The organism is Staphylococcus equorum, assembly GCF_029024965.1.
Classification (GTDB): domain Bacteria; phylum Bacillota; class Bacilli; order Staphylococcales; family Staphylococcaceae; genus Staphylococcus; species Staphylococcus equorum.
Map to the genome: position 1 here is coordinate 749,731 of NZ_CP118982.1, position 115,343 is coordinate 865,073.

The 115,343-nt window shown below is 33.8% G+C and carries 122 protein-coding genes, 6 tRNA genes and 3 rRNA genes (2 of these 131 only partly in view); 108 read left to right on the top strand and 23 right to left on the bottom strand.

Translation table 11 applies throughout. The annotated features are described in order from the left end of the window. Together PYW44_RS03390 and PYW44_RS03395 are read left to right on the top strand one after the other, a co-directional pair. On the top strand, positions 1-144 hold the 3' end of the coding sequence (locus tag PYW44_RS03390; protein ID WP_002506929.1) for a biotin transporter BioY. Its footprint begins 405 nt before the window's first position; the window shows 144 of its 549 coding nt (coding positions 406-549); the start codon falls outside the window, past its left edge; the stop codon is at positions 142-144. 37 nt (positions 145-181) lie between these two features. Beyond that, entirely contained in the window at positions 182-928 is a 747-nt protein-coding gene (locus PYW44_RS03395) for a GNAT family N-acetyltransferase (protein ID WP_031265836.1), read from the top strand. A 122-nt stretch (positions 929-1,050) separates the two neighbouring features. On the opposite strand, the gene fdhD is transcribed toward PYW44_RS03395, so the two are convergent. Further along, complete coding sequence (gene fdhD, locus PYW44_RS03400; RefSeq protein WP_031265834.1) at positions 1,051-1,857, bottom strand: formate dehydrogenase accessory sulfurtransferase FdhD; 807 nt, start codon at positions 1,855-1,857, stop codon at positions 1,051-1,053. A 199-nt stretch (positions 1,858-2,056) separates the two neighbouring features. Between fdhD and PYW44_RS03405 the strand changes: the two genes are divergently transcribed. The 7 genes from PYW44_RS03405 (at position 2,057) to PYW44_RS03435 (ending at position 9,051) form a co-directional block, all read left to right on the top strand. Further along, a complete protein-coding gene (locus tag PYW44_RS03405; protein ID WP_021338422.1) occupies positions 2,057-3,070 on the top strand; it encodes a LacI family DNA-binding transcriptional regulator in 1,014 nt (337 codons plus the stop codon). Between the two features lie 96 nt (positions 3,071-3,166). Beyond that, on the top strand, positions 3,167-4,327 hold the full coding sequence (locus PYW44_RS03410; RefSeq protein WP_069801818.1) for a galactokinase: 1,161 nt from the start codon (positions 3,167-3,169) through the stop codon (positions 4,325-4,327). Between the two features lie 35 nt (positions 4,328-4,362). Next, on the top strand, positions 4,363-5,364 hold the full coding sequence (gene galE / locus PYW44_RS03415) for a UDP-glucose 4-epimerase GalE (protein ID WP_021338420.1): 1,002 nt from the start codon (positions 4,363-4,365) through the stop codon (positions 5,362-5,364). A gap of 3 nt (positions 5,365-5,367) precedes the next feature. Further along, on the top strand, positions 5,368-6,858 hold the full coding sequence (galT, locus tag PYW44_RS03420) for a UDP-glucose--hexose-1-phosphate uridylyltransferase (protein ID WP_021338419.1): 1,491 nt from the start codon (positions 5,368-5,370) through the stop codon (positions 6,856-6,858). A 117-nt stretch (positions 6,859-6,975) separates the two neighbouring features. Continuing rightward, positions 6,976-7,761 carry a molybdate ABC transporter substrate-binding protein gene (modA, locus tag PYW44_RS03425; protein ID WP_021338418.1) on the top strand — a complete coding sequence of 262 codons (786 nt, stop codon included), beginning with the start codon at positions 6,976-6,978 and terminating at the stop codon, positions 7,759-7,761. A 12-nt stretch (positions 7,762-7,773) separates the two neighbouring features. Continuing rightward, positions 7,774-8,445, top strand: a complete 672-nt coding sequence (gene modB / locus PYW44_RS03430) for a molybdate ABC transporter permease subunit (protein ID WP_021338417.1) — start codon at positions 7,774-7,776, stop codon at positions 8,443-8,445. After that, entirely contained in the window at positions 8,446-9,051 is a 606-nt protein-coding gene (locus PYW44_RS03435; protein ID WP_021338416.1) for an ATP-binding cassette domain-containing protein, read from the top strand. A gap of 135 nt (positions 9,052-9,186) precedes the next feature. On the opposite strand, the gene cudC is transcribed toward PYW44_RS03435, so the two are convergent. Further along, complete coding sequence (gene cudC, locus PYW44_RS03440; RefSeq protein ID WP_021338415.1) at positions 9,187-9,741, bottom strand: choline uptake/conversion transcriptional regulator CudC; 555 nt, start codon at positions 9,739-9,741, stop codon at positions 9,187-9,189. A 271-nt stretch (positions 9,742-10,012) separates the two neighbouring features. Here cudC and PYW44_RS03445 point away from each other — a divergent pair, with 271 nt between their 5' ends. Both PYW44_RS03445 and PYW44_RS03450 read left to right on the top strand, forming a co-directional pair. Continuing rightward, positions 10,013-11,017 (top strand): ThiF family adenylyltransferase, encoded by a 1,005-nt coding sequence (locus tag PYW44_RS03445; RefSeq protein WP_021338414.1) that lies wholly within the window; start codon positions 10,013-10,015, stop codon positions 11,015-11,017. Positions 11,018-11,029: 12 nt separating this feature from the next. Continuing rightward, a complete protein-coding gene (locus PYW44_RS03450) occupies positions 11,030-11,530 on the top strand; it encodes a MogA/MoaB family molybdenum cofactor biosynthesis protein (RefSeq protein WP_021338413.1) in 501 nt (166 codons plus the stop codon). A gap of 193 nt (positions 11,531-11,723) precedes the next feature. On the opposite strand, the gene moaC is transcribed toward PYW44_RS03450, so the two are convergent. Continuing rightward, the gene (gene moaC / locus PYW44_RS03455; RefSeq protein ID WP_002506942.1) at positions 11,724-12,209 is read right to left on the bottom strand and encodes a cyclic pyranopterin monophosphate synthase MoaC; all 486 of its coding nucleotides are present in this window, start codon (positions 12,207-12,209) and stop codon (positions 11,724-11,726) included. Between the two features lie 64 nt (positions 12,210-12,273). Between moaC and PYW44_RS03460 the strand changes: the two genes are divergently transcribed. The 7 genes from PYW44_RS03460 (at position 12,274) to PYW44_RS03490 (ending at position 17,147) form a co-directional block, all read left to right on the top strand. Further along, the gene (locus tag PYW44_RS03460; protein WP_021338412.1) at positions 12,274-13,533 is read left to right on the top strand and encodes a molybdopterin molybdotransferase MoeA; all 1,260 of its coding nucleotides are present in this window, start codon (positions 12,274-12,276) and stop codon (positions 13,531-13,533) included. Continuing rightward, positions 13,530-14,012: a molybdopterin-guanine dinucleotide biosynthesis protein B gene (mobB, locus tag PYW44_RS03465; protein ID WP_002506944.1), complete on the top strand. Its 483-nt coding sequence runs from the start codon at positions 13,530-13,532 to the stop codon at positions 14,010-14,012. Before PYW44_RS03460 ends, mobB begins: the two co-directional genes overlap by 4 nt. 5 nt (positions 14,013-14,017) lie before the next feature. Beyond that, positions 14,018-14,470, top strand: a complete 453-nt coding sequence (locus PYW44_RS03470; RefSeq protein WP_002506945.1) for a molybdenum cofactor biosynthesis protein MoaE — start codon at positions 14,018-14,020, stop codon at positions 14,468-14,470. Beyond that, on the top strand, positions 14,467-14,700 hold the full coding sequence (gene moaD, locus PYW44_RS03475) for a molybdopterin converting factor subunit 1 (protein WP_002506946.1): 234 nt from the start codon (positions 14,467-14,469) through the stop codon (positions 14,698-14,700). Before PYW44_RS03470 ends, moaD begins: the two co-directional genes overlap by 4 nt. Positions 14,701-14,707: 7 nt before the next feature. Next, complete coding sequence (gene mobA, locus PYW44_RS03480; RefSeq protein ID WP_021338411.1) at positions 14,708-15,316, top strand: molybdenum cofactor guanylyltransferase MobA; 609 nt, start codon at positions 14,708-14,710, stop codon at positions 15,314-15,316. Positions 15,317-15,332: 16 nt separating this feature from the next. Next, positions 15,333-16,355, top strand: coding sequence for a GTP 3',8-cyclase MoaA (moaA, locus tag PYW44_RS03485; protein ID WP_107510243.1), 1,023 nt, complete (start codon positions 15,333-15,335; stop codon positions 16,353-16,355). Between the two features lie 441 nt (positions 16,356-16,796). Then, entirely contained in the window at positions 16,797-17,147 is a 351-nt protein-coding gene (locus PYW44_RS03490) for a SarA family transcriptional regulator (protein WP_002506949.1), read from the top strand. 80 nt (positions 17,148-17,227) lie between these two features. Here PYW44_RS03490 and PYW44_RS03495 read toward each other — a convergent pair whose 3' ends face one another. Together PYW44_RS03495 and PYW44_RS03500 are read right to left on the bottom strand one after the other, a co-directional pair. Then, positions 17,228-18,436 (bottom strand): MFS transporter, encoded by a 1,209-nt coding sequence (locus PYW44_RS03495; RefSeq protein ID WP_021338409.1) that lies wholly within the window; start codon positions 18,434-18,436, stop codon positions 17,228-17,230. Between the two features lies 1 nt (position 18,437). After that, complete coding sequence (locus PYW44_RS03500) at positions 18,438-18,872, bottom strand: MarR family winged helix-turn-helix transcriptional regulator (RefSeq protein WP_002506951.1); 435 nt, start codon at positions 18,870-18,872, stop codon at positions 18,438-18,440. 219 nt (positions 18,873-19,091) lie between these two features. Between PYW44_RS03500 and PYW44_RS03505 the strand changes: the two genes are divergently transcribed. The 3 genes from PYW44_RS03505 to PYW44_RS03515 all read left to right on the top strand — a co-directional run bounded on the left by PYW44_RS03505 (position 19,092) and on the right by PYW44_RS03515 (position 24,875). Continuing rightward, on the top strand, positions 19,092-19,853 hold the full coding sequence (locus PYW44_RS03505) for a VOC family protein (RefSeq protein ID WP_002506952.1): 762 nt from the start codon (positions 19,092-19,094) through the stop codon (positions 19,851-19,853). 367 nt (positions 19,854-20,220) lie between these two features. Then, the gene (locus PYW44_RS03510) at positions 20,221-21,471 is read left to right on the top strand and encodes a lipid II:glycine glycyltransferase FemX (RefSeq protein WP_002506953.1); all 1,251 of its coding nucleotides are present in this window, start codon (positions 20,221-20,223) and stop codon (positions 21,469-21,471) included. 209 nt (positions 21,472-21,680) lie between these two features. Beyond that, positions 21,681-24,875: an efflux RND transporter permease subunit gene (locus PYW44_RS03515; RefSeq protein ID WP_107510242.1), complete on the top strand. Its 3,195-nt coding sequence runs from the start codon at positions 21,681-21,683 to the stop codon at positions 24,873-24,875. Between the two features lie 224 nt (positions 24,876-25,099). Here the strand turns inward: PYW44_RS03515 and mspA are convergent, their stop codons facing one another. Both mspA and PYW44_RS03525 read right to left on the bottom strand, forming a co-directional pair. Further along, positions 25,100-25,417 (bottom strand): membrane stabilizing protein MspA, encoded by a 318-nt coding sequence (gene mspA / locus PYW44_RS03520; RefSeq protein WP_002506955.1) that lies wholly within the window; start codon positions 25,415-25,417, stop codon positions 25,100-25,102. Positions 25,418-25,481: 64 nt separating this feature from the next. Then, positions 25,482-25,658, bottom strand: coding sequence for an SE1832 family protein (locus PYW44_RS03525; protein WP_002511448.1), 177 nt, complete (start codon positions 25,656-25,658; stop codon positions 25,482-25,484). Positions 25,659-25,807: 149 nt separating this feature from the next. Between PYW44_RS03525 and PYW44_RS03530 the strand changes: the two genes are divergently transcribed. Beyond that, the gene (locus PYW44_RS03530) at positions 25,808-26,716 is read left to right on the top strand and encodes an AEC family transporter (protein ID WP_002506957.1); all 909 of its coding nucleotides are present in this window, start codon (positions 25,808-25,810) and stop codon (positions 26,714-26,716) included. A 303-nt stretch (positions 26,717-27,019) separates the two neighbouring features. Here PYW44_RS03530 and PYW44_RS03535 read toward each other — a convergent pair whose 3' ends face one another. The 3 genes from PYW44_RS03535 to PYW44_RS03545 form a co-directional block, all read right to left on the bottom strand. Further along, positions 27,020-27,811: a glucose 1-dehydrogenase gene (locus PYW44_RS03535; RefSeq protein WP_115075962.1), complete on the bottom strand. Its 792-nt coding sequence runs from the start codon at positions 27,809-27,811 to the stop codon at positions 27,020-27,022. A 170-nt stretch (positions 27,812-27,981) separates the two neighbouring features. Continuing rightward, positions 27,982-28,839 (bottom strand): RhaT/GlcU family sugar-proton symporter, encoded by an 858-nt coding sequence (locus tag PYW44_RS03540; protein WP_021338405.1) that lies wholly within the window; start codon positions 28,837-28,839, stop codon positions 27,982-27,984. Between the two features lie 248 nt (positions 28,840-29,087). Continuing rightward, positions 29,088-29,957: a GNAT family N-acetyltransferase gene (locus PYW44_RS03545; RefSeq protein ID WP_107510421.1), complete on the bottom strand. Its 870-nt coding sequence runs from the start codon at positions 29,955-29,957 to the stop codon at positions 29,088-29,090. Between the two features lie 122 nt (positions 29,958-30,079). Here PYW44_RS03545 and PYW44_RS03550 point away from each other — a divergent pair, with 122 nt between their 5' ends. Then, a complete protein-coding gene (locus PYW44_RS03550; protein WP_115075963.1) occupies positions 30,080-32,218 on the top strand; it encodes a DNA topoisomerase III in 2,139 nt (712 codons plus the stop codon). Positions 32,219-32,328: 110 nt separating this feature from the next. Then, positions 32,329-33,663: an NCS2 family permease gene (locus PYW44_RS03555; RefSeq protein WP_002506962.1), complete on the top strand. Its 1,335-nt coding sequence runs from the start codon at positions 32,329-32,331 to the stop codon at positions 33,661-33,663. Positions 33,664-33,978: 315 nt separating this feature from the next. Here PYW44_RS03555 and PYW44_RS03560 read toward each other — a convergent pair whose 3' ends face one another. Then, positions 33,979-34,365 (bottom strand): hypothetical protein, encoded by a 387-nt coding sequence (locus tag PYW44_RS03560; protein ID WP_002506963.1) that lies wholly within the window; start codon positions 34,363-34,365, stop codon positions 33,979-33,981. A 359-nt stretch (positions 34,366-34,724) separates the two neighbouring features. Here PYW44_RS03560 and rpsJ point away from each other — a divergent pair, with 359 nt between their 5' ends. From rpsJ to PYW44_RS03740, 36 genes are all read left to right on the top strand, one after another. Continuing rightward, complete coding sequence (gene rpsJ / locus PYW44_RS03565; protein ID WP_002482611.1) at positions 34,725-35,033, top strand: 30S ribosomal protein S10; 309 nt, start codon at positions 34,725-34,727, stop codon at positions 35,031-35,033. A 27-nt stretch (positions 35,034-35,060) separates the two neighbouring features. Next, positions 35,061-35,720: a 50S ribosomal protein L3 gene (gene rplC, locus PYW44_RS03570; RefSeq protein WP_021338403.1), complete on the top strand. Its 660-nt coding sequence runs from the start codon at positions 35,061-35,063 to the stop codon at positions 35,718-35,720. 26 nt (positions 35,721-35,746) lie between these two features. Beyond that, positions 35,747-36,370, top strand: a complete 624-nt coding sequence (gene rplD, locus PYW44_RS03575) for a 50S ribosomal protein L4 (protein WP_021338402.1) — start codon at positions 35,747-35,749, stop codon at positions 36,368-36,370. Next, positions 36,370-36,645 (top strand): 50S ribosomal protein L23, encoded by a 276-nt coding sequence (gene rplW / locus PYW44_RS03580; protein WP_002506966.1) that lies wholly within the window; start codon positions 36,370-36,372, stop codon positions 36,643-36,645. The genes rplD and rplW overlap by 1 nt, the downstream gene beginning before the upstream one ends. Before the next feature lie 28 nt (positions 36,646-36,673). After that, a complete protein-coding gene (gene rplB, locus PYW44_RS03585) occupies positions 36,674-37,510 on the top strand; it encodes a 50S ribosomal protein L2 (protein ID WP_064783527.1) in 837 nt (278 codons plus the stop codon). A 64-nt stretch (positions 37,511-37,574) separates the two neighbouring features. After that, positions 37,575-37,853, top strand: a complete 279-nt coding sequence (gene rpsS / locus PYW44_RS03590) for a 30S ribosomal protein S19 (protein ID WP_002482616.1) — start codon at positions 37,575-37,577, stop codon at positions 37,851-37,853. Between the two features lie 28 nt (positions 37,854-37,881). Next, a complete protein-coding gene (gene rplV, locus PYW44_RS03595; protein WP_002482617.1) occupies positions 37,882-38,235 on the top strand; it encodes a 50S ribosomal protein L22 in 354 nt (117 codons plus the stop codon). 23 nt (positions 38,236-38,258) lie between these two features. Further along, entirely contained in the window at positions 38,259-38,915 is a 657-nt protein-coding gene (gene rpsC / locus PYW44_RS03600; protein WP_002506968.1) for a 30S ribosomal protein S3, read from the top strand. A 2-nt stretch (positions 38,916-38,917) separates the two neighbouring features. Then, positions 38,918-39,352, top strand: coding sequence for a 50S ribosomal protein L16 (rplP, locus tag PYW44_RS03605; RefSeq protein WP_021338400.1), 435 nt, complete (start codon positions 38,918-38,920; stop codon positions 39,350-39,352). Then, positions 39,342-39,551, top strand: a complete 210-nt coding sequence (gene rpmC / locus PYW44_RS03610; protein ID WP_002506970.1) for a 50S ribosomal protein L29 — start codon at positions 39,342-39,344, stop codon at positions 39,549-39,551. The genes rplP and rpmC overlap by 11 nt, the downstream gene beginning before the upstream one ends. Before the next feature lie 26 nt (positions 39,552-39,577). Continuing rightward, on the top strand, positions 39,578-39,841 hold the full coding sequence (rpsQ, locus tag PYW44_RS03615; RefSeq protein WP_002506971.1) for a 30S ribosomal protein S17: 264 nt from the start codon (positions 39,578-39,580) through the stop codon (positions 39,839-39,841). Between the two features lie 30 nt (positions 39,842-39,871). Continuing rightward, positions 39,872-40,240 (top strand): 50S ribosomal protein L14, encoded by a 369-nt coding sequence (gene rplN, locus PYW44_RS03620; RefSeq protein ID WP_002506972.1) that lies wholly within the window; start codon positions 39,872-39,874, stop codon positions 40,238-40,240. A 41-nt stretch (positions 40,241-40,281) separates the two neighbouring features. Beyond that, the gene (gene rplX, locus PYW44_RS03625; RefSeq protein WP_002506973.1) at positions 40,282-40,599 is read left to right on the top strand and encodes a 50S ribosomal protein L24; all 318 of its coding nucleotides are present in this window, start codon (positions 40,282-40,284) and stop codon (positions 40,597-40,599) included. A gap of 25 nt (positions 40,600-40,624) precedes the next feature. After that, complete coding sequence (gene rplE, locus PYW44_RS03630) at positions 40,625-41,164, top strand: 50S ribosomal protein L5 (protein ID WP_115075964.1); 540 nt, start codon at positions 40,625-40,627, stop codon at positions 41,162-41,164. A 21-nt stretch (positions 41,165-41,185) separates the two neighbouring features. Beyond that, positions 41,186-41,371, top strand: a complete 186-nt coding sequence (locus PYW44_RS03635) for a type Z 30S ribosomal protein S14 (protein WP_002482625.1) — start codon at positions 41,186-41,188, stop codon at positions 41,369-41,371. A 30-nt stretch (positions 41,372-41,401) separates the two neighbouring features. Further along, positions 41,402-41,800 (top strand): 30S ribosomal protein S8, encoded by a 399-nt coding sequence (rpsH, locus tag PYW44_RS03640; protein ID WP_002506975.1) that lies wholly within the window; start codon positions 41,402-41,404, stop codon positions 41,798-41,800. A 27-nt stretch (positions 41,801-41,827) separates the two neighbouring features. Further along, positions 41,828-42,364 carry a 50S ribosomal protein L6 gene (gene rplF / locus PYW44_RS03645; RefSeq protein ID WP_002506976.1) on the top strand — a complete coding sequence of 179 codons (537 nt, stop codon included), beginning with the start codon at positions 41,828-41,830 and terminating at the stop codon, positions 42,362-42,364. 31 nt (positions 42,365-42,395) lie between these two features. Beyond that, positions 42,396-42,758: a 50S ribosomal protein L18 gene (gene rplR / locus PYW44_RS03650; RefSeq protein WP_002506977.1), complete on the top strand. Its 363-nt coding sequence runs from the start codon at positions 42,396-42,398 to the stop codon at positions 42,756-42,758. Positions 42,759-42,778: 20 nt separating this feature from the next. Beyond that, on the top strand, positions 42,779-43,276 hold the full coding sequence (gene rpsE, locus PYW44_RS03655) for a 30S ribosomal protein S5 (RefSeq protein ID WP_002506978.1): 498 nt from the start codon (positions 42,779-42,781) through the stop codon (positions 43,274-43,276). Between the two features lie 16 nt (positions 43,277-43,292). Next, on the top strand, positions 43,293-43,472 hold the full coding sequence (gene rpmD, locus PYW44_RS03660) for a 50S ribosomal protein L30 (RefSeq protein ID WP_021338399.1): 180 nt from the start codon (positions 43,293-43,295) through the stop codon (positions 43,470-43,472). Between the two features lie 16 nt (positions 43,473-43,488). After that, positions 43,489-43,929, top strand: a complete 441-nt coding sequence (rplO, locus tag PYW44_RS03665) for a 50S ribosomal protein L15 (RefSeq protein WP_021338398.1) — start codon at positions 43,489-43,491, stop codon at positions 43,927-43,929. Beyond that, on the top strand, positions 43,929-45,221 hold the full coding sequence (gene secY, locus PYW44_RS03670) for a preprotein translocase subunit SecY (RefSeq protein ID WP_002506981.1): 1,293 nt from the start codon (positions 43,929-43,931) through the stop codon (positions 45,219-45,221). Before rplO ends, secY begins: the two co-directional genes overlap by 1 nt. A 17-nt stretch (positions 45,222-45,238) precedes the next feature. Beyond that, positions 45,239-45,889: an adenylate kinase gene (locus PYW44_RS03675; RefSeq protein ID WP_002506982.1), complete on the top strand. Its 651-nt coding sequence runs from the start codon at positions 45,239-45,241 to the stop codon at positions 45,887-45,889. Between the two features lie 172 nt (positions 45,890-46,061). After that, positions 46,062-46,280, top strand: a complete 219-nt coding sequence (gene infA / locus PYW44_RS03680; RefSeq protein ID WP_001118443.1) for a translation initiation factor IF-1 — start codon at positions 46,062-46,064, stop codon at positions 46,278-46,280. A gap of 31 nt (positions 46,281-46,311) precedes the next feature. Continuing rightward, a complete protein-coding gene (gene rpmJ, locus PYW44_RS03685) occupies positions 46,312-46,425 on the top strand; it encodes a 50S ribosomal protein L36 (protein ID WP_002482634.1) in 114 nt (37 codons plus the stop codon). A gap of 21 nt (positions 46,426-46,446) precedes the next feature. Next, positions 46,447-46,812 carry a 30S ribosomal protein S13 gene (gene rpsM / locus PYW44_RS03690; RefSeq protein ID WP_002506983.1) on the top strand — a complete coding sequence of 122 codons (366 nt, stop codon included), beginning with the start codon at positions 46,447-46,449 and terminating at the stop codon, positions 46,810-46,812. Positions 46,813-46,835: 23 nt separating this feature from the next. Next, on the top strand, positions 46,836-47,225 hold the full coding sequence (gene rpsK, locus PYW44_RS03695) for a 30S ribosomal protein S11 (protein ID WP_002506984.1): 390 nt from the start codon (positions 46,836-46,838) through the stop codon (positions 47,223-47,225). Positions 47,226-47,302: 77 nt separating this feature from the next. Further along, positions 47,303-48,247: a DNA-directed RNA polymerase subunit alpha gene (locus PYW44_RS03700; RefSeq protein ID WP_002506985.1), complete on the top strand. Its 945-nt coding sequence runs from the start codon at positions 47,303-47,305 to the stop codon at positions 48,245-48,247. Positions 48,248-48,265: 18 nt separating this feature from the next. Then, positions 48,266-48,634: a 50S ribosomal protein L17 gene (rplQ, locus tag PYW44_RS03705; RefSeq protein ID WP_002506986.1), complete on the top strand. Its 369-nt coding sequence runs from the start codon at positions 48,266-48,268 to the stop codon at positions 48,632-48,634. A 619-nt stretch (positions 48,635-49,253) separates the two neighbouring features. Beyond that, complete coding sequence (locus tag PYW44_RS03710; RefSeq protein WP_021338397.1) at positions 49,254-50,063, top strand: energy-coupling factor transporter ATPase; 810 nt, start codon at positions 49,254-49,256, stop codon at positions 50,061-50,063. Continuing rightward, positions 50,060-50,923 carry an energy-coupling factor transporter ATPase gene (locus PYW44_RS03715; protein ID WP_107510425.1) on the top strand — a complete coding sequence of 288 codons (864 nt, stop codon included), beginning with the start codon at positions 50,060-50,062 and terminating at the stop codon, positions 50,921-50,923. Before PYW44_RS03710 ends, PYW44_RS03715 begins: the two co-directional genes overlap by 4 nt. After that, entirely contained in the window at positions 50,913-51,719 is an 807-nt protein-coding gene (locus PYW44_RS03720) for an energy-coupling factor transporter transmembrane component T family protein (RefSeq protein WP_021338395.1), read from the top strand. The genes PYW44_RS03715 and PYW44_RS03720 overlap by 11 nt, the downstream gene beginning before the upstream one ends. 6 nt (positions 51,720-51,725) lie before the next feature. After that, positions 51,726-52,529 carry a tRNA pseudouridine(38-40) synthase TruA gene (truA, locus tag PYW44_RS03725; RefSeq protein WP_069801838.1) on the top strand — a complete coding sequence of 268 codons (804 nt, stop codon included), beginning with the start codon at positions 51,726-51,728 and terminating at the stop codon, positions 52,527-52,529. Between the two features lie 207 nt (positions 52,530-52,736). Next, positions 52,737-53,174 carry a 50S ribosomal protein L13 gene (rplM, locus tag PYW44_RS03730; RefSeq protein WP_002506991.1) on the top strand — a complete coding sequence of 146 codons (438 nt, stop codon included), beginning with the start codon at positions 52,737-52,739 and terminating at the stop codon, positions 53,172-53,174. A gap of 19 nt (positions 53,175-53,193) precedes the next feature. Further along, on the top strand, positions 53,194-53,586 hold the full coding sequence (gene rpsI / locus PYW44_RS03735; RefSeq protein ID WP_002506992.1) for a 30S ribosomal protein S9: 393 nt from the start codon (positions 53,194-53,196) through the stop codon (positions 53,584-53,586). A gap of 213 nt (positions 53,587-53,799) precedes the next feature. Continuing rightward, positions 53,800-54,678, top strand: a complete 879-nt coding sequence (locus PYW44_RS03740; RefSeq protein ID WP_115075965.1) for an alpha/beta hydrolase — start codon at positions 53,800-53,802, stop codon at positions 54,676-54,678. Positions 54,679-54,750: 72 nt separating this feature from the next. On the opposite strand, the gene PYW44_RS03745 is transcribed toward PYW44_RS03740, so the two are convergent. Further along, positions 54,751-55,746 (bottom strand): LLM class flavin-dependent oxidoreductase, encoded by a 996-nt coding sequence (locus PYW44_RS03745; RefSeq protein WP_021338384.1) that lies wholly within the window; start codon positions 55,744-55,746, stop codon positions 54,751-54,753. Between the two features lie 147 nt (positions 55,747-55,893). Here PYW44_RS03745 and PYW44_RS03750 point away from each other — a divergent pair, with 147 nt between their 5' ends. From PYW44_RS03750 to PYW44_RS03775, 6 genes are all read left to right on the top strand, one after another. Then, positions 55,894-56,901, top strand: a complete 1,008-nt coding sequence (locus PYW44_RS03750) for an NADP-dependent oxidoreductase (protein ID WP_002506995.1) — start codon at positions 55,894-55,896, stop codon at positions 56,899-56,901. A 21-nt stretch (positions 56,902-56,922) separates the two neighbouring features. Next, complete coding sequence (locus PYW44_RS03755; protein WP_021338383.1) at positions 56,923-57,942, top strand: zinc-binding alcohol dehydrogenase family protein; 1,020 nt, start codon at positions 56,923-56,925, stop codon at positions 57,940-57,942. Between the two features lie 259 nt (positions 57,943-58,201). Then, entirely contained in the window at positions 58,202-59,812 is a 1,611-nt protein-coding gene (locus PYW44_RS03760) for a BCCT family transporter (protein ID WP_107510497.1), read from the top strand. Positions 59,813-59,938: 126 nt separating this feature from the next. Then, on the top strand, positions 59,939-60,475 hold the full coding sequence (amaP, locus tag PYW44_RS03765) for an alkaline shock response membrane anchor protein AmaP (protein ID WP_002506998.1): 537 nt from the start codon (positions 59,939-59,941) through the stop codon (positions 60,473-60,475). A 12-nt stretch (positions 60,476-60,487) separates the two neighbouring features. Beyond that, on the top strand, positions 60,488-60,727 hold the full coding sequence (locus PYW44_RS03770) for a DUF2273 domain-containing protein (protein WP_002506999.1): 240 nt from the start codon (positions 60,488-60,490) through the stop codon (positions 60,725-60,727). 68 nt (positions 60,728-60,795) lie between these two features. After that, positions 60,796-61,302 (top strand): Asp23/Gls24 family envelope stress response protein, encoded by a 507-nt coding sequence (locus tag PYW44_RS03775; protein WP_002507000.1) that lies wholly within the window; start codon positions 60,796-60,798, stop codon positions 61,300-61,302. A gap of 124 nt (positions 61,303-61,426) precedes the next feature. On the opposite strand, the gene PYW44_RS03780 is transcribed toward PYW44_RS03775, so the two are convergent. Next, positions 61,427-63,388, bottom strand: a complete 1,962-nt coding sequence (locus PYW44_RS03780; RefSeq protein WP_021338381.1) for an IucA/IucC family protein — start codon at positions 63,386-63,388, stop codon at positions 61,427-61,429. Positions 63,389-63,790: 402 nt separating this feature from the next. On the opposite strand from PYW44_RS03780, the gene PYW44_RS03785 reads away from it, so the two are divergent. From PYW44_RS03785 to PYW44_RS03810, 6 genes are all read left to right on the top strand, one after another. Then, positions 63,791-65,548 carry an IucA/IucC family protein gene (locus tag PYW44_RS03785; protein WP_065367473.1) on the top strand — a complete coding sequence of 586 codons (1,758 nt, stop codon included), beginning with the start codon at positions 63,791-63,793 and terminating at the stop codon, positions 65,546-65,548. 2 nt (positions 65,549-65,550) lie between these two features. After that, positions 65,551-66,612 carry an alanine/ornithine racemase family PLP-dependent enzyme gene (locus tag PYW44_RS03790; protein ID WP_002511440.1) on the top strand — a complete coding sequence of 354 codons (1,062 nt, stop codon included), beginning with the start codon at positions 65,551-65,553 and terminating at the stop codon, positions 66,610-66,612. A gap of 92 nt (positions 66,613-66,704) precedes the next feature. Continuing rightward, positions 66,705-67,715, top strand: a complete 1,011-nt coding sequence (locus PYW44_RS03795; RefSeq protein WP_115075966.1) for an ABC transporter substrate-binding protein — start codon at positions 66,705-66,707, stop codon at positions 67,713-67,715. Positions 67,716-67,726: 11 nt separating this feature from the next. Next, positions 67,727-68,761: a FecCD family ABC transporter permease gene (locus tag PYW44_RS03800; RefSeq protein ID WP_069801832.1), complete on the top strand. Its 1,035-nt coding sequence runs from the start codon at positions 67,727-67,729 to the stop codon at positions 68,759-68,761. Continuing rightward, entirely contained in the window at positions 68,758-69,720 is a 963-nt protein-coding gene (locus tag PYW44_RS03805; RefSeq protein ID WP_107510495.1) for a FecCD family ABC transporter permease, read from the top strand. The genes PYW44_RS03800 and PYW44_RS03805 overlap by 4 nt, the downstream gene beginning before the upstream one ends. A 210-nt stretch (positions 69,721-69,930) precedes the next feature. Beyond that, positions 69,931-71,304, top strand: coding sequence for a YjiH family protein (locus tag PYW44_RS03810; protein WP_107510494.1), 1,374 nt, complete (start codon positions 69,931-69,933; stop codon positions 71,302-71,304). A gap of 123 nt (positions 71,305-71,427) precedes the next feature. Here the strand turns inward: PYW44_RS03810 and PYW44_RS03815 are convergent, their stop codons facing one another. Together PYW44_RS03815 and PYW44_RS03820 are read right to left on the bottom strand one after the other, a co-directional pair. Then, the gene (locus tag PYW44_RS03815; protein ID WP_002507008.1) at positions 71,428-71,742 is read right to left on the bottom strand and encodes a heme oxygenase; all 315 of its coding nucleotides are present in this window, start codon (positions 71,740-71,742) and stop codon (positions 71,428-71,430) included. Positions 71,743-71,901: 159 nt separating this feature from the next. After that, a complete protein-coding gene (locus PYW44_RS03820; RefSeq protein WP_107513545.1) occupies positions 71,902-72,162 on the bottom strand; it encodes a SunI/YnzG family protein in 261 nt (86 codons plus the stop codon). Between the two features lie 176 nt (positions 72,163-72,338). Between PYW44_RS03820 and PYW44_RS03825 the strand changes: the two genes are divergently transcribed. From PYW44_RS03825 to glmM, 19 genes are all read left to right on the top strand, one after another. Further along, entirely contained in the window at positions 72,339-72,833 is a 495-nt protein-coding gene (locus PYW44_RS03825) for a metal-dependent hydrolase (RefSeq protein ID WP_002507010.1), read from the top strand. Positions 72,834-72,957: 124 nt separating this feature from the next. Beyond that, positions 72,958-74,145: a UTP--glucose-1-phosphate uridylyltransferase gene (locus PYW44_RS03830; RefSeq protein WP_021340027.1), complete on the top strand. Its 1,188-nt coding sequence runs from the start codon at positions 72,958-72,960 to the stop codon at positions 74,143-74,145. Positions 74,146-74,162: 17 nt separating this feature from the next. Then, positions 74,163-74,846, top strand: a complete 684-nt coding sequence (trhA, locus tag PYW44_RS03835) for a PAQR family membrane homeostasis protein TrhA (protein ID WP_021340028.1) — start codon at positions 74,163-74,165, stop codon at positions 74,844-74,846. Between the two features lie 338 nt (positions 74,847-75,184). Beyond that, positions 75,185-76,525, top strand: a complete 1,341-nt coding sequence (gene sdrM, locus PYW44_RS03840; protein WP_021340029.1) for a multidrug efflux MFS transporter SdrM — start codon at positions 75,185-75,187, stop codon at positions 76,523-76,525. A 224-nt stretch (positions 76,526-76,749) separates the two neighbouring features. Continuing rightward, on the top strand, positions 76,750-77,202 hold the full coding sequence (locus PYW44_RS03845; RefSeq protein WP_002507014.1) for a SepA family multidrug efflux transporter: 453 nt from the start codon (positions 76,750-76,752) through the stop codon (positions 77,200-77,202). 322 nt (positions 77,203-77,524) lie between these two features. Beyond that, positions 77,525-78,589 (top strand): Mrp/NBP35 family ATP-binding protein, encoded by a 1,065-nt coding sequence (locus PYW44_RS03850; protein ID WP_115075967.1) that lies wholly within the window; start codon positions 77,525-77,527, stop codon positions 78,587-78,589. Positions 78,590-79,081: 492 nt separating this feature from the next. Continuing rightward, positions 79,082-80,634, top strand: a 16S ribosomal RNA gene (locus tag PYW44_RS03855). A gap of 287 nt (positions 80,635-80,921) precedes the next feature. After that, positions 80,922-83,845, top strand: a 23S ribosomal RNA gene (locus PYW44_RS03860). 81 nt (positions 83,846-83,926) lie between these two features. Further along, a 5S ribosomal RNA gene (rrf, locus tag PYW44_RS03865) occupies positions 83,927-84,041 on the top strand. The 16S, 23S and 5S rRNA genes sit together here with 6 tRNA genes alongside, the layout of an rRNA operon. An 11-nt stretch (positions 84,042-84,052) precedes the next feature. Next, a tRNA-Asn gene (locus PYW44_RS03870) sits at positions 84,053-84,127 on the top strand. Positions 84,128-84,130: 3 nt separating this feature from the next. Continuing rightward, positions 84,131-84,202: transfer RNA gene (locus tag PYW44_RS03875), tRNA-Glu, on the top strand. Between the two features lie 8 nt (positions 84,203-84,210). Then, positions 84,211-84,286 (top strand) — tRNA-Val (locus PYW44_RS03880). Between the two features lie 16 nt (positions 84,287-84,302). Further along, positions 84,303-84,386, top strand: a tRNA-Tyr gene (locus PYW44_RS03885). Between the two features lie 4 nt (positions 84,387-84,390). Beyond that, a tRNA-Gln gene (locus PYW44_RS03890) sits at positions 84,391-84,465 on the top strand. Between the two features lie 4 nt (positions 84,466-84,469). After that, positions 84,470-84,542, top strand: a tRNA-Lys gene (locus PYW44_RS03895). Positions 84,543-84,832: 290 nt separating this feature from the next. Continuing rightward, positions 84,833-85,738 carry an arginase gene (gene rocF / locus PYW44_RS03900; protein WP_021339812.1) on the top strand — a complete coding sequence of 302 codons (906 nt, stop codon included), beginning with the start codon at positions 84,833-84,835 and terminating at the stop codon, positions 85,736-85,738. A gap of 138 nt (positions 85,739-85,876) precedes the next feature. After that, a complete protein-coding gene (gene cdaA, locus PYW44_RS03905) occupies positions 85,877-86,683 on the top strand; it encodes a diadenylate cyclase CdaA (protein WP_002507018.1) in 807 nt (268 codons plus the stop codon). Position 86,684: 1 nt separating this feature from the next. Further along, positions 86,685-87,617, top strand: a complete 933-nt coding sequence (locus PYW44_RS03910; RefSeq protein ID WP_021339811.1) for a CdaR family protein — start codon at positions 86,685-86,687, stop codon at positions 87,615-87,617. Between the two features lie 29 nt (positions 87,618-87,646). Continuing rightward, complete coding sequence (gene glmM, locus PYW44_RS03915) at positions 87,647-89,002, top strand: phosphoglucosamine mutase (RefSeq protein ID WP_021339810.1); 1,356 nt, start codon at positions 87,647-87,649, stop codon at positions 89,000-89,002. A 95-nt stretch (positions 89,003-89,097) separates the two neighbouring features. Here glmM and PYW44_RS03920 read toward each other — a convergent pair whose 3' ends face one another. From PYW44_RS03920 to PYW44_RS03935, 4 genes are read right to left on the bottom strand one after another with little or no spacing between them, the layout of a single operon-like run. After that, a complete protein-coding gene (locus tag PYW44_RS03920; protein ID WP_021339809.1) occupies positions 89,098-90,201 on the bottom strand; it encodes a mannitol-1-phosphate 5-dehydrogenase in 1,104 nt (367 codons plus the stop codon). After that, entirely contained in the window at positions 90,201-90,635 is a 435-nt protein-coding gene (locus PYW44_RS03925) for a PTS mannitol transporter subunit IIA (RefSeq protein ID WP_021339808.1), read from the bottom strand. The genes PYW44_RS03920 and PYW44_RS03925 overlap by 1 nt, the downstream gene beginning before the upstream one ends. Positions 90,636-90,640: 5 nt before the next feature. Then, on the bottom strand, positions 90,641-92,671 hold the full coding sequence (locus PYW44_RS03930; protein WP_021339807.1) for a BglG family transcription antiterminator: 2,031 nt from the start codon (positions 92,669-92,671) through the stop codon (positions 90,641-90,643). Between the two features lie 36 nt (positions 92,672-92,707). Beyond that, positions 92,708-94,255, bottom strand: coding sequence for a PTS mannitol transporter subunit IIBC (locus PYW44_RS03935; RefSeq protein WP_002507024.1), 1,548 nt, complete (start codon positions 94,253-94,255; stop codon positions 92,708-92,710). A 664-nt stretch (positions 94,256-94,919) separates the two neighbouring features. On the opposite strand from PYW44_RS03935, the gene glmS reads away from it, so the two are divergent. The 5 genes from glmS (at position 94,920) to PYW44_RS03960 (ending at position 100,353) form a co-directional block, all read left to right on the top strand. Next, complete coding sequence (gene glmS / locus PYW44_RS03940) at positions 94,920-96,725, top strand: glutamine--fructose-6-phosphate transaminase (isomerizing) (protein ID WP_021339806.1); 1,806 nt, start codon at positions 94,920-94,922, stop codon at positions 96,723-96,725. A 300-nt stretch (positions 96,726-97,025) separates the two neighbouring features. Next, positions 97,026-97,976 carry a DNA/RNA non-specific endonuclease gene (locus tag PYW44_RS03945; RefSeq protein WP_115075968.1) on the top strand — a complete coding sequence of 317 codons (951 nt, stop codon included), beginning with the start codon at positions 97,026-97,028 and terminating at the stop codon, positions 97,974-97,976. Positions 97,977-98,232: 256 nt separating this feature from the next. After that, positions 98,233-98,592, top strand: a complete 360-nt coding sequence (locus tag PYW44_RS03950; RefSeq protein ID WP_002507027.1) for a DUF2200 domain-containing protein — start codon at positions 98,233-98,235, stop codon at positions 98,590-98,592. A gap of 56 nt (positions 98,593-98,648) precedes the next feature. Further along, positions 98,649-99,431 (top strand): ABC transporter ATP-binding protein, encoded by a 783-nt coding sequence (locus PYW44_RS03955; protein WP_021339804.1) that lies wholly within the window; start codon positions 98,649-98,651, stop codon positions 99,429-99,431. 67 nt (positions 99,432-99,498) lie between these two features. Further along, positions 99,499-100,353 (top strand): HAD family hydrolase, encoded by an 855-nt coding sequence (locus PYW44_RS03960; RefSeq protein ID WP_021339803.1) that lies wholly within the window; start codon positions 99,499-99,501, stop codon positions 100,351-100,353. A 212-nt stretch (positions 100,354-100,565) separates the two neighbouring features. Here PYW44_RS03960 and PYW44_RS03965 read toward each other — a convergent pair whose 3' ends face one another. Next, on the bottom strand, positions 100,566-101,705 hold the full coding sequence (locus tag PYW44_RS03965) for a hypothetical protein (RefSeq protein WP_021339802.1): 1,140 nt from the start codon (positions 101,703-101,705) through the stop codon (positions 100,566-100,568). Between the two features lie 131 nt (positions 101,706-101,836). Between PYW44_RS03965 and PYW44_RS03970 the strand changes: the two genes are divergently transcribed. Further along, positions 101,837-102,568 carry a metallophosphoesterase family protein gene (locus PYW44_RS03970; protein ID WP_002507031.1) on the top strand — a complete coding sequence of 244 codons (732 nt, stop codon included), beginning with the start codon at positions 101,837-101,839 and terminating at the stop codon, positions 102,566-102,568. A gap of 79 nt (positions 102,569-102,647) precedes the next feature. On the opposite strand, the gene czrB is transcribed toward PYW44_RS03970, so the two are convergent. Together czrB and PYW44_RS03980 are read right to left on the bottom strand one after the other, a co-directional pair. Continuing rightward, entirely contained in the window at positions 102,648-103,619 is a 972-nt protein-coding gene (czrB, locus tag PYW44_RS03975) for a CDF family zinc efflux transporter CzrB (protein WP_021339801.1), read from the bottom strand. Between the two features lie 17 nt (positions 103,620-103,636). Further along, on the bottom strand, positions 103,637-103,936 hold the full coding sequence (locus PYW44_RS03980) for an ArsR/SmtB family transcription factor (protein ID WP_021339800.1): 300 nt from the start codon (positions 103,934-103,936) through the stop codon (positions 103,637-103,639). A gap of 152 nt (positions 103,937-104,088) precedes the next feature. Between PYW44_RS03980 and PYW44_RS03985 the strand changes: the two genes are divergently transcribed. From PYW44_RS03985 to PYW44_RS04025, 9 genes are all read left to right on the top strand, one after another. Continuing rightward, positions 104,089-104,745, top strand: a complete 657-nt coding sequence (locus PYW44_RS03985) for an SDR family oxidoreductase (protein WP_002507034.1) — start codon at positions 104,089-104,091, stop codon at positions 104,743-104,745. Between the two features lie 141 nt (positions 104,746-104,886). Then, the gene (locus PYW44_RS03990; RefSeq protein ID WP_021339799.1) at positions 104,887-105,585 is read left to right on the top strand and encodes a FadR/GntR family transcriptional regulator; all 699 of its coding nucleotides are present in this window, start codon (positions 104,887-104,889) and stop codon (positions 105,583-105,585) included. Between the two features lie 767 nt (positions 105,586-106,352). Then, the gene (gene manA / locus PYW44_RS03995) at positions 106,353-107,291 is read left to right on the top strand and encodes a mannose-6-phosphate isomerase, class I (RefSeq protein WP_021339798.1); all 939 of its coding nucleotides are present in this window, start codon (positions 106,353-106,355) and stop codon (positions 107,289-107,291) included. Between the two features lie 20 nt (positions 107,292-107,311). After that, a complete protein-coding gene (locus PYW44_RS04000; protein ID WP_002507039.1) occupies positions 107,312-107,539 on the top strand; it encodes a hypothetical protein in 228 nt (75 codons plus the stop codon). 243 nt (positions 107,540-107,782) lie between these two features. After that, positions 107,783-108,763 (top strand): YeiH family protein, encoded by a 981-nt coding sequence (locus tag PYW44_RS04005; RefSeq protein ID WP_002511433.1) that lies wholly within the window; start codon positions 107,783-107,785, stop codon positions 108,761-108,763. Between the two features lie 72 nt (positions 108,764-108,835). Further along, positions 108,836-110,203, top strand: coding sequence for an EVE domain-containing protein (locus PYW44_RS04010; protein ID WP_021339797.1), 1,368 nt, complete (start codon positions 108,836-108,838; stop codon positions 110,201-110,203). Positions 110,204-110,518: 315 nt separating this feature from the next. Continuing rightward, on the top strand, positions 110,519-110,902 hold the full coding sequence (locus PYW44_RS04015; RefSeq protein WP_021339796.1) for a thiol-disulfide oxidoreductase DCC family protein: 384 nt from the start codon (positions 110,519-110,521) through the stop codon (positions 110,900-110,902). A 19-nt stretch (positions 110,903-110,921) separates the two neighbouring features. Beyond that, the gene (gene rbsK / locus PYW44_RS04020) at positions 110,922-111,785 is read left to right on the top strand and encodes a ribokinase (RefSeq protein ID WP_021339795.1); all 864 of its coding nucleotides are present in this window, start codon (positions 110,922-110,924) and stop codon (positions 111,783-111,785) included. A gap of 181 nt (positions 111,786-111,966) precedes the next feature. Continuing rightward, the gene (locus PYW44_RS04025; protein ID WP_002507044.1) at positions 111,967-112,416 is read left to right on the top strand and encodes a Dps family protein; all 450 of its coding nucleotides are present in this window, start codon (positions 111,967-111,969) and stop codon (positions 112,414-112,416) included. 364 nt (positions 112,417-112,780) lie between these two features. Here the strand turns inward: PYW44_RS04025 and deoD are convergent, their stop codons facing one another. Continuing rightward, the gene (gene deoD, locus PYW44_RS04030) at positions 112,781-113,491 is read right to left on the bottom strand and encodes a purine-nucleoside phosphorylase (RefSeq protein ID WP_002507045.1); all 711 of its coding nucleotides are present in this window, start codon (positions 113,489-113,491) and stop codon (positions 112,781-112,783) included. Between the two features lie 177 nt (positions 113,492-113,668). Here deoD and deoC point away from each other — a divergent pair, with 177 nt between their 5' ends. Together deoC and PYW44_RS04040 are read left to right on the top strand one after the other, a co-directional pair. Beyond that, positions 113,669-114,331, top strand: coding sequence for a deoxyribose-phosphate aldolase (gene deoC, locus PYW44_RS04035; protein ID WP_021339794.1), 663 nt, complete (start codon positions 113,669-113,671; stop codon positions 114,329-114,331). A 64-nt stretch (positions 114,332-114,395) separates the two neighbouring features. Continuing rightward, a protein-coding gene (locus tag PYW44_RS04040) for a pyrimidine-nucleoside phosphorylase (protein WP_021339793.1) crosses the window boundary here: on the top strand, positions 114,396-115,343 show its 5' portion. 354 nt of this gene lie beyond the right edge of the window; 948 of the gene's 1,302 nt are visible here — the first part of the coding sequence; its start codon is at positions 114,396-114,398; its stop codon lies off the right edge, out of view.

Here is a 115,343-nt window from a genome sequence, read left to right on the forward strand (position 1 = left end):
GGGCTTATGACTAATTTACCTATTTCAAAATCAGTGACTTTATCACTTGTCTTCATGCCTGCGGATTTAGTTAAAGCAATTATTGCAAGTTTGATAGGTAATATTATGCTTAATCATAGTCGTTTTAAACAATTAATAAAATAAATATATAAGGGCAGGTGATTGAATCGTGGTGATTTCGATGAAAGATATATTTCAACAAGGTGATGTTTTTGTGGATGATACACTAAAGACAATTTATCTGACACCTGACGAACCCTTAGTCTACGATGTGAATAAATGGGATTATAAACAAATGCCGTCTATCATATCTTGGGAACAAGATATGAAAAATCAATTAGATATGCATAAAAAGCAAGCATCTCATCATTTAGCATTTACATTTCCTGAGAATACACTTTTAGATCAACAATGGTTAGATAAAATTCAAACATATGATTTTGAACTAGGACTAATGGAACTCTATGCAATTGAGTCCCAGAATATAAAAAAACATAAAAATGATCAAATTAAAGTCATGTTTGTTACTGAACAAACATTAGAAGATTATATTACAATTTATCGTCAATTTGCTGAACCGTTTGGCAAAGCGTATGCAGACGAAAGTATTGAAGTAATACGCAATCAATTCAATAAAGATAGTAAATCTCGTGTAATCGCATATAAAGCAGATGTGCCAGTAGGGATTTTGGATTTAATCATTTCACAATGTACTGTGGAAATTGATGGTTTTGGTGTAGATGAAAGTTATCAGAAACAAGGCATTGGCAGTACGATGCAAACTTTTGTGGCGGAAGTAGCTGATACGAAACCGATTATATTAATAGCTGACGGTGAAGACAGTGCTAAGGAAATGTATATCCGACAAGGTTACATATATATAAGTTACTGTTATCAAATTTTAAAAGAAAATGCTAAACACATTTAAATAATATAATTATTGAGACTGAGACATAAATACTCATGCTCAAAAAAAGGACGCATCCGTATCAAATGGATGCGTCCTTTTTATATTTAAAATCTTATTTCTGTAAAGGTCTAGATTATAAATTAATATTCGGAAGTTTCAACAGGTGTTATGCGTTCCGGATGACTGTAAATGTTGAAATTACCATCTCTAATAAATCCTATGGCAGTAATGTTTAAATCTTGAGCAAGTGTCACTGCTAATGTTGTCGGAGCAGATTTCGATAAGATGACGCCAACACCGATTTTCGCAGCTTTGATTAATATTTCTGATGAAATACGACCGCTAAATATCAACACTTTATTACGTACAGGTATATGTCGTTGTATGCAATAACCATATAATTTGTCTAGTGCATTATGACGACCAATATCTTGACGATGCTCAAAGAAGGTATCGCCATCACTAATCGCAGCATTATGAAGTCCACCAGTTTGTTTGAAAATTTTACTGGCGCTTTGCAAACGGGTCATCATATTGAGTACTTGAGTTGGATTTAACACAATTTTAGACATAGAAGTCTTTGCGACTGCCGCGTCATTTTGAAAATAAAACTCTCGACTTTTACCACAACAAGACGCAATCATGCGCTTTGTTGAATATTCGAAACGTTCACCGAGAGATTTGGTCAATTCAACATGAGCAAACCCTTTGCTATCATCTATTTGGATAGATTTTAAGTCATCATTTTTTAAAATAGCTCCTTCAGATGCTAGGAAACCTAAGACAAGCTCTTCTAAGTGGTTAGGGCTGCAAATTATAGTCGCAAATTCTTCGCCATTTACCATAATTGTTAATGGAAACTCAGTAACGTAATGATCTTTTGTTTCTACTAACTTACCGTTCTCAAACCGTACTATGGGTTGATTGGTCAGTATATCTTCATGCATGAGTACACCCCGTTTCATATTCACTCTTCCATTTTAGCGCATTTTTCAATGTAAAAAAAAGATTCAGTTTATGAATATAACAAAGGATTTTTAATTTACACATTGTAATATTTATAATGATTTTTAAAATGGTCAAGATTGATTAAAAGGATATATACAAGTAAACTTATGGTAAACAATTAAAGAGGTGAATTTCGATATGGCAAGTATACGAGATATTGCACGTGATGCAGAGGTAAGTCCTGGCACTGTTTCACGCGTATTAAATAATGATCCAACATTGTCAGTTTCAAAAGATACGAGAGAAAGGATTCATCGTGTTGCAAACGAACTACAATATCAAAAATCAGCTAGAAAAAATAAAAGCATTCAAATCATTACCTATGCATCTCGAGCTAAAGAAATGTCAGACCCTTATTATAGAGAGATACGCTTAGCAATAGAAGCTGAAGTTAAGCGTTTGAATTTGTCTTTGAAGCGCACAATTAGAATCGATGGAAACGATAAAAATCTAGATTTATATAAAGTCGACAAGGCAGGGGCAATTATCGTAGTAGGTAATTTTTCTACAGAAGCATTGAACACACTACGTGAATATAATGAAAATATAGTTGTCATTAACAATCCTAATACACCGAAATCAATAGATGCTGTCTATTCAGATTTACACTATTCTATGACCAACTTATTGGATGAAATCAAGTCATTAGGAATGACTCAAATTGCGTATATCGGTGGTAGTCATATGATTAGAGATTTAGCCGGTACACCGTTTTCAAATCATACAGATGTTAGATATAAAGCATATAGAGAATGGTGTTCTGAACATCAAATTAACGAAATAACTATGATTAATGGCTGGAAAAAAGAAAATGGTGAAGAAGCTGTAAAAACATTGTTAAATGCGCATCGGTTACCTGAAGTTTTTATAGCAGGGAACGATATGATTGCTATAGGTATATTACAACAAATTCAATATGAAAAAATAGCAATTCCAAAAGATGTTAAATTGATAAGTTTTAATGATTTAGAAGTCATACAATATGCTGTGCCTTCTATAAGTAGTGTGCACATACCAGTAGATGAATTTGGTAGAACTGCAGTGCGAATGGCAGAAGAGCGCATTAATAAAACGAGACACGTTGCCATACATGTCGTAGTAGAAGCACAGCTTAAAGAGCGGAATACTTTTAAAACAAAAAGACAATCTTAATTGACAAAACATTTAGTAAACAAGTAAACTTTAATTGTGTTTACTAGAAGAATATCATTATAGAAGAAATGATTTATATAGGAGGAGTGGGTTATTATGTTACAAGCCATGCATGATAAGTTTGAAACTTTGTTTGGCGTTAAGGCTGAAGTCAGTGCTTTTGCTCCGGGACGCATTAATTTAATAGGCGAACATACGGATTACAACGGTGGGTATGTTTTTCCAGCTGCGATTGAGTTGGGTACATATGGCCTAGCTACAAAGCGAGATGATAAACTTATTCAACTTTATTCAAATAATTTTGAAGAGGTTGGTATGATTACATTTACGTTAGATGAATTAGAATTCGAAACGGCACATGATTGGGCAAATTATCCTAAAGGTGTAGTTAAATATTTAAGTGAACAATTCTCTGACATAGATCATGGTTTCAATATTTTAGTTGAAGGAAATATTCCAAATGGGGCAAGTTTGTCATCGTCAGCGTCTATTGAATTATTAACTGGCTGGCTCATTAAGCAGTTGTTTACTTTAGATTTAGAACGCTTAGCACTTATAAAAATTGGACAGCGTGTTGAAAATAAATTTATTGGTGTCAATTCAGGTATTATGGATCAATTTATTATTGGTATGGGTAAAGCTGAACAAGCAATATTACTAGATACTGCAACTTTAGAATTTGATTATGTACCTGCGAAATTTGGAGATTATGTCATATCAATTATGAATACGAACAAGCGACGTTCTCTTACAGAAAGTAAATATAATGAACGTAGAGCACAATGTGAGTCGGCATTAGCTTCGTTGCAACAAGCACTTGATATTGCATCATTAGGGGAGCTGTCATTAGAACAATTTGAACAGCATCAAGATCTTATTGAGGATGAAGTGAAGCGTCGTCGTGCAAGACACGCAGTTTCGGAGAATGAACGCACGAAAAAAGCACATCGAGCGTTAGCAGAAAATAACTTTAATCAATTTGGAAAGTTATTAAATGAATCTCACACATCATTAAAAGAAGATTATGAAGTTACAGGGATAGAATTAGATACATTAGCAGAAACAGCTCAGCAAGTTGATGGCGTGTTGGGAGCTAGAATGACTGGTGCTGGCTTCGCAGGTTGCGCAATTGCTTTAGTGCATAAAGATAGTGTAAAACAATTGGAAAATGAAGTTTCTAAACAATATATAGAGCGCATAGGTTACGCTCCGTCATTTTATCATGTGGGTATAAGTGATGGCGTTAAATCATTATAAGTTATTAATCAATGGATAGAGAAAGGATTTTGTATATGTCTGTTTTAGTTTTAGGTGGCGCTGGTTATATAGGAAGTCATGCGGTAGATCAGTTAATTGCAAGAGGATACAACGTTATTGTAGTAGATAATCTAGGTACAGGACATAGAGCAGCTGTGCATAAAGAAGCTACGTTTTATGAAGGAGACATTCGAGACAAAGCATTTTTAGATGATGTCTTTAATAACGAAAGCATCGAAGGTGTATTCCATTTTTGTGCTTATTCATTAGTTGGTGAATCTGTTGAAAAACCGTTAGCCTATTTCAATAATAATGTGCACGGATTACAAGTGTTATTAGAAGTCATGTATGACCATCAGGTAGAACATATTATTTTTTCTTCGACAGCTGCAGTTTATGGTGAGCCAGATTCAGTACCTATTACTGAGGAAGATTCTAAAACACCTACAAGTCCATATGGTGAAAGTAAATTGATGATGGAGAAAATGATGCACTGGAGTCATGAAGCATACGGGGTTAATTATGCAGCACTGCGTTATTTTAATGTTGCAGGTGCTAAAGAAAATGGCGCTATTGGTGAAGACCACCGTCCAGAGACACATCTTATACCAATTGTATTAGAAGTCGCACTTGGACAAAGAGAACACTTAACAATATTCGGTGATAATTATGATACAGAAGATGGGTCATGTATTCGTGATTATCTTCACGTCGTTGATTTAATAGATGCGCATATTTTGGCGTATCAACATTTACAAAACGGCGGAGCATCTGGTGCATTTAATTTAGGAAGCAGTCAAGGTTATTCGGTATTTGAAATTCTAGAAGCTGCAAGAACAGTAACAAATGAACCTATTGAAGCAGTAGTAGGAGAAAGAAGAGCAGGTGATCCAAGTAAATTAATCGCATCAAGTGATAAGGCGCAACAAGTGCTTGGCTGGAAACCACAGCACGATAACATTAATGATATTATTAATTCAGCGTGGCAATGGCATCATCAACATCCAAATGGATATCAAGAAAATGTGGAGGGTTAATGCATGTTATTAAATCAACAATTAGTACAACAATTTGTATCACAAGCAATTTCGTATGGTGATTATGAAGAAGAAGATAGCATTTATATTCAAAACCAGCTATTGCGTAATTTAAATGCAAAAGGTATTGATGATTCAGCAGTGTCTGAATTAAATAAAGATGCGACAGCAAATGAAATTACACAATATTGGATTCGCCAAGCTGTTAGTGAAAATTGTATTGAAGATGCATTATATAGTAAAGAAATTGTTGAAGCTCAAATTCTAGACTTAATTACACCACGCCCATCGGTAATTGACCGCAAGTTTAACGAAGCATATAAAGAGTCACCAGAAGCGGCTACAGATTATTTTTATGACATAGCTAAACGTAATCACTATGTCAAAGAAGATGCAATTGCGAATAATATTAATTATGATGTTGCTACTGAATACGGAGATATTGAAGTCACGATTAATCTATCAAAACCTGAAAAAGATGCAAAACAAATTGCAAAAGCGAAAGAAGCACCAGCTACCGCTTATCCGAAATGTGCATTATGCATAGAAAATGAAGGATTCAAAGGCTCAGTGCTACAAGCTGCAAGAACAAATCACCGCGTCATTCGCTTAAATTTAAATGGTGAAAAGTGGGGCTTCCAATTTTCGCCATATGCCTATTTTGCTGAACATAGTATTGTGTTATCTAAACAACATGTCCCTATGGAAATCAATAAAAATACTTTCATTAATTTGTTAGATTTTATAGATCAATTTCCTCATTATTTTATTGGGTCTAACGCGGATATACCTCTTGTGGGTGGATCAATTTTATCGCACAATCATTATCAAACTGGAAGACATGTATTTCCGATGGATAACGCTGCTGAAATAAATCAATTTACTATTGCTAATTATCCATCAGTTCAAGCTAGCACTTTAAATTGGCCAATGAGTGTTATTCGTTTGAAAGGCGACAATAGAGAGCAACTGATTGAAGCAGCTACTTATGTCATGACACAATGGAATCAATATTCGGATGATAGTGTGGATATTAAAGCATTTAGCATTAATGGTGAACGTCATCATACGATTACACCAATCGCAAGATATAGGGAACAACAATATGAATTAGACATTGTCTTAAGAGACAATCAAACTTCAGAACAATTCCCTGATGGCATCTTCCATCCACATAAAGACGTGCAACATATTAAGAAAGAAAATATAGGTCTAATTGAAGTAATGGGAACTGCTATATTACCAGGGCGACTAAAACAAGAATTACAACAAGTTAAAGATTATTTATTAGATAAAACTCAAATAGATTTAGGAATACATCAACAATGGGCTGAAGAAATGAAACAATCATATGATATTAATGTAAATAATGTCGATGAAGTTGTAGATAAAGAAGTAGGATTTAAATTCAAACGTGTATTAGAAGATGCTGGCGTATTTAAGAATACAGAACAAGGTCATCACGCGTTTAAACGCTTTATTGAACAACTATAAAACAGTGCATCACAATTATAAAAAATATACGCTTACAAAAGGCCTAAGTACTATCATTTAGGTCTTTTGTTTTTTTATGAATAAGAATATAATTATAAGTGATAGGAGTTGTTTTATATGAAAATAAAATATTTAATCGTAATGTTTATGACGCTATGTCTAGTATTAGCAGGGTGTTCAAATGGAAACAGTAAGAGCAAAAACGATAGCAATTCTGATGGAAATGAAAAAAAACAAGAACTACATATTTCAGCAGCAGCAAGTCTGACTGACGCAACTAAAGAATTGAAACGAGCATTTGAAGCAGATCATAAAGATGCAAATGTTACATTTAATTATGGTGGGTCTGGTTCATTAAGACAACAGATTGAAAAAGGTGCACCTGTAGATGTATTTATGTCAGCAAACAAGAAAGACGTTGATGCATTACAAGATAAAGATAAAGCACAAAATACATATGAATACGCTAAAAATAAACTCGTACTTATTGGTGCCAAGGACAGTAATTATAAATCGGTTGAATCTCTACAAGAAGGCGATAAATTAGCCATTGGTGAGGTTAATTCTGTGCCAGCGGGGAAATACGCTCAGCAATATTTAAAAGATAACGGTTTATACGAACAAGTGAAACCTAATTTAGTATTTGCTAAAGATGTGCGACAAGTACTAAACTATGTTGAAAAAGGTAATGCGCAATTAGGGTATGTGTATAAAACTGACTTATATCAAAGCCAGCAAAATGGCGAGAGTCATGTTAAAGAAATCGATGCAGCTGATTTAAAGCAACCCATTGTTTATAAAGCAGCGACAACATCAGATAAGCAGTTAGCTAAAGCATGGATTGACTTTCTTAAGACAGATCAAGCTAAAGAAATATTAGAAAAATATCAATTTGAAGCATAGGAGGTTTTAGCAATGGTAGATGTTACACCATTTTGGATATCACTCAAAGTAGCTGTTATTAGTACAATCATCGTTACTTTTATTGGTATCGTTGTTTCAAGATGGTTGTATAAACGACATGGTTTTATTGCTAGAATCTTAGAAAGTATAATTATTTTACCTATTGTATTACCACCAACTGTTATGGGATTTATTTTATTAATTGTCTTTTCACCTAGAAGTTTTGTTGGTGCATTTTTTACAGATGTATTAAATTTACCAGTAGTTTTTACGCTGACTGGAGCAGTTATTGCATCTGTGATTGTGAGTTTTCCATTGATGTATCAACATACTGTTCAAGGGTTTCGGAGTATAGATAATAAAATGCTCAATACTGCACGAACGATGGGTGCAAGTGAAAACAAGATATTTTTCAAATTAATTTTACCATTGTCCAAGCGTCCGATATTATCAGGAATTATGATGAGCTTTGCCCGAGCAATAGGGGAATTTGGTGCGACACTGATGGTTGCTGGTTACATACCTAATAAAACGAATACGTTACCTTTAGAAATATACTTTTTAGTAGAACAAGGTAAAGAAAATCAAGCGTGGTTGTGGGTGATTGTCCTTGTCGCATTTGCGATTACAGTAATTGGCACAATCAATGTGTTGAATAAAGACCGTTATCGGGAGGTAGATTAATTGTTGAAATTACATTTAGAGCATGCGCTCAAAAACACGCAATTGCATATGAAGATACAAGATATTGAACCTAAAATTTATGCAGTTAAAGGTCCTTCCGGTATTGGTAAAACAACAATTTTAAATATTATAGCAGGATTGAAAAGTGCAAATAAGGCATATATAGAAGTTAATGAACGTATTTTAACTGATACGCCTAACAATATAGATATGAAAATTCAACAGCGTAATATTGGCTACTTATTTCAAGATTATCAATTGTTTCCTAATATGGATGTGTATCAGAATATAACTTTTATGGCGCAACCTTCTGAACATATAGAGACTTTGATGCATCAATTAAACATTGCGCATTTAAAGCCACAGTTTCCAATGAGACTGTCGGGTGGAGAATCCCAGCGTGTGGCATTAGCAAGAACATTAAGTACTAGACCAGATCTCATATTATTGGACGAACCATTTTCAAGCTTGGATGATACGACTAAAGATGAAAGTATTCAGTTAGTAAAGCGCATATTTGAAGAGTGGCAAATACCAATTATTTTTGTAACACATTCTAATTATGAAGCAGAGGCACTGGCTCATGAAGTGATTAATATTGAATGAGTGATTGCCGATAAGATGCCACAATCACAAGATATATTCTAGGTGATTAGGTACTTGTGAAATTATAAGATATTAAAAATAAGACCCATCCATTATTAGTATTTATGGATGGGTCTTATTGTGTTGACGTGTCGATTATAATTTATTTTCCGGAATTGGAAAATAGTCAAATATTTCTCCTGAATTGAGCGCATCTGTTAGAGTAGATAGCCAAGCATAATAGAGTTTAGAATGTTCTATTTGCTCTAAAATTTCTTGTGCTTCTTCTATGATTTCAGGTGTAGCAGTTTCAGAATGAATAATGGGATTCAATAAAGATTCAGCTTTGTATATTGCTTCTGAATTCAATTTGATTTCACGTTTCCATTTTTGTGAAAAGAAGTTTCCAAAAAACGTAAAAAAGTCTTTTTCAGCAGTAAAGTGTTGTTTTCTACTTCCTCGAACAAACTCTTGTTTTACGCCATCAAATTCTTGCAGTCTTTTAACACCTGCACTCATGCTGGGCTTACTCATTTGTAATTCATAACGCATTTCATCTAGTGTCATATTACTTTGTTCAAAAACCATCGTGCCATATAGATTACCTACACTACGATTGACTCCATAAAGATCCATCGTTTCTCCAATTGAATTGATGACGATATCTTTTGCTTGCTCCAATAGTTGTTCATAGTCTTTTGAACGTGCCATTGATTCACCTCCATGTAATAGTTAACTTATTGTAACACGAACATATAATTAAAGGATATGCTTTATAAGTAACGTGCGGCATGATTTAGAGCATATTAAGTGTATTAATAAAACCATTAACATTTCTAGTTATACCAATCATTGTTAGTGCTCAGAATCAAAAAAATACATAGGGAATTCACTACTTTTTGTAATATTAATGGCAAACCGTTGTTACTCTCGCATGCAAGATTTATAATGGATACAATGATGTATAGAGAGGGTTATTGTAGTGACAAAAGACCGCTATTCAAGACAAACGTTATTTAAACATATAGGTCCTAAAGGACAAGATAAAATCATGCAATCACACGTGCTCATTGTAGGCGTGGGGGCACTTGGTACGCATCTTGCTGAAAGTTTAGTTAGAGCAGGGGTTGGTACATTAACTATTGTAGACAGAGATTATATCGAATATAGTAATCTTCAAAGACAAACGTTATTTAGTGAATCGGATGCGTTGGAAGGTTTGCCAAAAGTTGTTGCTGCTAAACAAAAATTATTGGATATTAGACAAGATTTGAAGATTCATAGTTATATTGCACATGTAAATCGTCAGTTTTTAGATGACAATGCTGGTTCAGCTCAACTTATATTAGATGCAACAGATAACTTTGAAACGAGACAGTTAATTAATGATTTTGCTTTTCGAAAAGGCATACCGTGGATTTATGGTGGGGTAGTCCAAAGTACTTATGTAGAAGCTGCTTTTATTCCAGGACACACGCCATGTTTTAATTGCTTAGTGCCACAGTTACCAGCTATAAATATGACATGTGATACGGTAGGTGTAATTCAACCTGCAGTGACGATGACTACAAGTTTGCAGATGAGGGATGCGCTAAAAATTTTAACAGAACAACACGTTTCGACTAAAGTAACTTATGGAGATTTATGGGAAGGCACACACTTTACATTTGGATTTAGTAAACTACAACGGAGCGATTGCAAGACTTGTGGTTGCGCACCTACTTATCCACATTTAAATGAAACGAAACGACAGTTTGCTAGTTTGTGTGGTAGGGATACAGTGCAATACGAAAACCCTAATATTTCCCAGGAAATATTAGAAACATTTTTAACTCAGCAAAATATTGCCTATCGACGTAATCCTTATATGATTCACTTTGAATATAATGGCTATCGCATTGTTAGCTTTAAAGGTGGCAGATTACTGATACATGGTATGACGAATCCTCAACAAGCGATTACTTTAATAAACCAACTATTTGGCTAAAGGAGTGTAAAAATGCATACAAATGTTAAGTTAAATCAAGATATAAAATGTGCAGTATTGACAGTTTCTGATACAAGAGATTATAAGACAGACAAGGGTGGTAAATTAGTAATAGAGCTGTTATCGGAATTAAATGTTTCAATCGATAAGTCACATTATAAAATAGTAAAAGATGAACAAGAAGCGATTCAAATGCAAGTTGAGCAATGGTTAAGTGAAGACATCGATGTGATTGTTACTACAGGTGGCACTGGTATTGCACAAAGAGATGTAACTATAGAAGCAGTATCTTCATTTTTCACTAAAGAAATTGAAGGATTTGGAGAGCTGTTTAGATATCTTAGTTATGCTGAGGATGTTGGTACGAGAGCATTATTGTCTCGAGCAATCGCGGGGACAGTAAATGAAAAGTTAATCTTTAGTATTCCAGGATCTACTGGAGCTGTTAAATTAGCATTGGAGAAGTTAATAAAACCAGAATTAAATCATTTGGTTAAAGAAATAACTAAATAAAGAGGGTGAGAAGAATCAAAATACGAAATTTGATATCTTTCCCGCCCTCTCATAAGGTTTACTAGAAAAAAGAATACAAGAGCTTCACACTCGTGTATTTATATATGAGATAGGCTACTGCCAAAATAATTATTGAGGCTGAGACACGTATTTATGTCTTAGAGATTTTATTCGAGTTGAGCGTAAATATTAACTATGCTTTTCGTTCAAAATCACCAGATTTACCACCTGATTTAGATAGTAAATAAGTTTCGCCAATAACCATACCTTTGTCTAAAGCTTTTGTCATATCATATACAGTAAGTGCTACAGCAGTTGCAGCAGTTAATGCTTCCATTTCGACACCTGTTTTTCCAGTAGTAGACACAGTTGCTTGGATATTCAAAGTGAAAGATTGCGTATTCTTCTGCCACTGAAATTCAACATCAATACCTGTTAGTGGTAAAGGATGACACATTGGAATAATATCAGCAGTGTTTTTAGCTGCCATAATACCTGCAATTTGTGCAGTATTAAGAACATTTCCTTTTTTATTTGTATGATCAACAATTTGTTGATGGATTTCTGGGTTTACGGTAATGCTTGAATGTGCGATTGCAGTACGTTTCGTAATATTTTTTTCAGAAACATCTACCATTTTAGCATTGCCCTGTTCATTAATATGTGTAAATTCAGACAAACATATCCCTCCTAATCGTTTTCTAGTATATCACGAAATTAATTAATATAAGGAGTAGATTTAGATGCCAGTTGAGAAAAGAAATCCAATTCCAGTAGGTGAAGCCATTGAACGCGTTGTGAGTCAAAATATTTATATGGATGAGGCTACAGTGCCCCTAGATGCTAGTTTAAACCATATATTGGCTGAAGATATTATTGCTACATACGAAATTCCACGTTTTAACAAATCACCCTATGATGGTTTTGCCATTAGAAGTAAAGATACAACAAATGCAAGTGGTGCGCACCGTCTAACTTTCAATGTAATTGACCATATTGGTGCCGGTGCTGTTTCAGATAAAAAAGTTGGTGCGTTTGAAGCAGTTCGAATTATGACAGGTGCCGCGATGCCTGAAGGTGCAGATGCAGTCGTCATGTTAGAACAAACTGTAGAACAAGGACAAAGTTTCACATTACGTAAAGCATTTAAACCAAATGAGAACGTCTCTTTAAAAGGTGAAGAAACTCAAATAGGTGACGTTATTTTACAAAAAGGACAACAAATTAATCCTGGTGCCATTGCAGTATTAGCTACATATGGCTATGCACAAGTTCCTGTTTTTAAAAAACCAAGCGTAGCCGTAATTGCTACAGGAAGTGAGTTATTAGATGTGAGTGATGATTTAGAACCTGGGAAAATAAGGAATTCTAATGGGCCAATGATTACTGCATTGGCTAGTAAATTAGACTTACAAGTAAAACGTTATCAAATACAACAAGATGATTTAGAAAGTAGTATTCAAGTGGTTACAGAAGCGATGCAACAGCATGATATCGTCATTACTACTGGCGGTGTATCAGTTGGGGATTTTGATTATTTACCACAAATATACGAAGCATTAAATGCTGAAGTCCTTTTTAATAAAATTGCTATGCGTCCAGGAAGTGTGACGACAGTAGCAGTAGCAGAAGGTAAGTATCTATTTGGTTTATCTGGAAATCCATCAGCATGCTTTACAGGCTTTGAGTTATACGTTAAGCCAGCAGTTCAACATATGATGCATGCAAATGCACTTTATCCTCAAGTCGTGCAAGCTACATTGATGGAAGATTTTACAAAAGCAAACCCATTTACGAGATTTATTCGTGCTACGGTCACTTTTAACGGCAAAGAAATGACAGCAGTTCCTTCAGGATTTAACAAATCAGGTGCAGTTGTAGCGATTGCACATAGTAATGCCATGATTATGTTACCAGGTGGAACAAGAGGATATAAAAAAGGTTATACGGTAAATGTAATATTAACTGAATCACAAGCTTATGAAACGGAATGCTTTATATGATTTTACAAATTGTTGGATTGAAAAGCTCTGGGAAAACCACATTAATGGAACATACAATTCAGGTATTAAAAGAACATCACCACACAGTAGCAACGGTGAAACATCATGGACATCATAACTCTGAGGACCACCCTGATATCACATTACAAAATAATCATGTTGACCATATGAAACACTTTTATGCAGGTGCAGATCAAAGTATTGTTCAAGGTAATGCTTACCAACAAAGTGTCACCAGAACACAAAACAAAACGCTTGATGAAATCATAGAAGAATCTGTTACAATAGACAGTAACGTAATATTGGTAGAGGGTTTTAAAGAAGCAAGTTACGATAAAGTGTTAGTTTATCGTGATGAAAACGACCGAAATGCACTAAATCATTTAACACATATTAAGTATGCCATTAATATATCAAAACCAGAGGCTTTACGTCAGTATGACCAATGGTTATTATCTTTTTTAATATCAAAGGAATGAATTAAATGAAGCAATTTGAAGTGACAAGCGAGCCGATACAGACAGAGCAATATAGATCTTATGTACTGAATGAACATCAAGGTGCAGTTGTTGTTTTTACAGGTCATGTAAGGGAATGGACAAAAGGAATTAAAACAGAGTATTTAGAGTATGAAGCCTATATTCCTATGGCAGAAAAAAAGTTAGCTCAAATAGGTGATGAAATTTCAGAACAATGGCCTGGTACACAAACGACAATCGTTCATAGAATTGGCCCGTTAGCTATTTCAGATATTGCAGTACTCATTAGTGTATCTTCGCCACATCGAAAAGATGCATACAGAGCAAATGAATATGCAATTGAGCGTATCAAAGAAATCGTACCTATTTGGAAAAAGGAAATATGGGAAGATGGTGCACAATGGCAAGGACATCAACATGGAAGCTATGAGGATGCGATTGAAGGAGGCCAATCATGAAAGTACTTTATTTTGCAGAGATAAAAGAAATATTAGCAAAACAATCAGAAGACATCGATTTAAGTTATGATATTACTGTAGATGAATTTATTACAGATTTATTTAAACGTTATCCTAGTATTAGTGATAAAAAATTTCAAATAGCAGTAAATGAAGAATTCGTGAAAAATGATGACATTGTCCAACCTAATGACACTGTCGCATTGATTCCACCAGTTAGCGGAGGGTAAAGAAGAGATGAAAGCAATTATACTTGCCGGAGGACAGTCAGAGAGATTCGGTGAACCTAAGGCTTTTGCACAAATTGAATCGCAAACATTTTATGAGCGAATTATAGATGTGTTAGAAGCAACGAACATGTTTAATCAAATTATTATAAGTACCAATGAAAATCTTGCGACACAATTTGATTACCCAAATATAATTATAGATGAACACCAGAATAAAGATAAAGGGCCTTTGGCAGGTATTAGATCAGTCATGAGCCAACACCTAGAGGAAGAACTTTTCTTTGTTATTTCCGTTGACACACCTATGATTACTCAAAAAGCGATAAGTAAATTATATCAATTTATGGTGGAACACCTTATTGAAGACCAGTTAGATATTGCAGGTTTTAAAGAAGCGGGTAAACCGATACCTACACTTGCCTTTTACAGTCCACATACTTTAACTTACATTGATAAGGCACTGAATTCAGATGATTATAGTTTAAAGAATGTTTATACTAAAGTTGCAAGCGATTGGTTAGATGTTAATACAATTGAATCACCTGATTATTGGTATAAAAATATTAATTTCCAGCATGATTTGGACGCTTTACAACATGAAATTATAAATAGATAAAAGGGGGGCTAACGATATGGTAGAACAAATCACTGATAAACTCGGGCGGCCGATACGTGACTTAAGATTATCAGTTACAGATCGATGCAATTTCCGTTGTGATTATTGCATGCCTAAAGAAATCTTTGGCGATGATTTTGTTTTCTTACCTAAAGACGAGCTTCTTACATTTGATGAAATGGTACGTATTTCGAAAGTATACACACAATTAGGTGTGAAAAAAATACGTATTACAGGCGGTGAACCATTACTCAGACGTGATTTATATAAATTGATTTATGAATTGAATCAGATTGATGGCGTAGAGGATATTGGTCTAACGACAAATGGCTTATTGTTAAAAAAACATGGTCAAAAATTATATGATGCGGGTTTAAGACGTATTAATGTAAGTTTAGATGCAATTGAAGACAAAGTGTTTCAAGCGATTAATAATAGAAATATAAAAGCTTCTACAATATTGCAACAGATTGATTATGCAATTTCCATAGGATTCCATGTGAAAGTAAATATGGTTATACAAAAAGGTGTAAATGATAACCAAATTCTACCTATGATTCAGTATTTCAAAGAGAAAGATATTGAGATTAGATTTATAGAATTTATGGATGTTGGAAACGATAATGGATGGGATTTTAGTAAAGTGGTAACAAAAGATGAAATGTTAAATATGATAGAAAATGAGTTTGATATTGAATCTGTTGAGCCAAAATATTTTGGCGAAGTCGCTAAATATTATCGTCATAAAGATAATGGTGCGCAGTTTGGTCTTATCACTAGTGTATCTCAATCTTTCTGCTCTACTTGTACACGCGGTCGATTGTCATCAGACGGTAAGTTCTATAGTTGTCTATTTAGTACAGTAGATGGCTTTAATGTGAAATCATTTATGCGTGCTGGAGCAACTGATGACGAGCTATTTGAACAATTTAAAGTACTATGGAACGTTAGAGATGATAGATATTCAGATGAACGTACGGAACAAACTGTAGCAAATAGAAAGCGCAAAAAAATTAATATGAATTATATTGGTGGTTAGTATCACTAGATAGTTGTCAATCTATCTATTAGACTTGTTATAGTTTTGACGCTGACATAATATCTAAAATCATAAAACGCTGGAGCAGCTTAAATAAATATGCTCTCAGCGTTTTTTGTGTTAAATCACAAGATAAAAAATTATTCTATTTATTTAACAAAATAAAGGTTAATAATAGACATTTTCAAATTTTAAAATAAAGATTTTTTAAGATATTCTATTAGTAAAAAATGTTTATATTTACTTTAGGGATTTAATTAAAACAAAAAAATGCTTGGTATGTATAAGAAGCTATATAAATGAAAGACAATAGTAAAAAATATTTATCTATTACTTTTAAAATAATAGATTTAATGAAGAAAATATTATATAATATTTTCGAAGCATATTCATTATAAAGCCATTAAAACAACAAGAAAAAACGATGAGGAGGCCATTATTATGGAAAGTAAAGTATCTTATTTTATAACTTCTGAAAGAGCATTAAGTCAATTAAAACATTGGTTGAAGACCGTACATCATTTATCAATTGAAGAATTTGTTGTGTTGTATAAAGTGTATGAAGCTAAAAAAATTAGCGGAAAAGAATTGAGAGATACACTTCATTTCGAAATGTTATGGGACACGAGCAAGATTGACGTGATTATACGAAAAATTTATAAAAAAGAACTCATGTCTAAAGTTCGCTCTGAGACAGACGAAAGACAAGTTTATTATTATTTCAATGATATTCAAACTAAGATTTTTGATGATATTATACAAGAAATAGAAACGATTAAAGTAGCACAATAATCAAGCCTACATAAAAGCATACATAAAAAAGAGAACGGGACTAAGAAATCAAAATTTGATTCCTTTCCGTTCTCTTTTTATTACAATGAGTTAAGTTGTTTAACTTTTCTGCCATGTAAGAAGAAATAAATAATAGCTGCTATAAGTACGATGACGGCCATAATAGCATATAATTGTGCATAAGATACGGAGGATGTCATAAAGCCTAAAACATATGGTCCAAACCCAACTCCTAAATCTAATCCGATAAAATAGGTTGAAGTTGCTATACCATATTTAGCAGGTGGTGATACTTTAATGGCAATAGCTTGCATACAGGATGAAATATTTCCATAACCTGCACCTAAGAACAAGCCAGCAAGAATGAGTAACCAACCATTATTTGTAATACTTAAAGTAACGAATGTAAGGATTAAGAATACAAAGGCAGGATATGCAATGACGTTCTCATTTTTTTGATCCATGAGACGACCTGCAATTGGTCGAGTGATCAATGATGCAATGGCATAAAATATAAAGAAGTAACTAGAAATCGTTACTAAATTTATCTCTTGAGCAAAGAATTGCAAAAATGTAAGTATTGAAGAATAAGTTAAACCTGAAATCAACATAATTATTGCTACAGGTATGGCTTCTTTTGCAATGTAATTATTAATGTTGAATTTTTTACTTGTTGTTTTTTGAGTAGTTGTATCAGTTGTATCGAGCTTAAATTGTAGATTTACAAAGAAAGAAATTAATAAGCTTACTACACCACAAACAAGACAAATTAAGAATAACATTTTAATTGGAAAAGTATTAATTAATAGTAAACCAAGGAAAGGGCCAATAGCTGCACCAATAACAAGGCTTAAAGAAAATAAACTAATGCCTTCACTTTTTCTATCATTAGGCGTGACATAAGCAGCGATGGTGCCTGTTGCCGTTGTAGTAATTCCTGTAGCAATACCGTTGATTAGTCTAGTAAACATGAGTAATGTTATAGAACCTTCTATAAAATATAACAATTGGGTAACGAGTAAAAATACTAATCCAATTAACAATATACGTTTCGGTCCGACTTTATTTACATATTTACCAGTTACAAAACGGCCAATTAAGGAACCTATGATAAAGAGTCCTGTTACTAAGCCAGCGGTGCTATCTGAAACATTATATTCAGATTTAGCATAACTGGCGATTATTACTATAAGTAAGTACATACATAAGTATATTAAAAAATTGGTTATAAAGTTTATATTAAAACTTTTTGTCCATATGGGTGATTTTGTTGGTATTGCTTGATTCATATTACCCTTCCTCCATTTTTGTTATAGCTTCATGTATTGATTGAATAGTTTTAACCGCCTGTTTAAGATCGCCTTCAGATAATCCTGTGTCTTCAATAAGCTGATCTTGTACCTTATCAACTCGAGTACTAATGTTGTTATATAATAGCTGACCTTCTTTTGAGAGTGCTAATAATTTCTCCCTTTTATCAATTCCAGGCTCAATTGAAAGCAATGATTTTTCAGAAAGTACTTTTAAAATCTTACGTGTCGTTGGTTTCTCGATGGCACGGCGCTTTGATATTTGTACCAAAGTAGTAGGCGCATTGTATGCTATATCTTTAAATACTAACCATTGAGCAGGATATAGATCAAACTCTTCAAATATAGGTTGAAACAATTTTGTGTATGGTCTATAAATTGCAATAAGGTTATTAAATATAATATTTTTTTCCATAATGACCTCCTAATATAGTTAGCTTTGCTAACTTAATTTACAGCATACTTATTCTATTCTTTTTTAATAAAAAAATCAATAGTAGGCGATGTAAAATCATTAAAATTCAAGAAAAAGTTTATGGAGATAAGAAATTTATTACGTAGCGTTAGTTAAGACAAGTAAAGTGGTATACAATTTGTTAAGATATAGTTAAAGCTAAAATAAGGGAGATACCTAATGCAGTATTTAAAATTAGATCATATGATTCATTATATTCATCAATTAGATAACTTTAAATATCCGGGGCATTTGTTTAAATTACATCAAGGTGGCCACCATGAAAGGTTGGGAACTTATAACAGATTAGCCTATTTGAATAATGCATATATAGAGTTGTTAGACGTGTATAAACCCGACGTATTATTAAAAATGATAAAAACAGATGAAGGACGTGTATCGTTTCCTTCTAAAATAGTACAAGATAATTATAGTCAAGGTATAAAAACACTGGCATTTCGTACGCAAGATATTCATCAATTGAAAAAAGATTTGGAAACGAGAAATATAGAGGTCATTGGTCCCATAGATATGCATAGGGAAAATGTGAAAGGTGATAAAACATCTTGGAAATTGCTTTATATTGCAGATCCAGACTATAGAGTAAAACCACCATTTTTTATACAGTGGAGTGAAGCTGAAGAAGTGAGAAATGCAAAATTAGAACCGTTGCAACAAAAAGAATTTACGATTAGAACAATTAATATACACAGCACAGAACGAGAGCATACTGTAAAAAAATGGGAATATTGGTTTGATATGGAAAAAATAAGTGAAACTAAAACATATACTGCATTAAAATTAAAAAATGATGATGTCGTTTACCACATTTATGATGGTGAACATTCAGGGTATAAATCAGTCACATTAAGAGACGATAAAACTTCATCATCGTATACTTTAATTATTCGAGGAGCAAGCTATCAGTTCGAGGCAGATTAATAAATATAAAGGTATGCGCTATGTGCAATAATGAAAATGTGTATCAATGAAATAATAAGTGTTAAAATAGTTAAATACGTGGCGACTTTATGTGTGCGTAATAATAATAAGTAAACACATATAACAAAAGACAACGCTGCTAAAATTACTCTTAAGCTTAAGTATGATATTGACAGTGGTTCGATAAAAGCTTGAACTACAAAGATTAAATTAATAATCAGTAATAATCCAATAATAAAAATACGCATGAAAACACCTCGTTTTTTCTTTTAATATAGTATAACAAATGAATTGTTTATATGTGAAATTATGAGCGAAGCAATGTATAATATCAAAGTATTGAATTGGTAAAGGAGACATCAGTTGTATGGAAAAGATGAATATCACAAATCAAGCGCATGATGCATTTGTTAAGTCGCATCCACAGGGTGATTTATTACAATTAACAAAATGGGCAGAAACAAAAACACTAACTGGATGGTATTCAAAACGTATCGCAGTTGGAGAAGAGGGCGAAGTAAAAGGCGTTGCTCAACTATTATTCAAAAAGGTACCTAAGTTACCATATACGTTATGCTATATTTCTAGAGGTTTTGTTACAGATTACAGTAATAAACTCGCATTAGAAACGCTTTTAGAGTACGCAATGCAAATTGCAAAAGAAGAAAAAGCGTACGCTATTAAAATTGATCCAGATGTTGAAGTAGACAAAGGTGCTGACGCATTAACAAACCTAAGATCACTAGGATTTAAACACAAAGGTTTCAAAGAAGGTTTATCTAAAGATTATATACAACCAAGAATGACAATGATAACACCAATTGAAAAGTCGGATGAAGAACTTATACAAAGTTTTGAAAGACGTAATCGTTCAAAAGTCAGATTAGCTTTAAAACGTGGTACGACTGTTGAGCGTTCTAATAGAGAAGGCTTAAAAACATTTGCTAACTTAATGCAAATTACAGGTGAACGTGATGGCTTTTTAACACGTGATATTAGTTATTTCCAAAATATATACGATGCTATGAATCCAGATGGCGATGCAGAATTATTCTTAGTTAAATTAGAGCCTAAACCAGTACTCGAAGATTTAAGAGAAGACTTATCACAGCTTGAGCAAGAAAAAGTTAAATTAGCTGAAAAAAAACAAGATAAAAAAACACTAAATAAAATCAACGATGTAAATAATAAAATCGTTAAAACCCAAGAATTAATTGAGGATATGGAAAAATTAGAACTATCGCACCCTGAAGGTATTTATTTGTCAGGCGCGTTGTTAATGTTCGCAGGTAACAAATCATATTATCTATATGGTGCCTCTTCAAATGAATATCGTGATTTTCTACCAAACCATCATATGCAGTTTGCTATGATGCAATATGCTAGGGAACACGGCGCAACAACTTATGATTTTGGTGGTACTGATAATGATCCCGATAAAGACTCCGATCACTATGGCTTATGGACATTCAAAAAAGTTTGGGGCACATATTTAAGTGAAAAAATAGGTGAGTTTGATTATGTATTAAACAAACCACTGTATCAATTAATTGAAAATGTAAAACCGAAGCTTACTAAGGCAAAAATTAGAATATCTCGTAAACTTAGAAGTAAGTAAAATGTAATAAAATAGTTAAACATAAAAATGCACAGTATAAAGTTTTGATTTAGATTTTATAAAACTTTATACTGTGCATTTTTTAAATACTAAATAAATTTAAAAAATCGAAATATTTTATAAAATTATTAGCATGTATGATATTGTAAGTTAGAGACTTATGGTAAATTAGATATAACGAAATGAAAGTACGAGAGGAGATTAAGCGCATGATAAAAAAATTATTACAGTTTTCATTAGGAAATAAATTTGCAATCTTCTTAATGGTCTTGTTAGTTATATTAGCTGGCATATACTCGAGTTCTAAAATGAAACTCGAACTATTACCAGATGCCGAACCACCTATAATTACAATACAAACAGCATTACCGGGTGCAACCCCAGAAACAGTAAAGGAAGACATTAGCGATAAAATAGATAGTCAAGTTAGGTCTATGTCTGATGTTAAAAGCGTAAGCGCTCAATCTATACAAAATGCTTCAATGGTATCTGTAGAATATGAAGAAACTGCAGATATGGATAAAGCGGAAAATGATTTGCAGAAAGAAATCGATAAGATTAAATTTGATGAAGAGGTTGAGGAACCGGAACTGACAAGAAGTTCAATGGATGCATTTCCTATCGTAGCTTATTCATTTAGTAATAAGGAAGATAACCTCAAAGATACGACAAATAAAATTAACAACGAACTGATCCCACGTTTAGAAACAATTGAAGGCATACAAACTGCACAACTTAACGGTCAAACGTCACGAGAAGTATCTGTGAAGTTTGATCAAGATAAATTACAAGAAAGTGGTTTAAGTGCAGAAAGTGTTCAACAATTTCTAAAGAGTGCTACAAGTGAAACGCCACTCGGATTATTCCAATTTGATAAGACAGAAAAATCTGTTGTTATCGATGGTCAATTCACATCGGTAGATGCATTGAAAGATTTAGAAATCCCACTAACTGCAGGTGCTGGCTCTAGCACTCAAGGACAAAGTGCAAGTGGTTCAACTCAACAAGGCGCAGCACAAAGTCAAGATGGTTCGGGAGCTTCTTCGCAAGGTTCAGCAATGCAAGGTGCTGGAGCAAGTAGTAGCTCAGGTGGAGCAAGCGTACCATCAGTAAAATTAGATGATATTGCTGATGTCTCTGTAGGCGATGTACGTGAGTCTATTTCCAAAACAAATGGTAAAGATGCGGTGAATGTACAGGTTACTAAATCACAAGATGCTAACACTGTAAAAGTAGCCAAAGATACTAAAAATGAAATTGATAAATTTGTTAAAGAAAATCCTGATGTCACTTCAACTAAAGTCATGGATACAGCGAAACCTATACAAGATTCTCTTTACACTATGATTGAAAAAGCAGCTTTAGGTACAATGGTGGCGATTATCGTAATCTTGTTATTCTTAAGAAACATAAGAACGACTGCAATTTCAATTTTATCCATACCAATGTCTATCTTAATAGCGATGGTGGCATTGAAATTATCAGATGTTTCATTAAATATTCTTACTTTAGGCGCATTAACCGTTGCTATAGGACGTGTGATTGATGACTCTATCGTAGTAGTAGAAAATATATACCGACGATTATCAGATAAGGAAGAGCAATTAAGCGGAGATAAATTAGTTATAAGTGCTACAAGTGAAGTATTCAAACCAATTTTATCATCTACTATAGTGACAATTATTGTATTCTTGCCACTAGTCTTTGTAACAGGTTCAGTAGGGCAAATGTTTAGACCATTTGCACTTGCAATTGCTTTTAGTTTATTAGCGTCACTTCTTGTTTCTGTAACAATTGTTCCAGCATTAAGTGCAACGTTCTTTAAAAAAGGAATCAAACAACATAAAGAAAAGAAACTAGGTTTGATAGGTAGTAATTACAAAAAAGTATTAAATTGGTCATTAAACCATAAATGGATTGTTATTATTATTAGTACAATCATTTTGATAGCAAGTATAGGGCTAGGTGCTGCTAAACTTGGTACAAGTTTCATTTCCACAGGTGAAGATAAGTATATGACACTTACATATACACCAGAACCTGGTGAAACTGAAGAAGGCGTTTTGAATCATGCGGAAGAAGTACAGAAATATTTAAATAAAAAAGATAAAGTAAATACTGTTCAATATTCAGTTGGTGGTGCGACGCCAACTGACCCTACTGGAAGTTCAAACAGCATGGCGATAATGGTGGAATATGATTCTAACACACCAAATTTTGACGAAGAACCAGATAAAGTGCTCAGTCATATTGAAAAATATAAACACCCTGGTGATTGGGGTAATCAAGATATGGGTACTGGCACAGACAACAAAGCATTAGAAATTGCAGTTACAGGTCCATCATTAGATTCGATAGAAGGAACCGTAAAAAAAGTTGAAGACGAAATGAAAGATATTAAAGGATTAGCTAATGTTAAGTCAGACTTATCACAAACTTATGAGCAATATAATATCAAAGTCGATCAAAATAAAGCTTCAAGCTATGGTTTGTCAGCTTCGCAATTAGCAATGACATTAAATCAAAATACACCTGAACAAACGGTTACGACTGTTAAAGAAAAAGGTAAATCCATAGATGTAAAAGTTAAAGAAGACAAAGATAAAAACTGGACAGAAGAAAAATTAGAAAGCACAGAAGTACAAACACCAACTGGTCAATCTATTGAGTTAAGCGAGATTGCCGATTTAGAAAAATCATCCACACCTAATAAAATAGAAACAGAAGCGGGTGATTACACTGCAACAGTTTCTACAAAAGTAACAAACGATGATGTCGGTGGTATGGCTCAAAAAGTAATATCTAAAGTGAACGATATAGATAAACCAAATAACGTAGAAACTAAAGTAGGAGGGGCTAATGAAGATATAAGCAAAGCTATTTCTCAATTGGTGCTAGCAATGATAGCAGCAATAATAATTGTTTATTTAGTGCTTGTTCTTACGTTTAAAGGTGCGCTTGCACCATTTACAATTCTATTCTCTCTTCCATATACTGTAATAGGTGTAGTAATCGCACTTGTCTTAACTGGCGAAACAATATCAGTACCAAGTATGATAGGCATGCTTATGCTGATTGGTATCGTAGTCACAAACGCGATTGTGCTAGTAGATAGAGTTATTAATAAAGAAAAACAAGGTCTGGAAATGAAAGACGCATTATTAGAAGCTGGTGGTACGCGTATTAGACCAATTCTTATGACAGCTATAGCTACAATTGGTGCACTATTACCAATGTTGTTTGGTGAAGACAGCTCAATTATTATTTCAAAAGGTATGGCAGCGACAGTTATAGGTGGGTTAATTTCTTCTACATTATTAACGCTAATTGTAGTACCTGTTATTTACGAAATACTATTTAGTTTGAAAGATAAAATTATAAATAAACGTAACAAGAAAAAGTAAAAAATAGGTAACTCATATTAGGATGTATTAATAAATGCCTACAGAAAAACTGCTTACACAGTATTATATGTGTAAGCAGTTTTATTTGTCATTATATAGAAAAGATACAGAATAAATCATTTGTTTTCTTAGAGCTTATCTTGTCAGTTAACTGAAAATAATGCACTACGCAAAAAAAAGAGTATTGAAATAGGCAACTACTTCAATACTCAATATTTAAATAATTAATATAATACTAATACTAAAATAGCGTATACCACAAATAGTAAAATTGTAATTATATTTAAGATTTGAACGGCTTTAGAATCTTTTTTACCGTTTTTAAATGCTGTAATTTCTACATTGCCAATGATAAGTAATAGTACGATGAACACCCACCAGTTTACTGCAGGGAAGGATAATGTTGTAATTGCTACAACAAATAATAAGAGCAAGGCCATAATAATACGTAAAATGCGTGTAATGATTGTTGGCATTTTAAATACACTGATGTAGCTTACTATAAGATATAATATTGGTAAAAAGATAAGGTACAGTTGCATTGAATTACATCCTTTCTATGTATGCACTTAATCTTAGCACGTAAAAAATTGATTTACTAGGATGTTATTTACGTTCTTTTTGACTAATTTCTGAACGAACAGATGCAATTTCTTTTTCTATGTCTTCAAGTTGTCGTAATAATGGGTCAACTTGTTGATTGACGGACTCTCTTTTTTCAAGGTCACCTTGTAGTCTCACATAATCATATTTTAGTTCAGCTAATTTTTCTTTTAAATCCATTTTTACACACTCCTTTTGTATGCGGCACTAACCACACTATTTTAGTTTAAATTATAACATGAAATTGAAAGCTTCTAAAATAACCGAGTTATATGTTAAAGTATGAAAATGGAATGAAAACGAAAAGATGTAACGAAAGAAGGTTTATTGTGACCCAACAATTTATCATAATTATTTTACTTATTGCATTAGGTTATGCACTTAAAAGAATTAATTACTTTAAGGCAAACGACAGCCAAGTCTTTGCAACATTAGTTCTAAATGTCACATTGCCTTCGCTCGTGATAGTTAATTTAAACGAAGCAGATTTAGATTTATCTCTTTCTGTCTTACCTATACTGATGATTTTATATGGTGTTTTAACAAAATTAATCATGGTATGGTTCTTTATGAAATATGATAATCAAATACGAGGGACAACTGGTATGATGATGGCTTCACTCAATATAGGCTTATTTGCATATCCACTAGTAGAAGCCATATGGCCAAATACTGGTATGATTTATTTTGGTATGGTAGATATTGGTGGCGCAATTATTATGTTTGGGGTTACTTACTTTGTAGGAAGCTATTTTAGTAGTTCAGGTGATAGTTTTGACTTTAAATATTTAGCGAAAAATCTTCTTAAATCAGTACCGTTAATGACATATATCATCATGTTTATTTTAAATATGCTAAATATTCATTTTCCAGATCCAGTAATTGATTTCTTCTCTGTACTATCAGGGGCTAATATGCCATTATCGATGATCTTGATAGGGTTAATGTTGAATTTTAGTATAGATAAACGCTTTTTACCAATTGCGATGAAGTACATTTTATTACATTATGGTCTAGGTGTTATCGCTGGCTTACTCGTATATTTCTTTTTACCAGTTGATGATCAAATGGTAAAAACTACACTACAGGTTGCATGGTTATTACCCGTAGGTGTAGCCATCATACCTTATGCAATTCAATTTAAATATAAGACATTACCACTGGTAGGTATGGTCACCAATTTAACGATTGTTATTAGTATAATTATATTATACATTTACCAAGCTTTATTTGTATAAGTGAAGGGGAGGAATCTCATTTTTCTGAAAATATTTCAGCGTATGAGCCGAGTCCCACAAGGCTGACTAGAAAATGCAATGCAAAAGCTAAAGTTCATGTATAAGAACTACTTGTCTTCATAAACGAAGTAGTAGTTGTTTAAAAGCTTGATATAAGTACATTTTCAATTCAGTCATCCACTGCCAATATAATAATTGAGACTGAGACATGTATTTTGTCTCAGTCTCACCTAGGGCACGCTTGTTATTTACAAGTGTGCTTTTTGCTGGCGCTAATGATTGCTCACTAGATTAAATGTTAGTTTAACCTTTACCACCCATAAATGCAGGATAATTTGTCATACCACCATCGACATATATTGTTGTGCCATGAATATAATCCGCTAAGTCAGAAGCTAAAAATCTTGCGACGTTAGCAACTTGACTAGCTTCGCCAATGATTTTAGATGGGATCATTTCTAATGTTTCTTCACGTGTTGTTGGATCAGAGAATTTTTCTTTCGTGTGTTCAGTAACGATAGCTCCCGGTGAAATATTATTAATACGAATACCATATTGTGCATATTCCATCGACATTGTTTCCATCATTAATTTTAATCCGCCTTTACTTGCTGCGTAGTTTACATAGTTTGGCCATGGAATTTTATCATGAACACTTGACGTGTTGATAATTACACCTTTTTTATCTTCTTTTAAAAATTGGTTTATAGCTGTTTTTGAGCCTATAAATGCACCAGTCAAATTGACGTCAATTACTTTTTGCCATTCTTCTAAAGGCATTTCATGTGTAGAAATCGGTTTTTCAAATCCAGCGTTATTAATTAAGATATCGAGTGTACCAAATTGATCTACAGCAGATTGAATTAAACGTTCTACATCATCTTCTTCTGATATGTCAGCTTGTACCTTGATTGCCTTGCCGCCTGCATCTTCAATTAATCTAATAGTTTGAGATACAACTTCTAAATGGCGTTCTGAGCGATAATTTATAACGACGTTGGCTTTTTCATCACCAAACTGTTCTGCCATAGCTTTTCCAATACCGCTACCAGCACCTGTAATCACTACAACTTTACCTTCTAAGTCTTTAAACATAATGTATGACGCCTCCTTGATAGTAATAGTATAAAACAAAAAGTTTAAGACAAATATTAAATGATTAGAGGTGAAAGTCACTAATCATTTAATATGCAATGAAAAATTGTCGTTGCCTTAAACTTAATGTTGTTTATCTATTTGTAATACATGATATTTGATTGTTAATGTTAACCTTTAATATTTCCGAGTACAAAGGCAGCAATGACAATGAGAACAATACCAGCCCATATGCCAGTCATTTGACGTTTGTCTTTACGCTCACCTAATAGGAAAATACCGCCAAGTGTAGATACGATGACTAATAATTGGGATAATGAAAAACTTGTTGCTACACCGACTTTGGGTTGTGAATAGAACATAAATAAATTACCTATCCCCCAAATAACACCTGGAATTAAATTCCATACAGTACTTTTTATTGATGTTTCGTGTTTAGCTGATAGAATTAAGCCACCAATCGCCATACCTATAGATTGGAAGAAAAGGGCATTCATTCCATCTACACCGAAGATTTGAGCTATAACTACATACACGACGTAACCTACAGTAGAAATTAATAAGATAGGCATTGCTTTACCAAAGTTTTTCGTGCTTTCTGATGCTTCATTTTTGCCTTTAATAGACGTTATAGCAATACCAATAACGAGTAATACCATAGCGAGTAGGCCTAGTGTAACTTGAGTACCAGTACTCCATTCACCTAAAAATACAGCACTAAATAATGTTGTACCTACTAATTGTAAACCAGTAGAGATAGGCATTGTTTTAGACACACCAATTAAACTAATTGATTTCAATTGGTAGCCTTGACCAAGTGCCCAAAAAGCACCTGAAATTAAACCGACAATAATAATAGTGGGGTCACCAAATTCAGCATTGCCAGTTAATAATAAAATAATACCAATGATTAATGCACCAAATGTAGTACCTCTAATTTGGTTATAAGGGCCACCACCAACAAGCACATTAATTAAAACAACACTTCCCCAAAATAACGCGGGTAAAAGGGCAATTAATATATCCATACTTTATCTTCACTCACTCTCTATTTAAATAATACTTTCCTTTCAAAATAACTATCTTAGATTGCCCTTGTATGATATTTTAAAGCAAAATATTAATATAGTAAAAAATATTAGATTATATACAAAATTATTTTACATCATTGTGAAATATGATGGGTAACTGTTTTGAGTATTTTTAATAAGAATAATTAAAATAAGCTTAAAATTTGGTTGGATGCCAAATTTTAAGCTTATAAAGGTATAACGAATTAAATATGAGCAGCGACGTATTTAAATTTTTTATATTCATAATTGATATTAAAACCTAGCTCATTAAAACGTTCAACGAGTGTCGTGTTTTTACTACGTATTTTGAAAAAAACTTTTTCTATATCGTGATTAGTAAACGCGATGTGTATAGCGTGTGATAGTAAATCAAATGCTATGCCTTTAAGTCTATAATCAGAGTGTGAAGAAAAATATTTAATTTCTGCCTTATGACTATTTTCGAAAATTTGAAGGTAGAGATAACCTTTCAGTAGTCCCTCAGACATAAAGATAAATAGGCGATGATGCTCATCTAGTGATTCAACAATTTCATCTGCAGTCATTACATCATGTTTAAATGTGTGTTCGTGCAATTTACTAAATAAACGATAGTAAGCTGGCTGATATTCAGTGATGTTTTGTGCGTGCTCAATTTCACCAATATCTTGTGATGCTACTAAATAATAATCTGTAAAACTATAAGAAGATTGGATAGTTTTCATAAAATCTAAATAAATTTGTTCTGTTTCTTCAAAAGAAAAGTTGAAACTTGTAGACTCAGATTTGCTTTGTGCTAAGGTTTCAAATAAGTCTTGAAAAGCTGAAACTGATGGTAAAACTGATTTATTCACGAAAGGACCAAGAACTTTATATTTATTTTGTTCATATTGAAAGGCTGAAATTAGCATAATGATTTGGTCTTGATCATTTATTTGTGCATAGACGCCTGGATCTTCAATCAGTTGTTTTATGTTAGTTGTAATGTTTTTATGTGCTGGTGGTAATTTGTATAAATAAGAAGCTGAGCGATAATCTGCGTTAATTATAAATTGCTCTATCTGGTCATAGTCGTTTAATTTGATAGTTTTCATAAAATACCTCCGTCTGTAAACTATTTAAGTTAATTATAGGAACTTTTTGAAATAAATGGAAGTTTCGATGTGCTATATACATGTTACAATAAATATTATATTGAAATTGAAAGGGCGAAATTATGAAATCACTAATTATAGCTGAAAAACCTTCAGTAGGTAGAGACATTGCAAATACTTTGAATGCTAATGAAAAGCGCAATGGCTACTTTGAAAATAATAAATATATTGTCACTTGGGCGTTAGGACATTTAGTAACGAATGCTACGCCAGAACAGTATGATAATAATTATAAAGAATGGAAACTTGATGTTTTACCTATTATACCAAATAAAATGAAAACTGTTGTTATAAGTAAGACAAGAAAACAATTTTCAACAGTTCAATCTTTAATTAAGAACAATAATGTTAAAGACATCATCATTGCAACAGATGCTGGTAGAGAGGGAGAACTAGTAGCGCGATTAATATTAGATAAAGCACATAATCATAAACCAATTAAACGTTTATGGATTAGTTCTGTAACAAATAAAGCAATTAAAGATGGTTTTAATAAATTACAAGATGGTCGTAAATATGACAATTTATATCACGCTGCATTAGCACGTAGTGAAGCAGATTGGATTGTTGGTATCAATGCTACGCGTGCGTTGACAACTAAATATGACGCTCAATTGTCACTTGGCCGTGTGCAAACTCCTACAATACAATTAGTACAAATGAGACAAAATGAGATTAATCAATTCAAACCACAAACTTATTTCACGATGAAATTGAATGCAGGTGGTCTTAATTTTCAGTGTATTAAACCTCAATCACATCCAGATAAAACAATTTTTGAAGATATCAAGAAGGAAATTGAAGGACAAGTGGCAACGATTGAAACAATAACTAAAAGTCATAAAAAATCATACCCACAGCAATTGTTTAGTTTAACTGACTTACAACAAGAAGCTTATAAACGTTATCACTTAGGACCTAAAGAGACATTAAATACACTACAAGCATTATATGAAAGACATAAACTTGTGACGTATCCTCGTACAGATTCAAATTATTTAACTGATGACATGGTAGATACGCTTAAAGACCGTTTGCAAGCAATTATGGCTACCACTTTAAAAGATATTGCAAAAGGACAAATGTCACAATCATTTTCTGCTAAACAAAGATTTGTAAATAATAGTAAAGTATCAGATCATCACGCTATTATACCAACAGAAGTACGTCCTGATATGAATCAATTAAGCCAACGAGAATCAAAAATATACATGATGATTACTCAAAGATACTTAGAAAATCTAATGCCACCTCATGAATACGAAGCAGTTTCTATAGAATTAAGTGTTGGTAGATATAAATTTACTTTTAAAGATAAAATCACTACAAAATTAGGATTTAAAGCAGCCTATGATACACAAGAAAAAACAAATGAACAAATTACTCAAATGCAAAAAGGCGCAACACTTAAAATCACTCGCGTGAACATAGACCAACATGAAACAACACCTCCAGCGTATTTTAATGAAGGAACTTTACTCAAAGCGATGGAAAGCCCTCAGAAATTCTTTGCATTAGATGATAAAAAACATAATGACACATTAAAAGAAACGGGTGGTATAGGTACTGTAGCAACTAGAGCAGATATCATAGAAAAATTATTTAATATGAATGCGATTGAAGCACGTGATGGCAAAATAAAAGTAACTTCTAAAGGAAAACAAATTTTAGAATTAGCACCAAAAAAACTTACTTCTCCATTATTGACAGCAGAATGGGAAGAAAAACTTTCACTCATTGAACAAGGCAAATATGATGTGAAACAGTTTATATCAGAGATGAAACAATTTACTAACGACGTTGTATCTGAAATTAAGGAAAGTGAACAAAGGTATAAGCATGACAATTTAACTACTACTGAGTGTCCAACTTGCGGCAAATTTATGATTAAAGTTAAAACGAAAAATGGACAAATGTTAGTTTGTCAGGACCCAACGTGTAAAACGAAAAAGAATGTTCAAAGAAAAACTAACGCACGCTGTCCTAATTGTCATAAAAAAATGACATTATTTGGAAGAGGGAAGGATGCCGTTTATCGCTGTGTTTGTGGTCATACTGAAAGTCAGGCTCAAATGGATAAACGACATAAAAATAAAAAGTCAGATAAAATAAATAAAAAAGATATGAAAAAATACATGAATAAAGATGAAGGTATAGAGAATAACCCATTCCAAGACGCGCTAAAAGACCTTAAATTCTAAAATAATCGAACAAACGAAATATATAATTTAACAAAGTTCGTGTTTGCTATTGTAAAATAGTTAATTTGATATTAAAATATGAAGGTATTTTAAAAAAAGGAGAACTAACTGTGAAAAAGTATTTCAAGTTTGATAAACATGGAACAAGCTATAAGAAAGAGATACTTGGTGGGCTAACGACTTTCTTATCTATGGCATACATTTTAGCTGTTAACCCTCAAGTACTTAGTTTAGCAGGCGTTGATGGCGTGTCTGACGATATGAAAATGGATCAAGGTGCTATTTTCGTTGCCACAGCACTTGCAGCTTTTGTTGGCTCACTATTTATGGGGCTAATCGCACGATATCCGATTGCTTTAGCACCTGGTATGGGCTTAAATGCATTCTTTGCATTTACTGTTGTATTAACTATGGGCATTCCTTGGGAAGTCGGTTTAACTGGAGTACTATTTTCTGGTTTAGTATTTGCAGTCCTCACTATGACGGGGCTACGGGAAATAATCATAAACGCAATTCCTTTCCAGATGAAAATGGCAGTTTCTGCTGGGATCGGGTTATTTATCACCTTTGTAGGGTTACAAAGTTCTGGTATTATTGTTTCCAATGATTCTACGTTAGTTACATTGGGGCAAATTACTGAGGGTCCTGTACTCTTAACTATATTTGGTATTATTATCACTGTTATACTCTATGCGGTTAGAGTGCCAGGAGCAATATTTATTGGTATGATGCTTACGTCTATTCTTGGTATGATTACTGGTCTTATACATACGCCGAGTGGCATTGTAGGTCAAGTTCCAAGTATTGAACCAACTTTCGGTGCAGCTTTTGAAGCCTTTAAAGATCCATCACAATTATTTACTGTTCAATTTCTAATTGTTATCCTAACATTCTTATTCATAGATTTCTTTGACACAGCAGGAACTTTAGTAGCAGTAGCTAGTCAAGCTGGTATGATGAAAGATAACAAACTTCCAAGAGCTGGACGTGCACTTTTCTCAGATTCATTAGCAACAATCGTAGGTTCAATTTTTGGTACCACAACAACGACTACATATATTGAATCAACATCAGGTGTTGCTGTCGGAGCTAGGACAGGATTTGCAAGTGTAGTAACAGGTTTTTGTTTCTTATTAGCGATATTCTTTAGTCCACTTATGGAAGTAGTGACGAGTGCAGTTACTACACCTGCATTAGTTGTAGTTGGTGTCTTAATGGCTTCAAACTTTGCAGAAATAGATTGGAAGAAATTTGAAGTTGCAGTACCGGCTTTTGTTACAATTATTATGATGCCGTTATCATATTCAATTGCGACAGGTATTGCTTGCGGGTTTATATTCTATCCAATTACAATGTTAATCTCTAAAAGACATAAAGAAATACATCCTATTATGTATGGCTTAATGGTATTATTTATTCTCTATTTCGTGTTTGTTCACGGATAAATTAAAAGCACATTGTTGAACGTCAAAGTGACGCAACAATGTGCTTTTATATTTTATAAATAATCAATTTGGAATTGTTTAGGATTCGTAGGTAGTATTATACATCAAATCTATATTATACAAGAAGTAAAAACAAGTTTCTTCATTATAATAGCAATTTTAGAAAAGGTAATAAAATTCATGCTTTACATAAAGAAGGAATTTACCTGATTGGTATGATTTAACCAAACAAAGACTCATACAATATACGCTCGATGAAAAATAGTTAATCCTAACTAACAGAACTTATAAAACAAATTTAAAAAGAAAGACTAATTACTTATGAGTTTCTCTATATTCTGTATATACTACTTTTGCATTTTTGTTAGCTACATACAGAGGAGTTGAAAAGAGTACGAATATAAAGAAAAGCATTAAAAAGAATAAAATCCAATGCACAACCATACCTATGAAAGGTAAAAATGCAATGAATGAACCGATAAGACCTAATAATGGAATAACCATCATTGGTTTAATTGAGTTTTGTTTATCTACAATAAGTATTATCATAGTTACAAGGTATAATAGGGCGTTAATGAGCAATGGTTGCCAACCAAAACTAAGAATAATGCTACCACCAAGAAACGGAATACCATAAACAAACTCTCCTATAAGGAGTATAAAACTCAAAATTATAAGCGTAGTACGAATACCGCTTTTCATATCAAATCACCACCTAATATCTACTATTATAAAACAAACCAATGGATTTAAATAATAATAAGTAATAATCAATTGTAGAGATTTAAAAAGATTTTCAAAAAGATTTCAAAAAAGGTTGAAGTGATTAGCGTATTCAAGTACAATAACAAAGTATGTGTTAGACAAAAAGTATAAAAACTTTTGCAGAAAAGCTTGATTAATCACTGCTTTTCATGTAACATATCTAATGTTGGACTTTAAGAACACGCGATGAAGCGAAAGGTTACTGACACACCCGGCCGCTTTGCCATGGCGCTGTGTGAGATAGTTTTCGTGGAGAAGTCTATCACTTAAATGTAGACGAATAAGGAGGGAAAATTATGGCAAAACAAAAAATCAGAATCAGATTAAAAGCTTATGATCACCGCGTAATCGATCAATCAGCAGAAAAAATTGTTGAAACAGCAAAACGTTCTGGTGCAGATGTATCTGGACCAATTCCGTTACCGACTGAAAGATCAGTTTATACTGTAATTCGTGCCGTGCATAAGTACAAAGATTCACGTGAACAGTTCGAACAACGTACACATAAACGTTTAATCGATATTGTTAACCCTACACCAAAAACAGTTGATGCTCTTATGGGCTTAAACTTACCATCTGGCGTAGACATCGAAATCAAATTATAATAGAAAAATTTAGGAGGTGGACTTTCGATGACCAAAGGAATCTTAGGAAGAAAAATCGGGATGACACAAGTTTTCGGAGAAAACGGTGATTTAATCCCAGTAACAGTAGTAGAAGCAAGCCAAAACGTTGTATTACAAAAGAAATCTGAAGAGATTGATGGTTACAACGCAATACAAGTAGGCTACGAAGATAAACGAGCTTATAAAAAAGGTAGCAAAACGAGCAAATATGCTAACAAACCAGCTGAAGGCCATGCTAAAAAAGCAGGCACAGCACCTAAGCGCTTCATTCGTGAATTCAAAAACGTAAATGTTGATGAATACGAAGTAGGTCAAGAAGTCTCAGTTAATACATTTGAAGCTGGAGACGTAATTGATGTAACAGGCGTATCTAAAGGTAAAGGTTTCCAAGGTGCCATTAAACGTCATAATCAAGCACGTGGTCCAATGTCACATGGTTCTCATTTCCATAGATCACCTGGTTCAATAGGTATGGCATCAGATGCTTCAAAAGTCTTTAAAGGACAAAAAATGCCTGGACGTATGGGTGGAGACACAGTAACAGTTCAAAACTTAGAAGTAGTTCAAGTTGATACTGAAAACAATGTAATTTTAGTTAAAGGTAATGTACCTGGACCTAAAAAAGGTTTCTTAGAAATCACTTCATCAATCAAAGGTAATAAATAATATAGAATGAAAGGAGGATATGCATAATGGCAAATTATGATGTATTAAAAGTAGATGGAACTAAATCAGGTTCAGTTGAATTAAACGATGCAGTATTTGCAATCGAACCAAACAATAGTGTTCTTTTTGAAGCAATTAATTTACAACGTGCTTCATTACGCCAAGGTACACACGCTGTTAAGAACCGTTCAGCAGTACGAGGCGGCGGAGCTAAACCATGGAGACAAAAAGGTACAGGACGTGCGCGTCAAGGTACAATCCGTGCTCCACAATGGCGTGGTGGTGGTATCGTATTCGGACCAACACCAAGAAGCTACTCATACAAAATGCCTAAGAAAATGCGTCGTTTAGCATTACGCTCAGCATTATCTTATAAAGTACAAGAAAAAGGTTTAACTGTTGTTGATACATTAAACTTAGAAGCTCCAAAAACTAAAGAGTTCAAAGCTGTACTTTCAAATTTAGAACAACCTAAAAAAGTATTAGTAGTTACTGAATCAGAAGATGTAAACGTAGCATTATCTGCTCGTAACATTCCTGGTGTACAAGTTACTACAGCTCAAGGTTTAAATGTTCTAGATATCACAAGCGCTGACAGTGTAGTAATTACAGAATCAGCTGCTAAAAAAGTTGAGGAGGTGCTAGGATAATGGAAGCAAGAGACGTTCTTAAGCGCCCCGTAATCACTGAAAAATCATCTGTCGCTATGGCAGAAGACAAATACACATTCGACGTTGATACTCGTGCTAATAAAACACAAGTTAAAATCGCTGTTGAAGAAATCTTTGACGTAAAAGTTGCAAATGTAAACATCATCAACTACAAACCAAAGAAAAAACGTATGGGCCGTTACCAAGGCTATACAAACAAAAGACGCGTAGCAATTGTAAAATTAAAAGAAGGATCAATCGATCTATTCAACTAAAACATTACCAATAAGGAGGTAAACGACAATGGCTCTAAAAAAATATAAGCCAATTACTAATGGTCGTCGTAATATGACTGGTTATGATTTCTCAGAAATCACTGAAACAACTCCAGAAAAATCATTATTACAACCGCTACCGAAAAGAGCGGGACGAAATAACCAAGGTAAATTGACAGTTCGCCATCGCGGTGGAGGACATAAACGTCAATACCGTGTTATTGATTTCAAACGTAATAAAGACGGCATCAACGCTAAAGTTGATTCAATACAATATGATCCAAACCGTTCAGCAAACATTGCATTATTAGTTTATGCTGATGGTGAAAAACGCTATATCATCGCTCCAAAAAACCTTAAAGTAGGTCAAGTATTGGAAAACGGTGAAAATGCAGATATCAAATTAGGTAATGCATTACCATTAATTAACATCCCAGTAGGTACAGTAGTACACAACATCGAGTTGAAACCTGGTAAAGGTGGGCAAATCGCTCGTTCAGCTGGTGCTAGTGCACAAGTACTTGGTAAAGAAGGTAAATATGTTTTAATCAGATTAAGATCTGGTGAAGTACGTATGATTCTTTCAACTTGCCGTGCTACTATTGGTCAAGTTGGTAACATCCAACATGAACTTGTTAACGTTGGTAAAGCAGGACGTTCTAGATGGAAAGGCAAACGCCCAACAGTTCGTGGTTCTGTAATGAACCCTAACGATCACCCACACGGTGGTGGTGAAGGACGTGCACCTATCGGTATGCCATCTCCAATGTCACCTTGGGGTAAACCTACGCTTGGTAAGAAAACTCGTCGTGGTAAAAAATCTTCAGACAAACTTATCGTTCGTGGACGTAAGAAGAAAAAATAAAAATGACTTATTTGCGTGTGCGGCATGATTGCTGCACGCTCACAATAAGAAGGGAGGCGCCACTATGGCTCGTAGTATTAAAAAAGGACCTTTTGCTGACGATCATCTAAAGAAAAAAGTTGAGGCTCAAAGCGGAAGCGAGAAAAAACAAGTAATCAAAACTTGGTCACGTCGTTCAACTATTTTCCCTGATTTTATCGGACATACATTCGCAGTATATGATGGACGTAAACACGTACCTGTATTCGTAACTGAAGATATGGTTGGTCATAAATTAGGAGAATTCGCACCAACACGTACTTTTAAAGGTCATGCAGCAGATGACAAAAAAACTAGAAGATAACTTCTAACAAGTAGAGGAGGAAATTCGAATGGAAGCAAAAGCGGTTGCTAAAACAATAAGAATCGCACCTCGTAAAGTTAGATTAGTATTAGATCTAATTAGAGGCAAGAGCGCTGGTGAAGCTATAGCGATTTTAAAATTAAAAAACAAAGCTTCATCACCAGTAGTTGAAAAATTATTAATGTCCGCTTTAGCAAATGCTGAACATAACTATGACATGAACACTGATGAGTTAATAGTTAAAGAAGCTTATGCTAATGAAGGACCAACATTAAAACGTTTCCGTCCACGTGCACAAGGCCGTGCAAGTGCGATCAACAAACGTACAAGCCACATTACAATCGTCGTAAGTGACGGTAAAGAAGAAGCTAAAGAAGCTTAATAATCTTTTAAGGAGGGAACACTGTGGGTCAAAAAATTAATCCAATCGGACTTCGTGTTGGTATCATCCGTGATTGGGAAGCTAAATGGTATGCAGAAAAAGACTTCGCATCATTATTACACGAAGATTTAAAAATCCGTAAGTATATTGATAACGCATTAAAAGAAGCATCAGTTTCTCAAGTTGAAATTGAGCGTGCTGCTAACCGTATCAACATCGCTATTCATACTGGTAAACCAGGTATGGTAATCGGTAAAGGCGGTTCAGAAATTGAAAAATTACGTAATAAATTGAACTCATTAACAAGCAAAAAAGTTCATATCAATGTTATTGAAATCAAGAAAATTGATTTAGATGCTAAACTTGTTGCTGAAAATATTGCAGTACAATTAGAAAATCGTGCATCGTTCCGTCGTGTACAAAAACAAGCTATTACTAGAGCTATGAAAAATGGCGCTAAAGGTATCAAAACACAAGTTTCAGGTCGTTTAGGCGGAGCTGACATCGCTCGTATTGAGCAATATTCAGAAGGAACTGTTCCACTTCATACACTACGTGCCGACATTAGTTACGCACATGCAGAAGCTGACACTACTTACGGTAAATTAGGTGTCAAAGTATGGATTTATCGTGGAGAAGTTCTTCCTGCTACTAAGAACACTAGTGAAGGAGGAAAATAATAATGTTACTACCAAAACGTGTAAAATATCGTCGCCAACATCGTCCTAAAACAACTGGTCGTTCTAAAGGCGGTAACTATGTAACATTTGGTGAGTATGGTTTACAAGCAACTACAACTTCTTGGATAACATCTCGTCAAATCGAATCAGCTCGTATTGCAATGACACGTTTCATGAAGCGTGGCGGGAAAGTTTGGATTAAAATCTTCCCACATACACCTTACACTAAAAAACCTTTAGAAGTACGTATGGGTGCTGGTAAAGGTGCGGTTGAAGGCTGGATTGCAGTAGCAAAACCAGGTAGAATTTTATTTGAAATCGCAGGCGTTGACGAAGAAGTTGCGCGCGAAGCATTACGTTTAGCTAGTCACAAACTTCCAGTGAAAACTAAGTTTGTAAAACGTGAAGAATTGGGTGGTGAAACAAATGAAAGCTAAGGAAATTAGAGACTTAACCACTTCAGAAATCGAAGAACAAATTAAATCTTCAAAAGAAGAGCTTTTTAACCTACGCTTTCAGTTAGCAACAGGTCAATTAGAAGAAACTGCACGTATTCGCACGGTAAGAAAAACGATTGCACGTCTAAAAACTGTTGTTCGTGAAAGAGAAATTGAACAAGGTAAAGCTAATCAATAATTTAATTTAAAGAGGAGGTTACTATAGTGAGCGAAAGAAATGATCGTAAGGTTTATGTAGGTAGAGTCGTTTCCGATAAAATGGATAAAACTGTAACTGTACTTGTTGAAACATACAAAATGCACAAATTATATGGTAAACGAGTAAAATACTCTAAAAAATACAAAACTCATGATGAAAACAACTCAGCTAAATTAGGGGACACAGTTAAAATACAAGAAACACGTCCTTTATCAGCAACTAAACGTTTCCGTTTGGTAGAAATTGTTGAAGAATCAGTTATTATTTAATAAATAGTGAAGATAAAGGAGGTTTAACTCATGATCCAACAAGAAACACGATTAAAAGTAGCAGATAACTCTGGTGCACGTGAAGTTCTTACAATTAAAGTATTAGGTGGATCTGGTCGTAAAACAGCGAATATTGGTGACGTTATCGTAGTAAGTGTTAAAAATGCTACACCAGGTGGCGTTGTCAAAAAAGGTGAAGTAGTTAAAGCTGTTATCGTACGTACTAAATCAGGCGTACGTCGTAACGATGGTTCATACATCAAATTTGATGAAAATGCATGTGTCATTATTCGCGACGATAAAGGCCCACGCGGTACTCGTATCTTTGGACCTGTTGCACGTGAATTACGTGAAGGCAACTTCATGAAAATTGTATCATTAGCTCCAGAAGTACTTTAATAATACATTTATAAATATATAAATTTAAGGAGGTGCCACACATGCATATCAAAAAAGGTGACAACGTAAAAGTTATCGCAGGTAAAGACAAAGGTAAAGAAGGTAAAGTTGTTGCAACTGAACCTAAAAAAGACCGTGTCGTTGTGGAAGGTGTCAATACAATCAAAAAGCACCAAAAACCAACTCAATTTAATCCTGAAGGTGGAATCTTAGAAACAGAGGCAGCAATCCATGTTTCTAACGTACAATTATTAGATCCTAAAACGAATGAACCAACACGCGTAGGTTATAAATTCGAAGATGGCAAAAAAGTTCGTATCGCTAAAAAATCAGGCGAAGAAATCAAAACTAATAATTAATAACTAATTGAAAGGAGGATCCACTGTGAACCGTTTAAAAGAAAAATTCAACTCTGAAGTTACTCAAAACTTAGTGAAACATTTTAACTATAGTTCAGTAATGGAAGTGCCGCAAATTGATAAAATCGTAGTAAATATGGGTGTCGGTGACGCTGTACAAAATACTAAAGTATTAGATGACGCTTTAGAGGAATTACAAGCTATCACTGGTCAAAAACCATTAATCACAAAAGCTAAAAAATCTGTTGCAACATTCCGTTTACGTGAAGGTATGCCAATTGGTGCTAAAACAACTTTACGTGGCGAAAGAATGTATGACTTTTTAGATAAATTAATTTCTGTATCACTACCTCGTGTACGTGACTTCCGTGGTGTATCTAAATCTGCATTTGATGGCAGAGGTAACTACACTTTAGGTATTAAAGAACAATTAATTTTCCCTGAAATCGACTATGACCGAGTAAGTAAAATACGAGGAATGGATATCGTTATCGTAACAACTGCTAACACTGACGAGGAAGCTCGTGAATTGTTAACACAATTCGGTATGCCATTTCAAAAATAATCTCTAAAGGAGGCTAATTAAGTGGCTAAAACTTCAATGGTTGCTAAGCAACAAAAAAAACAAAAGTTCCAAGTACGTGAATATACTCGTTGTGAACGCTGTGGTCGTCCACATTCCGTATATCGTAAATTCAAATTATGCCGTATTTGTTTCCGTGAATTAGCTTATAAAGGCCAAATCCCTGGCGTTCGTAAAGCTAGCTGGTAATATAAAAAGTCTGAAAGGAGGCAACAATCAATGACAATCAACGATCCAATTGCAGATATGCTAACTCGTGTAAGAAACGCCAACATGGTGCGTCACGATAAATTAGAATTACCTGCTTCAAACATTAAAAAAGAAATTGCTGAAATTTTAAAAAGTGAAGGTTTCATTAAAAACGTAGAATTTGTTGAAGACGATAAACAAGGGGTTATCCGTTTATTCCTTAAATATGGTCAAAACAATGAACGTGTTATCACTGGATTAAAACGTATTTCTAAACCAGGTTTACGTGTTTATGCTAAAGCTAACGAAGTACCTAAAGTACTTAACGGTCTTGGCATTGCATTAGTTTCTACTTCAGAAGGTGTTATCACTGATAAAGAAGCAAGAAAACGTAATATCGGCGGAGAAATCCTAGGTTACGTTTGGTAATAATAAATAACAAGGAGGTGCGATAACATGAGTCGTGTTGGTAAAAAAATTATTGACATCCCTAGTGACGTAACAGTAACTATTGAAGGCAATACAGTAACTGTTAAAGGTCCTAAAGGTGAATTGTTTAAAACTATGGATGAAAGAATGACATATAAACAAGATGAAAGTACTTTAGAAGTTGTGAGACCATCTGATTCTAAAGATGATAAAACAGTACATGGTACAACTCGTACTTTAATTAATAATATGATCATCGGTGTTAAAGAAGGATACCAAAAAACATTAGAACTAGTAGGTGTAGGTTACCGTGCTCAAATGCAAGGTGAAGACTTAATCCTTAATGTTGGCTATTCACACCCAGTTGAAATTAAAGCTGATAATGGTGTTAGTTTCGCTGTTGAAAAAAATACTAAAGTTACAGTAACTGGTATTTCTAAAGAAGCAGTTGGCGCTATCGCTTCAAACATTCGTGCAACAAGACCACCAGAACCGTATAAAGGTAAAGGAATTCGCTATCAAGGAGAATTCGTTCGCCGTAAAGAAGGTAAAACTGGTAAATAATAAATAACTTTCAGAAGAAAGGAGTAATAAAATGATCAGCAAAATTGATAAAAACCAAGTGCGTTTGAAAAGACATGCTCGTGTCCGTAATAAATTGTCAGGCACAGCTGAAAAACCACGTTTAAACATCTATCGTTCAAACAAGCATATTTACGCACAAGTTATCGATGATGTTAATGGCAAAACATTAGCACAAGCATCAACACAAGAAAAAGACTTAGCAAATGAAACAGGTTCAAAAGTTGAACTTTCAGCTAAAGTCGGCGAAACTGTAGCTAAAAGAGCTAGCGATAAAGGTATTAAAACAATTGTTTTTGACCGTGGAGGATATTTATACCATGGCCGTGTTAAAGCCTTAGCAGATGCAGCTCGTGAAAATGGATTAGAATTTTAATTTGAAGGAGGGACATTTACATGGCTCGTAGAGAAGAAGTGAAAGAATTTGAAGAACGCGTTGTTACAATTAACCGTGTTGCTAAAGTTGTAAAAGGTGGTCGTCGTTTCCGTTTCACTGCTTTAGTAGTGGTTGGAGATAAAAACGGTCGCGTTGGATTCGGTACTGGTAAAGCACAAGAAGTGCCAGAAGCAATCAAAAAAGCAGTAGAAGCAGCTAAGAAAGACTTAGTAGTTGTTCCACGTGTTGAAGGTACAACACCTCACATTATTAATGGTCGTTTCAGTTCAGGTAATGTTTTAATGAAACCAGCAGCACCAGGTACTGGTGTTATTGCAGGTGGCCCTGTTCGTGCGGTATTAGAATTAGCTGGTATCACTGATATCTTAAGTAAATCTTTAGGATCAAATACACCAATCAACATGGTTCGTGCAACAATTAATGGATTAAAAAACCTTAAAAATGCTGAAGAAGTTGCGAAATTACGCGGTAAATCAGTAGAAGAATTATACAATTAAGGAGGGAAAATAAGTTATGGCTAAAGTACAAATTACCCTCACTCGTAGTGTTATAGGTCGTCCAGAAACACAACGTAAAACTGTTGAAGCTCTAGGTTTGAAAAAAACGAACTCTTCAGTAGTTGTTGAAGATAACCCTGCTATTCGTGGGCAAATCAACAAAATCAGTCACTTAGTGACAGTAGAAGAAAAATAATTAAGGAGGTGCCGAAATGAAATTACATGAGCTAAAACCGTCAGAAGGTTCTCGTAAAGTACGTAACCGTGTTGGACGTGGTGCAGCTACTGGTAACGGTAAAACTAGTGGTCGTGGACAAAAAGGTCAAAAAGCACGTTCAGGTGGTAGTGTAAGACCAGGTTTCGAAGGTGGTCAATTACCATTATTCCGTCGTTTACCAAAACGAGGTTTTACTAACATTAACCGTAAGGAATATGCTATTGTTAACTTAGACCAACTTAATAAATTTGAGGATGGTACTGAAGTAACTCCTGCTTTATTAGTAGAATCTGGTGTAGTTAAGAACGAAAAATCTGGTATTAAAGTACTAGGTAAAGGTTCACTAGACAAAAAGTTAACTGTGAAAGCTAACAAATTCTCTGCGTCTGCAGTAGATGCTATTGATGCAAAAGGCGGAGCACACGAGGTGATTTAATGTTTCAAACGCTTGTGAGCTTCTTTAAAACTAAAGAAGTTCGTAACAAGATCTTTTTTACTCTCGCAATGTTAGTTATTTTTAAAATAGGTACTTATATTCCAGCACCTGGCGTAAATCCAGCTGCTTTTGACAGTAGACAAGGATCTCAAGGTGTCACTGATTTGTTAAATACATTTGGTGGCGGAGCCTTGCAGAATTTCTCAATCTTTGCCATGGGTATAATGCCTTACATTACTGCATCAATTGTGATGCAGCTATTACAAATGGATATTGTTCCGAAGTTTTCTGAGTGGGCAAAACAAGGCGATGCAGGTAGAAAAAAACTTACTAACATCACACGTTATTTTGCTATTGTTCTTGCCTTTATCCAGTCAATTGGGATGGCGTTCCAATTTAATAATTATCTAAAGGGTCAATTGATCATTGATCAATCAATCCTTAGTTATTTATTAATAGCTGTTGTATTAACAGCAGGTACAGCATTCTTAATTTGGATGGGTGATCAAATCACTCAATTCGGTGTTGGTAATGGTATTTCGATTATCATCTTTGGTGGTATTTTATCATCACTACCTTCATCATTAATTCAGTTCTATCAACAGTCTTTCGTAGGTCAAGATGATACTACAATGGCATGGTTGAAAGTACTAGGGTTAATCATCGGAATGGTATTATTAACAGTTGGTGCAATATTTGTATTACAAGCTATTCGTAAAATTCCAATTCAATATGCGAAAAAGCAATCAACACAACGATTAGGTTCACAAGCAACATATTTACCTTTGAAAGTTAACGCTGCTGGGGTTATCCCCGTTATCTTTGCAATGGCATTCTTCTTGTTACCTAGAACATTAACATTGTTCTTCCCTGATGCTAGTTGGGCGCAGAAGATTTCAGACGTGGCAAATCCATCGAGTAATATCGGTATGATTGTTTATGTGGTGCTTATCATTGCATTCACATACTTCTATGCATTTGTTCAAGTCAATCCTGGAAAGATGTCAGATAATCTCAAGAAACAAGGAAGTTATGTTCCAGGTATTAGACCTGGTGAACAAACAAAAAAATATATTACTGGAGTTCTCTATCGTTTAACATTTGTAGGGTCAATATTCTTAGCTGTAATTGCGATTCTGCCAATCATTGCTACTAAAGTAATGAGCTTACCTCAATCTATTCAGCTTGGTGGTACCAGCTTACTTATCGTAATTGGTGTAGCAATAGAAACAATGAAGAGTCTTGAAGCTCAAGTGACTCAGAAAGATTATAGAGGCTTTGGTGGTAGATAAATTGTAGGAGGGCACTTATGAATATCATTTTAATGGGTTTACCTGGTGCAGGTAAAGGAACTCAAGCGAGTGAAATTGTAAAGAAATTCCCAATTCCACACATATCTACTGGAGACATGTTCAGAAAAGCGATTAAAGATGGAACAGATTTAGGCAAAGAAGCTAAATCATTCATGGATCGTGGAGAATTAGTCCCTGATGAAGTAACTGTGGGCATCGTTAAAGATAGAATTTCTGAAGACGATGCAAAAAAAGGATTCTTACTAGATGGCTTTCCTCGTACTATTGAACAAGCTGAAGCATTAAATGAAATTATGCAAGAATTAGATAGAAAAATTGATGCTGTTATCAATATAGAGGTAGCTGAAGAAGAATTAATGAACCGCCTAACTGGTCGTAGAATTTGCGAAAAATGCGGAACAACTTATCATCTTGTATTCAATCCTCCTAAAGTTGAAGGTATTTGTGATCTTGATGGTGGTAAATTATACCAACGTGAAGATGACAACCCAGAAACAGTTGCAAATCGTTTAAATGTCAATGTTAAACAGTCTAAACCTATCTTAGAATTCTATGATAATAAAAAAGTATTAAAAAACATTGATGGTTCAAGAGATATTAAAGTCGTAACTGAAGACGTTATCGATATCTTAGAAAACTTAAAATAATATCAACTTGTACGGTCTATGGAATGTCGAAAGTATAATTGAATAAGAGTGACAATGCGATATAGTAATTCATTTTAATTTTGTTAAACTTATTAACAACACTTATAGACTCGTATGGTTAGAGTTGATTGTTGACGATAACCAACTATTGCAAAAAGGGGGAAGTTAATAAATGGCTAAACAAGATGTTATTGAATTAGAAGGTACTGTGTTAGATACTTTACCAAATGCAATGTTTAAAGTAGAATTAGAAAATGGTCATGAGATTTTAGCTCACGTAAGTGGTAAAATCAGAATGAATTATATTCGTATTCTGCCTGGCGACAAAGTAACTGTAGAAATGTCTCCGTACGATTTAACGCGCGGAAGAATTACGTATCGTTATAAATAATCGTCACTCCATAATATAGGGAGGTATTAAAATGAAAGTAAGACCATCAGTAAAACCAATTTGCGAAAAATGTAAAGTCATTAAACGTAAAGGTAAAGTAATGGTAATTTGTAGCAACCCAAAACATAAACAAAGACAAGGCTAATAAAGAGAGGTGTAAATAATTATGGCACGTATTGCAGGAGTAGATATTCCACGTGAAAAACGTATTGTTATTTCATTAACTTATGTATATGGTATCGGTACTACTACAGCTAATAAAATTGCTGAAGAAGCTAACGTTTCACCAGACACACGCGTTAACGAATTAACTGATGATGAATTAGGTCGTATCCGTGAAGTAGTAGATAGCTATAAAGTAGAAGGTGACTTACGTCGTGAGCAAAACTTAAACATTAAACGTTTAATGGAAATCTCATCATACCGTGGTATCCGTCACCGTCGTGGCTTACCAGTACGCGGACAAAAGACTAAGAACAATGCTCGTACTCGTAAAGGCCCAGTTAAAACTGTAGCTAACAAGAAAAAATAATAGGTAAAGGAGGCAAAATTTAAATGGCACGTAAACAAGTATCTCGTAAACGTAGAGTGAAAAAGAATATTGAAAATGGTGTGGCTCACATCCGTTCAACATTCAATAATACAATCGTAACAATTACTGATGAATTTGGTAATGCGTTATCATGGTCATCAGCAGGTGCACTTGGATTCAAAGGATCAAAAAAATCAACTCCATTCGCAGCTCAAATGGCATCAGAAACTGCTGCTAAATCAGCTATGGAACATGGTTTGAAATCTGTTGAAGTCACTGTAAAAGGCCCAGGTCCTGGTCGTGAATCAGCTATCCGTGCATTACAATCAGCTGGATTAGATGTAACTGCAATCCGTGACGTTACTCCAGTTCCACATAATGGTTGTCGTCCACCAAAACGTCGTCGCGTATAATTTTATTGTTATTGTCGCAGGTCACTGAGAAATTACAGTACAAATCAAGTCGACGTAATCAAGGAGGATATTTGTAAATGATTGAAATCGAAAAACCTAGAATTGAAACAATTGAAATTAGTGATGATGCTAAATTCGGTAAGTTCGTTGTTGAACCACTAGAACGTGGCTACGGTACTACACTAGGAAACTCCTTACGTCGTATCCTACTATCTTCATTACCAGGTGCTGCCGTTAAATACATTGAAATCGAAGGCGTATTACATGAATTCTCAGCTATAGATAATGTTGTTGAAGATGTTTCTGCAATTATTATGAACATCAAAAAGCTAGCATTAAAAATCTATTCTGAAGAAGAAAAAACTTTGGAAATCGATGTTAAAGATGAAGGCGAAGTAACTGCAAGTGACATTACTCATGATAGTGATGTAGAGATACTGAATCCTGAGATTAAAATTGCAACAGTTTCTAAAGGTGGACATTTAAAAATCCGTCTAGTTGCTAATAAAGGTAGAGGCTACGCATTAGCAGAACAAAATAACACTAGTGATTTACCAATTGGTGTAATTCCAGTTGATTCATTATATTCACCTGTAGAACGTGTTAACTATACTGTAGAAAACACGCGCGTAGGTCAAAGTAGTGATTTTGATAAATTAACGTTAGATGTTTGGACTAATGGTTCTATAACGCCACAAGAGTCTGTTTCATTAGCTGCAAAAATCTTAACTGAACATTTGAATATCTTTGTTGGATTAACTGATGAAGCACAAAATGCTGAAATCATGATTGAAAAAGAAGAAGATCAAAAAGAAAAAGTTCTTGAAATGTCAATTGAAGAATTAGATTTATCTGTACGTTCTTACAACTGTTTAAAACGCGCAGGTATCAACTCTGTCCAAGAGTTAGCTGATAAATCAGAAGCTGACATGATGAAAGTCCGTAATTTAGGTCGTAAATCTTTAGAAGAAGTTAAATACAAACTTGAAGATTTAGGTTTAGGATTAAGAAAAGAAGATTAATATAAAGGAGGTTAACTCATGGGTTACAGAAAATTAGGTCGTACTTCTGATCAACGTAAAGCTATGTTACGCGATTTAGCTACATCACTTATCGTTAGTGAACGTGTTGAAACTACAGAAGCACGTGCAAAAGAACTACGTAGTGTTGTTGAAAAATTAATCACTTTAGGTAAAAAAGGAGATTTAGCTTCTCGTCGTCAAGCTGCTAAAACTTTACGCAATGTAGAAATCTTAAATGATGATGAATCAATTCAAACTGCACTACAAAAATTATTCGGTGAAGTTGCTGAACGTTATACAGAACGTCAAGGCGGTTACACTCGTATTCTTAAAGTAGGCCCTCGTCGCGGTGACGGAGCTGAATCAGTAATTATCGAATTAGTTTAATTTAAATATACGTACTACTATGTATAAAGCAAATGAGTGCAACGATAATGTTTGCCACATACAAATATTGTCTAGCTCAGAGTACCCCATCAAACTTAATAAACTTTAAAGCGTGAACTCAAAAATATGATGGGGTGCGCGCTTTTTTTATTTATAAGGCCTCCACAATTCATACAGAATTGAGGGGGCCTTATGCATTTGAAAATCAAGAGGTTGGGACAAAATACATGTCTCATCCTCAATTATTATATTGGCAGTGCCTGACTGGACTGAAAATGCGATTATATTAAACTTTTAAAGAACTACTTCATTTATGAAGAGCAGTAGTTCTTATGCAAGAGCTTCAACGCTTGTATGCCATTTTCTAGTCCGCTTAGCGGGACTTGGCTCATGCGACGAAATCTTGTTAGAAAAATTAGATTTCTGTCCCACTCCCATTAGCAAGGTATGAACACTTACACTAATGCGCAAATGTCAAAAGAGTTATTTTATAAAAGTTTTAAAGTACTTATTTATAGCAGTGTTTCTTTAGACTTTACTAGTGCTTCTTTAGAAAGTTTCATGTAAAATAGGATAAGTATACAACAATGATGATTATAAATTTTGGGAGGCAATTGATGTGGACACGCAAGATAATATTATTACATTTAATCATGTTTCATTTAAATATAATAGTGATGAACGATTTGCGTTAAATGACGTATCTTTTGAAATTCCAAAAGGACAATGGACATCAATTGTAGGACATAATGGTTCAGGTAAATCTACTATTGCTAAACTAATGATAGGCATAGAATCACCATTTGATGGTGATATTTATTTGCTTAATAGATTAGTTCAAGAAGATAATTTGAGTTATTTAAGACAGCACATTGGCATTGTGTTCCAAAATCCTGAAAATCAATTTGTAGGGTCTACAGTGGAGTATGATGTTGCATTTGGTTTAGAAAATAATGGCGTAACATATGAAAGCATGCAGAGTATTGTGCCTGAAGCATTAGCTGACGTAGAAATGTTAGATAGAGCTAAATACGAACCCCAGTCTCTCTCAGGAGGCCAAAAGCAACGTGTTGCAATTGCAGGAGTCCTTGCTTTGGATACAGATATCATTATATTAGACGAAGCTACTTCTATGTTAGACCCTGCTGGTAGAAATGAGTTACTTTCATTGATTCATCGTTTAAAAGACGATAAAGATGTTACGATTATTTCTATTACACATGATTTGTCAGAAGCAGTAGAGGCCGACCATGTAGTGGTGTTAAATGAAGGTACTGTACATCAATCGGGCTTACCAGAAGAAATTTTTAGTGATGGTAATGAACTCACAAAGATTGGTTTAGATCTTCCATTTTCAATGCGAATGCATCAGCAGTTATTAGGCGTTACTGATTACGTAACTTATGAAGGGTTGGTAAGAAAATTATGACGGTTCATTTTAACCAAGTTAGTTATGTATATCAAAATGGCACACCCTTTGAGTATCTTGCGTTGGAAGACATTGTCACGTCATTTGAACAAGGAAAATACTATGCTGTAATAGGACAAACTGGTTCTGGCAAATCAACATTGATTCAACATTTCAATGGCCTTTTAAAGCCAACTAGTGGTGCGTTAGAAGTAGATGATATAACAATCACCCATAAGACTAAAGATAAGTTTTTAAAGCAAGTACGTAAACGCCTAGGTGTTGTATTTCAATTTCCGGAGTCACAGCTATTCGAAGATTCTGTTGAAAGAGAGATTCTTTTTGGTCCTCAAAACTTTAACATGCCACTTAACGAAGTAAAAGAACGTGCGTTTCGTTTACTATTAGAATTTGGTTTTAACAGGGATATATTGCAGCAGTCTCCTTTTCAAATGTCAGGTGGGCAAATGAGAAAAATCGCAATTACATCAATACTGGCAATGGATCCAGACATTGTTATTTTAGATGAACCTACTGCAGGCCTTGATCCAAAGAGTAGAAAACAAATCATGGAATTAATAAAAAGACTTCAAGTAGAACAACAAAAAACAATCATCCTTGTAACGCATGAAATGAATGACGTAGCAAAATATGTAGATGAAGTTAAAATTATGAGCAATGGCAAACTTATTGATTCATGTACACCACGTAAATTATTTAGTGATACGAACTATGTGAATCAAATGCACTTAGATGTACCAAATATTGTGAAACTGCAAAGGGATATTGAAGATAAACATCAATATTATTTTAATAAAATCGCATTAACTGAAGCAGAATTTATTGAAATGTATAAGGAGTGGCAACAACATGAGAGATAAGTTTATCATAGGCCGCTATCTGCCGTTAGATACAATAATCCATCGTTTGGACCCACGTTCAAAATTGATATTTGCCTTTTTCTTTATTGTATTAATCTTTTTTGCACATTCGTTTGCTACTTATTTTTGGTTGTTTCTATTAATATTAACTTTCATGAAGTTAGCCCATATTAAATTATGGTTTTTAGTAAAAGGATTAACGCCAATATGGATATTTCTCATATTTACCTTTCTAATGCATTTGTTTCTAACCAAGGGCGGCACAAGAATATTTGAGATGTCATTTATCTCTATCGATACACAGGGGATTTTAGAAGGTATTTATATTGTATTGAGACTCATGTTCATCATTATGATTTCAACGATATTAACGTTAACGACAAGTCCAATTGACTTAACAGATGCATTTGAAAGACTATTATCACCGCTTAAACTTGTTAAGATACCTGTGCATCTATTGAGCATGATGATGTCGATAGCGTTGCGATTTATACCAACACTGATGAACGAGTTAGATAAAATTATTTTAGCTCAAAAATCTCGTGGCTCAGAAATAAGCTCTGGAGGATTGATTAATCGAATTAAAGCATTTATACCATTATTAATACCATTGTTTATTTCAGCATTTCAAAGGGCAGAAGACTTAGCTATTGCAATGGAAGTAAGAGGTTACGATACTAAAAAACAGCGTACGAGTTATCGTAAGTTGCAATGGCGATGGACAGATGTATTAGTGCTCATATTACTAATACCAATAGCAGTGATATTGTTTGTTTTAAAATATATAGGAGTGTAATGCATGATGCGTGTTTTAGTAAATATTTCATACCAAGGAAGTCAGTTTCTTGGTTTTCAAATACAACAAAATGGTAGAACAGTACAACAACAGTTTGAAAAAATACTTAAAAGAATGCACAAACGTCATGTGCGAATTCACCCAAGTAGTAGAACCGATAAAGGCGTACACGCGTTAGAACAATATTTTCATTTTGATACAGAATTGAACATTGCTCCGCCACAATGGAAGTACGTAATGAATCGTGCTTTGCCTGATGATGTTTATGTGAATGATGTAATGATTGTCGATGATGACTTTCATTGTAGATATGATTGTGTCGGAAAGTCTTACCGTTATAAAATTTATCAATCAGAGCACAAGGATCCTTTCCAATGCGGTTTGAAAACATATATTACTGATTCATTAGATACTGAAAAAATGAATAGGGCAGCCCAATTATTCGTAGGAACGCATGATTTTACTGGTTTTTGTTCACAAAAAACAGAAGTAGAGAGTAAAGTGCGCACGATATATGAAAGTCGTATTAAAATTACAGAAAATGGTCTGGATTATATTGTCACAGGCTCAGGATTCCTATATAATATGGTACGTGTGCTTATGGCGTTTCTATTAGAAGTTGGCAAAGGAAAGCGTAATCCTGAAGAGGTACCTGAGTTATTAATGATGAAAGATCGTAATCAGGTTCCGTATACTGCACCATCTGAAGGATTATATTTAGAGCGGATTTATTTGACATCTTCAGCGTTAATCAATGACTTTGGTAGTGATATAAATATACATCAAAAAAAATCAACACAAAATGATTAAATAAGATTGACAAAACGGCTTAAAAATTATACGATTACTAACGGTATTGTTTTATATCACCCACGATAAGCCCCGGAATCTTATTGTGTAACAAGATATAGAAGCACGTAGAACAAGAACAAAAAATTAACAAAATAAATGACATCTAAACTTAAAAGTAATAACTATTAAACAAGAAACATTTATTTATTCTAGGAGGACAATTATATGCGTCAAACATTTATGGCTAATGAATCAAACATTGAGCGCAAATGGTATGTTATTGATGCTGAAGATAAAACACTTGGTCGTTTATCATCAGAGGTAGCAACTATTTTACGCGGTAAAAATAAAGCAACTTATACACCACACGTTGATACAGGTGATTATGTGATTATCATCAACGCTTCAAAAATACATTTTACAGGTAACAAAGAACAAGATAAAATGTATTATCGTCACTCAAACCACCCAGGCGGAATTAAATCAATTTCTGCTGGTGAGTTAAAAGCTAAGAACCCAGAACGTTTACTTGAAAATTCAATTAAAGGTATGCTTCCAAGCACGCGTTTAGGCGAAAAACAAGGTAAAAAATTATTTGTATATGGTGGCGCTGAACATCCACACGCTGCACAACAACCAGAAAACTACGAGTTACGTGGTTAATTAAAAGGAGGAAATTACATTGGCACAAGTTGAATATAAAGGCACAGGCCGTCGTAAAAACTCAGTAGCACGTGTACGTTTAGTACCAGGTGAAGGTAATATTACTGTTAACGGCAGCGATGTACGTAGCTACTTACCATTTGAATCATTAATTTTAGATATAAACCAACCGTTTGATGTTACAGAAACTAAAGGTAACTATGATGTTTTAGTTAACGTTCACGGCGGTGGATTTACTGGACAAGCTCAAGCAATCCGTCACGGTATTGCTCGTGCATTATTAGAAGCAGATCCTGAATACAGAGGTTCTTTAAAACGCGCTGGATTACTTACTCGTGATCCTCGTATGAAAGAACGTAAAAAACCAGGTCTTAAAAAAGCTCGTCGTTCACCACAGTTCTCAAAACGTTAATATTACTACTGCAACTTTTGCGAAGTTATTCGCTTCCAGATACAGTACGCAAATTAGTGTAGACAGTTTGTGTTCGATATTAAAAAGCACTTTCCAATTATATTGGAAAGTGCTTTTTTTGTATTACAAAATAAAAATTTATTTTAAAATGTTAAGTATGATAAGATGTTGGGTAATTAAGGAAAATAACTCTATAATATAAGGCGTGATTACATGGAAGATAAAAAGAACTCTCATAATTTCTACACAGTACTACTTATCATTTTGCTCGTTGCCTTATTAAGTGTAGTTATTTTAGTAATTAAATATTATGGAAATAACGAATATCCTGTCAGAAGTGATTCCGAGGAAGCAATACCTACATTTTATCTTCATGGATATAAAGGCTCAGCTGACTCAGGGAATTTTCTAGTAAATTCAGCTATTAAGTCAGGTGCATCAAAAGAGGTTATTCAAGCATATGTTTCATCTGATGGAAAGGTGACATTCGATGGAAATTTAACAAGTAAATCTAAATATCCAATTATTAAAATTAAGTTAGAAGATAATAATAATGAAAATGTAGAAAAAAATGCAAAATGGATAAGAAATGCCATCATTGCCACGAACTATCAATATAACTTTGAAAAATTTAATTTTGTCGCACATTCTATGAGTAATAAATCATTTAGTTACTATATGTTAAATTATGGAGACGATGAACAACTACCTACTTTAAATAAAGTAGTAAATTTGGCCGGGAACTTTAATGGTGAGGTAGATGTAGATGGCAAAAAATTAAATATTGAATTAGATAAAAAAGGCAAACCTAATAAAATGATGGATGATTATAAAGAATTACGAGCTATGAAACATAAATTTCCTGATGACGTCAATGTGCTAAATATATATGGAGACATTGAAGATGGTACAGACTCAGACGGTAGGGTGACTAATGTATCTTCAAGATCATTAAAATATTTATTAGGTAACAACGTAAAATCATATGATGAATTTAAAGTGCATGGGCCTAATGCAGAGCATGGAAAACTAGCAAATAATAAAAAAGTGCAAGATAAAATAAATGAATACTTATGGGATAAAGATCTGTAAATTAAAATATCATGCAAAAAGCAATATATCAGCCGATAGTTAAATGTGGGCGATATATTGCTTTTATTATTATTATGTCATATTTTCCTTGGCAATTAACTCTAGCAGTGTTTTTCGGTGTGTTTCACCAAAAACGTGTGGTTGAATCATAATTTCGTCAGCATTAAATCTTAAAGCAACATCATTCAGTGCTTTTATAACATCATTAGGTAAACCTGAAATCACTCTATTTTGGTTAGAAATCTTTTTATCTTGTTCACGTGTTGAGAGTTGTCGATGCATTGCAAATTCAATTGAAGGATAAAACTCAGGCTGATCCAAATAACCAATGCGCACTAACCATAAATGAAATGCATGTTCTAATTGAGCTATTTGTGATTGCTGTTGTGCAGTAATTACAAACGTAGAAATAATAACATAAGATTCACTTTCAGGATGAAATTGTTTAAATAAGTCACGATAATGATTAATTACATTTTCAGTAATGTGGTTAGCTTGACCCATAAGTGCAACTACGAAAGGTAATCCTTTTTCTGCAGCGATTGCAGCACTTTGTTTACTCATGCCTAATATAAACATACTCGGCTTCGTATCGATTAATGGCGTTGCTTGTAACCCTTTAAAACGGTGATTATAAGTATTGTCATCATTAAAATAATGCATTAAATCATTAATTTGTGTTTTATAACTTATATCTTTTGTTTTAGCTTCATTTAAAGCATGATTCACATTTTTGAAGCTAGGCGAGTGTCCTGTGCCTAAATCGACGCGTCCAGGGTGACGTGCTTCCATTAATTTAAATTGTTCTGCAATTTTATATGCACTATAATGAGGCAGCATAATACCGCCACTTCCAATATGAATGGAGGATGTTTGTTCTAAGAGTGACATCATAACCATTTCAGGCGCACTAGAGGCTACAGAATGCACTTGATGATGCTCTGCCACCCAATAGCGATAAAAGCCTAATGACTCAGCTAATTGAGCTAATTCAACGGTATGATTTAAAGCCTGTGTCGCGTTGCGGCCTTCAAAAATTGGAACATAATCTAAAATACTTAGTTTCACTTCAATATCTCCTTATTACTATATATCAATCAGTATATGAATTTAACGTAAGCATAACATGACCACATAGAGCTCAATAAGCGATTTGATTGATTGCACTGTTATATCACTATAAAATGAAAGAAAATAGCGAATGGAGGCAATATAATGAATACAGAACAAATCGTATTAGCTAAGAGACCTGAAGGCATTCCTTCAGATGAGATATTTAAATATGAAACTGTTGAAATAGATATGCCGAAAAAAGATGAAATTCAAGTAGAAGCGTTATATATATCAGTAGATCCATATATGCGCGGACGTATGGATGATAGTGATTCTTATATCACACCATTCCAAATTGATGAACCTTTATCAGGGCATGTTGTTGGTAAAGTCATTGCATCAGAAGCAGATGGTTTTGATAAAGGTGACATTGTTACTGGACAATTCCCTTGGCAAAAACTAAGCAATGTCCCAGCAAAGCATGTTATTAAGGTATCTAACACAGATGTTCCACTACATTTATATTTAAGCGTGTTAGGCATGCCTGGTCAAACAGCATATCATGGGCTATTAAAAATTGGACAACCGAAAGAAGGCGAAACAGTTGTTGTATCTGCAGCATCTGGCGCGGTTGGTTCAGTGGTAGGACAAATTGCTAAATTGAAAGGTGCTTATGTTGTAGGTATTGCAGGTGGCCCTGAAAAAACAACATACTTAACAGAAACATTAGGTTTTGATGCGAGTGTGGATTATAAAGCAGATGATTTTTCAGAACAACTTGCTAAAGCAGTACCAAATGGTGTAGATGTGTATTTCGAAAACGTCGGTGGATTGATTGCTGATGAAGTAATGAAACACTTAAATCAATTTGCTCGAATTCCTGTTTGTGGAGCAATTTCTGGTTACAATGATACAACGATTGAACATGGTCCACGTATTCAACCCATCCTCATAAAATCACAAGCATTAATGAAAGGCTTTATTGTGGCAAATTATGCAGATGATTTCGCAAATGCGAGTAAACAACTTGCCCAATGGGTCCAAGAAGATAAAATAAAAACAAAAACGTCAGTCATGAATGGATTTGAACACATACCAGAGGCATTTAGAAACTTATTTACAGGCGATAACTTTGGCAAACAAGTTGTACAGGTGTCAGACAATATCTAAACATTAAAGGAGATATGTAATATGAAAGCAATAGGTGCAGATACTCGTTTTGATCTAGATGAAGGAAATCAGTTCTATGAATTTGAAGTTGAACGACCTGAACCAACGCAATACGAACTTTTAGTACGTGTAAAAGCGATTAGTGTTAATCCTGTAGATACTAAAATAAGACAGTCTCCTGTTAACGAGCCACCACGAGTTCTAGGCTTTGATGCTGTTGGTGTGGTAGAAGCGGTAGGTGAAGAAATTAATCATTTTAAAGTTGGCGACGAAGTATTTTATTCTGGCTCTCCTGCATATCAAGGTTCTAATCAAGAATACCAACTTGTTGATGAGCGTCTTGTCGCTAAAAAACCTAAAAATATAAGTGTTGCTGAAGCTGCAAGTTTACCTTTAACAGGACTCACTGCATCAGAAACATTATTTGATGTATTTAAAATTTCGCATAATCCAGAAGATAATAAAGGTAAGTCTATTTTAATTATCAATGGTGCAGGTGGTGTAGGAAGTATTGCAACGCAAATAGCTAAACATCATGGACTCCATGTTATTACAACCGCTTCACGAGAAGAAACGTATCTTTGGTCTAAAGATATGGGTGCAGATATTGTATTAAATCATAAAAATGATTTAGTTAAAGAGTTTGAAAAATATGAAATAAGCGAAGTTGATTATATTTTCTGTACATTTGATACAGATCAATACTATGAAAAAATGATCGAACTCGTAAAACCAAGAGGGATCATTGCAACCATTGTCGCTTTTAAAAATAAACAAGATTTAAACTTACTCAAACCTAAAAGTATTACATTTACACATGAATATATGTATTCAAGACCGCTACATGAAACTGAAGACATGACTTTACATCGTGACTATTTAACGGACATTTCTGAAAAAATAGAAGCGAATGTATATCAACCAACTTTAAATGAAGTGATAGATGGTTTAACAGCAAATAGTCTGTTCGAAGCACATACGAAACTTGAAAATCAAAACATGATTGGTAAATTAGTAATTCAACTCAATCAAGAATCATAAGTTATAAATATTAAAATCTGTCATGTTAATGTGTTATGAAATTAATATACTAGATAAGCCTTCCAAGCAATTACCTTATGGGTGAATAATTGGAAGGCTTTTAAATATGTAAATTTATTATAATTACACATTTAATAAATCTATTTATAGTGTTTAAATAAGATTATAATAATCCTTAAAAGTGGTTACAAATATGGAATATATTAAGTATGATAGGGTATGTATCTTACATAAAGCAAAGGGAGAGTGTAATTTTGTTATGCATTTTAAAAAAATGACAGCAGTATTTTGGGTGGCATTAGCTATTTGTACGGTATTTGTACTCTATGGTGCAATATTACCGAAACAATTAGAATCAGTCACTCAATCTATCACGAATTTTATAGCAGTTAATTTTGGTTGGTATTATTTATTACTTGTATTAGTCATATTAATTGTATGTGTTTATCTATTATTTTCTAGATATTCATCTATTACATTGGGTGAAGAAGGCGAAGATCCTGAATTTTCATTAAAATCATGGTTCGCAATGTTATTTAGTGCAGGTATGGGTATTGGTTTAGTCTTTTGGACAACTTCTGAACCAATTAGTCATGCATTTACTTTAACCCCATTACATAAAGCAGGCACGCAAACTGCAATTAATGATGCGATGCAATTTTCATTCTTTCATTGGGGTGTGCACGCATGGGCTGTATATGGTATCGTGGGACTCGTTTTTGCGTACTTTAATTTCCATAAAGGTTATCCGGGACTAGTCAGTGCTACGTTAATACCTATTTTAGGCAGTAAAATGATGAAAGGTCCTATCGGTGGGGCGATAGATGTCCTTGCAATTATTGCTACTGTAACAGGTGTTGCTGCAACACTTGGTTTTGGTGCGTTGCAAATCAATGAAGGATTGAATTTCTTATTTGAAATACCTTCTAATTTTGGGAGTCAAGTTATTATCATTATTATAGCAACCTTATTATTTAGTTGGTCAGCTTGGTCAGGTATTGATAAAGGTATTAAGAGCTTAAGTAATATTAATATGGCGTTAGCTTTCCTCGTGTTACTCTTATTGTTCTGTGTAGGACCTACACTAACGATATTAAATACGTTTACCAATTCATTAGGGGATTATATTGCTAATTTCTTTAACATGAGTTTACGTATACCGCAATCGGGTGGCGAAAAATTCCAGTGGTTAAAACAATGGACAATCTTCTATTGGGCTTGGTGGATTTCATGGGCGCCGTTTGTTGGAATCTTTATCGCCCGTGTCTCTCGAGGTAGAACGATTAAAGAATTTATATTAGGTGTATTATTTGTACCAGCGCTTGTATGTTTCATATTTTTTGCAGTATTTGGCGCCTCAGCAATTTACTTACAACAAAACGGTATTGCGAATATCGCGAAAGAAGCAACGGAAACAGCGACCTTTGCTACGTTGGAACAATTTCCATTAGGATTTGTATTGAGTATTATTACGCTGATAGTCATTATGATTTTCTTTGTAACATCAGCCGACTCAGCTACGTATGTATTAGGTATGTTGAGTTCTAAAGGTAGTATTAATCCTTCTGGTTTAGTCAAAGTCAGTTGGGGCATTATTTTAGCGTTATTTGCGATGATTATGATTTATACGGGTGGAACGCAATCGATTCAAAACCTTTTAATTATTGCAGCTTTACCATTCTCCATTGTCATTATATTAATGATATGGTCACTCTTGAAATCATTAGCAATAGAAAAGCCGAGACCTAGCAATAAGCTACTTGTCACGGATAGTCAGCTTTTACAATATCGTAAAGCAAATCAAGATGATTCAGAAACAGAAGACGATAAACAAATAGAATCAACTGAAGATCGGAAGAATAATAACTAGAGCAAACTTATTTTGCCATAGAAAATATTTAACAAATACAATAAAAATGTTTCTAAGTTTTTTTTAAAGGGTATTAGTCATATATAACAAGTACATAATCTAGAAACATAGGAGGTGGCATACGAGGTGAAGCGACTTAAAAATTTCATATTAGGACTTTTAATTGTAGTAATCGTTGGTGTTTTACTGTTTATGTATATCAAAGACTCTAGAATTACTCAATATCAAGATTACTTAACACAGTTTAATTGGTTTCAACCAACCTTAATAACTTTAGCAGCGTTACTCATTTTAATTGGCCTGATACTAGTATTCAGCTTGTTTAAACCTACGTATAGAAAACCCGGACTTTACAAAGATTTCAATGATGGTCATATTTATGTATCGAGAAAAGCAATTGAAAAATCAGCATACGATACACTTGTACAATATGATCAAATTCGTCAACCGAACGTGATTGCAAAATTGTATAACAAGAAGAAGAAATCACATATTGCTTTGAAAGCGGATTTCTTTGTACCAGGTGATGTTCAAGTTAAATCATTAACGGAAGAAATTAGAAATGACATTAAGCAGAACGTAGAACACTTTACTGAATTACCAGTATCAAAACTAGAGGTCAACGTTAGAGATCAAAAAACCTCAGGCAAACGTGTGTTGTAAGGGAGGGTTATCATGACTAATAATAATCACCAAAATGGACAAGATTCTACACAAGAAGTTGTTGATTTCTTAAAAGTATTTAAATGGAGAATCATTGGATTCTTAGCATTCTTGATTATCGCAATATTATTCTTAACACTAGGTTTCTGGAGTACAATATTAATCTTAGTATTATGTTTGATTGGAATTGCAATCGGGTATACTAAAGACCGTAAGCAAGACTTTTTAAATTTCTTAAATCGATGGAGTTAGTATTTCCAAAGTTTGAAAATAACTTAAAATTAAATTTTAAAAATTGAGAAGACAAAGGAGATTTTAATATGGCAGTAGATAATAACAAAGCAAAACAAGCATATAATAATCAAACTGGAGTTAATGAACAAGAAGCACAAAAGCAACAAGAACAAGAACAACAAAAACAAGAACCGCAATTTTCAAATAAATTAACATTTTCTGATGAAGTAATTGAGAAAATTGCAGGCATCGCAGCGCGTGAAGTAAGTGGAATTTTAGAAATGAAAGGCGGATTCGTCGATAGTATTTCTAACTCATTCGGAAGCAACGAGAACGTTTCAAGAGGCGTAAGCGTTGAGGTTGGAGAAAAACAAGCAGCTGTTGATTTAAAAGTAATATTAGAATACGGTGAATCAGCACCTAAAATCTTCCGTAAAGTAACAGATTTAGTTAAAGAACAAGTTAAATATATTACTGGTCTTGACGTAGTTGAAGTTAACATGCGCGTTGAAGATGTAATGACTAAAAAAGAATGGTCTCAAAAAAATGAAAAAAGCCAAAACTCAAATAATGAGGAAAAAGGCTTACAATAATTAATTGAGTATCAAACTAAAAACCGCTAAAGTTAATTTACTTTAGCGGTTTTAAAATTTCGAAAAACCAATTGCTATAAAAGCATTTGGTTTTTTAATATTTATATAGACTTAATATCATACTTTAATGAGATTCATGATTTCGGTGAAGTGGATTATTCACTTTTATATATGTATAAACATCTGCTTCATCTTCTAGTCTCATCGTGGTTACACATTTATAGTCAATTTCAGACGCGAATAATAATGCTCTAATTTCATCGATTCTTTTAGAATCATCCATAGTATTGGCGATAACATTTAACTTGTTAGCTAATAGATCACTTACGTTTGACCATATGCTTTGTTCTAAATCATCAATAGCACTAGATTTTGCTAAAGTACAGATTAATTCTCCAAGATGGTTTTGAATACTAGAATAAAATACTTTATTAAAAACAGTTTGTGGTTGATTCGTTAAAATTAAGGATTTCTCATGAAAATTTTGGGTTCTATATCCCATGTGATTCAAGTAAACTTCATCAATGCGTAAACCTTCAAAATCACGGACATATAATTTGTTTAACGAGCCATCACTATTAAATGTAGCGATAGTATTTTGTAAATGTGCTTCAAGAGCGATGCCATATTTAATGTATAAAGGTAGCGTAATATCAATTAGTGCTTGACTATACTGTTCTATCCAAGTGATACATGCTTCTTTATAAGAAACAAAAGCATGTGTTTGTGCATACTTTTTGATAAGTGTATTGATAGGTGTTTCATAGTTATAAACATAGTTGGCAACTAAACTTGATGGAATCATAGGTGTTGTATTATTATCAATAACATCATAAATATTAGTTCTAAATAACGAACCTAATTGTTCACTTCTTATAGTTTGTATATCATGTGGATCTTCTGTTTTAAAAAAGTGGATGCCAGCAATTTCATCAATCGTATCTCCAGCAATATTATGAAATAGGGTATCGCTATGTTTAATGTCATTCAAAATTTTTGTGACTTGAGGGCCATTAATTGTTGTTTGTTCAGATAAAGTTCTAATTTCACCTGTGATATGCACATTAGTTGATAGTTTAATGTGGGGTAAAGCTATAGGCAGCTTTGGCATTAGTGTTCTAAACGATAGACCAGCGTGATAATCAAGTTGATAGTGAATTGGAATAATTCGTTTTTCTTTAAGCTCATTGTCATACTGATTTATTAATACTTCATTATATTGCCATGGATGTATGACCATGACATAGTACGTATCAATATGTTCAGAACCAACCTCTCTTAAAACTTCGGAATATAAGCCTTCGAATAAATCATATAGAGTTTCATTGTAATTTTTGGATAATGTTTCAACTTTTGCAATATCTTTATGTATTAAGATAAACTTTAAGCCTATAACATTATTGAACTCAGAAGAATAATTAATTGTAGTTTCAGGTGTCATACCTTTACGTAATTTTGCACCTGGATGTAAGGGATGCCCTTCAACAACTGCTTGTTCGGATCTTAAATAACTATCTTCCGCTTCAATAATTAGTTGACCAAGAGGCAAAGTTTCATCAGCTAATGTAATCATTTGAAAGCTAAGCGAAATAGCCATATTAGCTACGCTATTATTTATATCTTCTCTAAATTGATAACTTGCGTCATTATTAAGTGTTGGTGCTTCGGTTAAAATACAACTTAATATCTCATTAGGATGTAAAATTCTTTCAAGATTATGCTTACTTTCAAAATAAAAGGGGCCTTCAACATCAATTCTATCGAATGCATGTAATCCAGTAATAGGTGCATATAAAGTTTTTTGAGCGTGTGGGAAATTTATTTTTAATGTTTGTAATTGGTTAGTAGCTAAGTTTATTGGTGCATCGTGTGTTGTAATGACCTGACTATAATCGCGGCTATTAACTAAATTCTCTCTATGTAAAGAAGTGATGAGCCGCTGTGATATTTTATCTCTACTGATTAATAACGCTTTCATAAATGCATCACGCCATTCATAATTGATAGATTCTAAATAGGTTAATGCATATTGTTCATCTTTAGTGAGTTTATTAATTGAATTGTTAAAGTCTATGTTTGTATTCATAAGGCACCTCTTAAAATTATTTTACAAAAGTATAAGGTATTTATATAATCTATATTAAGTACATTGATAATAATTATCAATTATAAAAAATAAGTATGGGTTCTATCATAATAGTGTTAATTTGATTGTATGACATATGAAATATAACAGTTTCATCATTTATATTTACCACTTTTCTATGTATTTTAACATCCCAAAGTGAATGGACACCGAATAATTTATTTTTAGTACTGTGTTGATTTGAAAAATAGAGGGAACATAGTGAGTATTAAAATGGAAAAGTAGAACTAAATTACTTTAAATACAGTAATCATATGCTTTGTAATAAAATTGAATACATTTGTGATTACAGCATTATTCAATATTTAATAAATAGATTGAGCAAAATGGAGGCATTGTTGTATGACGGATCGGACATGGCAATCTGCAGATAAAAACGTACAGTATCGTATTTATAATGCGATTATTAAGGAACATATTTTTCCTGATCAAATGATAGTTAATGAGTTTGAAGATTATATTGAATTACAATATCATGGACAACTTTTACAAGTGGATAAAGTACATAAAAGTGATATGGAAAGATATGTATTTAGAGGAAAGATACGTTACATCAAGGGTAACACTATGATGGAAATCGAAACTGTAGAACACTTGCTCGATGTATTGGATAAGCAATTTGATATACCAATGAGTAACAGATTGAGAGAAGAACTCATTTCTAGTAGAGATGGTTTTGCATTGACGTATGACCATTTTTCTCATAGACAAGCGTTGATTCATGCAACATTGAAATTTTCGAGAATGCCTGAAACTATTAATTTCTTCATCTGGTTAAAGCATTTTAAAGATTCAGAAGAAATTAATGATTTAACTTATTCGGAGAGTATCGTTGTAGAAGGGCATCCAACGCATCCCTTGTCTAAAACAAAATTGCCATTAACAAGAAAAGAAGTAAAATTATATGCGCCAGAGTTTGAAAAGATTATTCCATTAAAAGTAATGCTTATTCATAAAGCAGATTGTATTACAACGTCAATGGAAGATGATGAACAATATATTTTAAATCATATTATTCCTGAATATCGTTATAAACTCAAAGCATTTTTAGAACCGTACCAGTTTGAACTGGAGGATTATAGAATAATACTTGTACATCCTTGGCAATATGACAATGTGATTGTGCATCAATTTTCGGAATGGATAAAAGAAGGTCGATTATTACCCACACCATTTGATGTAGCATCTAAAGCAACGTTATCATTTAGAACAATGGCGTTAATCAATAAGCCGTATCATATTAAATTACCAGTAAATATTCAAGCTACGAGTGCCATCCGAACCGTTGCAGCTGTGACGACAGTAGATGGACCTAAACTCAGTTATGAATTACAAGAGATGTTAGAGCTACACCCACAATTACAAGTCGCTTTGGAACCTTATGGTATTCATGTAAATATAGATGACGATACCGCACGTCAATTGGCTTGCATAGTGAGACACAAACCTTATATCGCAGATAACGGAACGACGTTGGTGACAGCTAGTCTAATTAATAAAAATCCAGTTGATAACAAAGTCGTTGTAGATAGTTACTTGGAGTGGATTGGAGAAGGACCTACATCAATCGCCATCAAACAATTTTTGTGTAGTTATGCGAAAACTTTAATTGAACCATTAATTGCATATATACAAGATTACGGTATCGCCTTAGAAGCGCATATGCAAAATACGATTATTAATCTTGGACCGGATTATCAAATGAAATTTATTATTAGAGATCTAGGTGGTTCAAGAATAGATTTAGACACTTTAAAGCTTAAATTACCTCATGTTGATATAACGAATTCAAGTCTGATTGCTGAAAATATTGAAGCGGTTATCGGAAAGTTTCAACATTCAGTAATTCAAAATCAAATTGCAGAACTGATTCATTATTTTTCAAAATATGAAGAAGTAGATGAGCGAGCGTTATTTAAATTAGTTGGGAACATAGTAGATGAAGCGATAGATTCACAAAAAGCTCATGCACAAGTGTTGAAAGCAGTTTTGTTTGGACCTACGATTTCAGTCAAAGCATTGTTGCGCATGAGAATGGAAAGTAAAGTGAAACAGTACGTAACGATAAAATTAAAGAACCCATTATATAAAGAGGTGTAAACATGGCACAATTACAGATTAATTTATCTAAAATTAAATATAACGGTCATGTATTAAACGCCTTGTGCAGTCAAAATAATATTTGTTTTACACCTGTAACCAAATGTGTGGCTGGTGATAGCAAAATTATAGAAGTGTTAAAAGACATTGGTATGACACACTTTGCAGATGCCAGAATTGATAATATTACGAAGAGTAAAGATACGAATCTATCTTTTGCAATGATAGGAACTACAAATCAATATGAACTTGAAGATGTAGTGCGTTATACGAATATAAGCATTCAAACTGAGATAGAGACGATTCGACAATTAAATAATCTTGCAGGTAAACAACAAGTGAAGCACCAAATTTTACTCATGGTGGATTGGAAAGATGCTAGGGAAGGTATCTTAACTTATGATGTGATTGACTATATTAAAGAAATAATTCAGATGCATCACCTTAATATTGCAGGGTTAGCATTTAACTTTATGTGTTTTCAGTCGAACGCACCTACAGATGAAGATGTGAAAATGATTAATCAATTTGTAAAGTCTATTGAAGAAGTGACCAATATAAGATTTAAAATTATATCAGGTGGAAATTCAAGTTTGTTAACTCAAATGGCTTATAGTGATTTAGGTAAAATTAACGAACTGAGAATAGGCGAAACGCTCTTCAGAGGAATTGAGACCACAACAAATCATCCAATTGCAATGTTATATCAAGATACAATTATTTTAGAAGCAGAAATAGTAGAGATTAAGCCACGTATGAACTATGATACAGGCAAACAATATTTACAAGCCATTATTGATATTGGTAGTTTGGATACGCATGTCGAAGCGATTACACCTATACATCATCAAGTGAAAATATTAGGTGCTACAAGTGATCATGTCATGATTGATTTATTAAATCAGGATTTTTATCAATTAGGAGACAAAATACAATTTAGTCTAGGGTATAAAGCTTTAGCACAAAGCATGTATATGCCTAATTTAACAAAAGCATATACACGTGATGAAGGTGTTGAGCAAGCATGCACTAACATTAAAAATCAAGTGTTTAATTCATTGTAGAAAATTAAAAGTTAATTAAAAATATATTGACAACGATAATCGTTCTCAATAAAATTAGATATGTAAATATACACATCTAAGGAGTGACAACGATGAAGCATAGTTTTAAATTTATGAGTGTGCTTATATTAGCTTTGACAGTAGTATTATTGACCGCTTGTGGAAGTGGTAATGATAAAGACACTGGGGAATCTAAAAGGGATAACGCTAATAAAGTTGACGTGATGATTAAACATGATGGCGGTACAACAAAGCTTGATAAAAATCCTGAGCGAGTCGTAGCGTTAGAATTTTCATATGTAGACGCACTTGCAGCTTTAGATATAAAGCCAGTGGGTATAGCAGATGATGGTAAAAAGGATAGAATATTAAAACCAATTCGTGAAAAAATTGGTGATTATAAATCAGTTGGTTTACGTAAACAGCCTAACTTAGAAGAAATTAGTAATCAAAAACCAGATTTAATTATAGCTGATACTAATAGACATAAAGGCATACAAAAAGATTTAGAAAAAATTGCGCCGACAATTCTACTGCCAAGTTTTGATAGTGACTATAAAGATAATTTAGATGCGTTTAAAACAATTGCGAAAGCAGTAGGCGAAGAAGATAAAGGAAAAGAAAGATTAAAAGAACATCAGGATTTAATGTCAGAATACAGTAAAAAAATTACTATGGATAAATCTGAGCCAGTGTTAGCTACTGTCATTGCAAAATCAGGATTATTATCTCATCCTGAAAATACTTATGTTGGTGAACTGCTAAAAGAGCTAGGTTTTAAGAACGCATTAAATAAAACAGAAACAGATAATTTGGCTAAATACTTAAAAGCTCCTTATTTACAATTAAATTCTGAGGTACTTTCAGATATTAATCCAGGACGAATGTTTATCATGGTTGATGAAGGAAAAGAAGACCCGAATTTGAAAAAACAAGGACAGGATCCAGTGTGGAAAAATCTAGACGCAGTGAAAAATAATAAAGTATCTATTTTTGATCGAAATACATGGGCACGAGCACGTGGTATTATTTCTTCTGAAGAAATAGCAAAACAACTCGTAGAAGTTTCTAAAACCGAAAATAATGATAAACAACAACAATAGGGTGATGGTAAATGGCTAAAGTAAAGCGTATTAGTCAAACCAATAGGTCTGAAAGCAAAATACAAAAACGCACAGCACTCATATTCATTGTGAGTGTGGGTGCGCTTTTTGTTATGATGTATTTTAATTTAACGGTTGGTGCTTCACACATTACAACGAAGGATTTTATAGATTATCTATGGACACACGATCAAACGAAACAAACATTTTTAATTCATAATGTGCGTATGCCTAGAATGATTGCAGCACTATTCATTGGTGCAGCACTTAGCGTGGCTGGATTACTCATGCAAGCTATGACGAGAAACCCTTTGGCATCGCCCCAAATATTTGGCGTTAACTCGGGCGCTTCTTTTGTTATCGTATTTATCACGATGCTTATACCTGCCTTAACACCATTTGCTACAATACTAGCATTTTTTGGCGCGTTTGTAGGTGGTTTAACAGTTTATCTGCTGTCAGGATCTACAAAAGGAATAACACCAATTAAGTTAGCACTAGCAGGTATGGCCATTCATTTATTTTTTACAAGTATGACTCAAGGAATTATTCTACTAAACGAACATGCAACTTCCACAGTTATGTTTTGGCTTGTAGGTTCATTATCTACTATCAACTGGACACAAATTTTAGGCATCTTACCTTGGCTTATTATTGCTTTTATTGGGACTATTATGATAGCAAAACAATTAACAATTATGGAGCTAGGTGAACAGTTAGCTACATCTTTAGGGCAAAATGTAAAAGTAGTGAGAATTATTATAGCTATACTTGTTATTTTATTAGCAGGAACTTCTGTTTCAGTAGCGGGTCCTATTGGCTTCGTAGGATTAATCGTCCCACATATTGTTAAATATTATGTACATACAAATTATAGGGTGATGATTCCTTTAGCGATAATTATTGGTGCAGACTTATTATTGCTATCTGATGTACTCAGTAGATTAATTGCATTTCCATTTGAATCGCCTGTAGGTATTGTTACTTCATTTGTAGGTGCATTATACTTCCTTGCAATTACTGCTAAAGGAGTGGATCGCATATGAATATTAGACTTATATTAAAATATACGATTGTGACGATATTACTTATTATTTTTGCAATTGGATCATTGTCCATAGGTTCAGTATTTATACATCCTGCTGAAGTGGTTAAAAGTTTACTTTCACAAGATAACTTTATTTTAAATGAGTATCGAGTGCCACGAATGTGCTTGGCATTGATTTTTGGTAGTAGCTTAGCGATTTCTGGTGCTCTGATACAAGGTGTTGTAAGAAATTCACTTGCATCACCAGATGTTATTGGTATTACAAAAGGTGCGAGTTTATCCGCTGTTACGGTTATAATGCTATTTCCTACAGCGCCTTTATATATTTTGCCATTTAGTTCTTTCTTTGGTGCATTTTGTATTAGTTTGATTTTGACTTTGTTAATATCTAAATTTAATATGAAAGGTTCCAAAATCGCATTAATTGGTTTAGCAATAGGTGCAATTTGTACGGCGATTGTTCAATATATGTTAATACGTAATCCGCTAGATGCAAATACTGCATTAGTTTGGCTTACTGGAAGTTTATATGGTCACAACATGTCGAACATAACAGTGATATTACCATGGTTTATCGTTACCTTACCGTTCATTTTTTATTACTGTCATCAGTTAGATATTTTAATTCTTGGTGACGATGTAGCGCTGGGACTAGGGACAAAAATTAAAAAGATTAAAATGATTTTATTATTTTTAGCAGTAGCTTTAGCAGGCGCTTCAATTTCACTCGTCGGGGGATTAAGTTTTCTTGGACTGATTGCACCGCATATAGCACGACGAATAGTTGGCCATAAACACATCCACATCATAATTATGTCAGGTTTGATTGGTGCACTTATACTGTCAATTAGTGATGGACTTGCAAGAGGTATTCATCCACCTATCGATATTCCTGTCGGTGTAATCGTTGCTATTGTCGGCGTTCCATACTTTTTATTTTTAATAAGAAAAATATAATTCAAAAATAAATTGCAAAAGTAAGCGTTTTCGTATAAAGTGTAATTGACCCTAAATAATATTAGAGTCAATTATTTTATTTATACATATACAAGAAGACAATAAAAACCTAAAATTATTGATTTACATATTTATACATAATAGGTTATAATTATTGCTGTTGCTTTTTTAAGTGTATATAAAAATATAAACACCTAAGGGGTGAATGAAATGAATAAATATAGTAAATCACAATTAGTACGAGGTAGATTAAAATTCATTGTCATGTCATTAATTGGTATTATCTTGTTTTTAGTACCTATTACTGTGACTGAAGATGGTGTTAAACAAACCACATTACCCGTTGCGTTTTTAGCAGGACTATTACAAGAAGTGCTAGGGAATGCCATGCCATTAATTATTGTTTTGATTGTCACAATATCAGGCATATTATCGATTTTATGCTCTACAATACTGAAAAATAAATTAAAACCAGACGGTCTTTTATATAATGCATTTAATGTGAACATCGTCTGGTTGCTATTAAGAATATTAGCAGTTGTCTTTGTATGGATGACTTATTTGAAAGTTGGTACTGAAGTAATATATTCTGCAGACACTGGCGGGCTTGTATTTGAAAGTCTATTGCCAACATTAGTTGCTGTATTCTTATTTGCAGCATTATTTTTACCATTACTTATGGAATATGGATTGTTAGAATTTTTAGGTCCAATCTTTAGACCTATTATGAGACCTTTATTCACATTACCAGGGCGTTCTACAGTGGATAACTTAGCATCGTTTATTGGAGATGGCACAGTAGGGGTATTAATAACAAGTAAGCAATATGAAAGTGGTTTTTATTCTAGACGTGAGGCAACAGTTATTGCTACTACCTTTAGTGTAGTATCTATAACATTTGCTATCGTCATTGCGAAAACAGTACATATGCAAAACCATTTCTTCTATTTCTACTTTTCAGTTATTGTTTCGTGTATTGTTTGTGCATTGATTTTGCCAAGAGTCTGGCCATTAAAATCTATCAAAGACGAATACTCAAAAGAAGTATCTGAAGAAATGAGAACGGAAAAATTACCAGAAAATAAAACAGCATTAAGTCACGGTTTTGATATGGCAACAGAAACAGGTATTAATGCACCAGGATTCAAATCATTTTTCAAATCGGGACTTAAAACAGTTGTAGATATGTGGTTTGTTATTTTACCAGTTGTTATGAGTATTGGTACACTAGCGACAATCGTTGCGACCTACACACCAATATTTGCAATTATAGGTAAACCATTTGTACCATATTTAGAATTGCTGCAAATTCCTGAAGCTGCTCAAGCATCAGAAACAATATTAATAGGCTTTGCCGATATGTTTTTACCTTCTATATTAATTGAGGGCGTAGGCAATGATATTACATTATTCGTTATCGGTGCATTAAGTATTAGTCAGTTAATCTACTTATCAGAAGTAGGTGGGGTGATATTAGGCTCGAAAATTCCAGTCAGTATCTTTAAACTATTTGTTATTTTCTTAATCAGAACAATTATTGCATTACCGATTATAGCGTTGATGGCGCATCTATATTTTAATTAGTTTAAAAACATTATGAATATGAATACAATTAAAACACCCCGAAAGTTAGATTGAAAAACTAATCTTCGGGGTGTTTTGCAATATTTACTGTTTTGTTGTATTTAAACTTACAAACGTATCTGATTAATTAAGTGTTGATAAAACATTTGCTTTAACAACTTTATTCCCTATGACTGGTGAATCTTCACTTTTAGATTTTGACTTACCTGCGTGTGCTTCTTTAAACGCATCACTTTCAAGCCATGCTTTGAAATTTTCTTCAGAATCCCACCAAGTATTCACATACATTTGATCGTAATCTGTTTCGTCTTCGATTAGCCAAACTTCAACTTTACGGAATCCTTCTAATTCATTTATTTTGCCTTTTTTTGTAAAATTAGGCGCCATTTTTTCTGCAAAACCTTTTTTAACATCAATTCTATTCGTAACAACGTACATGATATGCACCCACTTTCTAAGATTTAGCTATAGTATATCATCATTGTGAATTAGAGGTTAATTGATATCCCTTATATGTTTAAGTCGTGATTAATATAAAAAAGACGCAATTCTAACGTGGGGTTAGAATTGCGTCTTTTTATTGTTAATTGTTTAATATTATTTTGTTACTTCATTATATACTTTTTGATCATTTTGCGTATAAATAATGTATTCATGGTCATTAGTGTCGATGATAACACGGTTCGTTTTTCCGAAAGTAGAACCAATTCTCGAAACTTTGTTTCTATCTAATTTTGGAATTTCATGGATATTTTGATCTTGTGAAATGTTCTTAATATCACTTGTTGGAATCTTAATATCTGCAACTCTCCATTGAATTCTTACTTCATTGTTATCTTTTTTAACTATCATTGCCATATCTAGAACACATCCTTTAATTAATTTATAGCTATATCATACAACAACATGCAACCGTTTTCAAGTAAATGTGTGATACTTTTATTTAATATGTTATACTCAGTGTTTTTTCCGAAAGTACGTTCGCATTGATATAAAAGATATGATAAAATATATTGCGATAAGGAGAAGTGAAAATGACAGGTAAAACCCACGCATCATGCGGTTTATTAGTAGGCGCATTAACTATAGAATATTTTCATACAGATTTGTTTACATCAATTACGGTTATAACGCTTGCAGTTATATCAAGTTTATTACCTGATATTTGTCATGCACAAAGTAAAATTGGTAGACGATTTAAAGTTTTGAGCTTTTTTATTAGATTATTATTTGGTCACAGGACATTTACACACTCGCTATTATTTATTTCAATTATAATTTGTTTATTATATGCTATTCAAACGCCAATTTATTATTTAATTACGATTATATTAGGAATGCTGTCTCATGTTATACTAGATATGTTAACACCTAGGGGAGTTAAATTTTTATATCCTATCCCAATCAGTGTGAAATTCCCTTTAGTTTTTAAAACAGGTGGTCTCGTTGATTTATCACTTGCGAGCGCGTTAACTATAGGCGCAACTTATGTGTTTTTTCAACCATTTATTAAGCAGCTGTTTTTTTAAATGGTTATGATTAAGGTTGTGCATATAATCATAATAATATAAAGTACAAATAGTGAAATTATATATTCAAGTCAGTAATAAGATACTATTTTTATCTAATATTTGAATATTAAGGAGAGAGAACATGCTAGATAAGAAAGGTTTAGAAAAGTTTAATCAAGACCATTTAATTGAATTTGAAAAACTAATGAGTACAAATGAGAAAGAACAATTGGCTAATAAAGTAGACTCTTTAAACTTATCTGATATTCAAGATTTATACGAAGATTTGTATGTAAATAAAAAAGTAATCGATGACGTTTCCTCTATTAATGAGGTGAAATATGATGTTAAAAATGATTTTTCAGAAGAAGAAATCAAAAAATATGAAGAAGTTGGTTTAGACGCAATTCAAAAAGGTAAATTTGCAGTGTTATTAATGGCAGGTGGACAAGGGACGCGTTTAGGTTATAAAGGACCTAAAGGTTCGTTTGAAATTGAAGGCGTTAGTTTATTTGAAATTCAAGCACAACAATTAATATCATTAAAAGAGCAAACAGGTGTAGCTGTCGATTGGTATATCATGACTAGCAAAGTAAATGACAAAGAAACACAACTATTTTTCGAAGCTAAAGATTATTTTGGATATGATAAATCACATGTGCACTTTTTCAAGCAAGAGAACATTGTTGCCTTATCTGAAGAAGGCAAGTTAGTTTTAGACGTAGATGGTAATATCCTAGAAACGCCTAACGGTAATGGTGGCGTGTTTAAATCACTTAAAAATTCAGGCTATTTAGATGAAATGACAGACAATGGAGTGGAATATATTTTCTTGAATAATATTGATAACGTTCTTGTGAAAGTATTGGATCCATTATTTGCAGGTTATACATTCCAAAAAAGTATGGATATCACTACAAAGTCAATTCAACCTAAAGAGGGAGAAAGTGTTGGTAGATTAGTGACAGCTAATCAAAAAGATACTGTACTTGAATATTCAGAATTAGACCCTGAAGTTGCTAATGAATTTAATAACGCTAATATAGGAATACATACATTTAAACTTTTATTTATTAACAATGTGGTTGATCATGCATTGCCATATCATTTAGCGATTAAAAAACTAAAACAGTTAGATGATGATTTTGGCGTAATTGAGCAACCGACACTTAAGTTTGAATTATTCTATTTTGATATTTTCCAATATGCTAATAGCTTTATTACATTACAAGTACCGAGAGAAGAAGAGTTTTCTCCTTTAAAAAATAAAGAAGGTAAAGATAGTGTTGAAACAGCTACAGCTGATTTGAAACGTATGAATTTGATATAAAAAAGGTGGTTACACTTATGTCTCATACAGTAGATGTAGATAATAGCAAAGTGGCTAAAACATTTAAAAATATTGTACCTTTAACATTTGGTGAGGAAATTGGAAATGCAGTTTCACATGGGGCAGCTGCATTCATTGCTTTATGTGTATTGCCTTATGCAGCAATACAAAGTTTTTTGGATCATGGCATATTAGGTTCATTTAGCGTTTCGCTATATGTGATAAGTATTTTCCTAATGCTTATATCTTCAACGATTTATCATGCGATGCCTAATAATTCTTCGCATAAATATATACTCAGAATTATTGATCACAGTATGATATATGTTGCAATTGCTGGAACATATACGCCAATATGTTTAGTGTTAATTGGTGGATGGTTAGGATGGACTGCAATGGCAGTACTTTGGGGTATTACACTCTGGGGTATTCTATACAAATCTTTAGCTAAAAATGTTAGTCATAAATTGAGCTTAACTATGTATTTAGTTATGGGATGGATTGGCGTTTTATTTTTACCGACAATTATTTTCGATTCATCGGTAACATTTATGCTATTTATACTATTTGGTGGGATTGCTTATACCGTTGGAGCATGGTTCTATGCACAAAAAGATCGTCCATATTTTCATATGATTTGGCACTTCTTTATAGTAATTGCATCCGTATTTCATTTTATAGCTATTTTATATTTTATGTAATTCTAAAAAAACATAGATTTAGTAGTCTCTAGGACATAAATCTATGTTTTAAAAGCAATTATTATATGGGCACTAGCTGTCTGATATATATCGGCTTGTTTTAAGTACTTATGCAAGAGTTTCGGCTCTTGTATTATTTTTTAGTAGGCTTTGTGGGGGCGGGAATATGAAATCAGATTTTGATTTCTATCCCGCTCTTTTTTTAAAAAAAGAAAGATTTAGACTGTAACATGTATTTCTGCCCTAGCCTCAAAAAGTCGATTTGAAACTTATTACTACATAGTAATTGCTCTGATTATGCTAAAAGAATTTTAATTTGTTATGCAAGGAGGTAGATTATGAATATTAAGTCTTTAGGTGTCGTAGTTGCATTAATATTAATTATGTTTATGTCTGCCATCGAAACATCAATTGTTTCTTTAGCAATTCCTACTATAAGAGATGACTTAAATGTTACTTCATCCATTTCATTGATTTTCGCAGTTTATTTTATTGCAATTGTCATAGCTAATCCGATTGTAGGAGAACTACTAGATCGAACGAAAATTATTTATATCACACTTTTAGGATTATTGCTTTTTACTATAGGAAGTTTCTTATCCGGAATAAGTGGCACTTTCGAGATACTTATCATGTCTCGTTTTATACAAGGTTTAGGTGCTGGTGTAATGATGGCATTGAGTCAAATAGTACCTAAACTTGCCTTTGAAATCCCATTACGTTATAAAATTATGGGAATTGTTGGTAGTGTGTGGGGGATTTCTAGCATTATTGGCCCGGTTTTGGGAGGAACTATTTTAGAATTTGCAACGTGGCACTGGTTATTCTTCGTGAATATTCCGATTGCAATTGCTGCTATGGTATTGGTGATAATCACATTCCATTTTGAAAATGAAAATACAACTGCAAAAAATAAATTAGACGTGAAGGGCTTAACGTACTTCTATGTATTAATCTTCTTTTTAATATTTACAGTTATGAATAAAGCGAATTTATATTTAAACATCATTTCACTTATCTTAGCTTGTATAATGGCAGTGGTTCTATACAAAAATGAAAAAAACATAAAAACACCATTTGTACCAGTTACAGAATTTAATAAGACAATTATTTTAATATTCTTTACTGATTTTGCTTATGCAATTATTTTGATGGGTTACAACTTATATATGCCTATTTATTTACAAGAAGAAATGGGCCTCTCACCATTACAAAGTGGCTTTGTAATATTTCCAATTTCATTTGCTTGGTTAGCGCTTAATTTTTCATTAGATAAATTAGAGGTTAGAATGAGTAGAAAAGGATTATATATTTTTGCTTTCACACTATTAATGCTATGTGGCATTTTAATATTTATAGGCACCGAATCGCCATTATTTATAGCGTTTAGTTTATTACTTGCAGGGGTTAGCTTTGGCACAGTTTATACAAAAGATAGTGTTATAACTCAAGAAGAGACTTCATTAAATAATATGAAGCGGATGATGTCACTCTATACATTAACTAAGAGTTTAGGTAATTCAATAGGTTCTACTGTAATGGGTTACGTTTATGCTTTATCGTTCACTTTTATCAGTCTGCAAATACACAATGTTATCTTACTTAGTTTAATTATATTGATTATACTAATAGTTTTATGGATTATGTTTTATAAAGAACAGAAACAAGAATCTAATTAGTAAACTGTATCTATATAACTAAAACATGATTTACTTCATCAATAAACGATATAATTTGAAGAGTAGAGCTTCGTGTTAATTTGTATTTGGTAGTGAGTTGTTATAATGGTAATATAGTTTATGCGATTATAGTTTTAATAATAAATACTAGCGAGGTTGTAATAAAAGTTAGGTGATTATTAAACGGAATATCGAAATAGAGTGAAAAGGGAGGACAGTAAGCAATGAAATATATAAAATATTTATTTACAACGCTTATTGTACTTTCGGTATTTATTATTTCTGGGGCTATATTTTTAACATTTTTAGGATTTGGATTATATGGTTTGAGTAGAATCCTAATTTATTTCCATCTTGCGTATTTTGGATATAACAAAAACTTTTACGATAACTTAATTTATTATGGTAGTTATATTGTATTAGGTTATTTCAATTTGTTTATAATAGAGAATTTAATGGATTACTTTAGAAAAAAATTACCAGATAACCCATATTTTAAAGGGTTAACTTATCACTTAATTACTTTCACTGTAACAACTTTGCTATTTTACTTCATAGTGCATATCCATTACACTTATATAAATATTGATTTTTGGGTGATTGTATTTATCATTGGACTCTTATTTATATGTAAGGAAATATTTTATCCAGATAGTGAAAACTTAAATGGAAAATAAGCATCTTATTTTAGAAAATCACAACAGTTAATTGAAGCACTTTAACTGTTGTGATTATGAAGAATGAATATAATGTTAATATATAGTAGAAACTGTAATACTTTAACTTTATCTCCGATAGTTAAAGTAACCATTTAAGAAAGACATATAGCAATTACTTTAAGAAGTTAGTTTATTTATTCTTTAATAGAGAGTGAAGTGAGCTAACTTCTTTTTTAATAAGCTGATTATATTTATACTGAATATAAACTATTTAAAGCAAACTTAAGTTTTGTTTGTTAGAATATAAATAATGATTATTTTATAAAGAGGGGGACGCATTGTGTTAACGACTGAGCAAGTTAAAGAACTTGTTGGACAATTAAAAGATCCAATAATAAATGTACCTTTAAAAGAAACTGATGGAATAATAGAGGTTACTATTAAAGAAGAAATAGAGCATGTAAGTGTCAAAATAGCTATGGCTCAATTAGGGGGACAACCTCAATTAGATTTACAAATGGCCGTAGTGGAAGTATTAAAAGAAAATGGGACTAATACAGTTGGCATCAGATTTGAAGAATTACCATCTGATGTAGTAGAACAATATAGAGGTACGAGTGATGACGAGCAACAAACAATAGAAGGCTTATTATCTAAAGACAATCCTGTAGAGTTTATAGCTATCGCTTCTGGTAAAGGTGGCGTTGGAAAATCAACAGTAGCAGTCAATTTAGCAGTATCATTAGCTAGAGAAGGTAAAAAAGTTGGTCTAGTTGATGCTGATATTTATGGCTTTAGCGTTCCAGACATGATGGGAATTGATGAAAAACCAGGGGTACAAGGTAAAGAAATCATACCAGTTGAACGTCATGGTGTGAAAGTAATTTCAATGGCTTTCTTTGTTGAAGAGAACGCACCAGTTATATGGAGAGGCCCAATGTTAGGGAAAATGCTTACGAATTTCTTTGTTGAAGTACGATGGGGAGATTTAGATTATTTAATTTTAGATTTACCTCCAGGTACAGGGGATATTGCTTTAGATGTACATACGATGTTGCCATCAAGTAAAGAAATTATTGTAACAACACCTCATCCTACTGCAGCATTTGTTGCAGCAAGAGCTGGAGCAATGGCAAAACACACTGAACACACGATTTTAGGTGTAATAGAAAACATGTCTTACTTCCAAAGCGAAGAAACTGGAAATAAAGAATATGTATTTGGAACAGGTGGCGGTGAAAAGCTTGCTGAAGAATTACAAACAGACTTATTAGGTCACCTACCATTAGAACAACCATCATGGAATCCAAAAGATTTCGCGCCTTCCATTTATCAACCAGATGATAGATTAGGAGAAATATACCAATCAATGGCACAACAAATCATTGAAAAGACTAGTAAATAGTAGTATTTAAGGAGTGGGTAGAAATTAATTTAATTTTTACCCACTTTTCTCTTGCAATTTTTTTGAATGGTGGTAGAATTATTTCTTGTGACCAACGAAAGCACGATACAGTGTAAACGTAACAAATCACAATAAACAAAAAAGTATTGACTTTCTCTTGTGGAATTGATATTATATAAAAGTCGTCAAAAACGACAAAAACATTATTTAATTCAATTTCGAAAAAGTGTAAAAAATATACTTGAAACTTTATAAGAAATACTTTAATATTATTAGAGTAATGTTAAATGATTGTTAAAGAATATTAATTTTTTATTGACACAACGTCAATTGAAATGGTATAGTAATAAAGCAATTATCCAAATGAACATTGAAAACTGAATTGCAATATGTCAACGTTAATTCCGAACACAACATTAAATTGTTGGTTCAAACGTGTTAGAGATAACACACAAATTAGTATTTTATGAGCTAATCAAACATCATAATTCATTTATGGAGAGTTTGATCCTGGCTCAGGATGAACGCTGGCGGCGTGCCTAATACATGCAAGTCGAGCGAACGGATAAGGAGCTTGCTCCTTTGAAGTTAGCGGCGGACGGGTGAGTAACACGTGGGTAACCTACCTATAAGACTGGAATAACTTCGGGAAACCGGAGCTAATGCCGGATAACATTTGGAACCGCATGGTTCTAAAGTAAAAGATGGTTTTGCTATCACTTATAGATGGACCCGCGCCGTATTAGCTAGTTGGTAAGGTAACGGCTTACCAAGGCAACGATACGTAGCCGACCTGAGAGGGTGATCGGCCACACTGGAACTGAGACACGGTCCAGACTCCTACGGGAGGCAGCAGTAGGGAATCTTCCGCAATGGACGAAAGTCTGACGGAGCAACGCCGCGTGAGTGATGAAGGTTTTCGGATCGTAAAACTCTGTTATTAGGGAAGAACAAATGTGTAAGTAACTGTGCACATCTTGACGGTACCTAATCAGAAAGCCACGGCTAACTACGTGCCAGCAGCCGCGGTAATACGTAGGTGGCAAGCGTTATCCGGAATTATTGGGCGTAAAGCGCGCGTAGGCGGTTTCTTAAGTCTGATGTGAAAGCCCACGGCTCAACCGTGGAGGGTCATTGGAAACTGGGAAACTTGAGTACAGAAGAGGAAAGTGGAATTCCATGTGTAGCGGTGAAATGCGCAGAGATATGGAGGAACACCAGTGGCGAAGGCGACTTTCTGGTCTGTAACTGACGCTGATGTGCGAAAGCGTGGGGATCAAACAGGATTAGATACCCTGGTAGTCCACGCCGTAAACGATGAGTGCTAAGTGTTAGGGGGTTTCCGCCCCTTAGTGCTGCAGCTAACGCATTAAGCACTCCGCCTGGGGAGTACGACCGCAAGGTTGAAACTCAAAGGAATTGACGGGGACCCGCACAAGCGGTGGAGCATGTGGTTTAATTCGAAGCAACGCGAAGAACCTTACCAAATCTTGACATCCTTTGAAAACTCTAGAGATAGAGCCTTCCCCTTCGGGGGACAAAGTGACAGGTGGTGCATGGTTGTCGTCAGCTCGTGTCGTGAGATGTTGGGTTAAGTCCCGCAACGAGCGCAACCCTTAAACTTAGTTGCCAGCATTTAGTTGGGCACTCTAGGTTGACTGCCGGTGACAAACCGGAGGAAGGTGGGGATGACGTCAAATCATCATGCCCCTTATGATTTGGGCTACACACGTGCTACAATGGACAATACAAAGGGCAGCTAAATCGCGAGGTCATGCAAATCCCATAAAGTTGTTCTCAGTTCGGATTGTAGTCTGCAACTCGACTACATGAAGCTGGAATCGCTAGTAATCGTAGATCAGCATGCTACGGTGAATACGTTCCCGGGTCTTGTACACACCGCCCGTCACACCACGAGAGTTTGTAACACCCGAAGCCGGTGGAGTAACCATTTATGGAGCTAGCCGTCGAAGGTGGGACAAATGATTGGGGTGAAGTCGTAACAAGGTAGCCGTATCGGAAGGTGCGGCTGGATCACCTCCTTTCTAAGGATATATTCGGAACATCTTCCTTGAGAAGATGAAGAGGAATGACATTGACATATTGCATTCAGTTTTGAATGCTCATTACGAGTATTCATTGCGTTATTTTGTACATTGAAAACTAGATATGTAAGTAAAATTTATGATTTTACCAAGCAAAACCGAGTGAATTAGAGTTTTAAAAAGCTTGAATTCAAAAAAATAGAAATAATCGCTAGTGTTCGAAAGAACACTCACAGATTAATAACATTTTAGGTTTTCAACCGATTTATCGTGTTGAAGGTCGAAAAGATTAAGTTATTAAGGGCGCACGGTGGATGCCTTGGCACTAGAAGCCTACGAAGGACGTTACTAACGACGATATGCTTTGGGGAGCTGTAAGTAAGCTTTGATCCAGAGATTTCCGAATGGGGAAACCCAACACGAGTTATGTCGTGTTATCGATATGTGAATACATAGCATATCTGAAGGCAGACGCGGGGAACTGAAACATCTTAGTACCCGCAGGAAGAGAAAGAAAAATCGATTCCCTGAGTAGCGGCGAGCGAAACGGGAAGAGCCCAAACCAACGAGCTTGCTTGTTGGGGTTGTAGGACACTCTATACGGAGTTACAAAAGAACAAATTAGACGAATCATCTGGAAAGATGAATCAAAGAAGGTAATAATCCTGTAGTCGAAAGTTTGTTCACTCTTGAGTGGATCCTGAGTACGACGGAACACGAGAAATTCCGTCGGAATCCGGGAGGACCATCTCCCAAGGCTAAATACTCTCTAGTGACCGATAGTGAACCAGTACCGTGAGGGAAAGGTGAAAAGTACCCCGGAAGGGGAGTGAAATAGAACTTGAAACCGTGTGCTTACAAGTAGTCAGAGCCCGTTAATGGGTGATGGCGTGCCTTTTGTAGAATGAACCGGCGAGTTACGATTTGATGCAAGGTTAAGCAGTTAATGTGGAGCCGTAGCGAAAGCGAGTCTGAATAGGGCGTTGAGTATTTGGTCGTAGACCCGAAACCAGGTGATCTACCCATGACCAGGCTGAAGTTCAGGTAACACTGAATGGAGGGCCGAACCGACTTACGTTGAAAAGTGAGCGGATGAGTTGTGGGTAGCGGAGAAATTCCAATCGAACCTGGAGATAGCTGGTTCTCTCCGAAATAGCTTTAGGGCTAGCCTTAAGTAATGATTATTGGAGGTAGAGCACTGTTTGGACGAGGGGCCCTTATCGGGTTACCGAATTCAGACAAACTCCGAATGCCAATCAATTTTATCTTAGGAGTTAGAACGCGGGTGATAAGGTCCGTGTTCGAAAGGGAAACAGCCCAGACCACCAGCTAAGGTCCCAAAATATATGTTAAGTGGAAAAGGATGTGGCGTTGCCCAGACAACTAGTATGTTGGCTTAGAAGCAGCCATCATTTAAAGAGTGCGTAATAGCTCACTAGTCGAGTGACACTGCGCCGAAAATGTACCGGGGCTAAACATATTACCGAAGCTGTGGATTGTCCGTAAGGACAGTGGTAGGAGAGCGTTCTAAGGGCGTTGAAGCATGATCGCAAGGACATGTGGAGCGCTTAGAAGTGAGAATGCCGGTGTGAGTAGCGAAAGACGGGTGAGAATCCCGTCCACCGATTGACTAAGGTTTCCAGAGGAAGGCTCGTCCGCTCTGGGTTAGTCGGGTCCTAAGCTGAGGCCGATAGGCGTAGGCGATGGATAACAGGTTGATATTCCTGTACCACCAAATTTCGTTTTAAGCGATGGGGGGACGCAGTAGGATAGGCGAAGCGTACTATTGGATTGTACGTCCAAGCAATGAGACTGAGTGTTAGGCAAATCCGGCACTCTTAAGGTCAAGTTGTGATGGGGAGAGGAAATTGTTTCCTCGAGTCGTTGATTTCACACTGCCAAGAAAAGCCTCTAGCTAGAATTTTGGTGCCCGTACCGCAAACCGACACAGGTAGTCAAGATGAGAATTCTAAGGTGAGCGAGCGAACTCTCGTTAAGGAACTCGGCAAAATGACCCCGTAACTTCGGGAGAAGGGGTGCTCTTTAGGGTTAACGCCCAGGAGAGCCGCAGTGAATAGGCCCAAGCGACTGTTTATCAAAAACACAGGTCTCTGCTAAACCGTAAGGTGATGTATAGGGGCTGACGCCTGCCCGGTGCTGGAAGGTTAAGAGGAGTGGTTAGCTTCGGCGAAGCTACGAATCGAAGCCCCAGTAAACGGCGGCCGTAACTATAACGGTCCTAAGGTAGCGAAATTCCTTGTCGGGTAAGTTCCGACCCGCACGAAAGGCGTAACGATTTGGGCACTGTCTCAACGAGAGACTCGGTGAAATCATAGTACCTGTGAAGATGCAGGTTACCCGCGACAGGACGGAAAGACCCCGTGGAGCTTTACTGTAGTCTGATATTGAAATTCGGTACAACTTGTACAGGATAGGTAGGAGCCTTTGAAACGTGAGCGCCAGCTTACGTCGAGGCGTTGGTGGGATACTACCCTTGCTGTGTTGGATTTCTAACCCGCACCATTTATCATGGTGGGAGACAGTGTCAGATGGACAGTTTGACTGGGGCGGTCGCCTCCTAAAGAGTAACGGAGGCGCTCAAAGGTTTCCTCAGAATGGTTGGAAATCATTCATAGAGTGTAAAGGCATAAGGAAGCTTGACTGCGAGACTTACAAGTCGAGCAGGGTCGAAAGACGGACTTAGTGATCCGGTGGTTCCGCATGGAAGGGCCATCGCTCAACGGATAAAAGCTACCCCGGGGATAACAGGCTTATCTCCCCCAAGAGTTCACATCGACGGGGAGGTTTGGCACCTCGATGTCGGCTCATCGCATCCTGGGGCTGTAGTCGGTCCCAAGGGTTGGGCTGTTCGCCCATTAAAGCGGTACGCGAGCTGGGTTCAGAACGTCGTGAGACAGTTCGGTCCCTATCCGTCGTGGGCGCAGGAAATTTGAGAGGAGCTGTCCTTAGTACGAGAGGACCGGGATGGACATACCTCTGGTGTACCAGTTGTCGTGCCAACGGCATCGCTGGGTAGCTATGTATGGACGGGATAAGTGCTGAAAGCATCTAAGCATGAAGCCCCCCTCAAGATGAGATTTCCCAACTTCGGTTATAAGATCCCTCAAAGATGATGAGGTTAATAGGTTCGAGGTGGAAGCATAGCGATATGTGGAGCTGACGAATACTAATCGATCGAAGACTTAATCAAATTTAAAAGTGTTTTGTTTGGCATTATCAAATTTTACTTACTATCTAGTTTTGAATGTATAATTTTTTATATATTTCATTGTCTGGTGACAATGGCAAGGAGGTCACACCTGTTCCCATGCCGAACACAGTAGTTAAGCTCCTTAGCGCCGATGGTAGTCGGACTTACGTTCCGCAAGAGTAGGACGTTGCCAGGCAATTTCATTATTCCACAGTAGCTCAGTGGTAGAGCTATCGGCTGTTAACCGATCGGTCGTAGGTTCGAGTCCTACCTGTGGAGCCATATGGCCCCGTGGTCAAGCGGTTAAGACACCGCCCTTTCACGGCGGTAACACGGGTTCGAGTCCCGTCGGGGTCATACATATTGGAGGATTAGCTCAGCTGGGAGAGCATCTGCCTTACAAGCAGAGGGTCGGCGGTTCGAACCCGTCATCCTCCACCATTTTTAATTTAATAGCGGAGGGGTAGCGAAGTGGCTAAACGCGGCGGACTGTAAATCCGCTCCTTCGGGTTCGGCAGTTCGAATCTGCCCCCCTCCACCATTAATGGGCTATAGCCAAGCGGTAAGGCAACGGACTTTGACTCCGTCACTCGTTGGTTCGAATCCAGCTAGCCCAGCCATTTAGAGCCATTAGCTCAGTTGGTAGAGCATCTGACTTTTAATCAGAGGGTCAGTGGTTCGAGCCCACTATGGCTCACTCTATAGCATTTCTCTTATGAGAAATGCTTTTTTTGTGTTGAAAATTAAAATTACTAAAAATTTTAAATGATAATATAATAAAGAAAATTCAAAATAATTTATATACATTTTTATGATTAGAATAGTATGTAAAAGCTAATATAAGGCCTTTTTATGAATTATAAATCATTATACTGGTTTTATATGTAAAATGTCGATTTTATAAAAAAATTATGATATTACATTAACTTGAAACATAAAGCGCTTTCGATTATTCTAGTAACAGATGAAAGCAAAGGGGTTTTTAACATGAATAAAAAAATAGAAATAATTGGAGCACCATCAACATATGGTCAAAGGAAATTAGGGGTTAACTTTGGTCCAGATGCTATACGATATGCAGGTATTGTTGATCGTATTAGAGCGATAGGTTTATCCGTTGAAGATTCTGGTAATATTGAAGTACCAGCAATCGATTTAGATAAGTTTAATTCAGAGCAAGAGGGCTTACGAAATTTAGATGAAATTATTACTGTTTCTAACAACTTAAGTGAAGCTGTATCGAATAGTATTGAGAAAAATAACTTCCCATTAATTCTTGGAGGAGATCATTCCATTGCTATAGGTTCAATATCTGGCGTAAGTAAACACTATAATAATTTAGGCGTTATTTGGTATGATGCACATGGGGATTTGAATGTACCTGAAGAATCACCATCAGGGAATATACATGGGATGCCATTACGTGTGCTTGCTGGAGACGGGGATGATCGTTTAGTTAACATTTCAAATTATACACCTAAAGTAAAGCCAGAAAATATCGTTCTTATAGGAATGAGAGACTTAGACGATGGCGAGCGCCGTTACATAAAAGAAAATAATATTAAAACTTATACTATGGCGGAAGTTGATCGATATGGTATTAAACAAGTAATGGATGAAACTATAGAGTATCTAGAAGCTAAAACAGACGGTATACACTTATCATTAGATGTCGATGCGTTGGATCCTGTTGAAACACCAGGAACAGGCACTAGAGTCTTAGGTGGTTTGACATATAGAGAAAGTCATTTTGCGTTAGAGTTATTACATAACTCGAAGTGTGTAACTTCTATGGATATAGTTGAAGTTAATCCATTAATAGATCACACCAATGATACAGCTAAACAAGCTGTTGGTTTAGTAGGTAGTTTCTTTGGAGAAACGCTTCTATAATTAGTAATGAAACTGATGTGGATTAAATCCATATCAGTTTTTTTAAATTTTTACAATAAAATTAAATACTAAATATGACAGTTGGCTTTATGATTGGTATAATATATATCATGGGAACAGATAACCGGAGGAGATGTTATGGATTTATCCAACTTTTTTGATGACTGGAGTACAGTGAAAATAATTGCAAGTGTACTCGATTTGCTCATAGTATGGTATGTACTTTATCTTCTCATTACAGTTTTTAAAGGTACCAAAGCCATTCAACTATTAAAGGGAATTGTCGTAATAGTTATTGGTCAACAAGTGAGTAAAATGTTAAATTTAACAGCCACAGCCAAATTGTTTGATTTAGTTATTCAATGGGGTGTGTTAGCTTTAATCGTAATATTCCAACCAGAAATTAGACGCGCATTAGAACAACTTGGTCGTGGAAGTCTATTTAAACGCTATTCAACTAATTTAAATAGTGATGAAGGAAAACTTATATCCTCTGTATCCAAAGCAGTGCAGTATATGGCAAAACGACGTATTGGCGCATTGATTGTTTTTGAAAATGAAACAGGATTACAAGATTATATCGAAACTGGTATTGCCATGAACTCGGAAATATCACAAGAACTTTTAACAAACGTGTTCGTGCCTAACACACCTTTACATGACGGTGCGATGATCATACAGGAAAACAAAATTGCAAGTGCTGCAAGTTATTTACCATTATCAGATAGTGCCAAGATTGCTAAAAGCTTAGGTACAAGACATAGAGCAGCAGTTGGTATTTCTGAAGTGTCTGATGCTTTTACAGTTATTGTCTCTGAAGAAACAGGGTCAATTTCCGTTACATTTGATGGTAAATTAAGAAAAGATATTTCTAACGAAGCTTTTGAAGAATTATTGGCTGAACATTGGTTTGGCACACACTTTAACAAGAAAGGTGTGAAATAATATGCTAGAAAGTAAGTGGGGATTAAGGTTAATAGCACTTGTATTAGCGTTAATATTTTTCTTATCAGTTAATAATATGTTTGGCAATATTTTTAATGCTGATAACTTAGGACAGAAATCTTCAGAAACAATTGAAGATGTACCAGTTCAAGTGAAGTATGACAACACATCATTGTATGCCAGTGAAGTTCCAAATAAAGTAGATGTAGAAATATCCGGACCACAATCACAAGTACTAAAGGCTGAAAATGGTGAAAGTATTAAAGCCGTATTAGACTTGAGTGAAGAAAAAGCAGGTAAGCATACTACACAATTCCAAGTGAATGGGTTAAATAAAGATATTGATTATAATGTGAAACCGAAAGAAACAACCATAAATCTGGAAGAGAAAGTAAGTAAAACATTAAAAGTAGAACCAGATGTAAGTAATAATGATTTGGATCCGGAATATAAAGTGAGTGAACAGAGCGTGTCACCAGAAACTGTTAAAGTGACTGGCGGTAAAAATCAAATTGATAAAATTGCTTATTTAAAAGCAACATATAAAAATAAAAGTAAAATTTCTAAAGACACAACAGATGTTGCACAAATTACTGCATTTGATAGAAACTTAAATAAAATTGATGTGATGGTTCAACCAAATGAAGTCAATCTAAGTGTGAAAGTAGAAGACTATAGTAAAAAAGTGAAAGTAAAAACTAAAACAGTAGGCTCATTATCAAACGGTCGTGAAGTAGATAATATCGAATTAAATAATGAGGAAGTTGAAATTTATGGTAATAAAGAAGATCTAGAAGATATTGATGAAATTACAGCCAATATTGATTTGGATGATGTGGCAGGTTCTACTGAAAAAGATATTACGTTTGAAGTACCTGATAAGGTTACTAAAGTAAGTCCTAAAGATACAACTGCAACAATTACAGTCAAATAGATTTTTTTAAAATAAAGGAGATATATATAATGGCAAAATATTTTGGAACAGACGGCGTAAGGGGCGTAGCTAATAAAGAACTTACCCCTGAACTTGCATTTAAATTAGGACGCTACGGTGGTTACGTATTAGCACATAATGAAGGGGAAAAGCACCCTAAAGTACTCGTTGGTAGAGATACGCGTGTTTCTGGAGAAATGTTAGAATCAGCTTTAATTGCTGGACTTATTTCAATTGGTGCAGAGGTAATGCGTTTAGGTGTTATATCAACGCCCGGAGTTGCTTATTTAACTCGTGCAATGGAAGCTGATTTAGGCGTCATGATTTCTGCTTCTCATAATCCAGTTCCAGATAATGGTATCAAATTCTTTGGTTCAGACGGTTTTAAATTGTCAGATGACCAAGAACAAGAAATAGAAACTCTTTTAGATCAAGATAATCCTGACTTACCTAGACCAATTGGAGAAGATATCGTTCATTACTCTGACTATTTTGAAGGTAGTCAAAAATATATCAGTTATTTAAAATCAACAGTAGATGTAAATCTAGACGGCATGAAAATTGGCTTAGATGGAGCGAATGGTTCTACTTCATCATTAGCGCCATTTTTATTCGGAGATTTAGAAGCAGATACTGTGACAGTTGGATGTAATCCAGATGGTTATAATATAAATAAAGAAGTTGGTTCAACACATCCTGAAACATTAGCTAAGGAAGTTGTAGAATCTGAATGTGACTTTGGACTTGCTTTTGATGGTGATGGAGATAGACTTATCGCTATTGATGAAAATGGAGAAATCGTTGATGGTGATCAGATTATGTTTATTATCGGGCAAGCGATGTCTAAGAATCGTGAGCTTAATAACAATATGATTGTTTCAACAGTGATGAGTAATTTAGGATTTTATAAAGCTTTAGAAAATGAAGGTATTCAATCAAACAAAACTAAAGTTGGAGATCGTTATGTTGTTGAAGAAATGAGAAGAGGCAATTATAATTTAGGTGGCGAACAGTCGGGTCATATCGTTCTTATGGATTATAATACGACAGGTGACGGTTTATTAACAGGTGTACAATTAGCAAGTATTATTAAAATGACTGGTAAAAGTCTAAGTCAACTTGCAGGCCAAATGAAAAAATATCCTCAATCACTAGTCAATGTACGAGTTACAGATAAATATCGTGTAGAAGAAAATATTGATGTTCAAGAAGTAATGACAAAAGTAGAAGTAGAAATGAACGGGGAAGGCCGTATATTAGTAAGACCTTCAGGTACAGAACCACTTGTTCGTGTAATGGTTGAAGCTTCAACTGATGAAGATGCACAACGTTTCGCGCAAACAATTGCAGACGTGGTACAAGATAAAATGGGATTAGACGAATAAACAAATTCCATTTTTGATAAAATAAAAAAACTGGGAACAAGGTTAAAACACTTGTTCCCAGTTTTTTATTACTATTTGACAGCAATTTTAAAATATTATAATACGTTATATGCTTGAACAATTTCTGTAGTTAATTGTTCATCGATTTTAGCATAATTTTTTAAGAATGCTTCAACGCTGTTGGATTTAATATAATCATTTTTCTCTACTGTTTCGGGATCGTTAGAGTCATCATATTTTAACAACAATGCAGCTGCTTTAACTAAACCGTCATGCGCTAAATTATTTTGATATAAATAATTTAATGGCTTAATGATACGATCTTGAGGTCCTATTTTACGAATTGTGCCACGACCGACACGTGTAACTTCGTCCGATAAGTTAGGATTTTTAAAACGACCTATAATTTTTTCAACATACTGTGCTTGTTCATTTTCTGTAAAATCAAATTGACTTGTAATATACTGGCTAGTTTCTTTAAGCACTTTATCTAAATCATGTTTAATATTCTCATCATTAATAGCATCTAATACTGTAGGTTGATTAAAGTATCGACCTGCATAAGCTAGGTAAGCATGACCAGTATTCACAGTTAGTAGTTTTCTTTCAATATATGGTGTTAAGTTATCTACATATTTAATGTGATTTAATTCTGGACCGAACCAATTATCTTTTTCTATAACCCACTCATAAAATGGTTCAACCACGACATCTAAAATATTTTCATTCTTTTGCATTGGCACGATTCTATCGACTGCTGAATTAGCAAAATGGATATGGTCATCTAAAGGACCAGTTATATCTAGAATCGCTTTTTTTAAAGTGTTCGTGGCCATAATAGCATTTTCACATGCCACAATATTTACAGGTGTTTCTTTTTCTTTTAAATAGGGCGCAAATGATTTAGCAATAATTGGTAAGATATTAACACCAACTGCAGTGGTAATTAAGTCTGCTTCTAATACTGCTTCTTTCAAACTTTCAGAAAGAGAACCTGAATCAATTGCATCAACGTTATGCACGCGTGTTGTTGTTTGAGCTTCATCAGCTAAAATGACATCATATTCTTGTTTTTCATCTAAAGCATTAATAATATCAGCGTTCACATCTGCAAATGTTACTTTAACGTCATTATCAGCTAAGATGTAACCGATAAAACCTCTGCCTATGTTACCTGCACCAAAGTGTAATGCTTTCATTATGCGTCAGCCTCCTCAAAGACTTGTTTAATTTCTTCTGCAGATGAAGCTTTAACAATACGCTCAACATTTTCTTCTTCACTAAACGTAATTGCAATTTTAGAAAGTAAATCTAAATGTTCACCGTCTTTACCTGCAATTCCGACAACGACTTTAACTTCTTCACCGTCCCAATCGACACCTTCAGGGATTTGAATTAATGTTAATCCTGATTTTAAGACACTTGTTTTAGCTTCGTCAGTACCATGTGGAATTGCTAAGCCGTTACCCATGAAAGTCGTAACGACTTGTTCACGGTCTTTCATTGCTTGAATATATGCTTCTGTCACGGCACCACTTGAAACTAAGGCTTGTCCCGCTTTTTCAATTGCTTCGTTTTGGTCTTTCATTGATTGGTTAATAAAAATGTTTTCATTACTGAATAATTCGCTCATTTTCTTCACTCCAAGTTTAATAGATTTTGTAATTGTATAAGATAACTCTGTTTTAAAATATCTAACAATTGTTCTGGATGTTGCATAAATTCATCAATATTGTCTAAATGTTCAACCATTTTTCCTGATATGTCACTGACAAGTTGTGACATCGTATCATCATGCGGTACAAACATATTTAATAAATAATTTACTGATAAATCGTCATTTTGATTACTTTTAAGCATGATAGGCTCATTTAAAATCGTAATTAAAATAAAAGGCTTTTGAATTATTTGATTCTTTAAATGAGGTATGGCTATCGGATATGGTTCCAAGACAAATCCTTGAGTGTCCATATGATGCTTAATGAGTTCAGCGAATGACTGACCATCTGTAATAATTTGGTGAGATAATAATGTTTCAGTTAAATAGTTAGTCCAATTAGAAACGCTTATATAATCAATATATACTGAATCAATAAGTTCTAAACCTTTTCTGATATAAGATAGTTTAGCTTCAGGATCTGGTATATTTTGATGTGTATAATCTAATGTGTCGCTTGGTTGTACGTCTTTTTGCATGTTTAGAAATGCAGCAACATGATTAATATCTGAATCAGGCAGTAATGGATTTACAGTGATATAAGGTGTTGTAATATCTAAATCTACGGTCGTGATAATCGCATCAAATTGTGTTGAATCTAATTCATTTAAATCTCCAACAGAAGCTTGTGTCGTTTTTTGAATCTCACTGAATGTTTGCTGTAATCGTGTAGCTAGTAAGCGACTTGTGCCAATACCGCTACTACAAACAACTAAGACGCTATAAAATGGACTTCCTTGATTTTGAATAGCGCCACCAAAATGCAACACAATAAATGCAATTTCACTATCTGGAAAATTAAAATCTGGCCAAATATGTGATAAACCTCGATGTACACTTTCAAAAAGTCTAGGGTATTTATGTTTAATCATTTCTGTTAATGGATTATATGTCTCAATATTTGCGTTCAATCGATTAATTGCAGGAATAAGGTGCAATTTCAAACCTTCACTCAGTGTATCCCAATCTTTAAAGTCTTGTTGTGAATATTTAGCAACAGAGTGAATAAGTTGATCGATACGAGCTTCATCCTTATTATCTTTAAACACTTCAACGGATTCCTTACGTTTCGCACCACGCAAATGAATTGTAATAAAGGTTACTTCTGCTTGATTGAACTGCACGCCATAAATATGTTCTAAATGTAAGGCGAGTGCAGCAGCTACTTTGTGTTCAAATGAATCTTTAACATTATTATAGATATCATTATTTAGCGCAACGTATTCACCATTAAGCATGCGATCGATACTTAATACAATATGCACAGTCAATGTAAGGTAACTAGATTCAGTCAATGAATAGGGGAGTTGATCTAAATGATCCATAAGTATGCGTTCTACTTGGAAAATTTTATCCATATCTACCATCGCCAGTTGAGATTGGTTAATGGATTGATAGACAAAATGATTTTCAATCACTGAATAGACACTTGTACTATTTAAATTATTGACCATAAGTTGACTTAATAATTCACGTTTTTTTGATTCAGCGCCACTTAAATGAATACCTTCGCCGCGTTTTTTCTGTAATTTTAATTGATATTGATCAAGTTCAATGTCTAATTCATCCAAAAGTTTGGTTAACGTCTGTGTAGATACACCAATTTCATGTGCTAAGCCATATTGCTTGATAGGTTCTTTAGCTTGAATCAAAGCATATAAAATAATAACTTTTTGTTCTTCTTGAGATAAATCGATTGTATTTTGTTGTGACAGTACATTTTTCAGTGAGGTCACTGCATGCTCATCTGCATCGAGTTGTATTCCTTTTTTAGTCACACGTTCTAATTTAATATTAAACGTATTTATGAATGACTCAATGGATTTTAACTCTCTATGAATAGTACGAGAGGATACAGCTAGATGTTGAGCAATGTCATAAATCGTGACATATTGACCGTGATACTTAATTAACATTTCGATAATTTCTTTTTCACGTGTACTCAAAAACATAGTCATACCCTCCAGTATTATTCTATATAATTTTAATTAATTTTCGTCTTGCTTAAGATTTTCAAGTAATTCATCATATCTAGGTGAATTTAAGAAATTGTCTACTGAAATATGAATTGCATTAGGTGCTTGTTTAATTGCTCTATCGGTAAGTTTTTTCTGTGTAATAACAAGTTGTGCATCCTCAGTTAATTGATTGATTGCGGTATTTGAAACATCCACATCTTGGATACCTGCTTTTTTAAATTTATTACGTAACATACTTGCTCCCATAGCACTTGAGCCCATACCAGCATCACAAGCGAATATAGCATGGTTTACTTTACTATAATCATGCGCATGTACATTTTCTGTATCATAATTATCTAATAAGTCTTCTTCAGATTGTGCTTCACTACTTTCAGTATCTGAAGATGTAGCTGCAGCACCAGTCGTTCCAACAGTATTATTATCTTTATTCCCTGTTAGTTTAGAAGATACACTTGATTTTTTACCTTTAGTAGATTCCATTTTTTCTGTTGCAGCTTCTAAATCTTCATCAGGTTCTTTTGTGAACTTCAAGATGATGGCAGCAACGATGAATGAAACTAAGGCTGCGAGTACTACACCGATAAGCATGTGTAAAAATTCACCTTTAGGCGCGTTCAGAACATAAACGATAAAGGAGCCAGGTGAAGCTGGGCTCTTGAATCCAAAGTCAAATAGTGAATAAGTAGCAACGCCTGTCATACCTCCTAAAATTACAGCTACGAATAGTAACGGACGCATTAATACGTAAGGGAAGTAAATTTCATGAATACCACCTAAGAAGTGGATAATACCAGCACCGTAAGATGTAGCTCTTGCAGTTCCAGTACCAAAAATCATATAAGCAACTAAAATACCTAAACCAGGTCCAGGGTTAGATTCAATTGTATATAAAATGGATTGACCAGCAGAAGCTGCCTGATCGGCACCAAGAGGCGTAAACACGCCATGGTTGATTGCATTATTTAAGAATACGATTTTTGCAGGTTCTACTATAATACTTACTAATGGAAGTAAATGAGCATGTACTAACGTTTCAACTGCTAATGAAAGGATGTACATAATGAATTCCATAATTGGTGCTAAAAGTTTGAAACCTAGGATAGTCATTATAAAACCTAAAATACCAGCAGAGAAGTTATTGAATAACATTTCAAAGCCTTGTGGTGTTCTCGGTTGAATAAATTCGTCAGTTTTTTTCATTAACCAACCAACGAGAGGTCCCATAATCATTGCACCAAGTAACATTGGTGTATCTGGTAAAGCAACGATAACCCCCATTGTTGCTACAGCAGCAATAATACCGCCACGCATTTCATGAATTAAACGTCCACCACTATAAGCAATAAGTAATGGAATCAAGTATGAAATCATTGGTCCAGATAATTCACTTAACTCTTTATTTGGCCACCAACCACCATCAATGAAAATAGCAGCGATAAAACCCCATGCGATAAATGCACCAATGTTTGGCATGATCATACTACTAAGAAACGAGCCAAATGCCTGGACTTTGCGCCCAATACCTTTGTTTTCTTTAGTCTCTGTTTGTGACATAAATTGCACCTCTTTTTCTCTTTTTATTTATAAGTTCATTGTATGGCTGTTTACATTAATAAACAACTTAAAGTAATTTCAAGTTTGTCATAGAGTTTTTGACAACTTTACGACAGTTATCTAATATAAAAAAGAAAGAAAATTACGTAGTGTGACAACATATAAATAAAATTTTAAGTGGTTGTAAAAATAATGTTAATAAATGATTTGCAAAAAACATTGTTTACATTGTACAATAAGAATTATTGAGGGAAAGGAGGACAGTTAAATCGTTTAGTTCAATTATAGCGCCTGTGCAAGTGAAGTGATAAATGTTAAATATTTAAGGTTTATAACAGAAATCTTAATAGACATGATATCAGTACTTGTAGACGAGGAGGATAGTTATCGAACCATCGGCGGATGCTATCCCGGATGTGGCTCATTCGTGAACTTATTAAGGAAAACATTAGGGCAACCTAGTGCACAAAGTTAATAAGATAGCCAAAAATAAAATAAAAATAATATTATAAGGTGTATGGGACTAATATGCCTATCTTAGACATGGATTCGCTTTTAAATAAACAAAGGCACCAGTCCGTCTATGATGGCTTATAAGCAAATGAACAGGTTCGTACACGCTGAACGTTCGTTGCCCATCGCCATTACATTGGAGGAAAATTAAATGTGTGGAATTGTTGGATATATTGGGCATGATAATGCCAAAGAATTGTTATTAAAAGGTTTAGAAAAATTAGAATACAGAGGTTATGACTCTGCCGGTGTTGCAGTAGTGAATGACAAAGGTAACTCAGTATTTAAATCTAAAGGACGCATTGCTGAGCTTAGAAAAGTTGCAGATAGTGATGATACTGATGGTAATGTAGGTATCGGACATACACGTTGGGCGACACATGGTGTACCGAATCATGAAAACTCACATCCGCATCAATCAACATCAGAACGATTTACACTTGTGCATAACGGTGTAATTGAAAATTATGAAGAACTTAAAAACGCATACTTAAAAGATGTTTCATTTATCTCAGAAACAGATACAGAAGTGATTGTACAATTAGTAGAATATTTCTCAAATACAGGCCTTGCTACTGAAGCTGCATTTACAAAAGTAGTTTCTTTATTAGAGGGTTCTTACGCACTTGGTTTAATAGATAGTGAAGATAAAGATAAAATTTATGTAGCTAAAAATAAATCACCATTATTAATTGGCGTAGGCGATGATTTCAATGTGATTGCATCTGATGCAATGGCTATGTTACAAGTTACGAACCAATATAAAGAAATTCACGATCATGAAATTGTTATCGTTAAACGTGACGAAGTTATTATTAAAGATCAAGATGGCACTGTTCAAGAAAGAGAAGCTTATACAGCACAAATTGATGCAGCTGATACTGAAAAAGGTGTTTATGACCACTACATGCTAAAAGAAATTCATGAACAACCAGCAGTAATGCGTCGTATTATTCAAGAATACCAAGATGAAGAAGGTAACTTGAAAATGGATGAAGACATTATCAAAGATGTTGCAGCAGCGGATCGTATTTATATTATTGCTGCAGGTACAAGTTATCATGCAGGTTTAGTAGGTAAAGAATTTATCGAAAAATGGGCTGGTATTCCTACTGAAGTTCATGTTTCTTCAGAATTTGTGTATAACACGCCATTACTTTCTGAAAAACCATTATTTATTTATATTTCACAATCGGGTGAAACAGCAGACAGTCGTGCGGTATTAGTTGAAATGAACAGATTAGGTCACAAATCGTTAACGGTTACGAATGTTGCAGGATCAACGTTATCACGTGAATCTAACCATACATTACTATTACATGCAGGCCCGGAAATAGCTGTTGCTTCAACAAAAGCATACACAGCGCAAATTGCCGTACTTTCTATTTTTGCAAAAATCGTAGCGAGAGAACGTGGTAAAGAAGTAGATGTAAGTTTATTACGTGAATTAGCTAAGGTAACAACTGCAATCGAAGCGATTGTAGATGACGCTGATGTTATGGAACAAATTGCAACAGATTTCTTAAGAACTACTCGTAATGCATTCTTTATCGGCCGTACAGTAGACTATAATGTGAGTCTAGAAGGTGCTTTAAAACTTAAAGAAATTTCATATATCCAAGCAGAAGGATTTGCTGGTGGAGAGTTAAAACATGGTACGATTGCGTTAATTGAAGAAGGCACACCTGTGATTGCATTAGCAACACAAGAAAAAGTTAACTTATCAATCCGCGGTAATGTGAAAGAAGTTGCAGCGCGTGGTGCAAACCCATGTATCATTTCAATGGACGGTCTAAACAAAGAAGGCGATACTTACGTAATTCCAAAAGTACATGAACTATTAACACCATTAGTTTCTGTAGTAACGATGCAACTCATTTCTTATTACGCATCACTACACAGAGATTTAGACGTAGACAAACCACGTAACTTAGCAAAATCAGTTACAGTAGAATAAATAAAGATTAAATTATAACTTATTGTTTATATAAAAAAAGGCTGAATCCATTGGTGATTCAGCCTTTTTATTATGTATTAAATTTAGTGAAATACATTGATTTTACTCAAAAAAATTAGGCATAAAATAATTATAAACAATTGTTGCATAACTAAAACAAAAGTAATGTTATTCCTGTATAATAGGAAATAAATAATATCATACAAAAATACATAAAAAGTTGTAAGTACTATAATGTCCGAGATTATAATTTTGAGGGTTTTGAATGATTAACAAGTAACATAATAGGAGCGTACTAAAATGAAGAAAATAAAATATTTAGTTTTACTTTTAATGACTGTTTTTATTGTTGGTTGTGCCAACGGAGAAGATACATCTTCTGCCGATAAAGATACGGATGCAAAGGTAGTCACAGATTTAAAAAATGAAAAAGAAGAAACAGCTACCAAGGTAAAGAATGAAAACAAATCAGAGGAACCTCAAGTAGAAGGTGAAACGACAACTGAAGCTAGTGATGATACGTTTCCAGGCTATGAAAAAATTGAAGTCGATGGTGGTGATATGTCTGGGAACCGTGACGCGAACGTCGTTGTAGATATCGGTTATGGTGATCGAAAATATTGGGCGTTCACTAACGAACACGGGCAATTGACACGAGTTATTGCGGATGAAATTAAAATACAAGATGATGAGACAGAGGATGTGTTATCGTCAGGTAGATATTATGCTGATGAGGCAAAGGTACCTGGTGTTGAAAGTGATGACTTAGACGAAGGACACATTATTGCTGACTCACTTGGTGGCGTGTCGAATGCTTATAATATTACTCCACAAGATAGTACGCTAAACCGACATGGTGATCAAGCTTATCTCGAAAAGACTATCCGAGAAGCGGGCGGAGCTACTAATTTTGAAGCTAATATAACTTATCCCGATACCGAAACACAAATTCCTTCTAGCTATCAATATACTTATACTATAAATGGAAATGAAGTAACAGATTCATTTGATAATGTGAACCCTGATGAACTAAATGAGTCACTTGGGTTAACTGGTAATAAGGAACCAGAGTCTGAGTCAGCAACTTCAACGGGGGATGATGAAACAGTTGCGGATGTTGATTCTGATGGTAATGGACAAGTGACAATTGCAGAAGCTGAAGCTGCAGGGTTCAGCATGCCAATAAATAGTGATCATTGGTTATATGCACATATGGACGATCGAGATAATGATGGGGTCGTAGGTGAATAATATTTCACTGTTTTAATGAAACATTAAATAAATGATATAAGTTTAATTCTATACTGACATACTGTTGATAATTAAAGAAAAGTTTATTGCTGTATATGTATTACTTTCATAAAAGGCTGGTTGCTTTTGCAAACCTGCCTTTTATTTTGATTTTGAAAGGTATATAGTATTCATATTATTTTCAAATTATAAATTGTTCTATTATGCTAAGATTATTATAAAAATTGTTAAGAGAAACTAAGAGAGGATTTTTAAAATGACGAAACCGAAAATATATACGATGGCTTTCGGCTCTGTATACCCGCATCTGATTAAAAAAGTTGAAAAGAAAGCAAGAACTAAAGCTGAAGCAGATGAAGTTATTTGTTGGATGACAGGATATACGCAAACACAAATAGATAAACTTATTGATGACGGAACGGATTATGAAACATTTATTTTACAAGCACCAGAGTTAAATCCTAATAGAACTAAAATTACAGGTGTCATATGTGGTATTCGAGTTGAAAATATGGAGCCGTCAGTTATGAAAGAAATTAGATACTTAGATAAAATGATTGATGAACTAGCTAAAGGCAAAACTTTGGAAAAAATATTTAGAGACGCTCAATCATAAAATAATTTAAGTAAGTGTTTAAAATCAGTTGAAGTGTAAAGAATAGGGGTGATTTCATGCTTGTTGAGTTGAAAAATGTTGCAAGAAGAAAACAAGGAAAAGAAATAATTGAAAATGTGAGTTGGCAAATAAGCGAAGGCGAAAAATGGATGTTATACGGCTTAAATGGTGCAGGTAAAACAACATTACTCAACATCTTAAATGCTTATGAACCACATACATCAGGGACGCTATCATTGTTTGGTATGCAGCCTGGGAACAAAGGTTATTCTGCAGATAATGTACGTGATAAAATAGGGTTTGTTTCAAGCAGTTTAATGAATCGATTTCAAGATGGCGAAATTGTATTAGATGTAGTCATCAGTGGTATTTTTAAATCAATAGGCGTTTATAAAGAAGTGAAAGCGAGTCATATTGAAATGGCTAAACGATATTTAGAGCAAATGGGTATGCGTCAATTTGAAAATCAATATTATGGTTATTTATCAACGGGTGAAAGACAAAAAGTATTGATTGCTAGAGCATTAATGGGTGATCCTAAATTAATGATTTTAGATGAACCTGCTTCAGGATTAGACTTTATAGCACGCGAAGATTTACTCAGTGCACTTGATAAATTATATAAACAAAATCCAAAACTTGCGGTGATTTATGTAACACATTTTGTTGAAGAAATTACACAAAATATTCAACGCGGCTTTTTATTGAAGGATGGTACATGTTATAAGCAAGGAGAACTACAGTCTGTATTAAATAGTGACACTTTAAGTGATTTTTTCAATAGAGATGTGAGTGTGGTTTATCAAAATCAACGCTACTCACTATTTTTAAGACGATAACGCGTTGCGGAAAAGGAAATATAATGCCATAATTTAATACGATAACATGTGATGGAGGATTACTTAAATGGATAATGTGAGAGCAATATTTTTAGATATGGATGGTACGATTTTACATAAAGATAACAGGGTAGATAGGGAAACAACTGAAGTGATTCAACAATTAAGAAACCTTGGTTATAAAGTGTTCTTAGCAACTGGTAGAGCACATGACGAAATTCATTATTTGGTGCCTGAAACTTTTGAAGTAGATGGCATTATAAGTTCGAATGGAACGTTAGGTGTAGTGGAAAAAGAGACTATTTTTAAACATGGTCTTTCATATAATACAGTAAGTGAAGTTATTAAACGTGCAAAACAAGAAGCAATATATTATGAAATCTTCCCATTTGGCAGTGACCGTGTCGTACTTAAAGAAGATGAAGCATGGGCGAAGGCTTTATTTGAACCAGCAACACCACCAGGCAAAGTAGGAGAAAGTGAATGGACTTCTAGAAGAGAGTCTTTAAAAGGCAAAGTAGATTGGGAAGATACTATTCCTGATACGTCATTTTCAAAAATTTATTTATTCTCACCTGAATATGAGAAAATCACTAATTTCCGTAATCAATTAATCGAAGATAGTGCAGCATTACAAATCAGTGTATCAAATTCATCACGCTTTAATGCAGAGACTATGGCGTTTAATACAGACAAAGGCACAGGTATTAAAGAGATGATTGAACACTTTGGTATTAATCAGGAAGAAACTTTAGTCATTGGTGATAGTGATAATGATAGAGCAATGTTTGAATTTGGACATTATACTGTTGCTATGAGAAATGCGAGACCTGAAATTCAGGCTTTAGCAAAAGATGTAACATCTTTAACGAATGAAGAAAATGGTGCGGCAGCATATCTAAAAGAACATTTCATAAAATAATAAACATAAAACTGATAGGTTTTCTTGAAAAAGATTATCTATCAGTTTTTTAATATGTTCAAGAACTTTATAATACACGATATAGATAGAATGCACATAATAGGGGTTTAAAACTCGACGGATAAATAAGCGGTATAAATGTATCGAAATATAAAAATTGCCAATGTAGACATTTAAAATGCTACATTGGCAATTCGTGTTTCTGATATATATTATTTATCTGTTTTGTTAATTTGATCTTTTAAATCTGAAGCTTTATCTTTTGTAGTATCTTGAATATTATTACTTTTATCGTTTAAGTTATCTTTTGCATTTTCTTGTATATTGTCACTTTTATCACTTAGATTAGACTTCGTTTTTTCAGTAGTATTATTTACACTGTTTTCTATTTTTGAATCATTGTTTGATTGTTTTTTAGAGTTCTTTTTATCTTTTTTAATTTCAGCTTTATCTATACTTTCACCATTACGGTTATAATATTGAATAATCGCTAATATATTCATATAGTAAATGGCTAATCTTACAATAATAACGATAATAGATATAATGTAAATTAAAATCATTGCGACAGTTTGTGAAATACCGCCTGTTGAAATTGAAATTAATTGACTAACAGGATTTGCAAGGATAATTACGATTAAGTTTAATAGTAATATACCAAGGTAGAATTTAAACCAAGTTTTCTTACCATTTTTAACGCCCTTGAATCCACGTTTAACAGCTGCCCAAGCACCAACACTAGGATCTTTAACAAATGCTACAGTAAAGTTAATAATTACAATAGCAAAGAACCAATAAATAAATGATTGAATAAAGACGGTAATTGTTGCTGCAATAATTTGGAAAGTTAGTGAAAGACCAAGTGCATGATCAGAACTACTTAATGGACCTTGTAGTGCAGTGAATAATTGCATGATACCTAAATTAAGTACTTTAGATACGAGTAAATTGAGCGCGAATAAAATTAGAATGAACAATAAAGTGAATAAAGCTAATTTTAAACTTTTAAGATATTTACCTTTTTTAAAGACTGAGAATAAATCTTTTAATTTAACCTTGTCTTTATTTAATGCTTTGTCTATAGTGTATATAGTTCCAGCTATTAATGGGTAACCGATTAATACAAAAATCAATAGTGGAATCAGAATTGTTAGTATCAACATAAATATTGAACCACCGATTGGTTGTTGCATTGCCATCGACATTGCGAATTTATAAATTGCAGGTTGAACTGGTATAAACGATAAAATTGTTAAAGCAAATAATATGATAAAACTTACAATTGAAAACAGTATTGTTTTAGCATTTTGGGGTTTTACATTTTGCAAAGCTAGTTTATGATATTTAAACAAATTTTAAGCACTCCTTTTTAGTGATAACAATACGATATCAAAAAATTGAAGATTTTAAAATTAATAGGTAACAAATTGGCTATAAAATGTTAGAATATCCTAATGAGAAAAAGTTGAAAGGAGATATCATCATGAAATTTGCAATTATTACTGATGTACATGGAAACTTTGATGCATTGGAAACCGTTTTGGATGATATTGATAGAAGAGAAGGAATCAATAAAATATTTAATCTAGGCGATAATATCGGAGTAGGGCATGAAACAAATAAAGTGCTTGATGAAATTTTCGATAGAGATGATATGGAAATCATTGCAGGTAATCATGATGAAGCGGTTATGTCGATCGTAAATGATACTCCTTATCCAGAAGACTTAAAGGATAAATTCTATGAACATCATCAATGGATTGAAAGTCATTTAGATGAAGACTATTATGACAAATTAGATGAATTACCACGTGTAATTGAGAAGACTTTTAATAATAAAAAAGTATTGTTTATTCATTATGAAATTGCCAATGAGAAATTAAGTACACCTATTGATGGACAACCTTATAGTCCAATTGTTGAGCCAAGTGAAGAAAACGTTAAAGCATTATTTGAAGACAAGAATGCTGATTTAATCGTTTTTGGACATAATCATACAGTGCATTTTTATGATGACAAATCTACTGTATATTTTAACCCTGGTTCTGTAGGACTTAATAATGGTGCTTATGCAGTATATGGCATTATAACAATTGATGAAAATGAATTCTCATGTGAACGTATTAAAGTTCCGTATGATAATGAAGAATTTATAAGAGGCTTTACTGAAAAACAAGTACCAGCAAAAGATCTAATCTTTGATAAGTTTATTTAAATTATCAACGGTCTATTAAAAATATAAGGTTTCATAAATGAAAAGTGATTTTCCAATTTTGTTTGGAAAATCACTTTTTTTAATGTGAGTGTGAATGATGTGTTGTTTGTTTTGAATAAATTGCAGAACATAAAATATTATTATCATGTAGATGATCAGTTGTTTCTAGTTGTATGGTCATATGTTGAATATTTAAGTGTTCTAATTTATGTTCTAATCTGTTTAAGAGCACTTCACCTTCTTCAATAGTCATCGTATTTGGCACTACAGCATGACAACTTAAAGCATTCATTTCGTTGGAAATTGTCCAAACATGACAATCATGTATATTTTTAATTTTTTCTTCTTCCGTAATCATAGAAAAGACTTGATTCATATTAACATCACTTGGCGTACCTTCCATCAAGATATTGAGAGAAGATTTTGTTATGCCCCAGCTACTTTTAATAATAAGTACAGATACAATGATACTGGCAATTGGATCGGCGATTGTTAAGTTGAAATTCCAGATAAGCACAGCAGCTATAATTGCACCTACTGAACCTAATAAGTCTCCGATTACATGAAGAAATGCGCCACGCATATTAATATTGTGTGATGTGTCTCCGGCCTTAAACATTAAATAAGCAACTATAATATTAACTATTAGTCCGGTAACACTAATTATAAACATTTCTGTGGATTGAACTTCTTGAGGATCAAAGAAACGACCAATAGCTTCAACAATAATAATAATGCCTATAACGAATAATGTGACTCCGTTAAATAATGCAGCCAATATTTCAAATCTTTTATAACCAAATGTTTTATGTTTATTAGCATGTCTTTCAGCATAAATAAAAGCAAGTAGCGCTACACCTAAAGAAATTGTATCACTAAACATGTGTAGACCATCAGAAAGTAATGCCAAACTATTAGAAACAAAGCCGCCAATAATCTCAACAATCATAAAGATTCCAATAATTAGAAAACTAATAAGTAATATTTTTTTGTTATTTGTGTGCACATGACCATGTGCATGATTGTGTCCATGGTGTTCAGATTCAGACATGTCAAACGCCACCTTCCTTATGATTGATGTGTTGCGTGATGTATCGCTTGTTTTAATAGGGTAGTAACATGCGTATCATCTATGGCATATATCATAGATTGACCATCACGTTTAGCTTTCACTAAATGAGCTTGTTTCAGTACACGCAATTGATGAGAAACATTTGATTGGCTCATCTCTAATTTGTGAGCAATATGACCGACACTATTTTCGCCATGCGATAATAAGTGCATAATACGTAAACGATTGCCTTCACTTAATGCTTTGAAAATTTCAGTCACGTTATCAATTGTTTGTGAATCTAAAGATTCATTCATTACGTAAAGCCTCCTTATATTAATACATGAACATTTATTCATATATTAATATAAGGAGGCTTTATTGTCAAAGTATAATTCACTTTAGTTTTAAAATCCTACATAAGTGGTAGACTTTTAAGTAGCAACTACCTTTAAGGAGGCAATAATTTATGAGTATATTAGTAATTGGAGCAAATGGTGGCGTTGGCCAACATCTAGTAAATCAATTAAAAGAACGTGGTGAAAGCTTTACAGCTGCTGTAAGAAAGCAAGAACAAGTAGACGCGTTAAAAGATAAAGGCATAGATGCAACTTTAATAGATGTAGAAACGGATGATATCAAAACATTGACTGAAAAGGTTAAAGGATTCGACAAAGTTGTCTTTTCTGTTGGATCTGGTGGTAACACAGGTGCAGATAAAACAATCAGTGTGGATTTAGATGGCGCAATTAAATCAATTAAAGCAAGTGAAGCCAATAACGTAAAACAATATGTGATGGTTTCAACTTATGATTCTAGAAGAGAGTCATTCGAAGCAAGTGGAGGTTTAAAACCATATACAATTGCGAAACACTATGCTGATGAATATCTTAAACAAGCAGATGTAGGTTATACAATTGTACATCCGGGCGGTTTATTAGATGATGCAGGTACGAATAAAATTGAAGTAGGTGCATTTTTTGAAGGTCGAGGATCAATCCCTCGTGAAGATGTAGCATCTGTATTAACAAAAGTATTGACTGAAGATGACTACTTAAATACTGAGTTCCAAATTGTTAGTGGCGATGAAGAAATTTCAACCGCTTTATCAAATTTTAATAAGTAATTATCGATTTTAGAGCGGACTTTAGAGGGCCAATTTACATAGAAGTGTAAATTGGTTCTTTTTTTATTTGAAATATATAGCTTATAATATAAATAAATAGCAAAAATTTGATACAATAATAGATATCGTTTGGAGGTAATTATGAAAATTTCAAACACGAAAATCTATGAACAAATCGCTGACATTCTGTTAGAAAGTATAAAATCAGGGGAGTATCAAGTGGGTGATAAGTTACCTTCTATACAAAAACTTGGTCAACAGTATGGTGTAAGTGTTGCATCAGTGAGAGAAGCATTAAATGCTTTAAGAACAATTGGCATTATAGAAATGAAACAAGGGTATGGCACATTTATTAAGCAAATAGAACCAACCTTTTTTGAATTAGGTGATAAGTTCACGTCGTTAGATCAAATTACAGAACTTTTAGAGTTAAGAGAAATCGTAGAAAGTGCTACGGTAGAAAAGGCTGCCATACATCGTAATGAAGCAGATTTAGTGAGTTTAAAGAAAGCATTAGATGAAATGGGTGAAGCGGTAACCGATGGCACATCTGGGGAAAAAGCAGATTTACAATTTCATCTTTCAATTGCAAGAGCAGCCAAAAATTCATTGCTAGTTGAGCTATTAAATAACATTTCTGAATTAATGCAAGATTCAATGGAAGAAACAAGAAAGATATTTATTTATAGCAAACAAAAAACAATGAATAAACTACATGAAGAACATGTGATTATTTATAATGCAATCGTAGAACAAAATGCTACCAACGCAGTTAAAGCCATGGAGTCACATTTATTAGAAGTTAAAGAAACAATTTTAGCTAATTTTAAAGAGCAATAATATTTGGAAAGCATCTGGGAGTGTGTCAGCAATCTAATTTTTAAAACAGCTTTTGTAGTGTGAAGTTAGGTCGGCAAAGAGGACTTAAAAATAGGAATAAAAGCATTAATATAAGCGTAATTTCAATTTAGACAGCTACTGCCAATGTAACAGTATGGTTGCGACAGGTATTTATGTTTCAGTCTTATTGAAAAAAGCACCTATTTCAATTTTAAAAAATGAAATAAGTGCTTTTATTTTTTTGATTTTATTAAGTTTAAGCCAGAAATTTTTTACTTTAGGTTGTTGAGCAATAATAAAAGCCCAAACTAAGGAAGTTTGGGCTTTATCGCAAATTTTATATTTTTGAAAAAGTAATCAGCTTTTTCAAGTACATCATAATAAACTTTTAATTACCTTATATGTAAAACAGATAGAGTCTGTTTTTGTGACTCTATAGTAATTATAATATTTTTAAGTATATAATGGCAAGTATTTTTGTAAAAAATTTACGACAATAATATAATTGTTCATTAAAATGTCGAAAAATGTAATTGAGTCAAATAAAACAATCTATTATGCTTTATAAATAATTGATATAATAACAAGTGATTTTAGTATCATTGAACGTTGAACTAGTCGTTTATAACGCGCAGCGTTATATGATACAATCTTTATAGCTCAAATAAAAAATACAAAACTATACATAAAAATTTCCGTTAAAAGTATTTTATATAGAAAGACTTAAAATTTGAATGAAGCAACTTAAGAATTTGGAGGTGTGATTAATGCCATTATTTTTAAAACCAATTTTCCATGAAAAAATATGGGGTGGCAATAGATTAAAAGAATTAGGATATGATTTACCAAGCGATTGTATTGGAGAAGCATGGGGGATATCAGCGCACCCAAATGGCAAATGTGAGATATTAAATGGACCATACCAAGGTCAAACTTTAGATCAAGTTTGGAATGAGCACAGAGAATTGTTTGGTGATTTTCCAAGCAAAGAATTCCCGTTAATGACTAAAATTGTTGATGCTAAGGAAGCATTGTCAGTACATGTTCATCCAGATGATGCGTATGCTTATGAAAAAGAGAACGGGCAATATGGAAAGTCTGAATGTTGGTACATAATCGACGCTAAAGAAGATTCAGAAATTATCTATGGGCTTTCTGCAGAAACAAAAGAGTTAGCCATAGATAAATTAAATGACGGGGAGTATAATGGTTTATTTAATAAAGTTAAAGTTAAACCAGGAGAATTTTATTTTATCCCTGCAGGTACAATCCATTCCATAGGTGCAGGTATTCTAGTGTATGAAACGATGCAATCTTCAGATGTAACGTATCGCGTGTATGATTTCGATCGTGAACATGAGTCAGGACATAAACGTGAACTTGACCAAGGAAAAGCTAAAGACGTCATTGAAATAGCCAATGAAAATATCAATATTGCTACAGATACTGAAATCATTGAAAATCACAAACGTACACAACTCGTATCTAATGATTTTTTCACAATTGTGAAATGGCAAATTTCAGGTACACTAAATTATATGAAACCAAGAGAGTTTGTTCTCGTATCAGTACTTAAAGGTGAGGGACAAGTGATTATTGATGGCGAAGTTTATGATTTAAATCATGGACAAAACTTTATTCTAACTTCAGACGACTTAGATACAATATTTGAAGGAGACTACGAACTAATAGTTAGTTACTTATAGAAAAAATGGAGTGTTTTGAAATGTATAAATTTTTGTATATCTCATTAGTTTGTGGAATGTTAGCAGGTGCAGGCATATTTTTAAAATTACCAATTTTTCCTTCTATGGCATTTCCAGTAATGATAGGGGTAATTGGGATAATTTCATCATTGATTACAATTCCTAATAAAGAGATAAGCGGTTTATTAAAGCTTGGCGGGGTTATGATTAACATCATGCCGATTATGGCTGCGTTTGCCGTAGCGTAATAGCCAATAAGTTTAGTATCTTTACATTATTGTAGAAGATACTTTTTTTGTGATTTTATAAAAAAAACAGAACAAAAACAATTTGAAATATACTTTACGAAGTATCTTATGATTAATTATTTGTGTGCTGTGAGAATTTAGCTGAAAATATTTAAATAAATATTGCAAAATATAATATTTATTTTTACAGTTTTATGTCAAAAGAAATATGCTAAAATGAAACTAAATTGGGAGGTGGCAAGTGTGCAAAAAGTACGGGGTATCATGATGACCTTGGTAATTGCAATGGTTGCAACAATATTAGGAAGTGAATTTCCAGTCATTGGCGGTGCAATTTTTGCTATTATTATAGGAATTATTATCAATAATATAATTTTAATTCCTAAAAAATATGAAGCTGGTATCAAGTATAGTAGCAAAAAGATTTTGCATTACAGCATTATCGTGCTTGGGTTTACATTGAGCTTTCAATCTATTGGTGCAATTGGATGGAAATCGTTACCAATCATTATCATTACTTTACTTGCTGCCTTTATCACTGTGTTTTTGTTAATGAAGATATTTAAAATTAATGAACATCTAAGTATTTTAATAGGGGTTGGAACAGCAATATGTGGTGGATCGGCAATTGCTGCAACAAGTCCAGTAATTAAAGCGAAAGAAAGTGAAGTAGCATTCGCTATTTCTACGATATTTTTATTTAATTTAATAGCAGTATTTGTATTTCCACCATTAGGCCACGTATTAAATATGGGGCAAACTGCATTTGGATATTTTGGAGGAACCGCTATTAATGATACTTCAAGTGTGATTGCTGCAACTTCAAACTATGGCAATACAGCCTTAGAAACAGGGGCAGTTGTAAAATTAACGCGTACTTTAATGATTATACCGGTGGTACTCTTTTTTACATATAGAACGATACGTAAAGAAAAAGCGAAACAAACTGATACATCTATTGCTAAAATATTTCCATGGTTTATTGTATGGTTTATCGTAGCATCTTTAATAAGCACTGTTTTTAATTTTTCACCAACAGTGATACATGTATTCCAACAAATTTCATTGTTTTTAATTACAATGGCAATGGCTGGCATTGGATTAAGTGTTGATTTTAAACAATTTAAACAAGCAGGTATGAAACCGGTAATGCTTGGGTTAGTAACATGGATTGTCGTCATTATTTCAAGTTTAATTACGATGAAGTTGATAAACTTATTGTAATGTTTGTTCAGAAAGAAATTTTTGCATATAATAGGTTAGATAGAATTTTTATATGAGATAAGGAGTATCTAAATGGCAGAGGAAACAAGTTATTTTTGGTTGAACTGCGGATATAATCGCTGGAACCATAATGAACTATTAGTAGGTCAGACGACATTATTTGAATCAGGTGCACAATTTAATCCTTCACAAGGTTTCCGATCATTTAAACAAGCTAAAGTAGGAGACCGTGTTATCTTTTATCAAGTACAAATGGATACTGGTTTATTAGGTTTGGGTGAAATCACAAGTGTACAAACAGGTGCTCAAAATAAAATTCGTGTTCATTTTCAATTACAAGAACAGCTTAAACCATTAACTGCGGATTATTTGAAAAGAAGCGAACAATTAGAATTTAGAATGAGAAATATGAAAGAAACTTTATTTAATCAAATAACACAAGAAGAATTTGAGTTAATTGTTAGTTTAGGTAAAGGAGAAACAAAAATTCCTCGATACTTTTTTATAGCGGAAGAACAAGAGTTCGAACCTAAATCATACAATACAATATATACGCACACATATAACGGTATTAAACGAAATGGTTATCATTTTTACACGCAACTTGAAATAGGTGATCAACTTATTTTTTATAATAAAAATAGAGATCAGTCCGTCATTGGTGTAGGAGAAGTAAGTAAGCATATACATGAAAAAGCACCTATACCTGGGAGAACAAACAGTACTGCAATTGAGGTTTATTTTGAAAAGGAAATTGACCCTGTTTCATTGGGTACATTAAACAAACATCCTAAATTGAAAAATTTATATTATCTTCAAGAAAACGCAAAACAAGCTATTGCTAGCATGTCAAAAACACAATTCGATGCGATTCGTGAAATAAGTAAAAATGATGGTATGAAATCACAGTTTGAAGCTGTTAAAAGTGGTCAGATGATTGATGAACATACTGAAGATTTAAAACCGTTTATTTTACTCGTAGTTGATAAAGGAGAAGGCTTAAAGGCAGCTGAAGATTTATTACAAAAAACGAATGCGAAACCAGTGATAACTTCTGGTCATCCTGACTTTTCTGAAAATATGTTGTACGGGAAGTATTTACCAAATGAAACAGGTGCACTGTACTACAGAGAAGGGTTTATAACGAATCTTATGCCTCGTACAGATAAAAGCTACCTTGTTATAGATAACTTTAATCGTATTGATCCTGATATATTCCAAACATATATCAATATGCTTGAAGGTTATGAAATAACATTACCACGCTATAATAGAGATGGTAGTATGGTTAAATGGTCTAGAAAAAAAGATTCATTTTATCATTTTAATCCAAATTGGCATATTGTGGGTATCACATATGATGACTTAAATGAAATTAAGCAAAAATATACTGAACAATTTTTGAAATATACAAGAATCGTGAAAGTAAATCAAGACTAATTTTTAAGTCATAACTTATTTAAAGTTAATAATATAAGATAAGCTATGGATATATCCATACTTAAAATAGAAGCATCAATTCATTGCATTTTATCAATGGATTGGTGCTCTTTTAAATTTTCGGAGTTTAAAGTGTTAGTCCGATTTAGTTTAAAACGTCCCATCGGTTATAATTAGAGGATAAATGACAATAAAATAAGATAACGAGTGATATAATGATTTAATTTTATAATTTTAGGATATAATAATAGTGTGGAGAAATCACATTCTCTTATGAAGTGACAATATAATATTTTACTGTTAGGGGTGAAGTATATGCCAATAATATATTATGATGCCAATTGTGTATATTGCTATAACTATGCAATTTGGCTAATACAAAATGGTTTGTCAAGACGTTATCAATTTGCTGAATTACAAGGAGAAACAGCACAAAATTTATTTGAAAATTATCCTGAAACAAAACAATATGACAGTGTTATATTGCAAGAAGGGGATCATTTCGAATATAAATCTGATGCAATCACTACACTAATCACAACACTGACAAATTATAAATGGATCGGTATATTGCTACATTTGACGCCTAAACCACTTAGAGATTTAGGATATCAATTGTTTGCTGATAATAGGGATAAAATGTGGAAAACGCATTGGCATCAGCCTAATGCTTATGAGCAATCATTTTTTATTGATTGAATAGACGGAGGAAGCAAATATGGAGAACATTGTTGTAATAGGTAGTTCATCAATTGATTTAGTAGTGAAAACAGACGTTTTACCACAAGCAGGTGAAACAGTTATGGGTAATTCATTTTTTACAACTACTGGTGGCAAAGGTGCTAATCAGGCTGTTGCAGCAGCTCGTTTGAGTAATAAGGTCTATATGATAGGCGCTGTAGGCGATGATGAAAATGGTAAACAGATTATTGAGAACTTAGAACAAAACAATGTAGATACAACTTTTATGGATAAAATTGAAAATGAAACATCTGGAACAGCGCATATTACACTGTTTGAAGATGATAATCGAATCATCGTTGTGCCTGCTGCTAATAATCATGTAACGCCTGAAAAAGTGTTACCAAAACTCGAGCGCTTTGGTGCAGGAGATATTATTTTGATGCAACATGAAATACCAGAACATACAATTAAAGAAGTGACAGATTATGCTGTGAAACATGATATGAAAGTAATATTAAACCCAGCACCATATCGTAACATTGACAAAGAAATTATAGATAAAGTGACTTGGATTACACCAAATGAATCAGAAAGTGAACTACTATTTGAAAGCGGAGTAGATGAAGCACTGAAAGCTTATCCTCGTAAGCTTATTGTAACTAAAGGAGCAGCAGGAGCTATGTTTTACAATGATTCTCAACAACTTGTCAAAGGATATAAAAAGAAAGTCGTTGATACTACAGGTGCTGGTGACACATTCAATGGTGCTTTAGCTGTTGCACTAATTGAAAATAAACCTTTAGAAGAAGCCGTTGATTTTGCTAATTTAGCGGGTAGTTTTTCTGTAACTGGATTAGGTGCTCAAGGTGCGATGCCATACAGAAAAGAACTAGATTAAACCCCTTAATTTGGGTATAATATAGTAAGATTATTAAATGACAACACAGATTAAAATAATTCTAATTTAGGTAAGTTAAACACTTTACAGATTATAATGATTATTATATAATAATAAATGTGATCAAGAACTTGAGTTGTCATTTTGTAATGATAATTAAACTTAAAGGAGAGATTTTAGCATGGCAAACAGTAATAAAGACGTAGTAAAAGTATTAAATGAACAAGTAGCAAACTGGACAGTAGCATTTACTAAATTACACAATTTTCATTGGTATGTAAAAGGACCTAATTTCTTCTCATTACACACTAAATTTGAAGAATTGTATGATGAAGCAAGTCAATATATCGATGATTTAGCTGAACGTATTTTAGCAGCAGGTGGAAACCCAGTTGCAACATTAAAAGAAAGTTTAGACCTTGCAATCATTGATGAAGCTGGTAAAGGCTATAAAGCTGAAGAAATGGTAGAAGAACTATCTAAAGACTTTGAAAATATTACAAAACAATTAGAAGAAGCAATTGAAGTTGCTTCAGCTGCTGAAGATGATGTAACAGAAGACATGTTCATCGGTATGAAAACAAATATAGATAAACATAACTGGATGTTAAAATCTTATTTAGGTAAATAAGAGACTTCAGTCACATATATGAATGAATATTATATTTTGATTGAGTGATAAGCTAGTGCGAAAATAATCTAATTTTAGATTATAAGCATCAATCTGTTATCTTTGAAGGATTGCATAGTAGCTGTCTGATAACCAGTCAACGTTGTAGGAGCGAGGAAAAATCAAATTTTGATTTTTCTTCGCTCTTTTTCTATTTAAAAATCGCAACAATTATAAAAAAGGCCATGAATATAATCACTATCGCAGTGAATCCATTTATTCGGAATTTCTATATCTTATCCATTTTTCATTAAAAAACAGGTCTTTCAAAACATGCGTTGTTTTGAAGGACCTGTTTTATTTAAATAATGATTTGAAACATCAATTACTCAGCCATTTCGAGTGCGACTTCCATCATTTGTGTAAATGAATTTTGACGTTCTTCAGCTGTAGTTGCTTCATCGCGTAAAATATGATCACTCACTGTGAATATACCTAACGCTTTTTTACCAGCGTAAGTTGCATTTAAGTATAATGCAGCAGATTCCATTTCTATACCTAAGATGCCCATACGTTGCCATCTTTCATTAAACGTTGGATCAGCATTATAGAATGTATCAGATGATAATATGTTTCCTACATGTGTAGTTGCCCCAATTTCATCCGCTTTTTGTTTTGCTTTTAAAACTAAATCGAAATCAGCTAAAGGTGCGTAATGACCTGGAATATTATATTGCTCTACATAACTAGAGTTTGTAGAAGCGCCTTGAGCAATAATTATATCGTAAAGGTTAACGTTTTCTTGTAATGCACCACAAGATCCAATACGGATAATTGTCTCAACATCAAAGAAATTATAAAGCTCATAAGAATAAATTCCAATACTAGGTACGCCCATGCCTGATCCCATTACTGATACTTCTTTCCCGTTATAAGTACCAGTATATCCAAACATATTTCTAACTTCGTTGAATTGTTCAACATTTTCTAAATAGTTGTCAGCTATGTATTTTGCTCGAAGCGGATCTCCCGGCATTAATACTGTTTTTGCAATTTTAGTTCCATTGGGTTGAATATGAGGTGTAGATTTTGTCATAATCATCTTCTCCTTTATGTTCTTTTATCAATTTAAAGATAACATTTGTTTATTATTATTGCGAATTTTTGTAATATAGATAATAAGAGAGTGTTTATAAAGATATCTATTTAATTTTGCTTTATAATAATAAGTGAAATGAATGTTTATTGTAAACAAAAATTAGGAGGTTTTAATATGAATTATGCAAAATATATAGATCATACATTACTTAAACCGGAGTCGACTAGAGCTCAAATCGACAAAATTATCGAGGAAGCTAGAGAATTTAATTTTAAATCAGTGTGTCTTAATCCTACACATGTAAAATATGCAGCAGAAAAACTTAAAGATACAGAAGTATTAGTTTGCACTGTAATTGGATTCCCTTTAGGCGCGTCTACTACAGAAACGAAAATGTTTGAAGTTGAAGATGCTGTAAAAAATGGTGCTTCTGAACTTGATATGGTTATCAATGTTGGTGCATTAAAAGACGGACGTTATGAAGACGTACAAAAAGACATTGAAAGTGTTGTTGGTGCTGCGAACGGTAAAACAGTTAAAGTAATTATTGAAACATGTCTATTAACAGACGAAGAAATAGTTAAAGCAAGTGAACTAAGTAAAGCAGCAGGTGCTAACTTTGTTAAAACATCAACAGGTTTTGCTGGTGGCGGTGCAACTCCAGAAGACGTGAAATTAATGAAAGATACTGTTGGAGATGACTTAGAAGTGAAAGCTTCTGGTGGCGTGAGAAATCTTGAAGATTTCAACAAGATGCTTGAAGCTGGTGCAACGCGTATCGGTGCGAGTGCAGGCGTTCAAATAATTCAAGGCTTAGAAAGCGATTCTGACTACTAGAATAGTTAAAAAAGGGATATATTATTAAGTTTGTATGATAGACAAACAGGGGAGGCCAACTCATATGAGAATGGTAGATATTATTGAAAAAAAGCGTGACGGACAAGTACTTACGAAAGAGGAAATTGAATTTTTTATAACTGGTTATACAAATGGTGACATACCGGATTATCAAGCTTCTAGTTTAGCGATGGCTGTATTCTTTCAAGATATGAATGATGAAGAAAGAGCTGCGTTAACTATGGCAATGGTTAATTCAGGTGACGTTATTGACTTATCAGATATTCACGGTACTAAAGTTGATAAGCATTCTACTGGTGGAGTTGGAGATACAACTACATTAGTACTTGCACCTTTAGTTGCAGCTGTAGGTGTACCTGTAGCTAAAATGAGCGGAAGAGGACTAGGACATACAGGCGGAACGATTGATAAATTAGAATCAGTTGAAGGTTTCCATGTTGAAATCAGTGAAGAAAAATTCGTTAAGTTAGTTAATGAAGCTAAAGTTGCTGTCATTGGACAAACTGGTAATTTAACACCCGCAGATAAAAAATTGTACGGTCTTCGTGATGTTACTGGTACAGTAAATTCTATTCCACTTATCGCTTCATCAATTATGAGTAAAAAAATTGCAGCAGGTGCTGATGCAATTGTGCTTGATGTTAAGACAGGTAATGGCGCATTTATGAAGACACTTGAAGATGCTGAAGCTTTAGCACATGCTATGGTAAGCATCGGTAATAATGTAGGTAGAAATACAATGGCTATCATTTCAGATATGGGTCAACCTTTAGGACACGCTATAGGTAATGCCTTAGAAGTAAAAGAAGCGATTGAAACACTACAAGGTAAAGGTCCTGAAGACTTAACTGAACTTGTAATGACCTTAGGTTCACAAATGGTTGTAGTGGGCGGCAAAGCAAAAGATTTAGAAGAAGCACGTGCATTGTTAGAAAAAGCAATACAAGATGGTTCTGCTTTAGAAAGTTTTAGAACATTTTTAGAGAATCAA

What these genes read in the sequence shown, in the direction of transcription:
- PYW44_RS03395 (WP_031265836.1), top strand. Translation starts at nt 182, where the DNA reads ATGAAAGATATATTTCAACAAGGTGATGTTTTTGTGGATGATACACTA.
- fdhD (WP_031265834.1), bottom strand. Translation starts at nt 1,857, where the DNA reads ATGCATGAAGATATACTGACCAATCAACCCATAGTACGGTTTGAGAAC.
- PYW44_RS03405 (WP_021338422.1), top strand. Translation starts at nt 2,057, where the DNA reads ATGGCAAGTATACGAGATATTGCACGTGATGCAGAGGTAAGTCCTGGC.
- PYW44_RS03410 (WP_069801818.1), top strand. Translation starts at nt 3,167, where the DNA reads ATGTTACAAGCCATGCATGATAAGTTTGAAACTTTGTTTGGCGTTAAG.
- galE (WP_021338420.1), top strand. Translation starts at nt 4,363, where the DNA reads ATGTCTGTTTTAGTTTTAGGTGGCGCTGGTTATATAGGAAGTCATGCG.
- galT (WP_021338419.1), top strand. Translation starts at nt 5,368, where the DNA reads ATGTTATTAAATCAACAATTAGTACAACAATTTGTATCACAAGCAATT.
- modA (WP_021338418.1), top strand. Translation starts at nt 6,976, where the DNA reads ATGAAAATAAAATATTTAATCGTAATGTTTATGACGCTATGTCTAGTA.
- modB (WP_021338417.1), top strand. Translation starts at nt 7,774, where the DNA reads ATGGTAGATGTTACACCATTTTGGATATCACTCAAAGTAGCTGTTATT.
- cudC (WP_021338415.1), bottom strand. Translation starts at nt 9,741, where the DNA reads ATGGCACGTTCAAAAGACTATGAACAACTATTGGAGCAAGCAAAAGAT.
- PYW44_RS03450 (WP_021338413.1), top strand. Translation starts at nt 11,030, where the DNA reads ATGCATACAAATGTTAAGTTAAATCAAGATATAAAATGTGCAGTATTG.
- PYW44_RS03460 (WP_021338412.1), top strand. Translation starts at nt 12,274, where the DNA reads ATGCCAGTTGAGAAAAGAAATCCAATTCCAGTAGGTGAAGCCATTGAA.
- mobB (WP_002506944.1), top strand. Translation starts at nt 13,530, where the DNA reads ATGATTTTACAAATTGTTGGATTGAAAAGCTCTGGGAAAACCACATTA.
- PYW44_RS03470 (WP_002506945.1), top strand. Translation starts at nt 14,018, where the DNA reads ATGAAGCAATTTGAAGTGACAAGCGAGCCGATACAGACAGAGCAATAT.
- moaD (WP_002506946.1), top strand. Translation starts at nt 14,467, where the DNA reads ATGAAAGTACTTTATTTTGCAGAGATAAAAGAAATATTAGCAAAACAA.
- mobA (WP_021338411.1), top strand. Translation starts at nt 14,708, where the DNA reads ATGAAAGCAATTATACTTGCCGGAGGACAGTCAGAGAGATTCGGTGAA.
- moaA (WP_107510243.1), top strand. Translation starts at nt 15,333, where the DNA reads ATGGTAGAACAAATCACTGATAAACTCGGGCGGCCGATACGTGACTTA.
- PYW44_RS03490 (WP_002506949.1), top strand. Translation starts at nt 16,797, where the DNA reads ATGGAAAGTAAAGTATCTTATTTTATAACTTCTGAAAGAGCATTAAGT.
- PYW44_RS03495 (WP_021338409.1), bottom strand. Translation starts at nt 18,436, where the DNA reads ATGAATCAAGCAATACCAACAAAATCACCCATATGGACAAAAAGTTTT.
- PYW44_RS03500 (WP_002506951.1), bottom strand. Translation starts at nt 18,872, where the DNA reads ATGGAAAAAAATATTATATTTAATAACCTTATTGCAATTTATAGACCA.
- PYW44_RS03505 (WP_002506952.1), top strand. Translation starts at nt 19,092, where the DNA reads ATGCAGTATTTAAAATTAGATCATATGATTCATTATATTCATCAATTA.
- PYW44_RS03510 (WP_002506953.1), top strand. Translation starts at nt 20,221, where the DNA reads ATGGAAAAGATGAATATCACAAATCAAGCGCATGATGCATTTGTTAAG.
- PYW44_RS03515 (WP_107510242.1), top strand. Translation starts at nt 21,681, where the DNA reads ATGATAAAAAAATTATTACAGTTTTCATTAGGAAATAAATTTGCAATC.
- mspA (WP_002506955.1), bottom strand. Translation starts at nt 25,417, where the DNA reads ATGCAACTGTACCTTATCTTTTTACCAATATTATATCTTATAGTAAGC.
- PYW44_RS03525 (WP_002511448.1), bottom strand. Translation starts at nt 25,658, where the DNA reads ATGGATTTAAAAGAAAAATTAGCTGAACTAAAATATGATTATGTGAGA.
- PYW44_RS03535 (WP_115075962.1), bottom strand. Translation starts at nt 27,811, where the DNA reads ATGTTTAAAGACTTAGAAGGTAAAGTTGTAGTGATTACAGGTGCTGGT.
- PYW44_RS03540 (WP_021338405.1), bottom strand. Translation starts at nt 28,839, where the DNA reads ATGGATATATTAATTGCCCTTTTACCCGCGTTATTTTGGGGAAGTGTT.
- PYW44_RS03545 (WP_107510421.1), bottom strand. Translation starts at nt 29,957, where the DNA reads ATGAAAACTATCAAATTAAACGACTATGACCAGATAGAGCAATTTATA.
- PYW44_RS03550 (WP_115075963.1), top strand. Translation starts at nt 30,080, where the DNA reads ATGAAATCACTAATTATAGCTGAAAAACCTTCAGTAGGTAGAGACATT.
- PYW44_RS03560 (WP_002506963.1), bottom strand. Translation starts at nt 34,365, where the DNA reads ATGAAAAGCGGTATTCGTACTACGCTTATAATTTTGAGTTTTATACTC.
- rpsJ (WP_002482611.1), top strand. Translation starts at nt 34,725, where the DNA reads ATGGCAAAACAAAAAATCAGAATCAGATTAAAAGCTTATGATCACCGC.
- rplC (WP_021338403.1), top strand. Translation starts at nt 35,061, where the DNA reads ATGACCAAAGGAATCTTAGGAAGAAAAATCGGGATGACACAAGTTTTC.
- rplD (WP_021338402.1), top strand. Translation starts at nt 35,747, where the DNA reads ATGGCAAATTATGATGTATTAAAAGTAGATGGAACTAAATCAGGTTCA.
- rplW (WP_002506966.1), top strand. Translation starts at nt 36,370, where the DNA reads ATGGAAGCAAGAGACGTTCTTAAGCGCCCCGTAATCACTGAAAAATCA.
- rplB (WP_064783527.1), top strand. Translation starts at nt 36,674, where the DNA reads ATGGCTCTAAAAAAATATAAGCCAATTACTAATGGTCGTCGTAATATG.
- rpsS (WP_002482616.1), top strand. Translation starts at nt 37,575, where the DNA reads ATGGCTCGTAGTATTAAAAAAGGACCTTTTGCTGACGATCATCTAAAG.
- rplV (WP_002482617.1), top strand. Translation starts at nt 37,882, where the DNA reads ATGGAAGCAAAAGCGGTTGCTAAAACAATAAGAATCGCACCTCGTAAA.
- rplP (WP_021338400.1), top strand. Translation starts at nt 38,918, where the DNA reads ATGTTACTACCAAAACGTGTAAAATATCGTCGCCAACATCGTCCTAAA.
- rpmC (WP_002506970.1), top strand. Translation starts at nt 39,342, where the DNA reads ATGAAAGCTAAGGAAATTAGAGACTTAACCACTTCAGAAATCGAAGAA.
- rplN (WP_002506972.1), top strand. Translation starts at nt 39,872, where the DNA reads ATGATCCAACAAGAAACACGATTAAAAGTAGCAGATAACTCTGGTGCA.
- rplX (WP_002506973.1), top strand. Translation starts at nt 40,282, where the DNA reads ATGCATATCAAAAAAGGTGACAACGTAAAAGTTATCGCAGGTAAAGAC.
- rpsH (WP_002506975.1), top strand. Translation starts at nt 41,402, where the DNA reads ATGACAATCAACGATCCAATTGCAGATATGCTAACTCGTGTAAGAAAC.
- rplF (WP_002506976.1), top strand. Translation starts at nt 41,828, where the DNA reads ATGAGTCGTGTTGGTAAAAAAATTATTGACATCCCTAGTGACGTAACA.
- rplR (WP_002506977.1), top strand. Translation starts at nt 42,396, where the DNA reads ATGATCAGCAAAATTGATAAAAACCAAGTGCGTTTGAAAAGACATGCT.
- rpsE (WP_002506978.1), top strand. Translation starts at nt 42,779, where the DNA reads ATGGCTCGTAGAGAAGAAGTGAAAGAATTTGAAGAACGCGTTGTTACA.
- rpmD (WP_021338399.1), top strand. Translation starts at nt 43,293, where the DNA reads ATGGCTAAAGTACAAATTACCCTCACTCGTAGTGTTATAGGTCGTCCA.
- rplO (WP_021338398.1), top strand. Translation starts at nt 43,489, where the DNA reads ATGAAATTACATGAGCTAAAACCGTCAGAAGGTTCTCGTAAAGTACGT.
- secY (WP_002506981.1), top strand. Translation starts at nt 43,929, where the DNA reads ATGTTTCAAACGCTTGTGAGCTTCTTTAAAACTAAAGAAGTTCGTAAC.
- PYW44_RS03675 (WP_002506982.1), top strand. Translation starts at nt 45,239, where the DNA reads ATGAATATCATTTTAATGGGTTTACCTGGTGCAGGTAAAGGAACTCAA.
- infA (WP_001118443.1), top strand. Translation starts at nt 46,062, where the DNA reads ATGGCTAAACAAGATGTTATTGAATTAGAAGGTACTGTGTTAGATACT.
- rpmJ (WP_002482634.1), top strand. Translation starts at nt 46,312, where the DNA reads ATGAAAGTAAGACCATCAGTAAAACCAATTTGCGAAAAATGTAAAGTC.
- rpsM (WP_002506983.1), top strand. Translation starts at nt 46,447, where the DNA reads ATGGCACGTATTGCAGGAGTAGATATTCCACGTGAAAAACGTATTGTT.
- rpsK (WP_002506984.1), top strand. Translation starts at nt 46,836, where the DNA reads ATGGCACGTAAACAAGTATCTCGTAAACGTAGAGTGAAAAAGAATATT.
- PYW44_RS03700 (WP_002506985.1), top strand. Translation starts at nt 47,303, where the DNA reads ATGATTGAAATCGAAAAACCTAGAATTGAAACAATTGAAATTAGTGAT.
- rplQ (WP_002506986.1), top strand. Translation starts at nt 48,266, where the DNA reads ATGGGTTACAGAAAATTAGGTCGTACTTCTGATCAACGTAAAGCTATG.
- PYW44_RS03715 (WP_107510425.1), top strand. Translation starts at nt 50,060, where the DNA reads ATGACGGTTCATTTTAACCAAGTTAGTTATGTATATCAAAATGGCACA.
- PYW44_RS03720 (WP_021338395.1), top strand. Translation starts at nt 50,913, where the DNA reads ATGAGAGATAAGTTTATCATAGGCCGCTATCTGCCGTTAGATACAATA.
- truA (WP_069801838.1), top strand. Translation starts at nt 51,726, where the DNA reads ATGCGTGTTTTAGTAAATATTTCATACCAAGGAAGTCAGTTTCTTGGT.
- rplM (WP_002506991.1), top strand. Translation starts at nt 52,737, where the DNA reads ATGCGTCAAACATTTATGGCTAATGAATCAAACATTGAGCGCAAATGG.
- PYW44_RS03740 (WP_115075965.1), top strand. Translation starts at nt 53,800, where the DNA reads ATGGAAGATAAAAAGAACTCTCATAATTTCTACACAGTACTACTTATC.
- PYW44_RS03750 (WP_002506995.1), top strand. Translation starts at nt 55,894, where the DNA reads ATGAATACAGAACAAATCGTATTAGCTAAGAGACCTGAAGGCATTCCT.
- PYW44_RS03755 (WP_021338383.1), top strand. Translation starts at nt 56,923, where the DNA reads ATGAAAGCAATAGGTGCAGATACTCGTTTTGATCTAGATGAAGGAAAT.
- PYW44_RS03760 (WP_107510497.1), top strand. Translation starts at nt 58,202, where the DNA reads ATGCATTTTAAAAAAATGACAGCAGTATTTTGGGTGGCATTAGCTATT.
- PYW44_RS03770 (WP_002506999.1), top strand. Translation starts at nt 60,488, where the DNA reads ATGACTAATAATAATCACCAAAATGGACAAGATTCTACACAAGAAGTT.
- PYW44_RS03775 (WP_002507000.1), top strand. Translation starts at nt 60,796, where the DNA reads ATGGCAGTAGATAATAACAAAGCAAAACAAGCATATAATAATCAAACT.
- PYW44_RS03780 (WP_021338381.1), bottom strand. Translation starts at nt 63,388, where the DNA reads ATGAATACAAACATAGACTTTAACAATTCAATTAATAAACTCACTAAA.
- PYW44_RS03785 (WP_065367473.1), top strand. Translation starts at nt 63,791, where the DNA reads ATGACGGATCGGACATGGCAATCTGCAGATAAAAACGTACAGTATCGT.
- PYW44_RS03790 (WP_002511440.1), top strand. Translation starts at nt 65,551, where the DNA reads ATGGCACAATTACAGATTAATTTATCTAAAATTAAATATAACGGTCAT.
- PYW44_RS03795 (WP_115075966.1), top strand. Translation starts at nt 66,705, where the DNA reads ATGAAGCATAGTTTTAAATTTATGAGTGTGCTTATATTAGCTTTGACA.
- PYW44_RS03800 (WP_069801832.1), top strand. Translation starts at nt 67,727, where the DNA reads ATGGCTAAAGTAAAGCGTATTAGTCAAACCAATAGGTCTGAAAGCAAA.
- PYW44_RS03805 (WP_107510495.1), top strand. Translation starts at nt 68,758, where the DNA reads ATGAATATTAGACTTATATTAAAATATACGATTGTGACGATATTACTT.
- PYW44_RS03810 (WP_107510494.1), top strand. Translation starts at nt 69,931, where the DNA reads ATGAATAAATATAGTAAATCACAATTAGTACGAGGTAGATTAAAATTC.
- PYW44_RS03815 (WP_002507008.1), bottom strand. Translation starts at nt 71,742, where the DNA reads ATGTACGTTGTTACGAATAGAATTGATGTTAAAAAAGGTTTTGCAGAA.
- PYW44_RS03820 (WP_107513545.1), bottom strand. Translation starts at nt 72,162, where the DNA reads ATGGCAATGATAGTTAAAAAAGATAACAATGAAGTAAGAATTCAATGG.
- PYW44_RS03825 (WP_002507010.1), top strand. Translation starts at nt 72,339, where the DNA reads ATGACAGGTAAAACCCACGCATCATGCGGTTTATTAGTAGGCGCATTA.
- PYW44_RS03830 (WP_021340027.1), top strand. Translation starts at nt 72,958, where the DNA reads ATGCTAGATAAGAAAGGTTTAGAAAAGTTTAATCAAGACCATTTAATT.
- trhA (WP_021340028.1), top strand. Translation starts at nt 74,163, where the DNA reads ATGTCTCATACAGTAGATGTAGATAATAGCAAAGTGGCTAAAACATTT.
- sdrM (WP_021340029.1), top strand. Translation starts at nt 75,185, where the DNA reads ATGAATATTAAGTCTTTAGGTGTCGTAGTTGCATTAATATTAATTATG.
- PYW44_RS03845 (WP_002507014.1), top strand. Translation starts at nt 76,750, where the DNA reads ATGAAATATATAAAATATTTATTTACAACGCTTATTGTACTTTCGGTA.
- rocF (WP_021339812.1), top strand. Translation starts at nt 84,833, where the DNA reads ATGAATAAAAAAATAGAAATAATTGGAGCACCATCAACATATGGTCAA.
- cdaA (WP_002507018.1), top strand. Translation starts at nt 85,877, where the DNA reads ATGGATTTATCCAACTTTTTTGATGACTGGAGTACAGTGAAAATAATT.
- PYW44_RS03910 (WP_021339811.1), top strand. Translation starts at nt 86,685, where the DNA reads ATGCTAGAAAGTAAGTGGGGATTAAGGTTAATAGCACTTGTATTAGCG.
- glmM (WP_021339810.1), top strand. Translation starts at nt 87,647, where the DNA reads ATGGCAAAATATTTTGGAACAGACGGCGTAAGGGGCGTAGCTAATAAA.
- PYW44_RS03920 (WP_021339809.1), bottom strand. Translation starts at nt 90,201, where the DNA reads ATGAAAGCATTACACTTTGGTGCAGGTAACATAGGCAGAGGTTTTATC.
- PYW44_RS03925 (WP_021339808.1), bottom strand. Translation starts at nt 90,635, where the DNA reads ATGAGCGAATTATTCAGTAATGAAAACATTTTTATTAACCAATCAATG.
- PYW44_RS03930 (WP_021339807.1), bottom strand. Translation starts at nt 92,671, where the DNA reads ATGTTTTTGAGTACACGTGAAAAAGAAATTATCGAAATGTTAATTAAG.
- PYW44_RS03935 (WP_002507024.1), bottom strand. Translation starts at nt 94,255, where the DNA reads ATGTCACAAACAGAGACTAAAGAAAACAAAGGTATTGGGCGCAAAGTC.
- glmS (WP_021339806.1), top strand. Translation starts at nt 94,920, where the DNA reads ATGTGTGGAATTGTTGGATATATTGGGCATGATAATGCCAAAGAATTG.
- PYW44_RS03945 (WP_115075968.1), top strand. Translation starts at nt 97,026, where the DNA reads ATGAAGAAAATAAAATATTTAGTTTTACTTTTAATGACTGTTTTTATT.
- PYW44_RS03950 (WP_002507027.1), top strand. Translation starts at nt 98,233, where the DNA reads ATGACGAAACCGAAAATATATACGATGGCTTTCGGCTCTGTATACCCG.
- PYW44_RS03955 (WP_021339804.1), top strand. Translation starts at nt 98,649, where the DNA reads ATGCTTGTTGAGTTGAAAAATGTTGCAAGAAGAAAACAAGGAAAAGAA.
- PYW44_RS03960 (WP_021339803.1), top strand. Translation starts at nt 99,499, where the DNA reads ATGGATAATGTGAGAGCAATATTTTTAGATATGGATGGTACGATTTTA.
- PYW44_RS03970 (WP_002507031.1), top strand. Translation starts at nt 101,837, where the DNA reads ATGAAATTTGCAATTATTACTGATGTACATGGAAACTTTGATGCATTG.
- czrB (WP_021339801.1), bottom strand. Translation starts at nt 103,619, where the DNA reads ATGTCTGAATCTGAACACCATGGACACAATCATGCACATGGTCATGTG.
- PYW44_RS03980 (WP_021339800.1), bottom strand. Translation starts at nt 103,936, where the DNA reads ATGAATGAATCTTTAGATTCACAAACAATTGATAACGTGACTGAAATT.
- PYW44_RS03985 (WP_002507034.1), top strand. Translation starts at nt 104,089, where the DNA reads ATGAGTATATTAGTAATTGGAGCAAATGGTGGCGTTGGCCAACATCTA.
- PYW44_RS03990 (WP_021339799.1), top strand. Translation starts at nt 104,887, where the DNA reads ATGAAAATTTCAAACACGAAAATCTATGAACAAATCGCTGACATTCTG.
- manA (WP_021339798.1), top strand. Translation starts at nt 106,353, where the DNA reads ATGCCATTATTTTTAAAACCAATTTTCCATGAAAAAATATGGGGTGGC.
- PYW44_RS04000 (WP_002507039.1), top strand. Translation starts at nt 107,312, where the DNA reads ATGTATAAATTTTTGTATATCTCATTAGTTTGTGGAATGTTAGCAGGT.
- PYW44_RS04010 (WP_021339797.1), top strand. Translation starts at nt 108,836, where the DNA reads ATGGCAGAGGAAACAAGTTATTTTTGGTTGAACTGCGGATATAATCGC.
- PYW44_RS04015 (WP_021339796.1), top strand. Translation starts at nt 110,519, where the DNA reads ATGCCAATAATATATTATGATGCCAATTGTGTATATTGCTATAACTAT.
- rbsK (WP_021339795.1), top strand. Translation starts at nt 110,922, where the DNA reads ATGGAGAACATTGTTGTAATAGGTAGTTCATCAATTGATTTAGTAGTG.
- PYW44_RS04025 (WP_002507044.1), top strand. Translation starts at nt 111,967, where the DNA reads ATGGCAAACAGTAATAAAGACGTAGTAAAAGTATTAAATGAACAAGTA.
- deoD (WP_002507045.1), bottom strand. Translation starts at nt 113,491, where the DNA reads ATGACAAAATCTACACCTCATATTCAACCCAATGGAACTAAAATTGCA.
- deoC (WP_021339794.1), top strand. Translation starts at nt 113,669, where the DNA reads ATGAATTATGCAAAATATATAGATCATACATTACTTAAACCGGAGTCG.